A 115,343-nucleotide genomic window follows, 5' to 3' on the forward strand; every position below is an offset into this window, starting at 1 on the left:
CGAGCGTGAAGCTTACGATATGTTCGGTATCGATTTCGCAGGGCATCCAATGCTCCGTCGTATCTTGTTACCAACCTATTGGGAAGGTCACCCATTACGTAAAGAATATTCAGCGCGTGCGACAGAATATACGCCGTATATGCAAGACCAAGCAAAGCAAGATTTCGAACAAGAACACTTACGCTTTGTACCAGAAGACTGGGGTCTAAAACGCGGTAATGACGATGAAGACTTCATGTTCCTGAACTTGGGTCCTAACCATCCATCTGCACACGGTGCTTTCCGTGTGGTATTACAGTTGGACGGTGAAGAAGTGAAAGACTGTGTGCCTGATATCGGTTATCACCACCGTGGTGTGGAAAAGATGGCTGAACGTCAAACATGGCATTCATTCATTCCTTATACCGATCGTGTTGACTACCTCGGTGGTTGTGCGCAAAACATGCCATACGTGATGGCTGTTGAGCAGCTTGCTGGTATTAAAGTACCTGAGCGTGCACAAGTCATTCGTGTGATGTTGAACGAATTATTCCGTATCAATAACCACTTGTTGTTCTGTGGTACAGCGATTCAGGATGCGGGTGGTATGACTCCTGTATTCTATATGTTCGCAGACCGTCAAAAAGTCTATGACATCGTTGAAGCGATTACGGGTTACCGTATGCACCCAGCATGGTTCCGTATTGGTGGTACAGCACACGACCTTCCAAATAACTGGCAAAAACTTGTTAAAGAGTTGCTAGAGTGGATGCCGAAACGTTTGAACGAGTACTACACAGCAGCGCTTAAAAACTCAGTATTTATTGGTCGTACGCGTAACGTTGCGCAATACGATGCTAAATCTGCGTTGGCTTGGGGTGTAACGGGTACTGGTTTACGTGCGACAGGTATTGATTTTGACGTTCGTAAATATCGTCCATACAGTGGTTATGAAAACTTCGACTTTGATATTCCAGTGGAATATGAAGGCGATGCATATGCACGTGTCTTGGTTCACTTCCGTGAAATTACTGAGTCGTTGAAAATCATTCAACAGTGCTTGGATAACATGCCATCTGGTCCTTATAAAGCGGATCATCCATTGGGTGTTCCACCACCGAAAGATAAGACATTACAAGATATTGAAACCTTGATTACGCACTTCTTAAGCGTATCTTGGGGTCCAGTAATGCCTGCTGGTGAGTCATCATTTATGACGGAAGTCGTGAAAGGTGCGAGTACTTATTATTTGACTTCAGACAAGTCAACGATGAGTTACCGTACCCGTATTCGTACACCGACATTCACTCACTTACAGCAAATGCCTTCAGTGATTAACGGCAGTTTGGTTTCTGACTTGATCATTTATTTGGCGACCATTGACGTGGTTATGGCTGACGTGGATCGCTAGGGGTAAACGATTATGATGATTTTGACTGATAAAAAACCACGTGTGAATGTTGAAGGGATTTTGACTGCTGACGAAATTCATGACATTGAACATCACATTGGTCACTACCCGTACCCACGTGCAGCCTCTTTGGATGCTCTGAAGTGTGTACAGCGCCGTAATGGTTGGGTAGATGATGCACAAATGAATGCGATTGCACAGTTGTTGACGATGAGTGTGGCGGATCTTGAAGGTGTTGCAACTTTCTATAACCGTATCTACCGTCAACCGGTTGGTCGCCATGTGATTTTATTGTGTGACTCAATTGCATGCTTCTTGATGGGTGCAGAAACTTTGGCAGAAGCGTTCCAGCGCGAGCTGGGTATCCAGTACGGACAAACCACAGCAGATGGCCGTTTTACCTTGCTCCCAATTTGCTGTTTAGGCAACTGCGATAAAGGTCCAACTTTAATGATTGATGAAGATACGCACGGTCTTGTGGACGTGTCATCAGTTAAACAGTTATTGGAGAAGTATGTATGAATACTGAACCAAAACCAATTTATGGCGACGGTAACCCAGAAACGCATCCATTAACGTGGCGTTTGAGCAAACAAGAGTTTGTTCGTGCTGCCGATGAGTACGAAGCACTTGAAGGTTATGCCGGCTTTAAGAAAGCATTGAGCATGCCGCCAAAAGACGTGCTTGAAGTGATTAAAGCTGCGACAGTCAAAGGTCGTGGTGGTGCAGGTTTCCCAGCGGGGATCAAATGGTCATTGATGGCGCCAAATGATGGTGGTCCACGCTATTTGATCTGTAATGCCGATGAAATGGAACCAGGTACCTTTAAAGACCGTTTGTTGATGGAAAAACTTCCGCATCAATTGATCGAAGGTATGCTGATTGCAGGTTATACCTTAGAAGCAACTCAAGGTTATATCTTCATCCGTGGTGAATATGTTGAAGCAGCTCAATACTTAAATGAAGCATTAGAGCAAATCCGTGCCAAAGGTTACTTGGGTGACAACATCCTTGGAACAGGCTGGAACTTTGATATGCATGTTCACACTGGCGCAGGTCGTTATATCTGTGGTGAAGAAACTGCATTGATCAACTCGCTTGAAGGTCGTCGTGCCAATCCGCGTACTAAGCCACCATTCCCGCAAGTTGCAGGGGCATGGGGCCGTCCAACGATTGTCAACAACGTTGAGACCTATAACAACTTGCCAGCGATTATGCTTCGTGGTCCTGAGTGGTACATCAATCTTTCTGCTGGTAAGTCGAAAGATCCGGGTACCAAGATCTATGGTGCATCAGGCAAAGTTAAATTCCCTGGTCTTTGGGAACTTCCATTTGGTACAACAGCGCGTGAAGTGATTGAAGAACATGCGGGTGGTATGCGTGATGGTCTTACTTTGAAAGCATGGTTACCAGGTGGTGCTTCGACTGACTTTTTAGCAGCTGAGCACATTGATTTGCCAATGGATTCTGAAACGATCATGAAAGCGGGTTCACGTTTAGGTACCTGTTTGTTGATGGTTGTGGATGAAACTCAATGTATGGTTTCTGCTACACGTAATTTAGAAGAATTCTTTGCGCGTGAATCATGTGGTTTCTGTACACCATGCCGTGATGGTTTACCTTGGGCAGTTAAAGCGCTTAAAGCACTGGAAGCAGGCGAAGGTAAGAAAGAAGATATCGATCACTTACAAGAACTTACTCGTAAATTGTGGATTGGTAAAACTTTCTGTGCTCACGCACCAGGTGCGATGGAGCCGCTTATGGGCGCACTTAAATATTTCCGTGGCGAGTTTGAAGCAAAGGTTAAAACCCATGCCCCTGCTCTAGACGTAGAACAAGCTTAAGGAATTCGACTATGGCTACAATTCATGTCGATGGAAAATCGTATGAAGTCAACGGTACTGAAAACTTGCTACAAGCATGTTTAAGCCTTGGCATCGACATCCCGTATTTTTGTTGGCACCCATCCTTAGGTTCTGTTGGTTCTTGTCGTCAATGTGCGGTGACTCAGTACGCAAATCCTGAGGACACACGTGGACGCTTGGTGATGTCATGTATGACACCTGCTGCCGACAATACCTATATTTCGATTGAAGACAAAGAAGCAACGGATTTCCGTGCGTCGATTGTTGAATTCTTAATGACCAACCACCCGCACGACTGTCCAGTCTGTGAAGAAGGTGGTCACTGTCATTTACAAGATATGACCGTCATGACGCAACATGACCGTCGTCGCTATCGCTTTACCAAACGTACGCATCACAACCAAGAGTTGGGTTCGTTTATTGCGCATGAGATGAACCGTTGTATCGCATGTTATCGTTGTGTGCGTTACTACAAAGATTATGCGGGCGGTACGGACTTTGGTGTATATGCCAATGCTTCACGTGTTTACTTTGGTCGTCCAGAATCAGGCACTTTAGAGTCTGAATTCTCTGGTAACTTGACTGAAGTCTGCCCAACGGGTGTATTCACGGATAAGACTCATTCAGCACGCTATAACCGTAAGTGGGACATGCAGTATGCGCCAAGCGTATGTCATGGCTGTTCTTCAGGTTGTAACATTTCTCCGGGCGAACGCTATGGCGAAATCCGTCGTGTTGAAAACCGTTTCAATGGTTCAGTCAACCAATACTTCCTTTGTGACAAAGGTCGTTTCGGTACAGGTTATGTGAATCGTGAAGATCGTCCACGTCAACCGCAGTTCCGCAATGGTGAAACTGTTGCGACTGTGAGTGTTGATCAGGCACTTGATCAAGTGATTACTCAACTTCAAGGCAAGAAAGTGTTAGGTATTGGTTCACCACGCGCAAGCTTGGAATCAAACTACGCACTGCGTGAATTGGTCGGACAAGACAATTACTCAACAGGTATGTCTCAAAAAGATCAAAACTTGGTTGAGTTAGCTGCATCAATCATGCAAACACAGGGTATCTATAACCCGAACATGCGTGAAATTGAAAGCTATGATGCGGTGTTGATCTTGGGTGAAGACCTAACTCAAACTGCGCCACGTATGGCATTGTCTGTTCGCCAAGCTGCGAAAAACAAAGCCAAAGAAATGGCTGCTGCGACACGTACACCAGACTGGTTAGCAGAACCTGTACAACGTATCGGTCAAGATGCAAAATCACCAATCTATATCCTTGCTGCAACACAAACGCGTTTAGCCGATGTTGCAACAGGTGAAGTGGTTGCATCTCCAAATGATATCGCACGTTTAGGTTTCGCGGTTGCTGCTGCTGTTAAAGGTGAAGCACTCTCTGGTTTAGCTGATGATGCCAAAGCATTTGCGCAAACTATTGCAGATACGTTGAAAGCGGCGAAAAAGCCATTGATTATCTCTGGTACCAGCTTACAAGATCCTGCGATCATGGAAGCTGCAGCTCAAGTTGCACAAAACTTAGGTGAACATGCAGGCTTGTCATTGACTGTTCCTGAAGTGAACTCAATGGGCTTGGCGCTGTTTGGTGGCTTAAGCTTAGAACAAGCATTTGCACAAGATTATGATGCAGTGGTTGTGATTGAAAATGACTTAACTCGTCGTTTACCAGTGGGTCAAGTGAAAGCTGCATTTGACAAGGCTGAAACTGTGATCGTACTCGATCATAGCGAAACTGAAACCTTGAAACTTGCGGATATTGTACTTTCGGCTGCAAGCTTCGCTGAAGGTGACGGTACTGTGGTGAGCCAAGAAGGCCGTGCACAACGTTTCTATCAAGTGTATGACCCAAGCTACTACAAACCTGAATATGCGATTAAAGAATCATGGCGCTGGTTACATGCCATTGAGACAGGTCTCAAAGGCAAAGCAGTGGACTGGACATTGCTTGATGATGTGATTGATGACATCGTGAAGAATGTTCCTGTGCTTGCTGCAATTGAAGACGTTGCACCAGATGCTGGCTATCGTATCCACGGTTTGAAAATTGCACGTGAACCACGTCGTTACTCAGGTCGTACCGCAATGCGTGCACCGTTATCGGTTCACGAACCTAAGCAACCGACGGATATCGACTCTGCATTAACGTTCTCGATGGAAGGTTATGTAGGGAATCAGACTGCATCTTCATTGGTACCTTTCGCATGGTCTGCGGGTTGGAACTCACCACAAGCTTGGAACAAATACCAAGATGAAGTGGGTGGTCACTTAAAAGGTGGTGATTCGGGTGTTCGTTTATTCGATCGTTTAGCAAAACGTCCTGCGCGTAGCTATGTGGCACCTTCAGCTGTTGTTGTGAATCCTGAAAGCTTCCGTCTTGTGCCAATGCACCATATTTTTGGTTCTGGCGAATTCACCATTAAAACACCTGCGATGGAATCTCGTATTCCTGAAGCGATGTTTGCTGTGGGTGAGCAAGATGCGACACGCTTAAATGTTCAAGATGGTCAACGTATTACAGTGAAAGCGGGTGAAACGAGTATTAGCTTGCCAGTACAAGTGATCGAATATTTACCAACAGGTTATATTGGTTACCCAATTGGTTTAGCACCAACTGTTTCATTGGCAGAGCCTGTTTCTGTGGCGGTAGGAGTGTAATTCATGAATCAAGAAATTATACGTCAAACGCCACTTTGGGCTGAGAACTGGCCAATCGCTTATTCAGTGATTCAGGCGATTGTGATCTTGCTGGTGGTGGTTTTGGTTGCTGCTTTGATGTCATTTATTGAGCGTCGTCTCTTGGCATTATGGCAAGACCGTTATGGTCCAAACCGTGTCGGTCCGGGTGGTATGTTCCAGATCGTTGCCGACATGCTTAAGATCATGTTCAAAGAAGACTGGACACCAAAGTTTGCTGATAAGCTGACTTTCCGTTTAGCACCAGCAGTTGCGATGGCAACTGCGGTACTTTCATTCATGGTGATTCCAGTAAGTCCTACACTGGGCGTTGCGGATATGAGTATCGGCCTATTGTTCTTTATGGCAATGGCGGGTATTGCAGTTTATGCCGTGTTATTTGGTGGTTGGGCGTCTAACAACAAATACTCATTACTCGGTGGTCTTCGTTCTGCTGCTCAAACCATTTCTTATGAAGTGTTCTTGGGTATCTCGTTGATGGGTGTGGTTGCGATTGCAGGTTCATTCAACCTTCGTGAAATTGTTGAAGCACAACGTGATATGTGGTTCATCATTCCTCAGTTCTTAGGTTTCTTGATCTTTGTGGTTGCGGGTGTTGCGGTCACGCATCGTCACCCATTTGACCAACCAGAAGCTGAACAAGAATTGGCTGAAGGTTACCATGTTGAATATGGTGGTATGAAGTGGGGGATGTTCTTCGTTGCGGAATACGTCAACGTTGTTTTGATCTCGGCTTTGATCGTGACTTTATTCTTCGGCGGATGGCTTGCACCATTTAACTTAGAAATTCCATTTGTTCCACCATTATTCTGGTTCGTGATTAAAACAGCATTCTTCGTAATGATGTTTGTCTTGGCGCGTGGCTCGTTAATGCGTCCACGTTATGACCAAGTGATGAACTTTGGTTGGAAAGTTTGTTTGCCATTGGCGTTGGTCAACTTGTTAGTGACTGGTGCTGTGATTCTGATGAATCAGGCCTAGGACAGCAGGGAGTACAAAATGTATAAAATTCTAGCTGGCTTTGGATCGATTGTACGTTCGTTATGGATGGTGTTCAGCCATGTAACACGTAAACGTGACACGATCTTATATCCAGAAGTACCGGGTGAACAAATTGCGCCTCCACGCTATCGCGGTCGTATCGTATTAACGCGTGATCCAGATGGTGAAGAGCGTTGTGTGGCATGTAACCTGTGTGCGGTTGCATGTCCAGTGGGTTGTATTTCATTGCAAAAAGCGGAAAAAGAAGATGGACGTTGGTATCCAGAATTTTTCCGTATTAACTTTTCACGCTGCATTTTCTGCGGTATGTGTGAAGAAGCATGTCCAACTACAGCGATTCAGATGACACCAGATTTCGAACTTGGTGAATATGTACGTCAAGACTTGGTGTATGAGAAAGAAAACTTACTCATCTCTGGACCTGGTAAATATCCTGACTACAACTTCTATCGTGTCACTGGTATGGCTGTGAGCGGTAAAGAAAAAGGTCAAGCACAAAAAGAAAGTGCACCAGTAGATGTACGGAGCTTATTACCATGATGTGGCCATTTTATTTGATGGCACTTGTGGCCATTGTTTCGACAGTACGTGTTGTGACCAACACCAATCCTGTGCATGCATTACTTAGCTTGATCGTTTCTCTTCTTGCGGTTGCTGGCATTTTCATGATCGTGGGTGCGCCGTTTGCGGCTGCCCTTGAGATCATCGTTTATGCAGGTGCGATCATGGTCTTGTTCGTCTTCGTTGTCATGATGTTGAACCTTGGACAAGATACCATTGAACAAGAAAGCAAATGGTTGACTTCAGATGCTTGGGCTTTTCCTGCACTGATGAGCTTTTTATTGGGCTTAATCTTGGTGTGGATGCTCGGTGGTGAATACACCACGATTTCTGCGCCAATGGGTACAGAAGTTGTTGGACCTAAAGCAGTCGGTCAAGCACTATTTACTCACTATCTATTATTGGTAGAAGTTGCCGCGATGTTATTGCTTGCAGCACTTGTTGCAGCATTCCACTTAGGCAAACGTGAACCAGGTGCAGAAGAGGATAAAGAATAATGGGACACATCCCTTTAGAACATGGTTTGATCGTTGCAACCATCCTTTTTGCACTGGGTTTTTACGGTGTAATGGTGCGACGCAACCTTTTATTTATGCTAATGAGCCTTGAGGTGATGATGAATGCTGCTGCGTTGGCATTCGTCTTGGCAGGTAGTGTTTGGGCTCAGCCAGATGGACAGATCATGTTCATTTTGATCCTGACGCTTGCTGCAGCAGAGGCATGTATTGGTCTTGCGATCGTCCTTCAGTTTTATCATCGCTTCCATCACTTGGATGTGGATGCTGCTAGTGAGATGCGCGGATGAGTACATTATATTTAACCGTTTTATTTCCGCTCATTGGTTTTATCCTTTTAGCGGCAGGGCGTGACAAACTTTCTGAAAATGTAGCTGCCATTATTGGCGTCGGTTCAGTGGGTTTATCTGCGTTATTTGCTTTAATTGCCGGTCTTGCATTTACCAGCAGTGGTCAAACCGTTTTTGTTCAACACTTATGGACTTGGTTCAGTGTTGGCGGTTTTGAGCCAGGCATCAGCTTACATTTAGACGGCTTATCATTATTGATGACAGGTATGGTCACAGGTGTTGGCTTCCTGATTCATATCTTCGCATCATGGTATATGCGTGGTGAAGAAGGTTATGCGCGTTTCTTCTCTTATTTCAACCTATTCGTTGCCAGCATGTTGTTGTTGGTATTGGGCGATAACTTGGCGTTATTGTTCTTAGGTTGGGAAGGTGTAGGTCTGTGCTCTTACTTATTGATTGGTTTCTACTACTCAAACCCTGCAAATGGCTGGGCTGCAATCAAGGCATTCACCGTAACACGTGTGGGTGATGTATTCTTACTCATCGCATTGTTCTTGCTCTATCAACAATTTGGTACGTTGAATATTCAGTACATTGTTGAAAATGCAGCGACTGTCATGACGCAAAGCTCATCATTGTCGATCTGGACAGCATTGATGTTGTTCTTGGGTGCAGCGGGTAAATCAGCGCAAATTCCATTACAAACTTGGTTAGCTGATGCGATGGCTGGTCCTACACCAGTATCTGCATTGATCCATGCTGCAACAATGGTTACAGCAGGTGTGTACTTATGCTGCCGTATGTTCTCTGTGATGGAAATGGCGCCAGAAGTAATGCAGTTCATCTCGATTACAGGTGCTGTGACTTTGCTGGTTGCTGGCTTTGCTGCATTGGTGCAAACCGATATCAAACGTATCTTGGCTTACTCAACCATGAGTCAGTTGGGTTATATGTTTATGGCGGTGGGTGCTGAAGCATACCAAGCTGGTTTATTCCACATGTTGGCTCACGCATTCTTCAAAGCGTTATTGTTCCTTTCTTCAGGTGCCGTAATTCTTGCATGTCATCATGAACAAAACATTTTCAAAATGGGTGGATTACGTCACAAGATTCCATTCGTATTCTGGTGTTTCGTGATCGGTGGTGGCGCATTGGCAGCACTTCCAATCGTGACTGTTGGCTTCTTCTCTAAAGATGCGATCTTGGGTGCAGTCTATGCACAGTCGACTATTGCAAATCTTCCGCTTTACAATACGTTGTATTGGGTTGGTGTTGCGGGTGCATTCTTAACGTCTATCTATACTTTCCGTTTAATCTGGGTGGTATTCTTCGGCGAAGAGAAAACTCATGCGCATGCGATTCATGGCGTCACTTACTGGGGTCCGCTTGCAATTCTTGCCGCGTTATCAACAGGTATCGGCTACTTCCTACAAGCGCCAGTTGCAAAATTACTGACTGCTGCAAGTATTCCAAGTTTTGTTGTTCCTGAGAGCTTAGAAGCTGCTGTTTCTCATGCTGAACACTTAGCAAGTGGTGTTGCCCTCGCTGGTTTAGCTGTGGGTATCTTCTTGTTTGCTTTTGCATATGGTGCAGTAAAAGCTTTTGCTCAAACATCTTTGGGTTCAGGTTTAGCGCACATTTGCCGTACAGCATTTGGTTTCGATGCTTTGTATGACATCGTATTTGTAAAACCTTATTTATTGATTGCGAAAATTTTAGGTCGTGATCCAGTTGACGGTTTATGGTTAGTACTCCCTGCAATTGTGAAGGGTGGTAATAGCTTTACAAGTTCGCGTCAAACAGGTTCATTACGTGAATACGCTTCAAGCATGTCACTCGGTGTAGTGGTGTTATTGATGATCTTGATCGTGATTCAGGTTGTGGGGAAATAAAATGGAAAACAATTTAATTTTACCCGCACTGATTTTAGTTCCTTTCATTGCAGGTTTTATTTGTTGGTTAGTCGATAAATACGACCAACATTTGCCGCGCTGGATTGCCTTGATTGGTATGTTGATTACCTTCGGTTTGGGCATTGCACTGTGGCAAAGTGGTACATTTAGCTACGAGTTGGGCGGTAAAGTCCCGACTTGGGCGGCTGAATTCCATCTTCCATGGATTCAGACTTTAGGCATTAGCATTCACTTAGCGGTGGATGGTTTATCTTTACTCATGGTGTTGTTGACTGCATTACTGGGTGTACTTGCAGTGGGCTGTTCATGGGGTGAGATTCAAAAGAACGTTGGTTTCTTCCATTTAAACTTACTTTGGAGTTTGGGTGGGGTTATCGGTGTATTCTTGGCGATTGACTTATTCTTGTTCTTCTTCTTCTGGGAGATGATGCTCGTACCAATCTACTTCTTGATTGCGTTATGGGGACACTCTGGGTCGAATGGTCGTTCGCGTGTTTATGCTGCAACCAAATTCTTCTTATATACTCAAATCGCTGGTTTGATCATGTTGATCGGTATCTTGGGCCTTGTGGTCTATGGATACATGATGACAGGTATGATCGGTTTCGATTACAACTATCTATTGGCTGTTGCGAACCACTTACCACCTGAAGTTGCTTATGCATTCATGCTGTGTTTCTTCATCGGTTTTGCGGTGAAATTACCAGTATTCCCATTACACGGCTGGTTGCCTGATGCGCATGCTCAAGCACCAACAGCGGGTTCTGTGGATTTAGCGGGTATTTTGATTAAAACAGCTGCGTACGGTTTGCTTCGTTTCGTAATTCCATTCTTCCCGGCTGCATCAGCACAATTTGCTGATATCGCCATTATTTTGGGTCTGATTGGTATTTTCTACGGTGCATTCTTAGCGTACCAACAAACAGATATGAAACGCTTACTTGCGTACACGTCTATTTCGCACATGGGTTTCATCTTACTTGCAATTTATGCAGGTAACATCCTGACTTTCCAAGGCCTCATGATCATGATGTTGGCACATGGCTTGTCATCTGCTGCATTGTTCATTATGTCGGGTCAAGTGTACGAGCGTTTACATACACGTGATTTACGCTTGATGGGTGGTCTTCGTGGCCAACTGCAATACTTGCCATTCTTCTTGATGTTCTTTGTTGCAGCATTGGTTGGTGTACCAGGTCTAGGTAACTTTATTGGTGAATTCCTGATCTTGATGGGTTCATTCAAAGCTTATCCAGCGTTCACGATCATTGCAGCAGTGAGCTTGGTATTTGCCGGTCTTTATGGTCTGATTCTGATTCACAAAGCATTGTTTGGTAAACCAAACTCAGAGCAAAAACAGCACTATACCAGTCCGCTTAAAGATCTATCTGCACGTGAAGTCACTATTTTGATGATCTGTGCGATCGGTTTGGTTTGGTTAGGTATTTATCCGCAAACATTCTTGGATATGTCTCATTCAAGCATGCAATGGTTAGTAAATAGTTATATGCCAGTACAAGAAGTTGTCGAAACTGTTCAACAGGCTGCAACTCAACTTGAACATGTGGAGATGCAATAAATCATGAACTTCACAATTTCTTTTTCTGAGCTAATGCCACTTGCTCCCGTGATGATTGTGGCTTTGACCGCAATCGTCGTGATGTTATTAACTGCGATTAAGCGTAATCACAATCTGATTGCAACAACTTCGGTTGTGGGTTTAAACCTTGCTGCAATTTATATTGGATACACCATGTTTAGTGGGCACTTTGCACCAGTAAACGTGATGGGTATGTTCATGGTTGATCCATTTACCATGCTCTATCAATTCCTGATTCTAATTGCTGCTTTAGCGTGCTGTACTTTATCTCATGCTTATATTGAGACTTATAAGGACAACCGCGAAGAGTTGTATATCTTGTTACTGTGCTCAGTGACAGGTGCAATGTTGTTGGTTTCAAGCTCACACTATGCAGCATTCTTCATCAGCCTAGAGTTGATGTCGATTCCTGTATACGGCATGTTGGCGTATACCTATCAACGTAGTCAGTCTTTGGAAGCGGGGATTAAATACCTTGTGCTTTCAGCGACTGCTTCTGCAATGTTGCTCATGGGTATGGCTTATATCTATGCGTATACAGGTTCATTGTCGTTCTATGACTCTGTTCAGGCATTGTTTACTGCAATCAAACAACCAATGGTGTTATTGGGCTTAGGTTTAATTATCTTTGCTGTTGCATTCAAACTTTCACTTGCGCCATTCCATAAATGGACGCCAGATGTGTATGCAGGTGCACCGGCACCTATGGCAACCTTCTTGGCAACGGCTGCGAAAGTTGCAACGATTGGTCTATTTGTACGTTACTTACTGACTTCTGGTGCAATCTTGGTTGAATCATTAGTGACGGTGATTACCATCATTGCGGTATTGTCGATCGTGGTGGGTAACTTACTTGCAGTTCGTCAAGTCAACTTGAAACGTATCTTGGGTTATTCATCGATTGCACACTTTGGTTATTTGTTGATTGCTTTAATCAGCATGACTTACGCAAGTCTGGGCAGCGTGACTGTTTATGTAATTACTTATGTATTGACCACAATCGGTGCATTTGGTGCGGTTGCATTAATGTCGAGCCCATATAACAACGTTGATGAAGCACAAAGCCTTGCAGACTACCGTGGTTTGTTCTGGCGCCGTCCGATTTTGACTGCAACATTAACCGTGATGATGTTGTCTTTAGCAGGTATTCCATTAACAGCAGGCTTCATTGGTAAGTTCTTGGTGGTGATGGCTGCGGTGACAACGCAACACTGGTTCTTGGCTGCAATGATCGTGGTGGGTAGTGGTATCGGTTTGTATTACTACTTACGTGTGATGGTGGTGATGTATATGACTCCACCAGATGTACCACGTATTGATGCGGATGCCCATTGGGGAAGCAAAGTCGGTGGTCTTATGGTTCTTGCTGCTGCGTTATTAGTTTTGGTGATGGGTGTTTATCCAGATCCAATGATTAACTTGGCATTGAAGGCAGAGATCCTTTCTCCATTGCACTTTATGTTGTCTCAACAACAGTAATCGTCGGATTTGTACAAAAAAGCCTCCAAAGTTGGAGGCTTTTTTATTGATGAGTAAAAAAACACTTTATAATGGAGTGAGATTAATATTACCTAGGTACTCATTCGTGTCGATTCAAGAAATCCGTCATCCGCTTATTCGCCATAAACTTGGTTTATTACGTCGTTCAGATATTAGTACCAAGAACTTCCGTGAATTAGCGCAAGAAGTCACGATGTTACTGACTTATGAAGCAACAAAGGATCTTCCTGTTGTTGATCATGAAATTGATGGGTGGGCAGGGAAGGTCTCAACTCAGCGTATCGCAGGGAAGAAAATCACCATTGTTCCTATCTTGCGTGCTGGTATTGGTATGCTTGAGGGCGTTCTTAGTCTGATTCCAAGCGCGAAAGTGAGTGTTTTAGGTTTAGAGCGTGATGAAGCAACTTTAGAAGTGCGCACCTACTATAAAAAGTTGGTGCCTGATGTTGCCAATCGTTTAGCCATGATTATTGATCCAATGCTTGCAACGGGTAATTCTTTAATCGCTGCGATTGATGTATTGAAAGCAAGTGGCTGTAAAGATATTCGTGTCATGGTCTTGGTTGCCGCGCCAGAAGGTGTTGCGAAAGTAGAAGCTGCACATCCTGATGTGTTGATCTATACCGCATCGATTGACCAAGGTCTGAATGAAGAAGGCTATATTGTTCCTGGTCTGGGTGATGCTGGCGACAAGATTTTTGGTAGTGTTCAAAAAGACTGATTTTTGAAACATTCATAAAAAGAGACTTGATCTCATCCTGAAGCTGTTTTGGGGGTAGATTGAAAGTCTCTTTTTTATTTTTATATACTGTGATTATCAGATTTGAAAAGTAGGATAAATGTCATGAAGCAAGAGTTCTATCAGGGAAAAATTAAACAATATAATCCAGACAAAGGCTTTGGCTTTATTGGGACTTCTGAAGGGGATGTGTTTTTTCATATTTCAGAGTATCCCGCTGGTGGCGAGCCGAAAAGAAATGAAAAAGTGAAATTTGTGGTCGTTGAAAATGACGGAAAGTACAAAGCCACAAAAATTGAGCTTGTTGATCCAAATCCAGCGAAAACCAGAAAAACTAAAATAACGACGCACAATAATTCAATCACATCAGAGTTGTTATCTAACTTCAGACGCTAATTTTTCTGGTTTGATTTGAACTTGTTTTTAAAGCTCAAAAGAGAAGAGGCGTTTAGCCTCTTTTGCTTTCTATCAGTATTGCTTCTCGATTGGCCTATTGTAGCTAATCAGCTGTTTCACTAAGTCTGAGAGAAAAGCATTTCATCGGTTATTAAGTTAAAAATAAATTATGTGAATTCTCATGATGATATTTTTATATTCATTAAATAAATGGGTATCATTTTATTAATGATTTTTATTATCATTTGTAAATTTATCTTATATACTGTGGTCAAATTTTTATCGGGGTTTCATCACTTGAAAAAGAATATATTATTTTTATCTCTCATTACTTTACCCATGTTTGCTGTTGCTGAAGACAATACCGTTTTACCAACGATTACGGTAAAAGCTGATCAACAAGAGAGTTATGCTGCTGGTAAGCTCAAGAAAAATTCAAATTTGGGTAGCTTAGGCAATAAATCTACTATTGATACCCCGTTTTCTGTTACGACTTATTCGGATAAGTTGATTCAAGATCAGCAAGCTGCCACTGTTTCAGAAGTATTAAGAAATGATCCAAGTATTCGTGAAACAACCAATGCTGGACATTTAAATGAAAATGTTCAGATTCGTGGTTTTAGCGTTGGATTTGAAGACTATAACCTAAATGGCCTGTTTGGAATGGCGCCGACTGGGCGTATTCCTACAGATATTCTTGAGTCAGTCACTTTGTTAAAAGGCCCAAATGCTTTAGTTGCTGGGATGGCGCCAGCAGGTAGTGTTGGTGGCGTTGTCATGGCTCAGACTAAACGTGCCAATCAAGATTTGACTCAAGTTTCAGCGAGTTATGAAGATGGGGGATACTATAAATCAGGTTTTGATGTATCCCGTCGCTTAGGCGCAAATAATGAATTTGGTATCAGAGCGAGTGGTTCATATGGTACAGGGGAACATCTTATTGATGGAATGGATGATAGCAATGCAACTGGCGTACTCGCACTTGACTATACGACAGACAAATTAAAGTTAAATTTTGATGCCTATGCGATGCGAGATGATCGTGAAGGTGGCTCACCAGCAATGGTCTCAATGGGAACAATTAAGCAAGTGATTGCAGCTCCTGATGGTAATAATAACTATTTTCCAAAAATTGAAGGAAAGCAGAGTAGCCAATATGCTGGGTTATCAGGTGAATACAAGTTCAGTCCAGATTTAAAAGTGTTTGCAGGGGTTGGATATACTGAAAAAGAATATTCAGGCCATCTTTTTGGTACGCGAATGATTGTACAAAATGCTAAAACAGGTGCTGCAACATCTCAATATTATCGAGTAGGGACTCAGGAACACAATGTTGCTGCAAATACGGGTCTTGAAGCAAAGTTTGAAACAGGAAGTATCAAACATACTGTTGGCGTTCGAGCAGATTATTTAACGCGTAAATATTGGCAGCATTATAATAATAAAAATGCAGGATATATCCTTCCAACAACAAACTTTGATACGAATTTATACAACCCCTCATCTGATGGCGCTATGCCAACAGCATCTCCATATATTGGACCATATGCAGATAATAAATATGTGAGCTACACTTTAACTGACCAGATTTCTTTGTTGAACGATAAGTTAGAGTTCATTTTAGGCGCACGTTATCAAGAAATTGATACTAGAACTATACCTGCCTATGCCGCAAGTAGTTACAGTGACGATAAAATTTCACCTAGTCTTGCAATCATTCTAAAACCTTTTGGTGAGAATATATCTTTTTATGCAAGTTATGTTGAAGGCTTATCTGAAGGAAAATCTCTTACCGATCTAAGCTATAAAGATGATATAAACTATAATAAAACTTTTGCGCCTTATCAGACTAAACAATATGAATTGGGTGCAAAAGTTCAGCAAGGCTCATGGCTAAATACGTTGGCGATATATCAAATTGAAAAACCTGATTTGATGACAACCAAGTTTACGACCCCTGATGCAAATAAGAAAAAACAAATGACTACAGACGATGCTAAAACTCGTTCACGTGGTATTGAGTGGACGTTTGCTGGCAATTTAACTCAAGATTTGAGTGTAATTGGAAATATGGCTTATATCGATGCAAAATATAAGAAAACAGCTCTGGCAACAACGACAGGCAAAACCATATATGGTATTCCCGATTTTACAGCGGGGTTGAACCTTAATTATGAAATTCCAACTCTAGATGGTTTAAGCTTAAATGCTGGGGCTACCTATGTAAGCAAACAGTATTTAAATAGCGATAACTCTTTAGAATTGCCTGATTACACTATTTTTGACTTAGGTGCTAAGTACGCGACTAAACTTGGTGGTGTAAATACAACTTTTAGAGCGAATGTTGATAACGTTGCCGATAAAAAGCACTGGGCAGGTGTATTTAACAGTGATTATGCCATTATTGGTGCAGGTCGTACCTATAAATTGGGTGTGAGTTTCGATTTCTAAATGAAAATAAAAAACGCTTCCTATTGGAAGCGTTTTTTATTGGGATGAATTAAACCTGATGTTCGCAAAATTGTAAAAAGGCTTTCAGTCCAGGTCCTTGGTACTTTTGACGATGCACGAGCATGTAGAGCGGGCGGGTCAATTGCCAGAATGGGGTATCCAAGATTACCAGTTGGCCTTTTTCTTGTAGCGGTTCAATCGCTAGGCGTGACACGCATGACATGCCTAAACCACCCGCCACAATTTTTAAGATCGCTTCATTATGACCCAGTGTTAAACGGATATTGGCATCGGGTAAATCTTGCAAAATGGCATTATCAAACACTTCACGAGTGCCTGAGCCCTCCTCACGTAGAATCCATTCTACATCTAGGAAATCAGTTGGACTCACGGGGCGATTCAACTGTGCTAAGGGATGATCTGGCGCACAACATACGGCTAGCTCATCATCACGCCAATGGATACATTGCAGTTGAGGTAAATGACAAGACCCTTCGATCAAGGCCAGATCCAATTGGAATTGATTGACTGCTTCAATCATTTGACGGGTATTGCCCACTTGCAGTTGCAGATGTGCTTGTGGATGACGTTGTAAAAATTCAGCCATCAAATCTGGCATTAAATAATCACTAATTGTAAGTGTTGCACCTAAGCGTAGGTCAATGCTTTGTAATTCACCCTTAGCCGCTTGTTCAAAAGAATCACAGCGACCTAAAATTTCTAAAGCTTGTGGGAGTAAAAAACGTCCCAAATCATTGAGCTGCAATCGTTTACCCAAACGATCAAAGAGTGGTGCACCGAGACCATCTTCTAAATCTGCTAAAGCCATACTTGCCGCACTTTGTGTAAGTCGGACAGCATCACTCGCTTTGGTTACCGTTCCTTCTTGAGCGACCGCCACGAAAACAGCCAACTGGCGTAATGTCATGCGCATGTTAAATAGCCTTAATGTTTTGAGTATCCATCAATTATTCGATCATGCTAACATGAGCGCACTGTTTCATGCCACGTTCTCATCATGTCAATTGAAAAATTTAGCGTAGAAAAGGTTTTATCTGTACACCGTTGGACTCATAATCTTTTTAGCTTCACCATGACCCGACCAGCTCATTTTAAATTTACCGCAGGTCAGTTCGCGCGTATTGGTTTAATGGTTGAAGGGGAACTGGTTGTTCGTGCTTATTCAGTTGTCTCTTCACCTTTTGATGAAACATTAGAATTCTTTTCAATTGTTGTGCCTGATGGTGCTTTTACCTCGAATCTACAACACCTCAAAGTCGATGATGAGTTGTATTTGGAAAAAATTTCTTATGGCTATTTAACGCTGGCACGTTATCAACAACCTTTACCACAGGATTTATGGTTATTGGGAACAGGCACGGGGCTTGCGCCGTTTTTATCGATGTTACAAGACTTTGAAACATGGAATAAATATCGGCAGATCAATCTGGTGTATAGCGTACGGACGGAATCTGAGTTGGCTTATGTCGAGCGTATCCAAGAGATTGCAGCCTTATTTGGCGAAGGGCATACGGGCTTTAAGTTCATTCCAATCATTACCCGTGATCCGAATGCAGCCCTGCATGATCGTTTGCCTGTTTTAATCGGCAATGGTGAATTAGAAAAAGCAGCAGGGCTCTCTTTTAACCGAGACAGTAGTCATGTGATGTTATGTGGTAATCCACAAATGGTGGAAGATACCAAAGAAGCCCTGAAGCAACGTGGTTTAATTATGAACCGTCGTGGTGAAGGGAATATTGCCGTAGAGAATTATTGGTAAAGCAAATACATCATCACTTTTAGTTGTTTCAATAAGAATAAGGAAAAAGAATAGGATGGGGGAGCACGTCGGAAAAAAGGCGGTTGGCAAAGTTCCTTATATCGCTTTTTTTGTAGGAATGCTCATGATGAGCATCTTACTCATCTACAGTTATACGACGATATATACTGGCGGGTGGGGAGATTTAAGTCGAAATATCATGGTTGGGCTAACGTTGTTGGCTTTTGCCGCCTATTCCCTGTTCTTTTTTATTTGCTCGTTGTGCCTTTGGGTAGTTTCTCACAAGCAGCCCAACTTGGATTTGTCTCCAACGAATTGGGCTATGGGATTACAGGGCTTAGCCGTTGTGTTGATATTATTGTTTTTTGCGGGAAGTTAAACCCAATCAGAAAATGATTTATGTCTGATCTTAATGTACAAACATATCCATAAATTCACGAATTTCTTGAATAGCGGTATCGACATCGGTGGTTAACCAAGTCGGTTCAAACAAGCCAATATAATGTTCTAAACGATCTTGTGGCACGACCAGACGGACTGGGCAATCTTCTTCAAGTAGACGCCAAGGCAGGATCGGCACTTCATTGTCCAAAAATGGTTGTACATTGCGAATATCGACAATCATCGCATTGATACAATCTGGCAATGGCATCACCGAGAACTCTTCTGTACGACGACGAAAGTATTCTAAATCGCCCCATTTCAGAATATAGCTCGGCTTATTGAACTCAATAATTCCAATCAAATGTTCATCGCGTGTGTGATGTAAAAAACATTGATGCGTCACATCAGTGTCTAATTCAAGAGAAACGCTTTGTTGGCTATAGGACATAAAGCAGAACGGCTAAGAAAGGAGGCGCGTATTATAGCTTATTTTAACGCATTCTAAAACCGACTATATTTTAAACAAAAAATAAATAAAAGAAAGTAGAGTTCTGCAACCAGTGCAACGATAGTCCGAAGCTTTTTCACACAATGCAACACTGGGTATTGCTAATATAAAACTTGAAAAGTAAAAGGATGAGGGCTGCTATCATGCATGATTTTAGTAAGCCACAGCCTCATGTGGCTAGCAAAGAAGAAATTACCAAAAAGAGAAGATTACCCGTTTATATTTTGATTATGGTCGGAATCTTCCTGATTGCATTACTTGTTTATATGGTTGCTGATCATTCAGCCAATCCAACTGCTCAAGTGATCATGTCACATATGCAGTCGGCCATTCTGAATGCTTAAGCAAGCATATCTTTAGACCAAAACCAATTCATAATAAAGCTCATTGGTGTGAATCAATGAGCTTTTTTTGCAATATTGTGAGACTTTTTTGTTGTATTAGTGATGCCATTGATTGATTGGAAAATAGACAAAAACTAAGGTGGAAGCATCCATAAATCATGTTCTTCATTGCAGAACGTTCTTAGGTGGATGCGTATCAAGATTTAAAAACACAATATAAGGATAACAACATGAATGATTTTTTTAGTGACCCCTCCAATCGTGGAGGATTTGATGCAATGTATTATTGGGATCAGTTTCATCCTATTTTTGCTGCAGTTGTCATCCTACTTGTAGGGTGGATTGTTGCTTTAGTAATTGCAGCAGGTGTTAAAAAATTACTGCAAAAGCTTGATACCAATCATAAATTGTCTTCTGCAACAGGCCGTACTCCAAATATTGAAAATCTGGTCTCCAAACTGGTGTTCTGGTTTGTGATGATTCTCGCTGTAGTTGGCGCACTCAATGTTCTAAATATCAGTGGGGTCAGTGATCCATTTAGCAATATGGTTGGTCGCGTCCTCGCGTATATACCGAACTTGCTGGCTGCTGTTGCTGTGGGTTTCATTGGCTGGATTATCGCACGTCTGGTTCGTGCAGGTCTAACCAATGTACTTTCCAGAACTGAGTTAGATGAGAAATTAAGTGGCGAAGTTGGTGTCAGTTCACTCAGTAGCAATATTGGTGAAATTTTCTATTGGTTAGTGTTATTACTGTTCTTGCCTATTGTCTTATCAATTCTGGGTTTAACAGGGCTTTTAATTCCAGTACAAAACATGGTGAATGAAGCGATTGCTTATCTGCCGAACCTGTTTATTACGGCTGTGATCATTTTCGTGGGCTATGTGTTAGCGAAAATTGTAAGAGGCATTGTTGAAGGCTTAAGTAATAGTCTGGGTTTACAGGCGCAAGCTGAAAAAGTTGGTCTATTTAAAAACTCAAATGTTGCTAAATTCTTAGGTTCATTTGTATTTGCCATCATTATTATCACCACCTTAATTGTGGCTTTTGAAGCCTTGGGTATCCAAGCGATTTCTCAACCTGCAACTGCCATGCTCAATCAAATCATGTATGCAATTCCACAAATCATTGCAGCTGGTCTGATTCTAATTGTAGCTTATATCGTATCGCGTTTTGTGGGGCGTTTGGTGGCTGAGCTGATCTCTGGCGCAGGCGTTGATGAAATTCCAATGAAGCTGGATTTACAACGCTTCTTGGGACAAACCCGTGTTTCTGACGTGATCGGTTGTTTAATCGTTTTCTTTACGATGCTGTTTGCAGTCTCAGAAGCAGCCAATCGACTTGGTTTAGAGCAGGTCAGTGTGCTGATCGCGATGTTTATCCAGTTTGGTGCCAGTATTTTACTTGGTGCGGTGATTCTAGTGATCGGTTTCTGGTTAGCCAACGTGGTCGCCAATATCGTACAACGTGGTGAATACAACAGTTCACGCTGGTTAGGCAATTTAGTCCGTATCTTAATTATGGGCTTGGTGATTGCAATGGGCTTAAAAGCCATGGGTATTGCTGACTCGATTGTGAATTTGGCTTTCGGTTTAACACTTGGCTCAGTCGCTGTGGCTTTTGCTCTTGCATTTGGCTTAGGTGGGCGCCAACCTGCGGAACGTTTGCTGACGGATCTTTTAGATAAAGCAAAAACTGAAGGCAATAAACCAAATCCGTTGCATAAGGATGAGGTTAAGCCAGTAGTTCCTGTGAGCTCAACACCAACAGCATCAACGACTCCAGTAAATCCTGTGAGTCCGACCCCAACGTCATCAGATACTCCGGCAAATCCAACACCACCAACTCCGCCGTATTCGGATGAATAGAAAAAATAATCTTTGATTTTTTTAATCAATTCGACCACTCTAAGCAGGGTGGTCGTTTTGTTTGTATCGGCGCTATTGGCTTTTGTTTTGGATTGCGATTGGATATTTTGAGTAAAGTTAGAGGGTTTAAATAACAAATTTGACCTCAAAAGCAATTCATTTATGGCTAAAGTATCAATAGTCTCTAAATAAAAAGTCTATAGGAGAATGAACATGAAGAGGCCAAATCGAGTATTCGCACCGATTATTATTGCAGGCATTACTGTTGGATTCTTGGCGAGTGCTTATAAATTTGTTGTTGCTAAATCAAACTCTTCTAAAGAGAGACCCATTGAAAATACGCAACAAATCGCAACTTCAGAAGCGGCGAACTCTTCAGACCACCAAAACTGAAACAGATTTTATTGAACGTAGCCTGAAGTGCTGTAGTTCATATGGTCATATCAGACAAATTGAGCCGCTGCCTGTGCAGAAGACCATGCCCATTGGAAGTTATAGCCACCTAAGTGTCCTGTAACATCCAGCACTTCACCAATAAAATATAAACCTTTCTGTTTTTTGCTTTCCATGGTTTTGGAAGATACTTCACTGGTATCGACACCGCCAAGTGTCACTTCTGCTGTACGATAACCCTCAGTACCGGATGGTTTTACCGTAAATGCATGCAATTGCGCTGCTATATGTTCGAGCTGTACATCACTGAGATTACCAATTGGTGTTTCACTTTGTTCTGCCCAAATCAGTTGCTGTAATTCAAGTACGATACTTTTGGCGGTAAATTCACTGATTAAGGTGCGCAGTAGAACTTTAGGCTGTGACTTTTTCTTATCTTTAAAGAATTGTGCAAAGTCTTGGCTTGGGAAGAAATCAATTTTAAAGCTTTCCCCAACATGCCAGTAGTTCGACAGTTGCAGTGAGCTTGGACCACTGAGGCCACGATGGGTAAACAGCAAAGCTTCGGTAAATTGATGACGATCATTGACCAAGGTTGCGTCTAATGCATTGCCACTCAAGCGGGTGGTGACTTCTTTAAACTGATCTGAGAAGGTGAAAGGAACCAGACCCGCACGGGTTGGATAAACATGATGTCCGAACTGTTGCGCCAGTTCATAACCAAAACCTGAGCCACCGAGAGTTGGAATGGATAATCCACCTGTTGCCACCACCAAAGACTCACAGTGATAAGTCCCTTGACTGGTTTCAATCATAAAACTGGAATCCGCCTGAGCCTTCACTTGCTGTACTTCACAGTGGGTTTGAATCTGAACACGTTTGGCTTTGTCACATTCTGAAAGTAATAGTTCCAGAATCTCTTTAGATCCTTTGAGGGTAAATAATTGCCCGTGTTTGCGTTCTTCGTACTCGATGCCGTATTCGCAGACCAAAGCAATAAAGTCCCAATTGGTGTATCGCGTTAAGGCTGAGATGACGAAATGTGGGTTTTCAGACAAATAATTGGCAGCTTCGACCTCCAGATTGGTAAAGTTACATTTACCACCACCTGACATCAAAATCTTTTTGCCGACTTTATTGGCTTTTTCCAACACCACAACCGAGCGCCCACGTTTGCCTGCTTCTGCAGCCAACATCAAGCCTGATGCACCTGCACCTAAAACAACAACATCAACTTGATGAACCATGGGGAAAATACTCAAGGGAGGAAAAGCGGGCAATTATAGAAGATTTAGAGCAGTTTGAGTATGTTGATTGTTTGATTAAAAAAGATACTTTTAAAATCAAAGCATGTTATAAAATTGGACTCAATAAAGGGGATAACAATAATGAATGATAAGACTTTTTTAGAAGGCACTCCGCCTCATCAACAAGATCAACTCAGACAATATACCTTAATTGCGTATGGGCTTTATGCGGCCAGTATTTTTGTGGGATTAACCAGTATTGCTGCCATTATTATGAATTATATGAAGCGTGACGAGGTAAAAGGAACATGGTTGGCCAGTCATTTTGAATGGCAAATCAAAACCTTTTGGATCACTCTCATTGCTGCAATTATTGGATTTATCTTGTCTTTTGTACTCATTGGTATTCCGATTCTATTTGCAGCATCAATCTGGTTTATTTATCGCATTGTCAAAGGCTTAGTGGTGTTTATGGACAATAAGCCGATTGGTGATGGCTGGTTTTAAGCACTTGATTCGATCAAATAAAAAGTCACTTGCGAGTGGCTTTTTTATTTTAAGCGCCCTTGTAATCCACCTGTATGAATCGCCAAAATACGGCTGTTTTCAGGAAAATACTGCTGCTCAATTAAATCGAATAGCCCCAGCATCATCTTGGCGGTATAGACCTGTTCCAAAGGAATTGCATATTGTTGTTCGAAGTGTTGCATAAATTGCAGCAACTCAGCTGTGGTTTTTGCATAACCACCACAGCAGTAGGCATCGGTTAAAGACCAATTACTTTTATTGGTCCACTTTTGAATATCCTGTTTTAGGAAGTCGCCTTTCAATGCTGAAAAACCTAGAACCTGTTGTTGTGCAGAGCTGCTTTCAATCAGTCCAGCAATGGTGCCACCTGTTCCAACTGCACAACAAATCACATCATAATTTTCTCGATCATCTTTGCTTAAAATTTCCTGTGTTCCTTGCAGTGCAAGTGCATTGCTGCCACCTTCTGGAACAATAAAGGCCTGAGGATATCGCTGTTGTAGTTCTTGTAAATATTCCGCTTCATGGCGCAGTCGATACTCAGCCCGACTGACAAAATGCAATTGCATACCAAAATCTTGCGCTGTCTGTAGGGTAGGGTTTAAGTCTTGAGTTGCAAGTTCTTCACCACGAATTATGCCAATGCTTTGCAAGCCAAAACGCTGTGCAGCATAGGCTGTTGCAGCAATATGATTTGAGAATGCACCGCCAAAAGTCAGAACTTGAGTCAAACCTTGTTGTTGTGCTGCAAGCAGGTTGTATTTCAGTTTATAAAATTTATTGCCTGAAATGTGAGGATGAATCAGGTCCAGACGCTTAATGGTCAGTTGAACCGAACTAGGAAGTGCTAATGTTTGATAGGGTGTGGGAAAAGCAATGTGATCAAACATTTTCGAACAAGAGAAATGGATTTGATCACATTGTAAATGGATTTGATTGAGAATGTCAGTTTTGTATTAGGAGTCGGTATCCACAGAGGTAATTACCGACATCCCAGGACGTAAGTTTTCGATGCCTTTTTGATTTGGATCTATGGCGATACGGACTGAAATACGTTGTACCACCTTGGTAAAGTTACCTGTGGCATTGTCGGGTTTGAGTACACTAAATTCTGAACCTGCGGCAGGGGAAATCTGTTCAACATGTCCTGTAAATTTCTGATGATTCATCGCATCGACGGTGAAATACGCTTTTTGCCCAATTTTCATATTGGCAATTTGGGTTTCTTTAAAGTTGGCAATCACCCACGTTTGTGTCGGAATCAGATAAAGCAATTGTGTCCCCGCAGCGACATATTGGCCCACCCGTGGATTGACCTCACCCAATTGTCCATCCAGTGGTGCAACAATGGTGCTGTAGTCTTTGGTGGTATTGGCTTGGTCGAGTTGTGCTTGTGCACTATTCACTTGTGCTTTTAAGCCAGACTGTGCCACTTGCGCCGTTTTTAAAGCTTCTTGTGCCACCAAGATATTGGCTTCGGCTTGTTTTAGTAAGGCGTGATTATTCTGCGCATCTGCCGCGGCTTTATCTTGTTCAGATTTAGACGCCGCACCGCTATCGCCCAATTGTTGGTAGCGTTTTAGCTGAGCCACAGATAAATCATACTGTGCCTTGACTTGATCCAGTTTGGCTTGTGCGGCCACAACATCGGCCTGACGTTGCGCAATGGCTTGGGTTTGATTGGCGAGACTGTTTTCTGCTTGCTCTACACCAGATGCTGCTTGCGTCACTTTTTGGTCATAGGTGGTGGCATCAATATGCATCAACACCTGACCCTGTTTGACTTGATCAAAGTCTTTAACCAAGACATCTTTGATATAGCCATTGATCTGCGAAGACAGGATGGTGGTTTTACCTTTCACATAGCTATTGTCGGTTTGCTCAACCGCCGTATGAAAGGGGCCAATGCGCCATGCCCATAAAATAATGGTAATCCCGACCAATAACACCAGCAGCATCCACCACAGGGTAGAGCGTTTGGTTTTAATGAGTTTACTGGTCGGCGGTGGTGGTGGAGGCGGCATTTGGGCGACAGTCTCAGGCACCTTGGCTGCTTGAGTTGTCTCATTTTGCTCAGTGGTTTGAGCATTATTATTTTCAGGTTTCTCTTGTTCGGACATAAGCTTTTCTCAATCAAAAAGGACTAACTGGCTGCTTGCAGATTTTTTCGGGTTTTGTATTTATCCCGTGCATATTTAAATAGCCCCCACAGCAATAACACCACTGCAAAAATACCGTTTAATACGATTACATCGTTATAGGCACGTACCTGAGCCTCACGGGTGACCACCTTATTCAGGTTTTGCAAGGCTTGGTTATTTTGCAAAACAGGGTCATTGCTACTGACCATGGCACTATGTTGGTAGGCTTGTAAACGCTGTGCCACAATTGGATTTGTCGGGTCAAGATTGCTATTGATTTCGACTTTATAATCATAGGTATGGCGCTGCTGATAGGTGTTGAAAAAGGAGGAGCCGACCAAACCACCAAAATTCTGTGTGGCTGAAAACAGTACAATGAAGGTCACCACATATTGCGGGCCACGTTGCAGGGTACGCATAAAGCCCATCAGCAGCAGTGGGCCGATAAACACACCACCTGCAAAGCTGACGAGAAATTGACTGCGGTAAAAGTTGGCAGGACGCACATCACTGGTCAGGTGATAGTCCAGCGCACAAGCAATCAAAATCAGGATTTCAGCAAGGAACAAATTCAGAATCAGTCGTTCACGATGAAAGGTCAGTGCACTAAATACCGAACCTGCAATGGTGCCGCAGAAGATCACCACATACAGTGGTACAAACTGGTCGGGCCCCATGCCCATGGTCTTGAGGAAATTGACCGCAGCATAGCTTTGTTCTGACATGAGTAAGCGTAGGGCGAAGGCACTGACCACAAAACTGAGTAGATCACCTGCAGCTAACCAACGGGTCATAATCAGTGGATTGCTGCGATAGTGTTCATAAGTCAGTCCCAACACAATCAAACAAAAACCGACAATTAAGGTATAGGCCAACCAAGGACTATTGAACCACCATAAAATCGGCCCTTGGGTGAGTACGATACACAGACAGGCAAAACCGGGTGCAAGCAAGGCAAAGGTAAAGAAGTCCTGCTTCTCGAATACCTCTAAGCGTAGGCTGCGTGGCAGTTTTAACGCCACCACCATGGCAAAACAACAAATTGCCAAACCCAATTCAAAGGTATAAATCACATCCCACTGATTGGCACTGAGCAGAAAAGGCGAGATGATCCATGCCAAAGGCAGGCCAAGTTGCTGAAAGCCGAAGGCCAGATAAATCCCTTTGGCCATATCCGCCTTACCAAAGGCTTGCATGGTGTAATACATCCCTAGCGAGCTTAAAGGCGCAGCTGCCAAACCTGCAATAAAGCGCACAAATAAGGCAACTTCATAGGTTTGAACAAAGATATGTAATACCAGTACACCAATAAAAGCCAACAGGCCAATTTCTGAAAATAAGCGCAAACCATATTGTTGGCGGGCTTTAAACAGAATCAGGTTAGAGCTGACATTGGCCATCACATAGGCTGCAGGTAGCCATGCTGCTTGCGATGGGGTGAGACCATATTCACCTTGGAAAATCGGTAAATTGGCAACGATAAACCCGTTACTTAAACTGGCTGCAATACATATAAACAGACCAATAAAAAAATAGGCAAAACGTTTTGGTCGGGCATGTGCAATTGCAGCAGGCGAGCCCGGTAAGGTTGGGCGCTCATCGGCAGACCAATCTGGAGGAGTCTCTAGATAGCGAGGGCTTTTATCCATATTATTCCTCGAACTAAACTTTAATGCCGTTTAATAATAATTCTATTGCTCGTTTGGCTAAGCGCACTTGATCAGAGGCGTGATGTCCTTGAAATGAAGAGCCCAAAATCGCTGTAATCATGGCAAAATCGTGTGGCGTTAAATCTGGACGACACAATTTGTGTTTTATGGCGCGATCAATCAAGGGTTGCAGTGCTTTATCACGCCGCTCATAAATGTTTAGCATGATTGGGTCTTGCCGATCAATAATGCGCCAGTAATCAATCAGCACCACCAGATGGGGCAATTGTTCGATATGCCCCTCGATCAGACGAATAAAGCCATCATCAAAGTCTTGTAAGGCAAGCGTACGTTGTTCCAAACGTTCTATGGCACGTTCCAGTAATGCTGTCATCAAGGCTTTACGATCTGCAAAATTACGGTAAAAGGTTGCACGTCCCACGCCAGCATGATCAATAATGGCTTGTAAAGGCACATGAACCCCTTGCTTGCGAAAGATTTCTTCAGCCGCATTTAGAAGTTCATCACGATTATGCGCTGCCAATTGCTGACGTTTTGCCATGATTCAAATTTCTTGGGAGATAGGGTGAATTAAACGGACATTTTTGTCCGAAGTAAATATGCTGAGAAACTTTATTTTGTTTAATTTCGGTTAAATTGACGTTCTGAGTGAGTTTTCTCAGGCCATACAGTGTTAAAAAATAAGGGTAAATTACGCATGTATAAAAAATACAAATAGGTGGAAAATGCAAGGATTTATCCCGCGCTTGCTAAAAGGAATAAAGTATCGGCCATATTTGTCTGCGACTTTTTCTTTGGGACTTATGATTTATGGGGCTTTGCATCTGCTTACCCAGTGGCATTGGGCAACCTGCTTACAACTGGGTTGGAATATTGCGATTTGGCTGTATTTATTTCTGACCTTGAAAATGATGTGGCACTTGGACGCCACCCATATTTTACAACGCGCCAAGCAACAGGATGAAGGTAAGTGGATGATCTTGACCGTGGTGCTGGTTGCCATTGTAATCTGCTTTATTTCGATTGTGGTGCAATTGGGGCATGTGCCTAAAGATCAGCCGATTTTAAAAAGTGCTCTGATTTTACTGACCATCGGGACGATTTTTTCAACGTGGTTATTACTGCATACTTTATTTGCGATTCACTATGCACATGATTACTACCTTGCCAAAAGTCGTCATCAAGAAGCAGGTTTGGATTTTCCTAAAACCGATCAACCTGATTATCTCGATTTTATCTATTTCAGTTATATCATTGGTACCTCTGCACAAACGGCTGATGTCTCAATTACCAGCTCAGCGCTCCGACATCTGAATATTTTTCATTGTGTCTTGGCTTTTATTTTTAATACCGTGATCTTGGCGGTGGCGATTAATGTCGCAGCCAGCTTGATTGGTCTTTAATTGATAACTTATTTTTATTAATTAAAATAAAATTGATCATTTTTATTTTTTGTTGTTGATGGTTATTTTGAATTTAGACTGACAACGCAAGGATAAGAAGATGAGTACCCAGCATCAAGTCAATCAACAGCAATATCAAGATAAATCCCAAGCCTATTTAAACAGCACAGTGCATGCGCAAGGTGTTGAGTTTGCAAAAATGCAGCACTTGATCCAATCACATCAATTGAAGACCGTGTTGGACTTAGGTTGTGGCGGTGGGCATGTCAGTTATCAGATCGCACCATTTACTGGTGAAGTAACTGCTTATGATTTAACGCCGTCGATGGTGGAGTTGGTGGCGCAACAGGCCAAGCAAAAGGGCTTGAATAATGTGATTGCTCAGCAAGGCGCAGCAGAGAGTTTACCTTTTTCCGATCAACGCTTTGATTGTGTGATTACTCGCTATTCAGCACATCATTGGCAAAATGTCGCGCAGGCGATGGCGGAAATTCGCCGTGTATTGGCGCCACAAGGCAAGGTGATTATTGTCGATATTTTAGGGCACTCAAATCCAGTGATGGATACCTTCTTTCAGAGTATTGAAACCATTCGAGACCCAAGTCATGTACGCAATTATAGTTTGCAGGAATGGATGCGCTTTGCTGAATCTGCAGGTTTTAGGGTCGAGAGCGTTGAAAAGCAATATTTAGATTTAGAGTTCAAGAGTTGGACAGCGCGGATGCAAACCCCTGAATATGCGATTCAGACCATTCGTCATTTACAGAAAAAGGCATCTGATCAAACCCAGCAATATTATCGCATTCAAGCAGATGGTTCATTTAGCAGTGAGGTGTTGTATATGGTACTTTCAACGTCATGTGGATGAGGCTAGCAATAAAACATTGAATTCCCAATCTATTCTAAGCAGAATAAGCTGTCTATTTTGTGGCACTTAGACCACGGCTTAAATCAATTGGGTATATTATAAAATGACAAGTAGATTAATTTTAGCAATCAGTTTGCTCTGTTGCAGTAGCGCGCTATGGGCTAAAACCGAAGTTTTGGCTCAAGCGGGTGAGGTCAAAATTATTAAACGAAATTGCAATGTGAAAACCGATGCCTGTGACTATATTAAAACCTATAAAGGTCAAGACAAAGTCTTAATATCGCAATGGAATAAGACGGCAAGGGCCTATCAATTCACCCCAAAACTGATCGGTTTTAAGCTTGGTGCAACAGGCAGTGCACATATCCTCACGGTGTATGATCAAAATAATAAGCAGCAGGAATTCTTTGAATTATTAAAAATGTCACCCAATCAAAAGTGCTTCGTGACCAAACAGCAATTGGATAAAGAACATGACAAAGTGGTGTTTTACCGCCTGCCTGAACTCAAGCCTTATTTAAGTATCAGTAAAAAAGATCCAAAGTTTAGCGAGATGGAGCAGATTGGCTATTCTACCTTCTTTGACGAGAGCGATGGCTCGTTTAATTTTGGCTATGATGCGGAAGAAGACGGAGAGAAATATTTTCAGGAGATCAAAGTCGAAAATCCATGTAGTTTAAAACCTAAAATCATTAAACAAGGTGATGAGTAAAATCAAAATGATGATACAAAATAAGATGTTGAAATTGGTGCTTGCTGCTACGGTATTGGTCGCGACACAGACTGCTTTTGCTGCGGAAAGCGTCAAGAAAACACGTTATGGGCAAGTTCAAATTAAAGTCAGCCCTGAGACTGGGCAAGAAACGCTATATTTTAATCATAAGATGGTACTGCCAAAAATTGAGGGCAATAACGGTCTGTCGATTGAAGGCATTTATAAATTACACATGGATGATGTGGTTTTGGTGCAAGACATTGGCGGCAGTGGTTGTCCCATCCAACTGAATTTTGTGAAAATCAGTCCAAACCAGAAAGTGACGGTTTCGCCTGTTTTTGGCTCATGTTCGGATCTCATCAAAGTTTCAGCAAAACCCAATCAAATTATCGTGAGCATGCCTGACTTTATGGGGGCACCAGAAAGTGAGGAGCAAGAACGCAAAGTTGCTCAGAAGAAAATGATTTATAGCTATGATGGAAAATTACTGAAAGAAAATGGCAAGCTGCTGCTTCAAGAATAAGCGTACTACTTAGCAAATTAGACTGAATTTTGCTCATGGCTAAGGACTGATCAAGTGGATGAAGTAGATCATCAAGATCTACTTCATTTTAGTATTTCAGAAGGATTTAATGAAATACGGTTTCTAAGGCTTTTAAACCGACTTTAGGGTCGAGCAGACCGTTGTAGATTTCAGGAACTTCACGGTCTACCCCTAAGAGTTGATAAATAGCAAGCATGGCGCCACGGATGGAATATTCCACGGTAAACACCACATCATCTTCCAGTTCCACAAATTGACCCAAGAAAGCAAAATTAACGGCATTCTCTGGAATCAGTAAGGGACGGTCGCCCGCTTTACGACAGGCAAACAGGGCAGAAGCATAGGGCATCATCACGGTGCTAATGTCACTATGCGCCAGTACATGATCCAGAATATCGTCGAATCCGAGTTGGCGAATTAACTCAATCACAATTTCTTGCCCAGTGGCTTCACTCATTGGTTTTTTGATGTAGTCACCGATGTGGTCAATTTCAAAGCCATAGCCCCATAGGGTAAATTTGCCTTTAGGTAGGTCAGCAAAATGTGGCTGCGCAGGCACGACGATGGATAAATGCCAGCCTGATTCAAACCAAGTCATCAGTGCACCCGTTCCTGGCTCATTGCCTGTGTATTCGATGATACGTTTGAGCAGCACATCATCATGCAGGGTCAGGGTAAAAGACTTCCATTTATGTTCGTCGATATTGCCATTAAAGGTCATTGGGCGGCCAAAATCAGGTGCTTTTTGTGCAAGGGTTTCCCATAAGCGCCAGCCATGGTCCTGTCGATCACGAATTAAGGCTGGCACATCATTTTGACCACCATAACGTGAATCGGCTGTAATCGAGCCTAAGGTAAATAAGGCGAGATCATGTTCACCTAAGATAATCTGTTCAGTCCCTTCTGAGAGATTGAGATAAAGCTTGCTTGCCTTACGTTGTTTACTTTGCTCATCTTCAATAAAATCAGCATCGGTGACATAAGTACCAAAGCGCACATCCACGCCTTGTTCGACTAACCAACGTTGTAAGGGATAAATCATCGAATCATATTGATTATATTTGGTGCGCTTAACCCCAGCCAAGGTATGAATACGAGGTAATTCCTGAATAAAGCGTAAGAAATAGCGACGTAATTCCGCGGCACTATGCCATTTCTGAAAGGCAAAGGTGGTGCGCCACATCCGCCAGAAATTGCTTTGGAAAAATGCATCATCAAAAAACTCATCAATACGACGGCTGCCAATGCGTTCTTCTTTGAGTGCTAGCAGGCGTAGCATCTGTGCGCGATTCAAGGTGGATAAGCCAAGTTTTTCGGCTTCTGCAATGACATGGTTGGCATCAATTAAACGGGCTTGGGCATGGGTTTTGATCTTGTCATTAAATTCGCGGCATTCTTCACGGACAGAAATGTTTGGATCTTCCAGTGAGGGGATGCTGGAAAATAGATCCCATGTGCAGAGGTAGGTTTCATCGGTCAACATTCTTCCGCCTCGAGTCACCCATGCATGGTTTGGATTGAGTGGATTATGTCCACCATCCATTGAACCGCCTGAGACTTCAAGCTCTTCTAAAATATGAATGTTTTGGGCAGGTACTTTGGCGTCACGAATGGCAAAGGCTGCCGCCGCCATACCAGCAATACCACCGCCAATAATCCACAGATGTGATTGTGAAGGGTCTAAATTTTTCAATTTTTTAGTTTGCATCTGATGTGCCTCGGTTATCGTTATTGATGAAAATGAATTTAATTCCATAAATTTATTATGGGATTTAAGTCGCTAAAAATAAATGAAAGTTACACTAAAATGGATGACAAATTTTGATCATAAAATTAGTTTTATAGAAAAATCGGATACTCGATCCATGACGGAGATGAATATGCTATTTTTAAGTGTTTGATATTCATTGTAAATTGAGTCTTTGCTCTAGCTTATGGTTTTCTCATCAACTTCTATTGATTAAAGCGCACAAAATTGCTGAGATTAGTCAAAATTTTTATATCTTCTGGCGATGCTTTTTCAGTAAAATTAATATTTGAAAATTATTCTAATCTAGAGGTTTCACTTGGAATCGTTATTGATTTTAGGCTCCATTGCTTTGGCGTTAATGTTGGGTGCAATTAGCCCAGGTCCTACATTTATTTATGTGGCTAAAAACTCAATTGCGATTTCTCGCAAGCATGGACTGTTTACCGCCTTGGGAACAGGCACCGGTGCAGCTTTATTTGGTTTGCTGGCTGTGATGGGATTGCAGGCAATTTTATTAGCCGTACCTTCTGCTTATATCGCACTAAAAATATTTGGTGGTCTGTACTTACTTTGGCTGGCGTATAAAATTATCAAACATGCCAAAGAACCAATGGAAGCAGTCAATGGCACTGTGAATCGCATGAGCTATGCACAAGCCTTTCGCTTAGGGCTGATTACTCAACTCAGTAATCCGAAGATTGCGATTATCCTTGCCAGTATTTTTACCGCCTTATTACCGAAAGACATTCCAAGTTATTACTATGTGGTGTTACCAATGCTGTGCTTCTTTATTGACGCAGGTTGGTATTCGCTGGTGGCGGTTGCCTTGTCAGCAGAAGGGCCACGCAAAGTCTATTTAAAGTCCAAATCTGTGTTTGATCGTATCGCAGGTGGCGTGATGACGCTGTTGGGATTAAAGCTGATTTTTGGTATGAAATAATAGAGTAGAAAAAGCGACCAGAAGGTCGCTTTTTTATTGCCTAGAATCAGCGCACGCAGCTTAATCTTTAAAATGCACTGGAATCCATTGATAGCTTTTACCATCTGCTGAATAAATATGCCCAATCCCCGGAAAAGGTAAATGTGGTGCGGCAATGGTTTGTCCATTCTTGGCGAAATCAGCAAACTGTTTTAAGCGTGTAGCGACGGCTTTTTTCGGGTCAATATCGTATTCAATCGCAGTTTCTGGCTTATCAAATTGCACGGTATGTGAATGCACAATATCTCCAATAAACACCACACTTTCACCTTTGGTTTTTAATTCATAGCTAAAGTGACCGGGCGTATGTCCCGCCGTGTTAATGACTTTAAAGCCTTGAATCTCATCACCGAGTTTATAGGTCTTAAAGCGTTGTTTGGCTTGGTAAGGCGCAATCGCTTGCTTAATGTGCTTAACCGTTCCTTCATACCCCGCTTGTTTGTCTTTAGGAAGCTTGGCAGCCTGTTTTGGATCTAACCAATAATTGGCTTCGTCACTAGAAACGTACACAGTTGCGTTGGGGAAATTGGCAACGCCATCTTTGCTGATGCCGCACACATGATCAGGATGTAAATGCGTGAGTAAAATGGTATCGACCTGTTCAGGTTTATAGCCTGAAGCCTCGAGATTTTTTAGAATCGAGCCTAAATGTGCACCAAAACAACTGGCTGCACCGCTATCGACTAGTACCAATGATTTTCCTGTATTGACGAGGAAAGCATTGATGGAGGTCTGTACGCCTTTATCCTGATCTGCATAGTACTTCTTTAAGATTTGCTGGACTTGTTGCTGTGAAATATCTTTAAACAAGCTTGGTGACATAAAGTTAGTGCCATCGAGCAGGGCGGTAATTTGTACATCACCGACTTGGTGCTGGTAAAAGCCTGCAATCTGTTTTTGTTGTTCAATGATTGGTAAGGTCTTGCTGGTTTCTGCATGGCTCAGTAAAGGGATGCTGCTCAAGAATGAGAGTGAAAGGAGTAGGGCTGTTTTTTTCATTTATAGATATTCTCAATTTTAGTTGAATTATCTACTTTTTAGCATGTAAAAATATGTAATAGTATTTCATTGATGTAAAAAATCTTGAAAAATTAATTTTATGTGTTGATATCCTTTGTTTGAGGATGTAATTTTATAAAAAAATATTTTATTTATAATCGTGGAGTTGAGATTAAAAAGTTATGATACCTAATAACTATTTATTAGTTTATATCGATAAATTAAGTAGCTCAAAAATTTATGCTATTTTTTCAGAAAAGCTTGGAAATTTTGTTCTTAATAAAGATTGTAGAGTCGCAGAATGTAATTGTTTAGGTTGTAGTTTATTTGGAGCAAATATACAAACAATTCAAGGTGGATCTTTTCCTGTTCTTGATGTTCAAAATAAAAATAAAATTCAAGAAAATTTAGTCGGTTATCCTTTTACAGAATATGGTGATTTTTTAGTTGAAAGTTTAAAGCCAAGGAAATATAAAAAATATGGTGGACGAATTACTAAGGAATTTTTAGATAACTTCTTTAAAGAACCTGTGGCATTTATTCAAGTAGTAACTGAAGAAGATAAAAGTTTTACTCATTATTATATTGATCCTGATAGAGGGAAAAAAAAGATATCAATCGGTTGTTATTCAGGATCGTGTCAATGTATAGCTTGTAGAATGCTAGAGACTGTGTATATAGATTTTAATGGGAATCCAAAAAAAATTATTGATGTTGAAAAAGCAAAAGTTGATTTAGATGGCAATTTATTGCTCCCAATTTATTATGAAAAGGATTTAATTACTGAATTTCTATGTAATTCTTCTCAAGTTAATAGTGATTTTCTAATTGATAACTTTGACTCTCCTCTTGAGCGATTATTTTATAAATTAGCTTGTCTTGATCTAAGGCTTATGCCTCAGCATCCTGTTGGAAAATACCGCCTTGATTTTAGTATTCCAGATAAAATGATAGCAATTGAGTTGGATGGGCACGATTATCATAAAACAGTTGATCAAAGAACTCATGATGCTCAAAGAGATAGGTGGTTATCTAAACAAGGATGGACAGTATTACGATTCACGGGCAAAGAGGTATTTCATGATCCAGATAAATGTATAGATGAAATATGTGCATATATTAATATTGAAAGAGTTTCTAAATTAGATTTCGAAGAATTTTAATATTTTTTGCTTTAAAGTTTTTATTGTAAAAAAGCCCCTCTAGAATATAGCGGGGCTTTTTATAAGTATCTAAAAAATTAAGACACTTTATCGCCTGGTTTAGAGCCAGATTCAGGAGAAATCACCCAAACACCTTCACCATTACCCGCGGCAAGTACCATACCGTTAGAAATACCAAAACGCATTTTACGTGGTGCAAGGTTAGCCACCATCACCACCAACTTGTCTTTTAGATCTTCTGGCTGATAAAACTCACGGATACCACTAAACACATTACGCGGCTCAGCTTCACCCACATCCAAAGTCAATTGAAGCAATTTATCAGAACCTTCAACGGTTGCTGCCTCAAGTACTTGAGCAACACGAAGGTCAACCTTCATAAAGTCTTCAATACCGATAATTTCAGCTTCACCTACTTTCGGCTCAGGCTTCTTCTCGGCTTTCTTTTCTTTTGTCTTCTCTGCTTTTGGCGCTTCTGCCGCCGCAGCTAAAGAATCTTTAGATGCATCGACCATTGCCGCAACAGCTTTGGCATCAACACGTTGCATCAATGGCTGGAATTGAGCAATTTCATGACCAAGCAAGATGAGCTGACGTGATGCAAAGTCGAAGCTTTCAAGTTGTAAGAAGGCTTGAACTTGAGCTGCAAGTGTTGGCAACACAGGCGCCAAGTAAATCGCAAGTTGACGGAATAGGTTAATACCCACCGAACACACATCATGAACTTGTTGTTCCTGACCTTCTTGCTTCGCAAGTGCCCATGGTTTTTTCTCATCGATATATTGATTCGCGCGGTCAGCCAACGCCATGATTTCACGGATTGCAGCTGAGAATTCACGTGCTTCATAGGCTTGTGCGATTGAATCACCCGCATCAATAAAGCTTTGCACCAGTTCAGACTCTGCACATGTATTCGACAAAGTATTATTGAAGTTGGTGTTAATGAATTTTGCACAACGGCTGGCAATATTCACCACTTTACCGACAAGGTCAGAATTCACTTTTTGAACGAAGTCATCTAGGTTTAAATCAGAATCTTCAACTTTGTCAGAAAGCTTAGACGCAAAGTAATAACGTAGATATTCAGGATTCAAATGTTCTAAATAGGTTTCAGCTTTAATGAAGGTACCACGAGATTTCGACATCTTCTGGCCATTCACCGTCAAGAAACCATTCACAAATAAACCTGATGGCGTACGGTAGTTTGCACCTTCAAGCATTGCAGGCCAGAACAGCGCATGGAAGTAAACAATGTCTTTACCAATGAAGTGATAAACTTCTTTATCGCTGTCTTTTTTCCAGAAATCGTCGAAACTTAAATCAGGACGTTTAGTCTTGATGTAGTTTTCAAAACTTGACATATAACCAATTGGTGCATCCACCCAAACATAGAAATATTTGTTTGGCGCATCTGGAATTTCAAAACCGAAATAAGGCGCATCACGCGAAATATCCCAATCTGATAAACCAGCTTCAAACCATTCATCTAGCTTGTTAGCGATCGAAACAGGCAAACGACCTTGGTCACGGGTCCATTTCTGTAAGTATTCTGAGAAATTCGGAAGTTTAAAGAAATAGTGATCCGATGATTTCTCAACAGGAGTCGCACCACTTAAAGTTGAACGCGGGTTTTCTAATTCAGTGGCGTTGTAGGTTGTACCGCACACTTCACAAGCGTCGCCGTATTGATCTTCCGCTTTACATTTCGGGCACGTGCCTTTAATGAAACGGTCAGACAGGAACATGCCTTTTTCAGGGTCGAATAACTGGCTAACAGGGCGAATGGCAATATTGCCGGCTTCACGGTTTTTAATATAGATTTCTTCTGAACGTGCTTTGTTCTCGTCACTATTGGTTGAATCATAGTGATCGAAATGTACGCCAAAACCATCAAAGTCACGGATATGTTCTTTCTGAACATTGGCAATTTGTTGTTCTGGGCTAATCCCGTTGGCCTCAGCGCGTAGCATGATTGCTGTACCGTGAGCATCATCCGCACATACATAAGTCACATCATGGCCCATTGCACGCATCGCACGAACCCAAATATCTGCTTGGATATAACCGAGTAAGTGACCCATATGGATAGGACCATTGGCATAAGGTAGGGCATTGGTGACTAAAATTTTACGCACGGATATTGTTCTCTCATTCGTATTTGCAAGGCAGATGATTTTACATGACTTGGCCCCGACTTGCACAAGGGATTCAGTGAAATCTTTTCAAGCTGTGTTATGGGTCTATTTTCATGACTTCATGCAAGCTTCACTTGCACTTCAATCAAAACACATTTCCTTTACTGATAATGGCTGCATGCTCAATAAATAAAGGAACCAACCATGAGATCTTGGCATTTGCTTTGTGCATCTTTTTGCGCAAGTGTGGCATCGGTTTTTAGTTTTGTGATTCCCTATTGTTTGTTCTTAAACTTTCAACAAAACCATTTATTGCATGTGGTCAGCAATGCGATGCAAGTGATGCTATATCTCACTCCATTTCTGATCGTGCTTGCTTTTATCTTCTACGTTATTGTTTTATCAATATTGAAATTACCCAGCAAAATTTTTGATTTGGCGCAGTTTTTAAAAGTCAGTTTGGTCTTTTTTACGGGGTGGATGTGCTTAGTGCTGCTGATTTTATTAGAAGATCAAGTGAATGGCTTTGATTTTGAAACATTGGCCATGAGTCTTTTCATTTTTGTTGCGGTTTTGCCTGTGCTTGCATTGGGTTGTATCAGCGCCAATAGTTATTATGTATTGATATGCAAAAAGAAGTATGGCGATTTAAATCAATTTGAGAGGATCTAGAGCAGGAGAGTATGCATCCCGAAGGATTACATACTCTGCATTTGTTTTACAGTAACACTATGCTTTGAATTTTTTCTTAAAGAGATAATCTTTCCTTTAGATAGGAAATGGATGTGATAGCTCTTTAAGCCGTCCGTTTTCGGATCAAGGGTAATTTCAGCAAACATTGGCGTCTGCCAAAGTTCATCACTGCCCAAAGTTCCTAACCATGCTTGTGCTTTTAGTGCCACCGTAAATTCATCTTTGAATTCAAGCTCAGTAATACTCAGTTCACTGCACCAATGTTCGGTTTTAGGAAATTCAGCTTTAGAAAATTTCCAGCAGATCGTAAGCGCTAGACTGCTTTCAACAGGTGCTTTATCATCACTTTGCTGATGAATCACTGGAATTAACTGTTCAGCAAGATCTTTTTCAAACGAAAGAATCATGTTTTGGATTCTTCTTTTACTTGAAAGTATGTACTTCAAACGTTTTTCTTGGGCTTGAAGTTCCTGCTGAATTTCTAAGAGTTCATTTTCATTCATATTAGGTAATTCTGACAACGAGGTCTATGATTGAGATATTGCGGAAGTATATCCGAACTATCTCCTTATATTGTTAATAGTTTTTAATACAAATTTATTGGTTGCAAAAATGATCGAAACTGCACGATTACGCTTAAGACAATGGCAAGCAGAGGACTATGCATCCTTTGCCGCAATGGGCACCAATCCACAGGTGATGGAATATTTCCCTAAACTCCTGACTCGAGCAGAAAGCGATGCCATGATTGATAAAATGAAATCGATTATTGAAGCACAAGGCTGGGGCTTATGGGCGGTTGAATTAAAGAACAATCAACAGTTTATTGGTTTTGTTGGTTTGCATGATCAACCGACACAATTTTCATTTTCGCCGTGTGTGGAAATTGGATGGCGACTCGATCAAGCCTATTGGGGACAAGGTTATGCACCAGAAGCTGCCCAAGCGGCACTTGCATTTGCTTTTGATCAATTGAAACTGGAGAAAGTCGTTGCATTTACCACGTTAGAAAATGCCAAGTCACAAGCTGTGATGCGAAAATTAAATATGAAAAAAGTATCGGAGTTTCAGCATCCCGCTTTAGCCTCAGAGCATCCCTTAAGCTGGCATGTGCTGTATGAGATTCTACGATCTGATTTTGTTGAATAAATGAGATGTTATTCATTTATATGATTTTTATATCTAAAAATTAAAAGCTTTATCAATCCGCAATCAATTGAATCTTCCTGTATCCCATTTGTTTCAATTTGCAGCAATGGGCAAAAAAAAACTTCAAACACGGTATAACTAAGATTGATCCAAACAATATGTTTTTTACCTATAGTGAGGAAATATCATGACAAACGAAAAACTTGATGAATTAAAAGACCAAGCAGCAGAATTGGGTAATGACTTAAAATACAAAGCAAAAGAAGCTCAGCTACAAGGTGAAAAAGCAGTGGATGACTTAAAACACTCCGCCGAGGAGCTTAAGTTAAAAGGCGAAAAAGCCCTTGATGATTTAAAGAAAGATGTCTCTGAGCAAAATGCAGAAGGTAAAGAGGCAGTTTCATCTAAAGTGGATGATCTCAAAGCCAAACTTGAAGATACCCAACATGCGGTTCAAGATAAGTTTGATCACTTTAAAGAAGAAGCTGGCCATAAACTGGATGATGCCAAAGCCAAAGCCTCTGAGTTGAAAGATGAAGCTGCTGCAAAGTTTGATGATCTAAAAGCTCAAGCAAGCCATAAACTGGATGATTTAAAGAAAGCTGCAACGGATACGATCAATAAATTCAAAGGTTAAGCTTGCTAATCTCGTGATCGATTGAAGATCTTCCTCAAACATAGGCAAACTATGTTTGAGGATTTTTATTTGAATATTTTTTAAATGGGTTTCGATCAGGCCGTACAAATAAATCGTACTGGCTGATTAATAGGCATATCAATGTAGTGTTGGCGTTCGAGATCGAAAATCTTGTAAAAGGGCTGAGTACGTTTTTGATCAGGAAAAAGCTGATTCATTAATAAGTTTTCTAAGGATGGCTGAGTTTCTTGGAGGTGTATTTTTCCTTCTTTATCGATGTAGAGTTTGACATTCAACCTGAACGATTCACCCTCTAATGGAACACTTTTTTGTAAAAGCAAACAGGCCATTTCAGTTAAGGATGACGGTGCGGCAACCCGTCGAATACGTTGTATAACAGCTTGATCTTGCATGGAAATAAAATAATAGACTTGCTCATAGTTTGAGAATAGGCGTTGGTTATTGTGATCACGTTGTTCTGCCGAAGTCTCCTGAATGGGTAAATCCTCTGGCTTTATCAGTTGCGCAAGCGCTAAAGCATGCCGATTAAGTCGCTCTGAGTTGCTTGCCTTAAATAATTGAATCTTTAATCCATTTTTTTCTGGGCTGATTCTAATTGATATCTTAATTTCAGACGAAGGGGTTTGCTCTTTTTGTTTATTTACCACGATTTCTGTTTGTGGCGGCAATTGATAAACAGCACGATTAATCGATTCTTGGGCGAATAGCGGGAAGCAAGCAAATAAACTGCCAATCATCAAATAATATCGTGTCATTGAACACTCCCAAGTGAAGCATAAACATCATGTGACTCTGCATATGATGAAAGCGTAATCCCATATTTTTCATGGTCGATATGATCAGCTTAACAAGATATCCCGTTCCTGTGAAAAGTATCAGTTGCTGAAGATTGAAATTTAAAGCAGAAAAGTTGCTATAAAAAATGAGCAATTATCTGCTTTGATATGAGCGTCAATTCTTCAATACTGCTAAACTAACCAAACTCAGTGAAATGTTGATCTGTTTTTGGAGTAAACAAAATGTCGTGGCTTTCTTCCTTAAAATCTGTTTTTTCACCAGCACAAGAAGTGAAGGAAGACGAGATTCAAACAGTTCTACAAAATTATGTACTGCCACATTCAGACAATGCGTTAAAAGAACGCATTAGCCAAGTGAATGTACAAGGCCGTATTTTACAACTTACAGTGAATACCTTTCCTGAAGAAAAAGATCATTTACAGCAGATCCATGATGAGCTGGCTGAAGCCTTGGAAAAATGCGGTATCCAAGAGTTAAATTTACATATTATCCAACAAAAACATGCGGCGCATGGTGAAGCAGGTCATAGTTGCTCATCGAAGCCAAAAGCAGAAAACAGCAATTTACCTCCTGTGATGGATGCATCACCTAAAGTAGAAGCCGATCCGAATAATCCCCCGATTCAAAAAGCTGCACCACAACAACGTGATGTGGCTGCACATCCACGTATCCAAAATGTGATTCTGGTTTCTTCGGGTAAGGGTGGTGTAGGTAAATCAACGACTACGGTCAACCTTGCACTTGCATTGCAACAACTTGGTCTAAAAGTTGGTGTGTTGGATGCCGATATTTACGGACCAAGTATCCCAACCATGTTGGGCAATGCGGGCAGAACCCCACAGATTGAAAATGAACACTTTGTACCTTTAGATGCTTACGGCATGGCGGTACTGTCGATTGGGCATTTAATTGGTGCACACAATACACCTGTGGCATGGCGTGGTCCGAAAGCAACTGGTGCGTTGATGCAGTTGTTCAATCAGACTCTATGGCCTGATCTAGATGTGCTGGTGATTGATATGCCACCCGGTACAGGCGATATTCAGCTGACTTTGGCGCAACGTATTCCTGTGACGGGTGCAGTGATTGTCACCACGCCGCAAAATGTTGCGTTGATGGACGCAACCAAGGGTATTGAATTATTTAATAAAGTGAATATTCCAGTACTCGGTGTGATTGAGAATATGTCGACGCATATCTGTTCAAATTGTGGTCATGAAGAGCAAATTTTTGGTACAGGCGGTGGTGATCAGTTATCTGAGCAATATCATATTCCTTTGCTTGGTCATTTACCTTTAGATGCCAAAATTCGTGAACATGCAGATCAAGGCACACCAAGTGTGATCGCAAAGGATGCAGCCGCAGACAGTTATCTCAATATTGCACAAGCCGTGTTGCAACAAATGGAGAAGTTACCCAAACGTCAGAAAGACGATAAGCGTATCTTCTAAAATGCTTAAAAACCCAGCATATCCTGCTGGGTTTTTACTATTTGATTAAAATAAGTTTTTATTTTTACGCTTTAAAAATAAATTAAAAAAATAAAAAATGGTATGTTGCTTGCTTATCACTTGTTTTGATTTTTGAGTATAGATCGATGATGCAATTTAAAAGCCTGATGGGTATTGTCAGTGTTTGTGCAGCTTTAGTTTTAAGTGGCTGTAATGGAGATAATTCTTCAAATAGTAATAACCAAGTACAGGAAAAACCAAAATTACAGCCGATTGTGATCCAAGGTGCATTACCTGTTGAATCAGAGCGAATGGCATCAAAACTAGAAAATGTCAGTGTAGAAACCATTGGTGGCTGGAAATTCTGGAAAGGCACCTATAAAGGTTATCCAATGGTGATCTCTAAAACCCGGATGGGGATGAGCAACTCGGCCGCAGCGACAGCCATTGCAATTCAGCATTATCAACCGATTGCGATTATCAATCAGGGCACCTCAGGTGGACATGATCCAGACCTCAAGGTGTTTGATATTGTATTAGGCAAATACACCACCAATATTGGTGCATTTAAAACGCCAAATAAACCGATTGGTGGTGGTTCAAATGCGTTGGAATGGAATGAAGCATTTGATGTATTACCAGAGGACGAGTCTGATCCAGAACCGATTGCGATTCGTAAATTCGAAGGGGATAAGGAATTACTGGTCGCCGCGTATAAAGCTAAAGTGCATTACAGCAAAGGACAAGTGGTCGAAGGCACCATCGGTTCAGCAGACACGTGGAATAATGAACTCGATCGTATCAACTTTTTCCATACCAAATACGGAACCTCTGTAGAAGAAATGGAAGCGGCATCGGTGGCTCAAATTGCGCAACAGTTCAAAGTACCATTCCTTGGGGTGCGTATCTTATCGAACAATATTACCAATAATGGTGCCTATGACCCTGCAACAGGTGAAGCGTGTCAGGACTATGCACTTGAGGTCGCGGAGCAATATATGAAGGCGAAAGCAGAGGCTAAATAATGAATGTGATCGAGAAGAAATCATTTAGATGGTTTCTTCTCTCTGTTGTTTTTCTCGTTTGCGCCAGCTGCGAATCACGATCCAGCGCCACATTAGGTGAGTCGCTAGATAAAATAAAATGGCAAATAAAACAGCTTCAATGATTAGACCTGAAACTAAAATTTTGGCCAAACTAAAATCAATATGACCATGTCCAAAGTTCTTAATCCAGTTTAGAATTTGATGCAGAACACCAAGTAGCATCTCTTTGTTTATCATATTGACGTGATAAATTTTTGTCCCAAACCAAAAGCCTAAATACAGAATTGGCACCACGGTAAAAGGATTGGTGAGCCAAGCCATACAGAGGCCAATTGGTAAATTTACTTCAAAAAATAATACCGTCAGAATAATAAACAGACTATGAAAGGGGACGGGTAAAATCCCCCAGAAGGTGCCAATAAACATGGCTTTTGCAATCGAGCGACGATTCACATACCAAAGCAATGGATTTAAGGCGCGATCGCCAAAAATTTTCATCAGCTTTAAGCTCGCGACTTTCTCTGATGAAGGCAGCCACTTGTGAAAGAATTGCTTAGGCATAAACGCGGAAATAGACCCAATAGGACAGATAGATAGGAAATTGTATAGAAAATAACACGATTTACTTAGTGAAAACTTAAAATCACTTCAGACATTATCGCATTAAAATCAAGCCCAAGATGAATAGCTTACATTTATTGTATTTTAAATAGACGCTATTTATGCAGTGACTGTTGAGTAGAGTAGGCTTGAAATCTATAAAATAAATATAAAACAGCTATTTAACTTGCATTTGGTCATAACTGTTTACAGTTAATTTTTTGCTATGGCTTGTGAATTGGATTAATCTGAAACGATCTTCTAGTGAGGTCATTCAATGATTTCATGGTTCTTTATTGGTTTAGTCATTACCATTCTGTTGACGCCTGGTCCGACCAATACCTTATTGGCATCTTCGGGGATTCAAGTTGGATTACGCAAATCTTTACTCTTGATTCCAGCAGAAGCAATTGGCTATATCATTGCAATTAGTGCATGGGGCATGCTGATTGGTAAAGTCTCTACAACTTTGCCTGCATTGCCTATCTTTTTGAAATTATTAAGTGCAGGTTATATCGTCTTTCTTGCGATTAAATTATGGCGCACTGCGAACCAAGAAGTGGCTTTAAATCAACCAACGATTCGACCTAGAGAATTGTTATGCGCGACCTTGCTCAATCCTAAAGCACTGTTATTTGCTTCAGCGATTTTTCCTGTTGCAGCATGGAAAAGCCAAGAGATTTATATGGCACATATGAGTACTTTTGTCTGTTTGATTTTGCCAATTGCATTATTCTGGATTTCAGTTGGTGCCATGTTAGCAACGAATAAAGTTGCATGGTTGTCTCAATCAAAATTACAGCGTACTGCATCTGTCGTACTTATGGCTTTTGCCATCCCAATTAGCTACTCAGCATTAATCAATTTATAACTTTGACAGCGTTATCCACATAACAGGATAGTGCTGTTGTTTTCATTGATACCATTTTACGTTAAAGTACTCGCCAATTATTAACTTCGTCTATGGATAAAAAGTCATGGCAATAAAATCTGATCGTTGGATTCGTGAAATGAGCGAAAAACACGGCATGATTGAACCTTATGCAGAGAATCAAGTTCGTTTTGATGAAAACGGAGAAAAGTTGATTTCTTATGGGGTATCGAGCTATGGCTACGATGTCCGTTGTGCGCGCGAATTTAAGGTGTTTACCAACGTTCATTCAGCGATTGTTGACCCAAAGAACTTCGATGATAAAAGCTTTATCGATATCGAATCTGATGTGTGCATTATTCCACCAAACTCATTTGCTTTAGCGCGTACCATCGAATACTTCCGTATTCCACGAAATGTTCTTACGGTTTGTTTGGGTAAATCGACTTATGCGCGTTGCGGAATCATTGTAAACGTAACGCCGTTAGAACCTGAGTGGGAAGGTCATGTTACCCTAGAGTTCTCAAATACAACCAATTTGCCAGCGCGTATTTATGCAGGTGAAGGTGTTGCACAAATGTTGTTCTTTGAAAGCGATGAAGTGTGTGAAACATCATATAAAGATCGTGGTGGTAAATACCAAGGTCAAACAGGTGTGACTTTACCGAAGACCTAATTATTAATCGTTAAAATTTTTAACCATTGATCATTGGGTCAATGGTTAATACCCTCTCAGTAAAAGTTAAATATAATGCTTATCACATCATCATAAATCGTATCGTTTTTAACGAATAATAATCCTTAAATTTTTAGTATTTCCTTATTTTTAATCAATTAGATTTATCCATCTAAATAAAATGTTCTACGTCTCGTTCTCTTTAAATTCAAGATAAGCACTCACCTGTGATTTATGCGATTGCTTGATGATGTTTTAACCATTGGTCAGGAAAATATACAAATTAATCAAATAATAAAAAAGATATGCTAAAAATAAATCGCAATTTTTTAAAATATTAAGAACAGGTGGGGATAATTGTGAATAAGATCTATCAAGTGGTATGGAATGCGACACATCTTTGCTGGCAAGCCGTGAGTGAGAAGGCCAAAGGTGGCGTTGTTGCAATGCAATCAACAACAAAAATCAAATCTAAAACCGCAGTTGCTCATACAGCAAAACTAGCAGCATTCTTTGCGGTGAATGTATTGAGTGCAAGTATTGTTTTTGCAGGACCAACAGGTGGCGTGGTTAGCTCTGGAACAGCGAGCATTTCAAGCGCAGGTACCACCACCACGATTAACCAGTCCACCGCAAAAGCTGCAATTGACTGGAGCAGCTTTTCCACCAATAGCAATGAAATTGTGAATTTCGTGCAACCGAATAGCAGCTCGATTACCTTAAACCGCGTTACAGGTACAAGTGCATCCAACTTAAATGGTCAGTTAAATGCCAATGGACAAGTGTTTATTATTAACCCGAATGGGGTGTTATTTGGCAGTACTTCACAGGTGAATACCGCGGGTTTAGTGGCATCGACTTTAAACCTGAGTAATGCTGATTTTAATAACAATCTATTTAATTTTAACAATCCTACCAATAACAAAACTGTTGAGAACCGCGGCAAAATCACGGTACCAACAGGCGGTACAGTTGCCTTAATTGCTCCGACTGTAAAACAGACTGGAACGATCAAAGCACCGCAAGGCAATGTATTATTGGCAGCAGGCGGTGATATTACCCTGAATCTAAATAATGGTAGTTTGTTGGGTTACACCATTAATCAAGGTAAAGCACAGGCCTTGATTAACTCAGGCGGAATGATTCAGGCCGATGGCGGTAAAGTGATCCTTACTGCAAAAGGGATTGATGAATTAAGTAATGCGGTGGTGAATAGTGTTGGGGTGATTCAAGCACAAACGGTGAATAATGTTCGTGGTGTGATTGAGCTCGGCAGTGATTTAAGCAGTGGTAAGGTAAATGTTAGCGGTACCTTAGATGCATCAGCCCCGAACGGTGGCAATGGTGGGCAGATTAAAACCTCTGCGGCAGAAGTAAATATCAATTCTGGTACCAATATCACGACACAGCGAAATAGCACGAGCAGCTTACCGCCGACCACCAGTGGCTGGGAGTTGAAAGCCAAAAATGTCGATGTCGATTTCTTTGGTGGTAGTGTCAGCAGTACCACTTTGGGTGATGCTTTAAACAAAGGCAATGTCACTTTGAATGCGATGGGTACAGCAGAAGGCCAAGGCAATATTAATATCAATGACGAAAGCAGTTGGAATGCCAATACTGCGCTGACACTAACCGCAACTAAAGATATTAACTTTAATAGTGATTTGGATTTAAGTGGAGATAAAGCCAAACTCGCCATGAATTATGGAGCTGGTTCGGATTACAACTTAAATAATGGCGCCAAGATTAATATCAGCGGTTCATCACCGACGTTGTTGATTAATGGAAGTTCTTACATTGTGATCAATGACCTAGGCGAAGAAGGTGATGCCAATATCAATACCTTGCAGGGGATGAACAATAACCTGACTGGGAATTATGCCTTGGGCAGTAATATTGATGCCTCAGATACGGTCAATTGGAATGGTGGTAAGGGATTCGAAGCGATTGGTCAGCTACCTATTAAAGTTGATGGTGGATTACCAGAAGGCGGCATCGATCCAGAACTTTCAATTTTCCAAGGGAATTTTCATGGCTTAGGGCATCAGATTGATGGTTTAACCATTAATCAACCCCAACCGAATTGGGGACCAATCAATGATCAGGTTGCGATTCCTCAAGGTCTCTTTAGTGTTTCTTCGGGAGTGTTGAGAGATGTTGGTCTTACCAATGTGTCAATGAAAGGGCACGCTTATATGGGAGCACTCACTGGACTACATTTGAGTGGCGATATTAAAAATGCCTATAGTACAGGTCAAGTTTATGGCTTGTACTATATTGGAGGTTTAATTGGTGCTGCTGGTGGGCAAGATATTAATGCAAATCCAAGTAAAATTAGCCAAAGTTATTCACAGGCGAATGTGAAAGGTATTTTGGGTGTTGGTGGTTTAGCAGGCGGGAGTGTCTTTCCTCTTTATGATAGTTACGCCACAGGTAATATTTCTTTGTCAGATCTTACAATGACGGCTGAACAAGAACAAAATCTCGATCCTAATTACACTGCGGGGTTTGGCGCTGGAGGATTAGTTGGTAGTGGTGTAGGTATTTATAATAGTTATGCTACAGGGAATATCTTAACGGGTGCATATGTAAATGGAAATTGGCATCCTGAGCTTGGTTTTGGTGGTGCAGGTGGTTTAATTGGGCTATTGGGAGCTCAGGAAAATAGCTCACATCATATTGACCAAAGCTTTGCGACAGGTAATATCAACGGATTATTGGGTTTGGGGGGATTGGTCGGTGTGACAGTCTATAGAAGCTCGGACCAGACTCCTCGTTTATATATTAATAATAGCTATGCAACAGGTGATGTAATAACAAATGGTGCTGTTAAAGGTACGCAAGTTGGTGGTCTAGTGGGCGCAAATGCATCGCAGAATATTATTAATAGTAGCTATGCTATGGGTAAGGTTAAAGGGGATATTGAAGTTGGTGGTTTAGTTGGGAATAATTATGGAGGTATTGTTACAAATTCATATTCAACTAGTGTAGTGGAGGGGGAAACCTCTGTCGGAGGGCTAATTGGTTACAACAATGGAACGGTTGAAAATAGTTATTCAAATGGAGCTGTAACTGGGGTAAATCATGTCGGGGGGCTTATTGGAGATGACCCTTATGCTAATGGTATAGTCATTAATAGCTACTGGAATACTGAAACCTCAGGTCAATCTACCAGCGCGGGTGGTATTGGAAAAACCACAGCAGAACTGCAAAAAATTCTGACTTTTTCAGGGTGGGATATTGCCGATGCTTCTGATCCAAATTCAACTTCGACATGGGTGATTGATGAAGATAATGCAACCCCATGGCTCCGTTATAATCATTAAGATTAAAAGAGATTATTAAGATATAAGATCAGAGGCTTAGGCCTCTGGTCTTAAATAATAAGATATTGATTAAATTTAGAGAAATAATGAAATTTTATTTATATAAACAAGCAGGGATATGCAATAGAACACTCCTTCAAGTAATGGGAGCAGCTAGTATTCTAGTCGTTGCTTCTACTGTTGTTCATGCTGAAGTTGTGATTCCTGATAGTGGTACCATTACCAAGCAATTAGGTCCTGAACAATTCAAAGAAACACCCAAAACAGACCAACAGTACTTTGGCGCTGATTCATCGCAGCAAAATTACAGTCAAGATAAAACCCCTATTTGGGTCACAAAAGTCCAGATAGAAGGGAATCAACAAATTGCTACAGCAGTTTTACATGATTTAGTCAAACCACTGGAAAATAAAAATAATGTACTGGCTGATTTACAGCTTAGCGCAGAACGAATCACCCAATACTATAAAAAACAGGGTTACTTTTTGGCGAAAGAGAGGTGGATCAGGAAATTTGAACAACACTTATAAGTGATATTTTGCTCCCCAAATGATGTTATAAACATCAATATATGGAGTATTTTATGGCACGTAGACCAAGAAGAAATCATTCAAATGATTTTAAAGCTAAGGTAGCACTTGCTGCGATTAAAGCAGAAAAAACACTTGCTGAATTGAGTGCTGAATTTGATGTTCATCAAAACCAAATTATCGACTGGAAAAATCAACTGATTTCAGCTTCCTCGCAAGCTTTCGATCAATCAAAAGCTCCAACAGAACCACCCATCGATCTAAAAAAACTACATGCAAAAATCGGTGAGCAGGCATTAGAAATTGATTTTTTAGAAGGTGTGTTGAAGAAACTGGGCCGCTTCAACCACAAAAGTTAATCGATGACTCACTTCAGATTTCAGTATCTAAGCAAGCTCAGCTGCTGAAAGTCTCCCGTGGTTGTTATTACTATCGCCCAAAACCTGTGAGTGCATCAGATCTGAAGCTGATGCGGTGTATGGATGAGTTACATATGCAATACCCTTTTGCAGGTAGCCGTATGATGCGTGATTTGTTGAATCGTCAAGGACATCATATAGGACGACGTCATACACGTACTTTAATGAAGAAAATGGGCATTAATGCGTTATATTGCAAACCAAATTTAAGCCAGGCTAATCAAGCTCACCGCAAATATCCATATCTGCTCAAAGGATTGGCTATTCAGCGCAGTAATCAAGTGTGGTCTACGGATATAACGTATATCCCTATGGCAAAAGGCTTTGTTTATTTATGTGCTGTGATTGATTGGCATAGCCGCAAGGTACTTGCGCATAGAGTATCGATTAGTATGGAGGTTACATTTTGCATAGAAACATTAAATGAAGCTATTGAAAAATATGGTCGACCTGAAATATTTAATACAGACCAAGGCAGTCAGTTTACCAGTGATGCATTTATTGATGTATTGAAATCAAATGACATCCAAATCAGCATGGATGGTAAAGGTCGATGGGTTGATAATGTGATGGTTGAACGATTATGGCGGAGCGTTAAATATGAAGAGGTGTATCTCAAAGCCTACAGCAATGTTTTGGATGCGAAGAAGCAATTAAACGCATATTTTGAATTTTATAATTTGAAACGACCTCATTCGAGTCTGGACAAAATGACTCCAGATGAGTTTTACTATGACCAGCTACCACAACAAAATAAGGTAGCTTAACTAGAGCAGAGTATCACTTATAAATAAGCTTTTAGTTGTTCAAACATGTGGGACCACCTCTAAAGCCTATCTACCCAAACAAAAATTAGAAAATGGAATATTGGTGATCCGAGTACTCGAAGGACAACTCGGTCAAGTTCTTTTAAATAACCAGTCTAAAATCAAAGATACAACCATTAAGCGCTTTACTGATCAAATTCCTCATCATCAGGCGTTACAACAACAGCAAAGTAATCAGACCTTGCTACTTATTTCAGACCTAGCAGGTGTAGGGCAAATTCAGGCAAACCTACAGGCAGGCGAACAGACTGGGCAAACTGATCTTGTTTTGGATATTCTAGGACAGCCAACTTGGCTTGGACGAATTGGTATTGATAATTCTGGAAGTAGTTATACAGGCAAATATCGACTTTCAAGCTATCTCGAAAGTAATAGTTTATTGGGATATGGAGAGAAGCTATCTGCTCAATTACTCGGAAGCAATCAAGACTTGGTTTCAGGTAGTTTAAATGCTCGGTTTCCTGTAACAGGAACGGGTCTATGGCTGGGCGGTGGTTATAGTAGAACTGAATATGAACTGGGTGAACAATTTAAGCAATTAGATGCTACAGGAACTTCTGAAAACTATAATGTAAACCTCATTTATCCATTGATCCGAAGTCAAAAGACGAATTTGAATTTGAAGCTGCTGGCTGAAAAAAGAAAGTTATTTGATGAAATTGCGGCCACGAATACAGAGACATCCAAACAGATAGAGGCGAGTCGGATCTCACTCAATTTTAGCCGAATGGATGATTGGGGAATTGGAGATGCCAAAGGTGGTATTAATCAATTTGAGTTGATCACGACGATTGGCAATCTGAACATACAAAGCCCATCAGCCTTAAATATAGATCGCTTATCTGCAAAGACCCAAGGGAGTTTCAATAAATATGAACTTAAGCTTTCCAGACAGCAAAGATTAACGGCATCTTCATGGTTGACCAATGAGTTATATGGACAACTTGCATCTAAGAACCTCGATTCCGCCGAGAAATTTTCCTTGAACCAAATGCGTGCTTATCCAGCAGCAGAAGGACTTGGAGATCAAGGTTGGGGGGCATCGATTAATTTTTATTATCAACTAACACCATGGCTAAATACTTATTTATTCCAAGATGTTGGACGAATGCAGCAAAACAAAAATCCATATCTTAGTGATAGAAATACTCGCAATTTGGCAAGTACAGGGATTGGTTTTGGCGGTGGCTATCAAGACTTTGATTATAATGCGACACTCGCATGGCGAAATACTTCAGCTGCGAAAAGCGACAAGGATCAGCAACCTCGATTGCAGTTTGGCATTGGGTGGCGGTTTTAGTTGCGAATTTAGCACCTGATTTTATCTGAGAAGTGTTGAGGCAGGGTTTTGCACATAGTAGTGTCAATCGTAGCTTAACTAGAGTTCAATCTGGTAATTACATTTTGCAACAATCATCTGGATTTGACAGATGCTGAAATTTTACTTTATAGGAAATTAATAAGCAGATAAAAATCATTAGTATGGAAAAGTTTAAGTGCGTTCATCTTTTCTTTCACTCATCGGAAAATACGCCGTTTACCTAAATTATTTTGCTTTTGTGTAAATTATCAGCATAATGAAGAATGAGATTATGTAGGCATATTGTCTGCCCATGAGTGAAGCGTGAATACGATTTTCCTTATAGTTTGTAGGGATTCACTCTAAAGGATGTTAGAAAAAGAATGATGATGCGGAGCATCGGGTAATAGGAAGGTCAAGATGACTAGATCAACTTCTACGGTTTTGTTTAAAAGAACTGTTTTAGCAAGTTTTATTAGCTTATGTGTAAGTCAATCTATTTTTGCACTACAAGAAATTTCTGATGATGCTTTAAGTGAAACAACAGGTGAGGGGATTGCATTCCTACCAGAAGGTTTTTCTATGCGTATGAATGGCGCAGATGATGTGAAGGATACAGGTTATCTGCGTTTGATTCCAATTGGTCCATTGCAAGGAAATAAAAGAACAGGAACTCCTGGAAATTATACTTACACACCAAACTATACTTACAATACAACCGATGGCGAAGTGTATGACGCAAATGGTGCTGTTATTAGAAAGGCGGATATCTTTTTATATGGTTTAAATTTGTCACAATCAAATGTTGCATGGGGAGCTGGAAGAACTTCAGCTAATTGGGATATGAGTTTTGGTCGTCCAATTAATAGTTGGGGAACTGCAAACAACCCTTGGATTTTTCAAACTAACACCGACAAAGTTCAACAGTTTAATGATACCGCGACAGGTCGTGATGTAACCTACTTTAATTTTGAAGCACCTTTGTATAAAACCTTAACTTCTGCAAATAATTATAATGATATTAATGCTTTGACTGATGCTGAAAAGTCAGCGTATAACTTGAGACTTAGCTTGTGGGGTGATGCATTTATGCGTGATGCCAATATTGCTGAGGGCACAAAGATTGCAGATGCTTATAATGGTTTAAGTAACCAGTTGCGTTTTAATATGGTGTGGGATGGTTTTAGTGTAAACGGTTCGAATTTTAAAATGTTTCGAACTTTAGATGGTGTTATTGGTGGAAATACAACAGCCCAAGCTGGTTTAAGTAAGGCATATAATAATACTTTGGGGATGGCCGCAACGTTACGCCTAAATTCAATGCCAACACAAGGTTCGGATTACCGTGCAATAGTCGATACAACTACAACAAGAACTTGGCAAACCTATGATGCTAGTTCGATTGGATTTAAGGCCAATGCCTTTACTGCAACAGAATTAGCGCAATTAAAAGCGGGTAATTTTAGCTCTATTGGCGGAACAAATAAGGTTGTTATTTCGGATGGAACGGGTAATGTTCCTGTCGGTACGGTGATGTGGAATGGTCCGGTAAGCTTAACAACACCTGGCACAAATAATCCAAGTGTAATCAATGTTGCAAATCCAGCAGATAATTTAGTTATTAAATCTTATGTTCCACTGGGCAACAGTCAAGGAAATGCCACAGTTGATGATGCCAGTCCACGTTTAGTCAGGGGGACAGGAGCTAATCGGATTTGGGAAAATTACCGTATTTATAAGCAATCTGATGGTTCTTCTGCTTGGTCAATCAAAGCAATTTGTGGTGCAGCAGCAGGGAATACAGGGCAATCAAGTACAACTAGTTCAAATAATCCTGGTCAATGCGTGACACAAGAAGGGTTTCGTGTTGTAACAGCAAAAGCGAGTAGTACGAATAGCTGGAAACTTCCAGACAGTGCGAAAAAAAGTATGCTCAGAATCAATGCTGAGACTGTGCTCAATGCGGCAGGTAATGATTATGTAACCAATACCCCTGCACTTGGAGGTAGTGCTCCAAGTTTTGATAGTAGTAAAGGTTTATTTATATATGGTTTAAATGCCAATATTGTTCTGGGGACATTGTATCAACCTGTGATTTTTGATGCCAAAGGTGGAAACTTTAGTATTGAGGTAACACGTATACCAAATGATGTAGACGTTTATAGTAAAATTTATACACGCTATGATTTTGATAATGGCTTAAATGGCGCAACAATACCAGATTCAGGTGTGAGCTATTTGGGTTCAACCTGTAATATTTATCGTTGTAGTGGAGCAAATAGTGGCAATCCAAATAATATTTCATTAGGTGGTGTTAACTATCAAACCAGCGGTGCTACACATAGTAGTATTACCATTGGCTCTACGAATTATGATGCAACGAAAAACTTACTTTCGGCATACAATGGCGTAGACGCATTTGGTATTTCATTTGGTGAATTGCAAGATGCAACCAATTTAACCAGCGAAAACCAGATTGACTATATACAAACTCTTCAACGACGACGTTGTGCAAGCAGTAATTGTGCATCTGGCAATTGGAATCCATCGGGAACAGGTGCTTGGCAAAATTGGACACAGACGTCTAAAACGAATTTTACTCAAAATACCAACTCTCAAATTGTAGGTCGCCAAACCAATGTTCCAACAACATTTCCAAGTAGTTTAAGTTCAGCGCAGACAGTTGCAAATAATATGGGTTCAGCAGTAATTGATGGTTTATTGATTCAGCATTTAAAACTGACCACGACTGGTATTAATTAAGGAGCAAGTAGGATGAAAGGATATCACTCATTATTTGCTTTATGTGCACTATTACTTGCTAACCCAAGTTTTGCAGAATTAAGTGATTTAACAGATGCTGAATTACAAACGATGACGGGACAAGCTGGAGCAGATCTCAATTTAGCCTTTAACTTAAACCAAAATAAGATCACGGGAGCAGCTCCAAGCACAACCTTGTTAGCCATGTATGACCCTGCGCGTACACCTCAGTTTGACACTTCTCTGTGCCGAAAGGATGCATTAGAGTTTTGTCGTTTAGCAATTGCATTGAATAACCGTTCTGTAGATGTATCCGGTAATCCACTTGGTACCAATGCAGGGAAAAAGCAATGGATTACTTTTAAAGGGATTCAAGGCACTGTCAATATTCCAAAATTAGGAATAGATGGGGTGGATGTCTCTTATGGCAGTGTAACAAAAGCCGCTTTAATGTTTAGTTTTGATCCTAAAGTTCCCATTCAAGTGCGAAATCTTGGGTTTCAGTCACTCGCAATTGAAAACGATGCGGATGCAAATGCGGATGCAACACCAACTCCAACAGGTTCGAATACTTCAACTCGTGGTTACTTAAATAAGGGGCAATATACAGCGAGTGATGGTGCTTTTGATGCTAATAATCCTAACTATACCGAGGCTACAAGTGTAGGGCGTGAAAAGGGCTTTTTAGGTGTCAACATGAATGCCAATTTATCGATGACAGGTTCAATTAAAATGTTTAGTTGCGCTGGTGGTACACACCCTCGTTGTTAAAATAAAAATAAGGAAGCATTGAGATGAAAAGGAAGCCAACATCTACACGTCATTTTGTTTTAACAGTATTGGCAAGTAGTATTTTATTGACTCAGAGCGTATATGCTTTACAAGAATTGCAAGATAGCGATCTAAGTTTAGTGAATGCTCAGGATGGGCTATATTTGCAGACTGAATATAAGCAAATGGATTTTGATCAGCTTTATTGGCAAGACAAAGCAGGGACACCAACCGGTGAGAAGGATTTAAGAGCAACAGCCAATGGTGTGCAAGTTCGTAAAAATACGAATTATAAAGGTGGAAACTACCAACTTGGTACAAATTATAAGATTCAGTCAGGTACTACGGTCAATAATGGAAAAGCAACTGCGGGTTTGGATTTTGAAATAGAGTCATTACCTTCTACGATTTCAGTTAAAGGCTTTCAGGTCTGTAATCAAACAGCAGGAACGTGTGATAATCTTATTGGTAATGTCGCATTGCAAACAGACTCGCCACAGAATATTCGTTTTCAAACTAAAAATGGTTTATTTGACCCAAATTCTCAAGCAAGTTTGGGCCTTAACTTACGCAACCTAAATATGTACTTTGGATTGAATGACGGTGCTGCTGCGAGTAATTATTACAATCAGTTGATTTTAAAAAACTTTAATTTTAATTTCGATGGTAAGGGAGTAATTTATGTTGACCCTACAAAAGGTTTAATGTTGCAAACCAATAGTGTCAAAGACAGTGCAGGCGGTACTGTTCTTCCTGCGACGATACAGCAGTCGCCAGATGCGACACATGGCTATATTGATTTTACTCGGGTACCAATACCCAATATGAATGCAGCTCAGAGTGCTAATGCAACCTATCGAGAGCTAGATACAAATCAAGCTTCACCAACTTATAATCAAGTGATTGCAACCAGTTCTGGTTTGAATATTGAACTAATGACTAAAAAAAGGGCTTATGTTGACTCTACAAACCCTGTTTATACTTTGGCCATTGGAGCAAATGAGGCAGATGCTGCGAAAGGGCTTATTCGTGTTGGGGCGAGTGGACGGATGGTCAATAGTTATTTGCAGATTCGTGGCGTCAATGTGAGCGGACAAACAAATAATATTCTAGGTTATGCAACCAGTACTGATAATGGTGATCCATCAACGTCTACAGGTACAGATGGATCTATATTGGGTTCTACAGGAATTGGGGTTCGTTTACATGGTGAGTTTACCAGTGATGGCGATGGAATGCTTGGGACAGGTGGTAAGGCGACTACTTTAGAAATTGGTGGTGCAGGTACAAATACATTCGGCTTTGAGTTCAGTAAGTTAAGTCCACTCATTTCTAACTCGAATGAACGTGCTTATTTTGATAGTGGCAATGTCTACTTAGGACTGGCAAATACGCGTCATTTGCTTTTACCGCAAAATAGTGTGTTGAATAGTGCGCGTTTGGGTGGGGCAAGTGGTACTTTAACTACAGCTGTAGACTATAAGCAACAAATTGCAAGTAATACTACTCCAAATAGTTTAGTGGTTGCAATTCGTGGAGGTGATTTCCAAGCCGTTTCAAAACGTGGTCGTTTTACTTCAAGCAGTGGTGTTTCAACTGGAAATGCAATTGATGTCGATGCTGGAAAGGACAATACTTGGGGATTGGGTTTACCATATTATAATCTAAATAGTAATATTGCTGTGTATGCAACCAAATATTCAGGTTCAGTTTATGGTTTGGATAATACCAATAACACTGTAACGAAGTCGACTGTGAATGGGGTTGATCGTTTAGGTTTGGCACTTGGTTTAAGTGTGCAAGGGCGTAATCCAGAAGGAACAAAAACTACATCTATTATGGTGGTAGATGCGAATAATAATTATTATATTGGATTGCGCAATATAGATATGCTATTGCGTGGTTATGGCACGATGGGTTTTGAAAATGGGAATGTAAATGTATCCCTTAAAGACTTATTGATGGTGATGGCTGCAGAAATTGCTGGGGGGTATTTGCCTAGTTATAATGCCGCAGGTACACCATCATCGGGTATAAAAAATCCATTTAATACCAAAGATGATGTTTTATATGGATTAAAACTAAAAATGTTCGGTGACATGGATTTTAGTTTGGTTCCTAATAATGAAATCAATGCCAATAATCAGGCATGCTTATCTATTGTTGGGCGTTATTTGCTCAAAGACGGTGCAATTCAGTTAAGCGATCCAGTCGATGACTCCATGATTGGTTTTGATAATATTTCTGGTCTTATCCAGTTTAATAATGCTATTGCAGTGAATAAGGATAATGTTGGGTTTAATTATAGTTTTAATATTAATCCGGATCGAGAAGCATTAAATGTATTACGAGTAAGAGATATTAATTTATACCCACCAGCAAATTTAACTAATCCAACGTTAAGCCCCCCAGGACAACGTTTAGGTGAAATGGTAATGACTGGTGGGCGTATTGATGCCAGTATGGGAATAACGCCTCGAAATGGCGGCTTCACAAGACTCCCATGAGCTAAGGAAATAGAGCAATGAAAAAATATGGAATATTGGGTACTTTGACTCTAAGCATATTAGCAGTTCAGAGTTTTGCTGCCTCGAGTTTACATAGTCTAGATGATGAACAAATGCGTCAGGCAACGGGACAAGCATTGCTTTATATGGGCACGACTGCTGGAAGTAGTATCGACAGCAATTATAATTCTAAATATGGCAATATTAGCTTTTATAAAATGGGCCTACAGGCAGATTTAGAAGCCAATCTAAATATTAAAAAACTACAGTTGGGCTGTGGTGGAATCAATGGAGCCAATGGTTGTGATATTGATATTGAAAACTTGGCTTTAACAGGAGTTCCGACTTCTGTTGCATCAGATGGAACTCCAATTTGGAACTATAGTGGTACTTCTGGCGTAAATGAGCGCGCGGCAAGTAGTGCAATATTACGGAACCCTTTTATCGAATTTGCAATTAAAAATCCGCAAAGTGCATCTACTCGAGAAATGACAGGGGTACGTTTAAGTGCTGAGGGTATTAAAGGCTATATGACAGCTGGTACCAATAATGATCAACCTAATACGCCAGCTTCGCAATTAAACCAAGGTGGGATTAATACCTTTAGTGGCTATATTGTAACAGATCCTGTTGACGTCACAGCCAGTACGCAGGCCGCTAAGTTTGGTTTAACTCGAGACCAAATGATATATGCGCCAGTTTATATTAATGCCTTAGGCGTTATTTATGGATATCGCACGGCATATACCGCTGTTGATAAAATGAATCCAAGTAGTAATAACTATCAAGCTCCACCTAGCGGTGTATCGAGTTGGGGGATTAATATTGCTCAAAAAGATATCAAGTTTATCTTTCCTCAGACTGTAGTGACTGGTAATCGTATGTCTCAGCTGAATTTAAAAGTGGATAATGTCCCTGTTGGGCGAATTGCTGTAGGGGCATCAGATGGTCCGATTTATATGCAGATGGATGATAGTATTGCGAGTGTGAATAATGCTACTTTCTATATGGGGGAATCTGGTAGCCGTTCTTGGACAGTACGAGACACGAGTGACCCATGGCTAACTACGAATTCAGATGGTTTAACACCTGCGCAGAAACAACAATACAATACTACACTTCGTAATTTTGGTGTTCCTACTGGCCAAATGGGTTGTCTAAATAGTAGTAATGCTGCGAGTAATACAGCGTGTACTTTTATTGATAACTTAGCAGCGAATGTCTCGGTACAGCAAGATTTTAAACGGATGCATAACTTACCCGTGGCGAAAGCAATAAAAGATGCGAGTGGTAAAATCACAGGCTATGACTTTAATAAGGGGTTTTATCTATCGTTGCAAAAGGAGGCACTTCGTTGGCCTGGTAGTAATTCTGATGATATTGCTCAACGAGGATGGTGGATGTCATTTTCCGAACCATTGAATTTTGGTGCCTTAGAACCACAAACCAAAGTATCTATGGATGATGTATTACCTCAAGTGGCAACATTTATTAATAATTTCTTTAGTCAACAAAAAACAGACTCGGCTGGTAATCCATTATATGCAAAAAATAATTGTTCGTTTATTTGTATTGGCCAACCTGGTTGGCGTAGCCAAGATGGTGTAAATCTAGACTACCGCGAAGAGACAACGACAGCTGCAGGATCTTTTGGTCCGATTGGTAAAAATTTTATTGCTTTAAATACGGGTGATGCGTTGAATGCTTTGTTTGGCGCTCCACTATATAAATCGATTGGTATTATTGATGTAAAAGGGGTACCTGCAGTTATGGGATTGTCTGACTTGCCTTTAAGTAATTATCAGGCGGTTGTACCTAACTGTTGGGGAGGATTAAAGTTCTGTTAGGTTTAAAATTAAAGGAAGAGGCTATTAATTTAGCCTCTTCCTTTATTAATTGATTATTATCAATAGATGGTGTGTAATCGTATGTTGTGTAAGTTATTTATATTTTTTTTAACTTCTATTTTTTTTTGTTCGAACACATCGGCTGGAAATAATAAAAATGACTATAATCAGAGTATAAAGTCGTTTGAAAAATCAATTTATGGTCGGAAAGTATATGCAGATGTTGCATTTTTAGTTGGGCAAGCTGCTATTTTAATGGGAAAGCCTCCAGTTTTAATAAAGCCTTTACCTCATTATATTGAACAGTCAAATAGTTTTCCTGAATTTATTGAATACTATTTATGGACTATTCGAGATAAAAAATTAAAAGTTGAAAAATTAGATTTTTTAACTTTTAAAGATATTGCTTTTAAACCTGAGCTAGCACTTCGCTTAAATACATTTCCATTAGAGACTGAGGAATATAATAGGCAGGTAAAAAAATCATTCTTAATGATGGGCTATTCAATAACGTGTAGTGATCATTTTGATGAAAATCCGCTTATTTCTCCTCTAGATTATGGATATGTAACCACTCATCAAATTTTGGCATTAGTGATCGCCAAAGACAAAGGTTGTGTTGATAACCAACCCTATCAACAAGCTTTACCATTATTAATCAACCGTTTAAAAGCAGAGTTTGATGTTGAAACAAAGCTAAACGATCTTCAGATAGAAAGAGCAGCAATACTTGCATTGATTGGACGAGTAGATATGGTTCCTGCTGAATTTATTCAACGAATAGTCGACACTCAAAGATCAGATGGATACTGGTTGTATAATGATGAAATAACCCCACGAATTATACCAAAGGAGCATACTTCAGCTTTAGCATATTTTTTATTGGTGGCATATCGGGATAACATTTTACAAAAAAAAGAATCAAAACTGAAAAATAATGATTAAACTTAATTAGATTCTGATGTTAAGGATATATTCAGTGAACAAATCAATAATCGCTCAAACAATGATCGTTTCAGCTATGTTAGCATTAACAGGCTGCGGTGGGGGTGGCAGTTCTACTAGTCCGACGCCAACACCTACTCCGACGCCAACACCCACTCCGACGCCAACACCTACTCCGACGCCAACACCTACTCCGACGCCAACACCTACTCCGACGCCAACACCTACACAAAATTCGCCGTGTCAGGTTACTTTTGAGCAATGGAAACAACTCTCAGCAAATGATTCAGTTGAACAAGTCAACAGTAAATTAAACTGTAATGGTTTTCAGGGGGCTGTCTATGAGAGTTATCCTAATATTAAGCAAATCACCTCAATGTGGGGTACAGATCTAACGAAACCAACCATAGTTGCTTATTATGATAAAGGGAAGTTGAGTAATACGGTATATACTCCAATCAAATCAGAAACAGCTACATGTTTACCAACAAAAGAATTAAGTGATAGTCTTGCTTTTGATCAGAGTTTGAATGATGTTGAGAAAAAACTAGGTTGTAAGGGAATCTATCAATACAGCTCTAAAGAGAGTAATAATCGTATATATACTTATTATTCATGGCAAAATGTAACTAGCAAAGATAGTTTGATCGTCATTTTTGATGAGAATAATAAATTAATCGATAAGGTTTACAGAATAGCGACGCCTGAGATTAATACATGTATTCCTGAGCGTGAAAAATGGGATAAGATTACAGTAGGGGATCAATATGATAAAGCTGCAGAAGCTTTAGGATGCGCTGGCACTTTAACACAAAGCCGAGTGGTCAATGGTGTTCCCGCAGAAGTTCGGGAGTGGGGGAAACTAGATAACTTAGCAAATCATGCAATATTATCAATCTTGAATAGTCAAATCCTTTCCAAGCAATTTATTTTTAAAGATGAAAAATCAGCTTGTGTCCCAAGTCTAGAAAAGTGGCAAGCACTCAAACTAGATTCTTCTTATGAAGATGTCAAAGCTGGAATGCAATGTGAAGGAGTCTTACAAATGTTAAGCACTACTTCAAAGGATGTTAAACAGTTACAGTCTACTTATGGCTGGAAAAACTTTTTAGCTACTAGTGATGTTGGAACGCCTACGAATCAAATTTTTCATCAACTTGTTTTTGTTGGAGATAAATTGCAAGAAAAAGTTTATACCAACAATAATCAACCTTTTTCTGAGTGTACACCAACACAACAAGGATTTGATAAAATTAAGATTGGTGAAGAATGGACAACAGCTCAAAATGCTTTTGGCTGTGCAGCCTCCTTAAGTTCAACATCTCAAAATCAAAATGCAATTGCAAAAGAGTATTCTTGGGGCCGTTTACAAGACAATACGGTGACGACCTATGCCTATGTTGTTTTAAACAATGGTGGTACGGTTGAGAATAAATTTATTCGTTTTGCTCCTTAGCTAGATTTGAGTAAAGTGTTATGACTCAATTATATGCATGATAAGTGATTGAGTCATACATGGCTTTATATCGTAGATTATCGGTTTTATCTTGTGAATTAAAAAAAATGTGCTAGTCTTTTGAGTATATTTTAAACATTTGTCTATGGATTAGGGCAATGGTAAAAAACAAAAAAATAGGATGCTTATCGCTGTTATTGTTAAGTCCATTGACGATGGCAATGCAGCCTCTAGATGATCAAAGTCTTTCAAGCACGATAGGTCAGAATGGTCTAAATATAGGCGTACAAGTTTCAAAAGTCGATTTTAATCAGATTTCGATTATTGATAGGGATGGTTTCGCGAAGAAAGGAGAGACGGCTTTACCGAAAGCTGCATTAGTGGTGGCTGCTAGTTCTGGTGGAGCCACCCCTGGTATAGATTTTGTTCAAACTTTTAATGCAAACGGCACAATACAGAATAATACTTCTGAATTATTAAATGCAATTATTGATGCTGATCGAGGAACGGGTACAAAAGGTGCTTTTGCAAATATTGCAGTGGCTTTTGGTAATAATGTAAACGGGATACGGATACGCCCGCTTTCCGTATATTTAGTACCAGATGATCCTGTTAATATTGATGCACTTTCTTCATTGAATGGTTCATCTTATGTACGAAAATCTATTTTTAGTTCTGGTACAACACTGAAACAGAATATTAAAGAACTATTAAGGACCAGTAATATTGATATTGAGTTTATTGCAAATAATAAACCCAATATGAATATCCAATTGGGAGCGGCGCCTCAAGGGCATATGATTATGTTTGGCGGTGCACTTAAATCAATTTGTGGTTCAACAACAGCAAATCCTGATGGGTGTAATATTAATTTGGTTTCTGGAACAACGGGGGCCAAGTTTGATTTACAGATGACAGGAAAAGATGTGAATGGTTTTTCTTTGAATGGTTTTTATGCAGGAATTGAGAATCAAGCAATAAATGGATCAACTACGATTCCAGGTGGGGTGGTCTTTGGTAATACAGGTACATCAGATAAATTTAATTTATCTTTAAATAATGTAAAGATGGGGGATACTATTCCTGCTGCAAATTTGGACGTAAATACATTTAATGGATTGCAAAATGGTTCAATGGGGAACTGGGGAATTAAAGGAGCTTCCATTACTGATTTTAAAATGAAAGTCAGTGGGATGTAACAACTAAATTCGTTTTCCAAAGCGGCTTTTTGCCGCTTTTTTTATTGCATAGGGATAACTCTAAATTTAGCTTTGTTTTAAAAACTGGATAATCTCATCTAATTGCTTGATTTTCTTAACATGACCCCACAACGCTTGCGCTTCAGGATAAGCTTTGGTCATCATCCCTAGCCACTGCTTATAACGTCCGACCATGCCAATTTCAGTCTTATATTGCCCACTTAAAAAGCGTAGTTGTAATTCAACCAAATCTTGCCAAGAGAGCAGCGCATGATCAATATCTTGACGGACACATAGAGTTAAATCGGGAGTAGTGACAGCACCACGTCCAATCATAAGGTCTTGGCAATGCGATTGTGCTAAACACGCTTTTGCATCGGCATTATTCCAGATCTCACCATTGGCAATCACATTAATATTTAATGCTTCGGTAATCGGTTGAATTTTTTCCCAATAGGCTGGTGGGGTATAGCCATCAGCTTTAGTGCGTGCATGTACGGTGAGCCAGCTTGCACCTGCATCTTGAATCGCATGAGCATTATCTAGCGTATGATTCTCATCCAGATAGCCCAAACGCATTTTGGCTGAAACAGGAATATGTGCAGGCACAGCATCACGAACGGCTTTCACCAACAGATGTACTGTTTCTGGCTCATCTAACAAAACAGAACCACCGCGATGGCGATTCACTGTTTTGGCTGGACAGCCGAAATTCAGATCAATAGCGGGTGCGCCCAGTTCTACGACTTTGGCGGCATTGGCAGCTAGCATATCCGGGTTATTACCCAGAAATTGTACATGTACAGGTGTACCTGCTGCGGTTTTGCCTCCATTTTTTAATTCAGGGCAAAAACTATCGTAGATATGATCTGGCAGGATGCTATCGGTAATACGGATAAACTCAGTCACGCACCAGTCAAAACTGCCAACATGGGTGAGCACGTCACGCATGATCGGATCAGTTAGACCTTCCATTGGAGCGAGTACAAGTTTCACGATTTTTTACCTAGATAAGCGAAAACAGCGTTATACGCATTTTCAGATAGGCTGTCTAGTTTTTATTAAAATGCGAAAAATCTAGCGTCCTAAAATCATTTCTAAAACAAATTTACTGCCCATAAAACCAATGGCGAGAAGGACAAAACCAGTAATGGTAAAACGAATGGCTTTACGACCGCGCCAGCCAAATTTGTAATGTCCAATCAACAAGGCGCCATATAGGAACCATGAAATGATACTAAAGGCGGTCTTATGTGCCAGATGCTGTGCAAAGAAGTTATCGATGGTAAAGAAACCAAATAACAATGCTGCGGTCAATAAACCAAAACCTGTGATAATCAGGTCAAACAATAAGGATTCCATAACTTGGAAGGGAGGTAATAAATTGACCCAGATCCGTCGTTTTTGCTTCTTTTTCAGTTCCCGATCTTGGAACCAGAGCAACACAGCATGAATAGTTGCCATTAACAAAACTGCATAGGCCGATAATGACAGAATAATATGTAAATCTAAGCCTAAGCTATGTTGTTCAATAATCTGATTCGGTTGGCTAAAGGCAAAGCCCAAGATTAGGCCAAAGGCTGCAACAGGCGTCCCGATCAGATTCAACGGGAGGATGGGGCGGATCAGGCTCAGGATTAAACTGAGTGCCAGCATTAGCCCTGAAGTAAATGACATCAGGTTAAAGACATCATAATTCACCCCAATCGGTGTCATCATGTCTTGGTAGAGCACAGTACTATGCAGTACCAACCCTAGTCCAACGATAAGACCATAACACCAAAGATTTGGACTACGTTTTGACATCAATCGAATAAACAAATACCAAAATGAACTGGTATAGGCGATGAGTGCCAAAATTGTGTAAACCAAGGGGAGACTGATCATGTCAAACCTTTTGTAGGAGGATGAATAATATTCACCATATAAGATATAAATTCGCTTCGAACTACAGTATCCTATAGCATCTTATGCATAAATTTTCTATTTTAAGAAAGATTTTTTTGCAACTAGCCATTTTAAGCGGATTTCGCAATGTTTGATACCTTAACAGAACGACTCACACAGAGTTTAAGAAATGTTACTGGCTCAGGGCAGCTGACCGAAGACAATATTAAAGATACCCTACGTGAAGTACGTATGGCACTTCTTGAAGCCGATGTGGCGTTACCTGTAACTCGTGAATTTATCGCGAAGGTTAAGGAAGAAGCGCTCGGTCAAGAGGTGATGACTCAGCTTTCCCCTGGTCAGGCATTTGTAAAGATTGTCTATGATGAACTCACCAAGATGATGGGTGAGGCCAATGAAACACTAGATTTAAGTGCAAAACCACCTGTGGTTGTCCTGCTTGCAGGTTTGCAAGGTGCGGGTAAAACTACAACTGCGGCAAAATTAGCGCGCTTCTTAAAAGAACGCCAAAAGAAAAAAGTCATGACCGTTTCTGCCGACGTGTATCGTCCAGCAGCGATCAAGCAGTTAGAAACTGTTTCCAATGAAGTGGGTGTTGGTTTCATCCCTTCAGAAGCAACTGAAAAGCCAATTGATATTGTGAATCGTGCCATTGAGCAAGCAAAAATCCAGTTTGCTGATGTCTTGATTGTCGATACTGCGGGCCGTCTGCATGTCGATGAAGACATGATGGACGAGATCAAAGAATTACATGCTGCGGTCAAACCAACCGAGACCTTATTCGTTGTCGATGCGATGACGGGTCAGGATGCTGCCAATACAGCAAAAGCCTTTAACGATGCTTTGGCTTTGACCGGTGTGATTCTGACGAAGACTGATGGTGATGCGCGTGGTGGTGCGGCACTTTCTGTTCGTGCGATTACAGGCAAGCCAATCAAGTTCTTGGGGATTGGTGAAAAACTAGATGCACTTGAGCCATTCCATCCAGATCGTGTTGCACAACGTATCTTGGGTATGGGTGACGTCCTTTCTTTGGTCGAAGAAGTGGAACGCAAAATCGACAAAGAAAAAGCCGAAAAAATGGCGAAAAAATTGCAGAAAGGCGGTACATTCAACTTTGAAGATATGCTGATGCAATTTGAGCAAATGAGCAAAATGGGCGGCATGATGGGCTTCTTGGACAAGTTGCCTGGTATGAGCAATGCCGGTATTCAGGATGCGATTGAAAAAGCCAACCCTGAAAAGCAAGTCAAGCGTATGGAAGCCATTATTCAGTCGATGACGATCAAAGAGCGTCGTAATCCTGATTTGATGAACCCAAGCCGTAAAAAACGTATCGCAGCAGGTTGTGGTATGGATGTGGCTGAGGTCAATAAGTTAATCAAGCAACAAGCGCAAATGGCGAAAATGATGAAAAAATTTGCCAATCCATCGGGTATGAGCAAAATGCTGAAATCATTAGGCAATATGCAAAAACAATTTGGTGGTGGCGGTGGTAATATGGGCCCTTTATTTGGCAGCAATGACCAGAAAAAGTAAGTTCTATACTTCCTAGAAAGGCGCTTGATGCGCCTTTTTTTATTCTTTACAGCACATAAAATTTTGTATAAATTTAATACAAAATATCAACATTCAACTGGATTTAAAAAGCAGAAAATTAAAAATAAGTCTATGTTTTACATTGAAAAGTAGTGTTGAATATGTCACATAATTCAAAAAATAAGGTGTTTATTGTACATTGTGAGCATGCAGATCCAGAACAACATTGGTATCACTGGCTAGAACAGCAATTGAAAAGTGAAGCAGTTACAGTTGAGCGGATTTTTCTGGCTGATGCGAGTCACCCTGAAGCGGAGATTTGGCAAACCTGTTTGGATGCACAGTTAAAAGCGCTAAATGAGCAGAGTATTGTGGTGGCACATGGTTTGTCCTGTGTTGCGGTAGCTCGATTTCTAGCAAAGAAACTGAAGCAAACTACCTTGAAAGCAGGGGTGTTTATCGCAGCTTTTAATGATCCGATTTCACGAGATTCTGAGTTCAATACCTTTATTGAACATTCAACTTTTGAGAGTGGTGTATTGCGTGCCAATATTCAAAGACGTTTGGTTTTCTTTTCCAGTAATGATCCTGTCATCCCTGTACCACTGACTTTTAAATTTTCTAATTTACTCAATGCCCAACTGATTGAGGTAGCTCAAGCTGGGCATTTTCGGGCAGAAGATGGTTTTAGTGAGTTTCCACAATTATTGCAGGTACTTCAAACTTTGCTCAAAGCTGAGTTCAGTTGAACATAGTGACGTAAACCCTTGAGCAATAAATCGGATTCAACTTGTGGTTGATAATGGCTAAGGAACTTGGCGAATAAAGTAGCATCACCGCCAGTCAAAATCAGCTTTTTAGGCGATTGCTGCATGATTTGGTCAATGGTACTGATCAAGCCCAGCAAAATACCGTGGTGTACCGCATCCACCGTATTATGGCCAGGTTTTAAATTATCAAAGGCAGAGTCAGGAATCTTAATGCCTTTGGTATTTTGAATCAGCGAGTCTCGTTGCAGGTACAAATTGGGCAGAATATAACCGCCCAGATGTTGCAATCCTTCGACCAGATCAATGGTCAGGGCAGTGCCACAGCCAATCACACAAAAGTTTGCATCTGGCTTTGCCATGGCTAACACTTGTAACCAACGGTCAATCCCCAGTTGACTTGGAACATCATAGCCACACTTTAAACCCGCATATTCAGCATGGACTTTGGCAAAAATAATTGGAATATCCAAAATATCGAGAATCATGTGAATACGTTGGTTATTTTCCGAATCCAGAACCGAAGAAATCCCGACGCGACTTAAATTTTGATGGCGGAAGTGTTGGATCAAACCCAGCAATAAATCTGCAGGGGATTGCAGGTGTAATTCAGCGGCATGTTCAATGACTTGATCATGTGCAGTGATCCAATATTTTAAGCGGGTATTACCGATATCCAGCCATAAACTTTTCATAGAATCATCATTTCCTCAAATCGAAGCGAGACGCAAACGGCCTTGATAGAATTGTTGAGTCTGATCGGTTTTGATCAGTACCGCACCATCATTGTTGATCCCTTGAAACAGCCCTTGAATTTTACCTTGGGTATATTCAAATTCAACTTGTTGATTGAGCCAAATCGCGTGATGGTTAAAGCGTTCTGCTAAATTATAGCTACCGTGTTCAAACCACTGTGCTGCCTGCTGGATTGCGGTATACAGTTCAGCAATCAGGGTTAAACGATCAATGTGGGCTAAACCAAGCATTTCTAATGATGTAATCGGTTGATCTGCATGTTCCACAGGGGGCGTATTTAAGTTAATACCGACGCCGACAATTGCTTGATGAGGGGAAAGCGGTTCAACCAGAATTCCGCCCCATTTTCCTTGTGGGCTATATAAATCATTTGGCCATTTGACTTGTAATGTTAAGCCATGCAAGCTTGGCATCTGTAAAATATTCAGCGCAACTTCAAGGGCAAGGCGACCATCCAGTGCTGTTTTGCTTTGGATCAGTGTGCTTAAATAAATGTTGCCTTCAGGAGAGGCCCATTGTCGTTGGTGTTGACCTCGACCTTGTGTTTGTAATGCACTGCAGACCAATCCTGTCGTTATGCCTTTTTGCGCAATTTCACGCATATCATCATTGGTCGAGGTTGTGGTTGCTTTGAGTAGCACCACTTCTGGATATTGATTTTTTGCGTTCAATAATTGCTGAAGCTGGCGGGTTGCGAAATCATCCATCATTTTTACAAGTAGAGTGGTCATGTGTTTATGGAGTTAATCATATATTTACTGATTGGCGCAATTGCTGGTTTTGCTGCGGGGTTATTTGGGGTTGGTGGTGGCTTAATTATTGTGCCGATTTTATATATTGTCTTTACCCAAATGAATTATGACCCGAATGTGATTATGCATATTGCGGTTGGAACTTCATTGGCAACTATTATTGTGACCTCGATCAGTTCGGTGATGGCACATCATAAAAAAGGGGCAGTGTTATGGCCTGTGTTCCGCAATTTAGCGCCTGGTTTGGTGCTCGGTTCGTTTCTGGGGGCGGGTGTGGCTGATCTGATGTCAGGGCAGCATTTACAGTTGGTGATTGGTGTCTTCGCCGTCTGGATGGCTTACAAGATGTTTAGAGGTGCAAATGCAGTGGTTGATCCAAATCGTCATTTACCGTCAGCGCCTTTACAACTTGCTGCGGGTGGTGGCATTGGGGTGGCATCCGCGATTTTTGGCATTGGTGGGGGTAGCCTTACCGTGCCTTACTTAAATCGTCATGGCGTGGTGATGCAAAAGGCAGTGGCGACCTCTGCAGCCTGTGGTTTACCCATCGCAGTTGCGGGAGCAATTGGCTTTATGTGGTTTGGTGCCAAAGAGCAGATTGAAGTGCCGAACACGATTGGTTATGTGCATATCTATGCTTTCTTGGGTATCAGTGTCATGAGTTTTATCACCGCAAAATTTGGCGCCAAAGTTGCACATCGTTTGTCGCCAGCCATGCTGAAAAAATGTTTTGCAGGTCTATTGGTGGTGGTTGGCAGCTATTTTATTTATAAAGGATTGATCTGATTTGTTTTAGTTAGTAAGACCATAATGTACTTCAATGGTCGCAATCAAGGTTTCGACCAGAAGAAGTACATCATCTTGCTGACGTGCATCGATAAAGAATAGCGGATAATTCAGTTCTTTGGCTGCTAGCCAGTCACGATACATGGATAAGGTGCGTTCTGGCACACGGTCAATATGGGTAATTGCAATCACAATATTATGACCAAAGGGCTGAAACGCTTGAAGATATTGCTCTAAATCTAGTAAAGGGTTTTCAGCAGCATGGTCAATCATGACGATTGTTCCGATTGCGCCCTTACAGATCACTGCCCAAATAAAATCAAAGCGGTCCTGCCCAGGCGTACCATATAAACCAACCTTAACACCATCGTCCAAAGTCAGCTCACCATAATCAATGCCAACAGTGGTGAGTAATTTGTCATGGGACTCGGTATCCGTATTCAATGCCTCGGTACTAAGGACCTCAATTTCAGACAAGGCTTTGATCGCCGTGGATTTACCTGAACCCATGGTGCCACCGAAGACAATTTTATATTGATGTAAAATCATGGATATGTCCTTGCTTAAAAGCCTAAACGATGGCGTAAGCGACCAAATAGTTTTTTCATAAAATGCTGTTCTGTTTCACTTTGCTGAGTTTGCGGGCGATATTTTGCCTGTTGATCTTTAATTAGCGTTCCACACTGTGCACCCAAGCATGCTGCAACAAAGTGTCTGACTTTCTGTTCGGGGAGGTTAAGTTGTTGGGCAACTATGCTGATCTGTGCACCTTGTGCAAAACAGGCTGCCATCCGCAAGATATCTTGGCGATCACCTTTGTTTTTGGGTTGTGGCCAGAATTGCAGATAAAAACTTGAGGCAGAAGCTGGACAGAGTTCCTCAAAATCCATAGAGGTCCAAAGTAAATGCCAAAGCCATTGTTTTAAGTCTTGCTGAGCTGCATCTGCAATCCAATGCAAATCATTCTGTGTGGCATAGGTATAGTTCAGGCTTGGGTCGGTTTGAAAAGAATAAAATTCAGGATGTTGCCACAGCCATTGATTGCGTGGGTCGGCAATGGCGAGTAGTCCTTGGTTATCAAACAGCTGAATCTTGCCATTCTTAGGATTTTGAATTTCTTGCAACAGGTCTTTAATTTGTTTGCGATGAAAGATTGGCACATTTTCAGTTTCGATATTCTCTGGTGCTTGATTTAAGCGTTCATCCAGATGAAGGCTCAGCCAGTGATGCAAGGAATGAAGATGGTTCAAGGGCAGAAATAAGGTGTCATCTTCGATGGCGCTATTTTTATCAGCATCATTGGCAATTTTCAGTACATTGATTTTATTGTTTTGCAGTAGGGTCTTGATATTGGGTGAGTCAAAAAATACTTGGTTAATCATGAGGATATCGAGCTGTGGCTCGGCAATATTGCTCCAATTGATTTGGACATGCTGTGGCACAGCCGTTTGAACCTGTTGTTTTAACTCATTCAAGGTTCTGAGACTGAGTCCAAAAATGGCAATATTGACGGCTTGATGAACACCCATGTTATGACTCATCTATGTATGTACTGAGCAATTCAGTAGGAGATTTAAAATGCGATACCATTAATGAAAATATTATTTTTTGTGACATGTATCAATTAAAAAGCGATAAGAGAATGTCTTTTCAGATGTGTGGTTAAATATCAGGCGCAAGCATAAATATTTGATATTCAATATAGAAAAACTGAGTGTTTAGTACATATTGAGAATCATATTGCAATTTTTTAGCGCAATTGGCTTAAAAAGCAATAAAATTGTCAGACAATGATATAGAATTTATAGGGCGAGATCAGTTAAAACAAAAAAGCGCAAACAGCATTGAATCAATGCGTATAACAAAGATAGCGAGGGGCTCATGAATCTCGAAGAGGCTGATAGTCTTTCTGAACAGATTGCAAAGTATATTAGTGAACAAATTATTAGTGGTGAGCTGGTTGAAGGCGAACGCATTCAAGAGTTGCGCATTGCCAAAGAATTAGATGTCAGTCGAGGCTCGGTTCGTGAAGCACTGTTGTTACTAGAACGGACTTATTTAATTGAAATTTTTCCACGTCGTGGCGCGATTGTCTCTGAAATGTCAGCGCAACAGGTCAAAGCGCTATTTGATACCAATGTGATGGTACTCGGGCATATTGTGCAGCGGATTAGCGAAACCTGGCGAGTCAATGAAGCAGAGCAACTGCAAGCGTTATTGGATCAACTGGTCGAGTTTGTTCGTGCGGGCGATATCGAAAAATTTTATGATGCAATCTTTAAATATTTGGCAGATCAGCATGAAATGGTGGCGAATCCCTATTTGATGCAATTCTATAAAGAACTACTGCCATCGTTACGCCGTAGCTATTTTTTGACCTTGAATACCTCACGTCGAGAGCTACAAGAATCGTTTACCCTGTTTAAGTTGGTGATTGATGCTATTTTGATCCGAAAATCACAACAAGCTGCTTTATTTATGGAAGATTTTTGTCGACACTTGCGCAACCTTGTGTTGGAATCTCTGACACGTATGAAACAGATTGAATTGGCTTGGGCTAGACGCTCACGCCGCTAGTTAGGGCAGTATGCGTTTAAGCAGTTTAAAACTTTCAGGCTTTAAATCTTTCGCCGATAGTACAACATTACATTTTAAGGCCAACCGTACTGCAGTGGTTGGGCCGAACGGTTGTGGTAAATCAAATGTCATCGATGCAATTCGCTGGGTCATGGGCGAGTCCAACGCACGTCAATTGCGTGGCGGCAGTATGCAGGATGTCATTTTTACCGGGACAGCCAAACGCAAACCTGTCGGGGTTGCCAGTGTTGAACTTCGTTTTGACAATACTTATGGCAAATTAGGTGGCACTTATAATGCTTATAGCGAGCTGGCTGTCCGTCGCCAAGTCACGCGTGAAGGTAAATCTGAATATTTCCTGAATGGCACGCGTTGCCGTCGTCGTGATATCACTGATATTTTCTTGGGTACAGGTTTAGGGCCGCGTTCTTATGCCGTGATTGAACAGGGTATGATTAACCGTCTGGTCGATGCCAAGCCTGAAGAAATGCGTGTGTTTATTGAAGAAGCGGCAGGAGTGTCTCGTTATCAGGCGCGTCGTCGTGAAACCTTGCAGCACTTAGAGCATACTGAGCAAAATCTATCACGTTTAGACGATATTGCCGCTGAACTAAAATCCCAACTTAGAAGCTTAAAGCGTCAATCTGAAGCTGCGATTCAATATAAGACCTTAGAAGGGCAGATTCGAACTTTAAAAATCGAGATTCTTTCGTTCCAAGCCAATCAAAGTCAAAAGCTACAACAAGAATATACGGTTGAAATGACGGCATTGGGTGAAAACTTTAAGTTAGTTCGTTCAGAATCACAGACCATTGAACACGATCTTGAAGCCACCAGTGCTTTATTCCAACGCTTAATTCAGCAGTCTTCACCCTTGCAGCATGAATGGCAACAGGCCGAGAAAAAGCTGTCTGAATTAAAAATGACCTTGGAACAAAAACAGAGTTTATTCCAGCAAAACAGCAGTAGCTTGCTACAACTTGAGCAGCAGAAAGTACAAACCAAAGAGCGTTTACAACTCTCTGAATTACAAGTTGAAACTCTAAGCACCCAATTTGATGAGCAAAATGAAAGCTTGCTTGCCTTAGAGCAGCAGACTCAAACGGCTGAGCAAAATTTTACTGATGTTCAGGCACAGCACAAGCAAGCACAACAGCAATTTGAACAACTGAAAACCCAAGTCGATCAGCAACAACAAAAAAAGTTGCAGATGGCAGCGCAAATTGAACAGTTGGGTAAGAATGTTCTGCGCATTGAGCAGCAAAAGCAGACCTTGCAAACGCAAACAACTCAGATCCGTGCTCAGGTTCAGGATGATGAACAGGCGCAGTTAGAACAATTACAGCAGCAACTGCAACAGGAAATAATTGCGTTAGAAACCGCGATTGAGCAATTACAGCAGGATGTTCAGACACAGCAAGATCAACAACAGTTGCAGAAGGCTGATGTGCAGAGTCTGAAAACCGAGATTCAGGTTTTATTGGCTGAACAAAAGAACTTAACTCAGCTCGTCGCAAAACAAAGTCCGAAGCATGATCAAAATGCAGTTCGATTGATGCAAAGCCTACGTTTAAGTGCTCAAGCTAAAGCGCATGCAAACATTATTGAGAAGTTCTTGGCCAAGTGGCTACAAGCGCATTTACTGGATGATGAACAGTCATTTCAGGAAGGTGTGGCACGTCAGTTAAAAAATCCCTCTTGCGGAACTACAACCGTTCCTCATCCCTTTGATAAAGGACTTGCGAAGCAAGGCTTCTCATCCCCTCTTTCTCAAAGAGGGGTTAGGGGAGATTTAAAATATCTATCAGATTGGATCGAAGCCCCACAATCTTCTTTATGGGCCAATGTAGCCGTTGCAGAGAATTTAGCGATTGCGTTGGAACATCAAGCGGATCTCCAGCACGCACAATCCATTTTAACGCTTGATGGTTATCATGTCGGTACCGATTGGGTCATTGCTTTGCATTATGATGAAGACAGTCAAACTGCACAGGGCATGCTTAGTCATCAAGTCCGCTTAGAGGAAATTGAACAGCAACTGGCACAGAAACAACCGCAGTTGCTCGATCTTGAACATCAATTTTCTCAACAGCATGAAACGTTGCAACTGCAGCAACAGCGTTTGCAGCAACAACAGCAAAGTCTGAAGCAAAAGCAAAAAGAGTTACAACAGCTGGATGTACAAATTGCCAAACTGCAAAGTACGGCACAGGCCTTTGTGTTGCAACAACAGCAATTGGCCGATCAACTGAAACAGCTTGATCTACAGCTTGAAGAAGATGCCATGCAGCGTGATGATCTGGAAATTGATCTGCATGCACTTGCATTGAAATTAGAAGCAGTGTTGCCGAACTATAAAACTTTACAGTTTCAGGTGGAAAACTTGAATGAGCAGTTGGATGAGCAGCAACAGCAATTGACTCAACAGCAGCAGCAACGTGAAGCTTTACGTCGCCAGACCTCGCAAGCCAATCAGCAAATTGAATTGTTAGAGAAAGATATCTCGTTCCTGAAAACGCAGTATCGTCAAATTATTGAACAAATTGAGCAGGCCAAGAAGTTTGTTGACCCAATTCAGCTTGAACTACCCAATTTAGAGTCGCAATTCCACGAGCAATTCCAGCAAACCGAAAAATTGCAAAAAACCTGGAATGAATGGCAACTTGAACTGAATCAAGTGCAAGAGAAACAGCAGCAACTCACAGAACAACGCCATCAAGCTCAACAGAAAGATGAGCAGGTGCGCGAGCAGTTGGAACAAAAGCGTTTGGCTTGGCAAGCGGCGAAATCAGATCGTGAACATTATCTGGAACAGTTGAAAGAACTTAATGCGGAAGCGTTATCTGATCTTTCAATTGAAATTAAAGATCACCAGCAGAAACTGGAAAAAGCCCAACAGCAATTCGAGAAAATTGGTGCAGTGAATTTGGCAGCGTCACTAGAATATGAAGAAGTGTCGCAACGTTTTGATGAGCTGAGTCATCAGATGCAGGATCTACAAAATACGGTTGATCAGCTCAAAGACGCGATGAAAAGCATTGATCAGGAAACCCGTAAACTGTTTATGACGACTTTTGATCAGGTCAATCAAGAGTTACAACTGCTATTTCCAAAGGTGTTTGGTGGTGGTGAAGCGACTTTAAGCCTTGAAGATGATTGGCAGTCTGGGGTCAAACTGATGGCGCGTCCACCTGGCAAGCGTAACAGTTCCTTGGCCTTGCTTTCAGGTGGTGAAAAGACCTTAACCGCTTTGGCTTTGGTGTTTGCAATCTTTAGATTGAACCCTGCACCGTTCTGCGTACTGGACGAAGTTGATGCGCCACTTGATGATGCCAATGTACAACGGTATTGTAATTTGGTAAAAGAGCTTTCTGAACAAGTGCAATTCATTTACATTACACATAATAAATTGGCGATGACAATGGCAACTGATTTACTTGGAGTCACCATGCCAGAGCCAGGCACATCAAAATTAGTGACTGTCGATTTAGAACAGGCAAAAGAATACGGGTTAGTTGCGGAGTCTTAGTATGGAAATGAATACAATAATAGGCATTGTTGCCGCCGTTGCGATTATGCTCGTTGGTTTAATCATGATTTTAAGAAAACCAAAACCAGTTGAGCCGTCATTAGAAGCAGATTTATATATTAATCCTGAAAGTCAGCAACCTGTGATCCCACGTCACGTACGTGACCAGCTTTTACAAAATGAAGTGGTGACTACAGCTGAGCGTGTTGAGCCAAGTTTAAATACTGAAGCAATTGTATCGGAGCCTGTAGCTGCGCAAGCCGTTAATGAGACTGGTGTTGAAACAAAAACGACGGAAATCGAACAAACTGCTAAAACAGGTGAGATTGTTGAAGCTGTAGCAGAGGTTGAAGCGGCTCAAAAAGATGAGACAGTAGCAGTTGAAGCAGAAACAACAGTGGTCTCTGAAAATGTAGAAGCTACAGAGAAAGCAGAGGAAAGCAAAGCGGAAACTGAGCTCAGCTTAAATCCAAATATTGAAACCGTCGCGATTGAAGAGTTTGATGGCGAAAGTAATATTCTGGATGTGCATTTACATGAACAGCAACGCTATGATGATGAAAGTGCTTTAGCAACCGCAGAGCAAATCATTGCCCTGAATGTTTATCCGAATCCACGTCGTGCCTTATCTGGCGATAAAGCACTCAAAGTATTATTGAAGTACGGTCTGCGTTTCGGTGAAATGTCGTGTTTCCATCGTTATGAAAATACCGATGAGCCAAGTGCCTTGATGTTCTCTGTGTTGCGTATGACAGATAATGGTCCTGCAGGTTTTGATCTGGAAACCTTATCTGGTGAGCAGGTGCAAGGTCTTGCATTCTTCTTGGCATTACCAAACAGCAAGGCGGTTACGGGTTATGACATGATGACCAGTATTGCGGGTTTAATTGCGCGTGAAGTCGATGGTAAGGTCTATGATGAAAATAATCTGGAATTTACGCCGCAGTTAAAAGAACATTGGCGTCATCACGTGATTGATTATCGTCCAAATCAAGCAACAGCTTAATGAATCTTTTATAATAAATTCAGTGAAAAGTTATAGGGCGGTTTTTCCGCCCTTTTATATGGTGAAATTTAAATGGAACACAACTCAGTCATTGAGCAAATGCGTCAGTTGATTCAACTGATTGCAAAACACAATCATGCTTACTATGTGATGGATCAACCCTCCATTTCTGATAGTGAATATGACCATTTATTTCATCAACTGAAAGCCTTAGAACAACAACATCCAGAATGTATTCAGGCGGATACACCGACCAATAAAGTCGGTGGTCAAGCGCTGTCAAAATTTGAAAGTGTGACTCATGCGGTGCCAATGCTGTCATTGGGCAATGTCTTTAATCAGGAAGATCTGTTTGCCTTTGCGCGCCGTATTGATGAACGTTTACCGAATCAAAAAGTCCAGTATGACGTTGAACTGAAACTCGATGGTTTAGCGATTTCACTGTGGTATGAAAATGGTGTCTTGGTTCGTGGTGTCACTCGTGGTGACGGTGAGACAGGCGAGGATATTACCCAGAATGTTAAAACCATTCGGAATTTGCCGAAAGTATTATCCAGTCAACATCAAGCGATTCCAGAGTTTCTGGAGGTTCGTGGTGAAGTATTGATGCCAAAGCAAGGCTTTGAAAAGCTCAATGCTGATCAGGAAGCCAAAGGTGACAAGACCTTTGCCAATCCGCGTAACGCTGCAGCAGGAAGCTTGCGTCAGCTTGATCCAAATATTGCAGCTTCACGTCCATTGGCGTTCTATGCTTATGGAATTGCGCAGTGTGTACCGAATCATGGTCTTGAAACCATGCATGACAGTTTGCACTGGTTAACCCGATTTGGTTTTGAAATTGCAGAACGTCAATTTCTGTGTGCTTCGATTGAAGAAGTACAACAACGTTATGAACAGATTCAGCAAGAACGCCCAGACCTCAAGGTTGAAATTGACGGTATGGTGATTAAGGTGGACAGCCTTAAACAGCAACAACAGCTCGGCTTTCTGAGTCGTGAACCGCGTTGGGCAACGGCCTATAAATTCCCAGCTCAGGCTGCACTCACCAAAGTTGAAAATATTGATTGGCAAGTGGGGCGTACAGGCACACTAACACCTGTCGCGCGTTTAGCACCCGTCTTTGTTGGTGGGGTAACCGTATCAAATGTGACCTTGCATAATATTGGTGAAATCCATCGTTTAGATGTGCGTGTTGGCGATACTGTGAGTGTCTACCGTACCGGTGATGTGATTCCAAAAGTTGAGAAAGTTTGGGCTGAGTTCCGACCTGCCGATGCGGAGATGGTTCATCTTCCGACCAATTGTCCAGTTTGTGATTCACCCGTGGTGATGCCAGAAGGTGAGGCCTTAGCACGTTGTTCAGGTGGCCTGTATTGTGCAGCACAACGGATCGAAGCCATTCGTCACTTTGTTTCACGTAAAGCGCTGGATATTGAGGGCTTGGGTGATCGTTGGGTCGAGTCACTTTTGCATCTCGACTTGCTCAAAGATGTGGCTGATATTTATCATTTACACGAGCATCGTGACACCTTATTGACCATCGAAAAAATGGGTGAGAAATCAGTTCAGAACTTGATTGATGCGATTGAAGCGAGCAAGAAAACCACTTTGGCGCGTTTTATCTATGCCTTGGGGATTCGTGGTGTTGGTGAAACCACAGCACGTATGTTAGCCAATACCTTCCAGACGCTTGAAGCGTTGAAAGCTGCGGATATTGAAGCCCTAAAGAAAACCCCTGATGTCGGTGATATTACTGCAGAATGGATTGCCGACTTTTTCCAAGCACCGCATAACATCGAAGTGTTGGATCGTTTGATGGCAGCAGGCATTCATTGGGATGCACCGACTGCACCAACGCGTCAGCCTTTGAATGGTGAGAGTTGGGTGGTCACAGGTACATTGGAAAGTATGGGGCGTGACGAAGCAACGCAGAAACTTCAAGCCTTGGGTGCGCGTGTCAGTGGTAGTGTGTCTAGTAAAACCAAATGTGTGGTTGCTGGTGAGAAAGCAGGTAGTAAGCTGGATAAAGCGCAAAAACTTGAAATTCGAGTGTTGAATGAGCAAGAGTTTTTAGAGTTTTTGCAGCAGTATGAAGTCTGATTCTCTATCTAAATTTTGAGTCAACACGAACTGATAAAAAAGGCGGCATTTATGCCGCCTTTTTCTGATATTAAATATATTTTTTCACAATGCCATCATCCAGCAATTGCTGGAAATGCTCACAGACACTCTCACGCACATCGCGATATTCAATGCCGAGTTCTTTGACGCTACGTTGCGCATTAAAATAGATTGGATAACCCATATTTAATTTTACAAACTCACGTGAATGACCGAGGATTGGCGCCACAAAAGCAAAAGCGGTCTTTGGCACAGTAAAGTGTGGGAATGGGAATTTATAACCAAACTTTTGTGTGAGTGCTTTGCCCATATCCAATAAGCTGAGTGTGCCACCACAAATAATATAACGGCCTTGTGCTTTTGGATTCAGTGCTGCCGCCACATGTGCATCGGCAACATCACGTACATCGACAATACCATTCCACATTGGCGGTACGCCAAACAAGGTAGTGCCATTACCAAACTGTTGTAATACTTCAATACTACCTGACTGACTTGCATCGGTGAGGGAAGGTCCCATTACTAAGGCGGGGTTAATACAGACTAAATCCCAGCGGTTCTGTTGTTCAGCCATTTCCCATGCTTTACGCTCAGCAGCAACTTTTGAATAGGGGTAGGGTTGATGGGTTTCGCTGCTGGTATTGTTCCAATGGCTTTCATCAAATTCATTATTGGCGGTATTTTGAATCTCAACTGCATCGCCATAGGTTGAAGCAATGCTTGACGTTAGTACCACACGTTTGACTGATTCGGTGCGATTAACGCTGTCTAATACGTTTTCTGTGCCTTTCACCGCAGGTTCAATAATGTCTTTGACTGCATCTTTATAATTGGTCACCACAAAAGGTGATGCAGTATGAATCACGATTTCACAATCTTGCATTGCATCATCAAATGAACGCGGTTCAAGCAAATCTGCTTTAAAAAATTCAATCTTCCCAGAAGATTGATCTGCCAGATCGTACAAATGCTGAATCTTATTTTTTTTGGATGGATCACGCACCGTGGCATGAACCGTATAACCTTGCTTGAGCAGACGTTCGATAATCCAGCCTGCAATATAACCCGTCGCGCCAGTGACCAAAATTGGTTTGCTTTTATCCATTGTGGTTTCCACATTATGTTTTTGTGATTGCTGTTATTTACCGAATTTTGCTTAAACAAACAACAGCTGAGCAGTCATTTTATATGCTTTTTTGATCAAAACATCGGTGAAATAAGAAGCATTGCTAATCGTTACAAAAAATCAAACAAATGATTTTCAATAGAATTATCTATTTTTAAACTGATAAATGATATGCAAAGGCTTATTTTATTTAGATAAATTGAGCTAATTATAACTGTAAATGCGTATGTTTCTCATTTTAATTTTATAAAAATCATGAGCTTACACAATTTTGTTTTTGCAATTCTATTGTAACTTGGCCATAATATTGTCATTCGATAGGAGTAAGTATTATGCGTGGCAATCCAGAAGTCATCGACTATTTAAATATGCTCATTGGCGGTGAATTGGCTGCTCGTGATCAATATTTAATTCATTCAAGAATGTACGAAGATTGGGGCCTGAGCAAAATCTACGAGCGTATTGACCATGAAATGCAAGAAGAAGCATCTCATGCGGATTCAATCATTCGTCGTGTGTTGTTCTTAGGTGCTCAACCGAACATGAATCGTGAAGATATTAATGTCGGCAACGATGTTGTCAGTTGCTTAAAGGCGGATTTGGCACTTGAATACCATGTCCGTGAAAAATTGGCAGTGGGTATCAAGCTGTGTGAAGAAAAAGGCGACTATATTAGCCGTGATATGTTGCGTCAGCAGCTTTCTGATACAGAAGAAGATCATACTTATTGGTTAGAAAAGCAATTACGTTTAATTGAACTGATTGGTTTGCAGAATTATATTCAGTCACAAATCTAATTGAGCCGTTTGAATGTGTGCTGCAAAAGAGAACTTCATCTGAAGTTCTCTTTTTTTTGTGAGGAAGAAATATAAGACTTAGAATTTTTTACTATAGTTCACGAATAAACGATCTTCGCCAAAGTCATTGCCGTGTTTTACATCATAGTCAATGCGAATGTACTGTAGTGCAAAACCTTTGAGATAAGGCTGCTGAAAAGCATAGTTCACAATAATATTGGACTCGGTTTCATGATTTTTGTCACCATTGGCTGCCTTAAAATCATGACCATAGACATATTTCACCATCGCATTTAGTCCAGGCACATAGTCCTTAAAATCATAGCCATACATCAAGTGATAAGACTTTTCATTCTTTTTGAAGAAGCCTGTGGCATTCCAGTTGATAAAATAGGTTTCAGGCAAGAAACCATCAGGTAAGGGATAAGCAGACTCTCCGATAATCTGTTGATAGCCCAAACCAAAAGACTGATTATTCACTTTCAGCATTTCCAAGATTCCAATATTTTGGGCATCAATATCAAAGTTGCTACCGTCATTTTTGGCATTGAAATATTTAAACTTAGAATTCAGGGTGAAGTTGGCTTGTTTCCATGTATGGTCTAGCCCAAGGTAGTGTTTATTGTAGAGGTCTTCTAAATTACCAAAGTAGTATTCGGCCTTCAGCGATGGCGTGAGTTGATAACGCAGATCCAGATAATTCAAACCATCAGAATATTCAGTTTTGCCATTGGCAGTAAAAGAAAATTTCTTAAAATCTTCTTCATTACGCGGTGACACTTTGGTCACTCGGCCTATTTCGGCATAGAGTTGATCAGAAAGTTGTGCCTTTAAATTGGTCCCCCAATATGATGCCAACAACTGGCGACTGGCATCTACTGCCGTTACGGGAAGATCTAGCCATAGTTCACCAACACTGAGTAGTGTTTTGTCATAGCCCAGTTTGAGGGTAGCACCATATTTTAAATAGTCAGATGCTTGTGATTGCGTTTTGGGGTCAAACGGCAACACCGTATCCGCCACATGCTTATCTTTGCTTAAACGTACCGCATATTGTACTGAAGCATCTGCCCCGATGGTGATTGCTTTGTCCGCGATTTGTAGGGGGGTATCCTGCATATTTGACTTGTAAAATAAAGACGCCGCTCGTGACCAACTGCCTGTATCTTTAAGGCTTGGATTGTCATAGTCACGATTAATATAGGCATTTTTAAGTGTGAATTTCCATTGATCTTGAGTTGTCTGAGCTGTCTCTGCAGCTAAAGCAACCGAGCTAGACCAGCTACCCATTGCCAATAGGGTTGCAACCGTTAAACGCGTAAGGGAAAAGCGCTGTAATAATTTCATAATCCATATCCGAAGTCAGTGCGCCAGTCCTCGGCGCACATGGTTTTATTGCTGTGTCAGTGAAGATTGCGGGTTGAAGCTCGTTGCTGGTTGAGCCGCAACCGAGACTTTTAAATTCACCAAGAAGATGGCGAGTGCCGCGATAATGCCGGGAATCGCGATGGCGAGGAAATTCATTTGATGAGGCAATTCAAAGGTCAGCAGAGCACCAGTGAGGACAGGGCCGATGATGGCACCGATTCGTCCAATACCCGAAGCCCAACCCATACCGGTTGAACGTACTGCAGTTGGGTAGAATTGCGCCACAAAGGTATAGAGCAGAATCTGTGAGCCAATGGTTGCTGCACCTGCAATCGCAATCAGGCTGTACAAAATAAATTGTGGGCTATTAAAACCAAGCAAGATCAGGGCAGCCGCGCCGATCACAAACATACTGGTAATCACGGGTTTTAAGTGGAATTTATCCGCTAATGCACCACCGCCAATCGCGCCCACCATACCTCCAATATTCAGTGCAAACAGGAACAGCATACTGGCACCTAAAGAATAACCCGCCTGTAGCATCAGTTTTGGTAACCAACTACCCAATGCATAGACCATCAACAGACACATAAAGAAGGCTACCCAAAACATAAAGGTGCTGAAACTACGACCTTGTTGGAATAGGGCACGAACGGGCGCATCAGTCGTGGTACTTTCATTTAGAACCAGTTCTGAATGATTGCTTAATTCAGTTTCAGGTGCGATTTTAGTGACGATCATTTTGGCTTGATCGTGATGATTCGATTTCACTAAGAAAGCCAATGATTCAGGCAGAAATTTCCAGATTACAGGCAACAGCAATAGCGGAATGCCTGCAATTAAAAACATGATTTGCCAGCCCATGTCTTTGACTAACCATGCGCCCAGTAAGGCAGAGCTCATCCCGCCAATGGCATAGCCACTAAACATCAGTGCGACTAAGGTACTGCGGATTTTTTTTGGTGCATATTCGGTCATCAATGCGACAACGTTTGGCATCACACCACCAATGCCAAGCCCTGCGATAAAACGTAAAATGGCAAATTCAGTGGGGCTTTTTGCAAAAGCACCCAAGAAGGTAAAGCCACTAAATAAAGTGACACAGATCAGAATGGTTTTTTTACGACCCAGTTTGTCTGAAAGCGTGCCAAAAATCATGGCACCGAACATCATCCCGAACAAAGCTGCACTGGCAAGCAATCCCGCTTGCACGGCAGTCAGTGACCATTGCTGCATCAACAAGGGTAGAGCTACCCCGTAAATAACCAGATCATAACCGTCAAAAATAATAATAATGAGACACCAGATTAACACTTTCCAGTGAAATGCCGTAAAACGGGCTTTATCAATAATGTCATTAATATTGACCTTATGTGTATCCATTGCTTCACCTCCAATTTGTGAAGTACCGAGTTATTTTTTATTAAGCTATTTTGTTATTGGGTGAGAGTCAAAAACCTAATTGATATATCTTTATGTCTTTAAGGTATTGTGATTTTATTTATTTAATTAATTGAAATTTATGTATTTATTTTTTTTGATTTAATTCCTTTTTAAATATAGATGAAATATTAAATGGTGAGAATTTTAACTATTTTGTGATGTTTGAATCTTATTTTTTACAATTGAAAAATCACTAAATAAACTTATGGTGTGATTAAAATAAGTCAGGATATTTTATTTTACCTATTGGTTAAAATAATAAAAATAATGATGAGCATTTAATTAAGTTGAATGAGGGGGAGACTTTAGAGTGAAGTTTAAAAAATTGCCTTACTGAATTTTGATTGCTCAGCTTTAGTGAGCAAAGCAGTCTGTTATTCGACAGCAAGGCGGAGAGTCTGGGGAGTTGTTCTCTTTTTATTAAGCGGATTGTGTTGCTGTACGTTGAGTGAGAATGAAATGAGCAATTACCCCAATACAAATGCCCCAAAATACAGAACTTAATCCTAAAAAATGCATGCCTGAAGCTGTGGCCAGAAAGGTAATCAGTGCAGCATCGCGCTGTTGGTCATTTTTCATGGCAACAGCAATATTGGTAGAAATTGCACCCAGTAAGGCCAAACCCGCTAATGCAGCACCCAGTTCTTTGGGCAGTAAGCTAAATAGCATCACAATACTGCCCGCAAACAGTCCGCCGAGAATATAAAAAATCCCATTGGCAATCCCTGCGATATAGCGTTTTTCTTTCAGTTCATGCGCATCTTTACCCATACATAGGGCTGCTGTAATGGACGCGAGGACAATAGTAATACCACCAACACAAGCCACAGCGAGAGAGGCAATACTGGTTGCACTGATAATCGGTTTGGCTGGTGTGTCATAGCCACTGAGTTTCATGATGGCCATACCCGGTAGAAATTGACCTGTTAGACTCACGAGTATCAAGGGCAGTGCCAGATTCAAGGTCGAGTTCCATGTCCATTCAGGGCTGATCCATTGCGGAATGGCAAGGTTAAAACTGACTTCAACAGGATTCATTTTACCCAGAATTAAACTCAATAAAATTCCAGCAGCCAATACCCAAATCATGGTATAGCGAGGCATCAGCCTTTTAGCGATCAAAAACACAATCAACATGCTAAACACAATCAGTGGCATGCTATCTGTGGCTGTAAATAGATTAATGCCGAATTGAAACAAGATGCCTGCCATCATACCTGCGGCAACATCTTGAGGAATCCATTTCAGTAGTTTGTCAAAACAGCCTGTAATCCCGATCAGAAAAATTACAATCGCAGAAGTGATATAGGCTGCGACTGCTTCATTCAGTGAAATATCAGGAAATAACGTGACCAATAAAGCGGTACCAGGTGCAGACCAAGCAGTAATGACGGGGGTTTTATATTTAATTGAGAGATAAATACCTGATACCGCAGCACCAATTGAAATTCCCCAAATCCATGACACCATCATCTCTGTCGAGACATGGGCACGTTGCGCTGCCTGAAAGAAAATAATCAGTGGTCCTGAATAGGAAATCAGAACCGCAAGAAAACCCGCAACTGTGGCTGAAATGGACCAATCTTGTTTTAATGTTTTGAGTAAAGTTGTCATTGGGTGATGGCCTCCATGCACATCCTGTACTTTATCTAAAATGCAAAAAGATCAGGGCTAACCCTGATCTCCACCTCCCACGGGAATGACGCTGCCCGTGATATAGGAGGCATCATCGGATGCAACAAAGACAATCGCTTTGACCTGTTCCTCAATATTGCCATAGCGTCCCATAAAGGTACGGTCTATGGTTTGATCGACGACCTGCTGCATCCAGTCTTTTTCATTTTGACTGAGTGGGTTGCTATTACGCGGTACTTTGCAAGGTGGGGCTTCGGTGCCGCCTGTGGCAATGGCATTGACGCGAATTCCATCTTTGGCATGTTCAAAGGCCAGCGATGCCGTCAGTGCATTAACGCCACCTTTGGCGGCAGAGTAGGGAATACGGTTAATCCCGCGAGTCGCAATCGATGAAACATTGACGATCACACCTGCCTGTTGCTGAATCATTGCAGGCAAGACCGCTCGGCAGCACCATAAAGTTGGAAACAACGAGCGATTCACTTCCTTGATAATTTCCTGTTCAGAGAATTCCTGAAAAGGTTTCATCCAGATTGCGCCGCCAACATTGTTGATCAGCACATCGACTCGACCAAAATGTTCAATGGCTTTGGCAACCACAGTTTGTGCACCTGCAAAGCTTTCCAGATCGGCTTGAATGGTCATGGCATCAGCCCCCAAGGCTTTGACTTCGGCTAGTACCTCCTGCACATAATCAGAACGATCGGCCAAGACCAGTTGCGCACCTTCTGCCGCCAGTTGTAGTGCAACCCCACGGCCAATGCCCTGAGCACTGCCTGTGACAATCACCACTTTATGCTTAAATCTTTGAACTTGAGACATGGCTTGATTTTCCTGTAGTTATTAATTCGCAGAGAACTTTTCGAACAGGAAATTGGCAGGCTTGATCTGTTCAGCATCTAACCAGCCACGGACCGCTTCGACCATTGGGACAGGACCACACAGATACACATCAACATCGCCACTGTTTAGCCATTCAGATTCGATATGGCCTGTGACATAGCCTTTACGCGCATGCTGACTGTCAGGATGGGCAACGACTGTCCGATATTCAAACCAAGGGAATTGCGCCTGTAATTCGGCTAATTTCTCCAAAGCCACCAGATCAAAATCGTTGGTCACGCCAAAGACTAAGCGTACAGGTTGGGTTGAACCTTTTTCTTCCAGTACCTGCAACATCGACATAAAAGGAGCAATGCCTGTTCCACCTGCCAGCATCAGCACAGGACGAGTGACATTACGCAGATAGAAACTGCCGAATGGTCCAGTAAAGCTCATCTTGTCACCTGCCTGCGCGGCCTTGCTTAAGAAATCGCTCATTTTGCCATTTGGGACATTACGCACCACAAAGCCAGTTAAACGGTTGCCCGGCTTTGAGCTAAATGAATATGAACGGGTTTCACCTGTTTCAGGAATAGCGACATTGACATACTGTCCTGCAAGGAAATGGATATCGGGCTGACCTTCATCCAGTTGAATATCAAAAGTAATGGTCGAATCAGAAAGATTTTCGACCCGTGCCAATGTGCCTTGGAAAGAATGAATTTCGGTTTTACAGACATCAGATGAAGCCTGAATTTGGAATACAGCATCTGAGCTTGGACGACATTGACACGCCAAAATATAACCTTGTTCTGCTTCTTCTGGGGTAAGGGCGTCTTCGATATAGCTTTCTTCTGGCATGTCATAACTGCCAGATTCGCAGAATGCACGACAAGTACCACAGGCACCGTCACGGCAGTCTAAGGGGATATTAATTTTTTGACGATAAGCTGCATCGGACAGGGTTTCGCCTTGAGCGACACTAATAAAACGTGTCACACCATCTTCAAATTGAAGTGCGATATTGTGGTTTGACATGAGACGTATCCTACAAAATAATTTAAATTTGGGACCCCAACCAACAGTCCATTTGACTGGGGAGACCTATTTTTTACAGGTGGTAGATATCAATCACTTGATTAATATAGTCATTTTTAAGCACCACATATTTGCTCAGGATTTTCGGTTCATCACTCGAACAATCAATGACATAACGTGACATGCCAAAGTAGCTATAGGTGGTTTTATAGCGGAAGCTCAAGGTATTCCAATTGAAGCGAACTGTGAGTTTATCTCCGTCGCGCGCTACGATCTCAACATTGGCAATATTGTGGCAAGTACGGGTATCAGGCATGGTGGCAGAAGAGCGTTCGGTCTTGATACGGAACACACGATCTTCTAAACCTTGGCGATCTGGATAATAAATCAGCGAGATTTCAGCTTGCGGATCTTCAGTCAGTTGATCATTGTCATCCCACGCCGGCATCCAGAAACTGGCTTCAGGCGCATAGCAATTGAGCCAATCATCCCATTGTTCATCATCTAAAAAGCGTGCTTCACGGTAGAGAAATTGGGCAATATTTTCCAAGCTGCTTTGATCTTGAATACTCATGTGTTTTCTCCTTGAGCCGCGATTTGCTTCTCAGCGACAATGGCGTGTTTCATGGTGTGTAGCCAGTATTGATGTTGCGCCAGATAGAGACCTTCATCTTCGGTTTTAATGCCGCTTAACATCGGTTTAAGACCAATTTCATTGGCTGCATCATCGGGACCATAAATCCAGTGTTTTGAACCACGGCACATATCGTTCCATTCCAGCGCGATGCCAGCATAACCTGCCTGACAGGCGCGGAATTCTTCTAGGTCATCGGGTGTGGCCATGCCTGAGGCATTAAAGAAATCTTCATATTGGCGAATACGACGTGCACGTGCTTCTGGGGCTTCGCCTTTTGGCGCAATACAGTAAATCGTCACTTCAGTGCGATCGACTGAGATAGGGCGTAACACTCGAATTTGCGAACCGAACTGATCCATTAAATATACGTTTGGATAGAGGCACAGATTACGCGAGCGTTCGATCATCCATTTCGACATGGCTGCGCCGTATTTCTCGGTATATTCATCTGCTTTCGGGAAGTTTGGGCGATCTTCTGGATTGGCCCATTGCGTCCATAGCAACATATGACCATTTTCAAAGCCATAAGAACCACCCCCTTGCTTGCCCCAAGAACCTGCACTCATGGCACGGATATTATCGGCAGCTTGGGTCTCTTTGCGGTGTTGTGTGGTTGCGGCATAGTTCCAGTGTACCGCTGAAACGTGATAACCATCGGCACCATTTTCAGCAGTGAGTTTCCAATTTCCTTCATAGGTATAAGAGGAGGTACCGCGCAGAACTTCTAAACCATGCTCGGATTGATCAACAATCATGTCGATGATTTTACTGGTTTCCCCCAAGAATTCTTCAAGTGAAGGCACATCTGGATTGAGACTACCAAACAAGAAACCTTTGTAGTTCTCAAACCGTGCGACTTTTTTCAGGTCATGCGAACCGTCTTGGTTAAAGCAATCTGAATAACCTGCTTCACTTGGGTCTTTAACTTTGAGGAGTTTGCCTGAGTTGTTAAAGGTCCAACCATGGAAAGGGCAAGTGTAAGTGGCTTTGTTACCGCGTTTATGACGGCAAAGTTGCGCACCACGATGCGAACAGGCATTGATCATGGCATTCAGCTCGCCGTTACGGTTACGGGCGATAATGACAGGTTGACGACCAATATGAGTGGTGTAGAAATCGTTGTTATTGGGGATTTGGCTTTCATGTGCAAGATAAACCCAATTGCCTTCGAAAATATATTTCATTTCGAGATCAAATAGGGCTTGATCGGTAAATACTGAGCGATGCAGTTTAAATTCACCCGTGTCGATATTATCGACCAGTAATTCATCAATGCGGTCAAGATGGCTGGTATTGATTACAGGAATACGTGGCATGTCCGTTCTCCGACTTTCCAAAACTGTGGAAGTCATCGAGTTGCGCTAAAAGCGTCTCGATATCCTAATAAGTTGAATGTGGCGAGTGTTGTGGCTTGAACCGATAAGGATGAATGTGGGCAGCTGGAATCTAGCGAAAGCGATTCATAACTTCATCGGTTTATCTCTTGTCTATACCTTAAAAGAATGAGTAAACTCTGTCTAAGACCGAATTTATATTTTTATATATCTTAAAGGTATGGAAACCTCATGGAATTACGTCATTTACGGTATTTTGTTGCGGTTGTTGAAGAACAGAGCTTCACCAAGGCCGCAGAAAAACTATTTATTGCTCAACCCCCTTTGAGTCGACAGATTCAAAACTTGGAAAGTGAGTTGGGTATTCAACTGTTTGAGCGCGGTAGCCGACCTCTACAAACCACACCTGCGGGACATTTCTTTTATCAGCATGCGATTAAACTTTTGTCTAATGCTGAAGAAATCAAGAGTATGGCGAAACGGATTGGACTAATTGAACGCAGTGTTACCATTGGTTTTGTCGGATCGCTGCTTTATGGTCTTTTGCCACGGATCATCTATTTATTCAGACAACAGCAGCCGCATCTTAATATTCAACTGGTTGAAATGAGTACCACAGAACAACTGCAAGCTTTAAAGGAAGGACGCATTGATGTGGGCTTTGGACGCTTGAGGATTAGTGATCCTGCGGTCAGACGGATTTTATTGCGGAAGGAGCGATTGGTTGTGGCGGCGCATACCAGTCATCCCATTGCACAGCGGACGGAAGGGGTTTATCTGGCAGATCTAATTGATGAAAAGATGTTTATGTATCCCACTTCGCCGAAGCCTAATTTTTCGACGCAGCTTTTGAATATCTTTGCCGAGCATAGCCTCGTGCCAAAAAATATGCATGAAGTACGGGAAATTCAACTGGCCTTAGGGTTGGTCGCCGCAGGTGAAGGCTTGTGCGTGATTCCTGCCAGTGCCGATACCATTCGTTTTCCACATCTCAATTACATTCCGATTCTGGACAATGGTGCGGTTAGCCCAATCTTTCTGACTGCACGGGCAATGGATCGTAGTGAAGACTTACAACTGTTATTTGATTGTGTTTATCAAGTCTATGATCTGGAAGGCATTCCTTATCAGCGGACTGTGTTTACACTGGATCAGAATCCAATTGATGATTCCAATGGCATTGATTTTTAAACGCGTATAAAAATGCCTAGTCTTTAAAAAACTAGGCAGATGATCAATCCAGAAATTGACTCGAGATATTTGAAGCGATTATTTGCTTTGTAAGGTTTTTAAATCTTTCAACACTTGATCGGCATGAGTTTGAGTATTCACGCTGGTGTAGTGATACATCACCGCGCCTTGAGGATTAATCAAAAAACTCTCACGTTTGGCAATTTTAGTAATACCCAAGTTTCGTACGATGCCAAATTTAGTGGCTAGTTCACCCTGATCATCTGCAAGAATTGGGAACGGTAGGCCAAGTTTTTCTGAGAATTTTTGATGTGATGCAACATCATCCAGACTGACACCCAGTACCACAGCATTTGATTTGGTAAATTGTGGATACAGTGATTTAAATTGATTAGCTTCTTGGGTACAGCCTGCAGTGTTGTCTTTAGGATAGAAATAAAGTACCACCCATTTGCCTTTATATTGATTTAAGGTATGCCATTTGCCAGTTTGATCTTGCAGTTTAAAGTCTGGCGCAGATTGCCCAACCCATTCTTTTTGAGCGGTATCTTGCTTTGAAAATAAGGTACTTTGTGCGCTACTAAGTGTTGGTGAGCTGAGTAAAAAAAGTGAACTACATAAAACGAGAACTTTGGACTTTATCGTATTCATCATGTTGATCTCAAAGTGTAATAGCAGCTACTTTAGCAAATTTAGAGATTGGATGTGGTAGAAAATTCTTTACAGGGTTTTGCTCTGCTTTATATATTTCAATTGAATAGCGATTTAGAAAAAGAAAAGGAAAATCAATGGATGTTGGTGCAGTTCTGATTAAATTAAAAGCAAATAGGCAGGCTGAGGTCGAGGCTTGGCAGCGAGAAATTCAACAACGCAAAGTAGAAGCCATTCAAACACTTCAAGCAGAAGGGGTAACCGTTGAATCTTGGTTTCAACTTGAATTGAATGGCGATCATTATTTGCTCACCTATATGCGTGCTAAAGATATTGCTTATGCACAACAGGCAGCGAGAAAGAGTAGCTTTGAGATTGATCAAGTTCATCAAGAGTTCAAGCTACATTGGGAACAGGTGATTCCAGCGCAGCTTTTGGTAGATTTGGAAAATAATGAGGAGTGTTAATCAGGGTATACTGCATTGAAGTTTTTGGAAATGAGCAAGCACGTGACCTATAAGATTCTACTCATCACGGGATGGGGCGGTGGTGCCGAATTATTAAAACCTTTACATGAGGCTTTAGAACAAAAGGGACATCGCGTTGAGCGGATCAATATCTTTAATGCGCTGGATGATGGGATATTGCAACAGCAGGTTGAACAGGCAGTGAAGTTTGATGTGATCATTGGATGGTCGCTTGGTGGACAACTGGCAACCTTGCTGGTCGATCAAATTCAACAACAATATGCTGAACAGAAAGTTTTAATCACGTTAGCATCGAATCCATGTTTTGTGGCTCAAGCAGATTGGACGACTGCCATGCCGGTTGAAACCTTTATGCAGTTCAAGCAGTCATTTGAACAGGATGCAATTACCACGCTAAAACGGTTTGGTTTATTGGTGTGTCAGGGAGCAAGTTCGGCAAAGAAAGATTTCGTAGCTATGCAGAAATTGATTCGTCCACAACCGATTGCATTGCTTCGGGACGGATTACAGTTGTTGGAGCAATTAAACTTGGTTGAGTTGTATAAAAATTATCAGGGTAGGCAATTGCATGTCTTTGCAGAGCATGATGCTTTAGTTCCTTACCAAGTTGTGCAAAAAACTAAAGATTTAGCTGCAAAGAATTTTTCTGTGGTTTCTGTGGAAGGGGCTTCACACGGTTTTCCGTGCTTTATGGTTGAGCAGACTGTGCAAATAATTGAAGATTTTATTCAACAGACGGTTTAATCTTGCTTGAATTGAAAGTTCTCGCAATATATTTTAGATTTTGACACGTTTAAGATGTTCACAAGTTCTTCTGTATGAATTTTCCAAAAAATTGATACTCGGTAAGGTCATCCACAACCTGCGTGGTTATCGTAAAAGTGATGAAGATGGATGAGTAGATATATTTGGATGGGATCAAGAAGTGAACAGGTTTTGTGGATGACAAATGGTTTTGCCTACTTTTCCCGAAAGAAAAGTAGGTCCAGCTGAAGGCTTATCCTAAAATTGGGTGAGTACTCGGAATGACACTGTACAGCACATCATTAAATATTGAATTTATAGAGGTAAAGGATGACAGACCCATTTGATTTAGAACATATATGGCATCCCTATACTTCGATGTTAAATCCACTGCCAACCTTTAAAGTCAAACGTGCTTATGGCGCAACCATCGAACTGGAAGATGGTCGAGCTTTGGTTGATGGCATGTCGTCATGGTGGTGTGCGATTCATGGCTATAACCATCCTGAACTCAACCAAGCGGTTACAGATCAATTGCAGAATATGGCACATATTATGTTTGGCGGTCTGACCCATGAACCTGCAATTGAATTAGGCAAATTATTATTAAAAATCACGCCGCCGAATTTAGATAAGATTTTCTACGCAGACTCAGGTTCGGTTGCCGTAGAAGTAGCGTTAAAAATGGCAGTTCAATATTGGGCTGCATTAAACAAACCAGAAAAAACTAATTTTATTACCACCCGTTCTGGCTATCATGGCGATACCTGGAATGCGATGTCTGTCTGTGACCCAGTCACGGGGATGCATCAAATTTTTGGTACAAGTTTACCGAATCGAATTTTTGTACCCGCGCCACAAAGCCGTTTTGATGGCGAATGGAATCCGCAAGATATTCAGCAACTCAAACTGCAGATTGAACAACATCATCACAGTATTGCCGCACTGATTATCGAGCCGATTGTACAAGGTGCGGGAGGGATGCGTTTTTATCATCCTGAATATTTACGTCAGGCCAAAGCTTTATGTGAGCAATACAATTTATTGCTGATCTTTGATGAGATTGCCACGGGTTTTGGACGTACAGGCAAAATGTTTGCATGGGAACACGTGCAGGTCGAACCCGATATTATGTGTATTGGTAAGGGCTTAACAGGTGGTTATATGACACTGTCTGCGACCTTGACCACCAAGCAAGTGGCTGAAAGCATTAGTCGTGGTGAAGCGGGCGTGTTTATGCATGGCCCAACCTTTATGGCGAATCCACTGGCCTGTGCGGTTGCTTTAAGAAGCACCCAATTATTGGTGGAACAGGATTGGCAAGCCAATATTCAACGAATTGAAAAGATTCTGACTGAACAGTTAACCGATTTAGCCCAGCTTGACCACGTTGCGGATGTACGGGTTTTAGGGGCGATTGGCGTGGTTGAATTAACCACCAATGTTGATATGAAAACCTTACAGCAACAGTTTGTTGAACGGGGGATTTGGGTACGACCATTTGGAAAATTGGTCTACGTGATGCCGCCGTATGTGATTAGCGATGATGAACTCCATTATTTATTAGCACAGATGAGTGAAGTGGTAAAAAATATGCAAGGAGTAAATGCCAATGTCCTTGCTTGATCATTATGCCGAGCAGCTTGACTTACTTAAGCAACAGGGTAATTTCCGTAAATTCACTGCAAATGAGCAATCTGGACGATGGATCACGATTCAAGATCGAACCATGTTGAATCTCGCATCCAACGATTATTTAGGTTTGGCAGCTGATTTGCATTTAAGAGAAGAATTTCTTGATACGCTGAAAATTGAACGGGCGCTCTTTAGTTCATCTTCTTCACGCTTGCTCACGGGTAATTTTGCAGAATATGAGCAGTTTGAAAATAGCCTAAGCAAAGCTTTTGGTCGTGCTGCCTTACTCTTTAATAGCGGTTACCACATGAATATCGGTATTTTGCCAGCCTTGTGCAATAGCAAAACCGTGATTCTGGCCGATAAACTGGTACATGCTAGTATGATTGATGGCATTCGGCTTTCGACTGCTCAATATGTACGTTATCGCCATAATGATTTGCAACATCTGGAACAGTTATTGCAAAAGTATCATCAAGATGAGCAAGTTGAACGCATTCTTGTGGTGACCGAAAGTATTTTTAGTATGGATGGGGACGAGACGGATTTAGCTGCATTGGCGCAGTTAAAGCAACGCTTTGCCAAAACCATGTTGTATGTCGATGAAGCACATGCGATTGGCGTCAGGGGTGAGCAAGGTCTGGGTTGTGCTGAACAATATGGGGTGTTGGATCAGATTGATTTCTTGGTGGGTACCTTTGGTAAAGCAATTGCCTCGGTAGGCGGCTATATTATTTGTGATTCAATCATTCGTGATTATCTGATCAATAAAATGCGCCCATTGATTTTTAGTACAGCTTTGCCTCCAATCTCGATGGCATGGTCAGATTTTATTTTTAATAAAGTGCTGAGCATGCAGCAACAGCGTCAGCATCTGGCTGAGATCAGTCAATATTTACAACAGGCTGTGATTGGAAAAGGTTTCTCGAGCCCATCCAGCAGTCATATCATTCCGATTATCTTGGGTGAAAGCCAAGCTGCGATTGAAAAAGCACGCTATGTACAACAACAAGGTTTTTATGCCATGCCAGTACGCCCACCAACAGTGCCACAGAATAGTTCACGCCTGCGTATTTCATTAACTTCTTTGGTGCAAAAAAACGAATTGGAACAATTGGTGGAGTGTTTGTGAGCATCAATAAAGTACTGGTTGCGCAACGTTTTGCCAAAGCAGGGCAAAGCTATGTCGAGCATGCTGTGGTACAGAAACAGATTAGTGCACAGTTATTTGAATATCTTAAAGTGTATTGTCAGCAAAGCTTGAATTCAGTCTTAGAGATTGGTTGTGGTTCAGGCAATCTCACCCATTTAGTTGAGTCCTATTTTCAGGTTGAGCAACTGTTCTTAAATGACTTATATGCAGATGTCGATCAGCATTTTCTAAATTTTAAATCCCCTCAAAATCTCCCCTTTGATAAGGGGAGACCTAAGGTTGATTGGCTGATCGGTGATATTGAACAGCTCACTTTACCGCAGTCTTTAGATGCAGTGATTTCCAGTTCAGCATTACAGTGGATGATTGACTTACCTGCTTTATTGCAGAGGGTTTATGCTGCGTTAAAGCCGAATGCGTACTTCGGATTTTCCACTTTTGGAGCAGATAATCTAACGGAAATTAAACAGCTGACTGGGCAAGGCTTAAATTATGTTGGCTTAGAGTCTTTAAAGCGACAGCTTGAACAGCAAGGCTTTGAAATTCTATTGATACAGCAAGATCATAAGCAGGTTTATTTTGATCATCCAAAATCTGTATTGCAGCATTTAAAAGCCACAGGCGTGACCGCAACAGCTCAATCGCATCGCTGGACCAAGCAATCTTTACAGCAGTTTTATTTAGATTATCAACAGTTTTATGATATGCAGGGTTTTCGCCTGACTTATCATCCGATTTATGTGATCGCGCGGAGAACAGCATGAGTACAACAATTTATTTTGTCAGCGGTATAGATACTGAAATTGGTAAAACTTATGCCACTGGTTATCTTGCCAAGCTTTGGACCGAACAAGGGCAACGTGTGATTACCCAGAAGTTGGTGCAAACAGGGAATGTAGATATCTCCGAAGATATCGAAAAGCATCGTGAAATTATGGGCAGTGGTTGGTTCAAGGAAGATCATGAAAAGCTGACCATGCCTGAAATTTTTACCTATCCTGCCTCGCCCCATTTAGCTACACGTTTGGATGGACGTGATCTGGATTTTGCCAAGATCGAAGCCGCAACCAAAGAGTTGGCGCAGCGGTTTGAGGTGGTGTTATTAGAAGGTGCTGGTGGATTGATGGTGCCTTTAACCACAGAATTGTTGACCATTGATTATATCGCTCAGCATCAATTCCCTGTGATTTTGGTCACTTCTGGGCGTTTAGGCAGTATTAATCATACCTTATTGAGTTTGGAAGCTTTAAAGCAGCGTGGTTTGAGTTTGCATGCTTTGGTGTATAACTTAAAGGATGAGTCGAAAGACCCACTTATTTCGAAAGATACTGCAGATTATTTAAAAGCTTATTTGGCAAAGCATTTTCCCGATGCACAATGGATTGAGTTGGAAAAATTCTAATTTAATTCATTAAATTTATAATCTTATTCAATAGGGGAACCACAGCGTCTTCCCGAGTTTTCTCAAATGAATACCACATTGTCTTACTTTTCAGGGATGAAAAGTAACAAAAATCCTTTGTAGGGCTGACGGTATATCCTTATACCGCAGCCCTACTGGGCGGCATCCATGCCGCCGTCACGATAGCTAATAGATTTTGGAAGCCATTTAACTAATAAATTTAAGGTGACTAACAATGAATAAAAAGAATTTTATTTTTATAACCCTCTGGCTGTCAGGTCTAATTTCGACAACTCATGCTGCCATACCTAATGATAAAACCATCATTAGTTGGATCACTAATTTACAAGATTCAAATGCCAATCCACCTCAAGCCATTCAGATTGACTCGACTGAAACAGTAAAATTGATCTCGGGAGAAGAAGCCTATTTATCTGGTGTGAGTTTTGAAAATGCGGGGCGTAACTTTTGGGCAGGCTATGTCTTAACCCGTCCAAAATTAAAACAGGCTCTGATATTAAAAGAGTTTGGTGGCCAATCAAATAGCTTTAAAGTGCATCCAACCGTTTATAAAGGTAAACCGATTCAACTGATCGAAATTGAAAGCGCAGGTTCAGGACAGGGCACAGTCGAGTCGAGTAAAAGCCTAGTTTATTTCACTCAGTGGACAAGTAAACTGATTACCGAGGTAGAGGAGTCTTCATATGATGGACGCTATGATGAAAAATTAGGGGCAGAAGACTGTCGTACCGGTCGAGATAATTCAGGCTATTTAAATGTGATGCCTTATTCCCCTTATGTCATTCGAACCACCGTGACAGGGAATGCCTGTAATAACAAACCACAAGGCTATAAGGTGAGTAGTAAACTTATTCCGATTATGATCAGTGAAATAAAATAAAAAAAGCTAACAAGCGAACTTGTTAGCGCAGGAGTAATGTTTAATTATTTTATTAATTTTTTGTTTTTATTATTTAGTTATTACTGACGATACCGATTTTGGTGACATTGCTCTGTTGAGCGAGTGCCATCACCATCGCAATATTTTTATATTCCGCCTGAGCATCAGGCTTAAATTTAATTTGATCCTGATCAGCTTTTTGAGCAACCGAATCAAACAGGGCTTTTAAGGCTGAACGATCAGCAACCGCTTGATCATTCCAAAAAATATGCCCTTGTGCATCGACCCGTAAATTAATAGTTTCTGGTGGCTTCTGATCTGTTGGCGGTGGTGGTGTGCCATTTGGCAAATTAATGTTAATGGCGTTGTTTGGAATTGGGATGGTGATAATGAACATAATCAGCAGCACCAACATGACATCAATCAGCGGTGTCATGTTGACGTCAAGCATCACATCTTCTTCATCATTTTTTGAACCCACATTCATACCCATGTGTGATTCTCCTATTATGGTGTAGAAGCAGGGGGAGCCGTAACAAAAGCGATTTTGCCAATCCCTGCTTGCTGTGTTGTGCTGATCACCTGATCTATCGCTTCATAATGTGTCTGTTGATCGCCACGAATATGAACCTCAGGCTGCGGACGTTTTTGCGCTTCAGCTTGTAAACGGGCAAGTAAAGTTTCTTTATTTGCAACGTGTTGTTCATTCCAGAAAATATCCCCCGTTTTATTGACGGAAAGCTGGATATTTTGTGGTGTGGTGGCATAAGGTGTATTTTTTTCTTCAGGTAGTTTTACCGGAACAGTGTGTGTGACCACTGGAACTGTGATTAAAAAGATAATCAGCAGTACCAGCATGATGTCGACCAGTGGGGTGGTATTAATTGTTCCGATCACATCATCGTCACTTTGATCTGAATTAATCATCATGCCCATAATGGTGTTCCTTATTTAGAATCACGGTTTGGGTGATTACTGTTTAAGTCACCGCTGAGGAGTACGGCATGTAGGTCTGAACCAAATGAACGGACATTGTCCATCACCGCTTTATTCCGACGGGTTAACCAGTTATAACCAAGTACAGCAGGAACCGCGACTGCAAGGCCAATTGCGGTCATAATCAGTGCTTCACCCACAGGTCCAGCAACTTTATCAATTGATGCTTGGCCTGAAATACCGATTGCAGTAAGCGCGTGATAAATCCCCCAAACTGTTCCAAATAAGCCGACAAATGGTGCGGTTGAACCCACAGTGGCAAGGAAGGCTAGGCCATTACTGAGATGACTTTGCACTTTTTCGATTGCACGTTGGATTGAAATGGTCACCCATGTGTTGAAATCAATACGTTCTAATAAGGTGCCATCGTGATGTTTGGTTGAGCGAATGCCTTTTTCAGCAATATAACGGTAGCTACTATTGCTATTTAAACTTTCTGCAGCGCTATTTAAAGACTCCGCTTCCCAAAAATGGCGTTCAGCTTCTGTGCCATGGCGTTTAATTTTACTTTGTTGGAACACTTTCGACAGAATGATGTACCACGTTCCAATCGACATTAGTACCAAGATAAATAATGTTGATTTTGCGACCAAGTCACCTTCGCGCCATAGGGCTTCTAAACCATAAGGGTTATGTACTTTTTCAACGGTTGCAGGTAAGGGGGGCGGGGTTGGTGTGGCTTGTGCTGCGGCATCAGTTGCTACCGTCGTTACGGCTGTGGTTTGCGTGGTTTCATCCGCCCACACGGTTGCAACTGGAAGTAAGGTCGTTCCTGCGATGAGGCCAATTGCTGCGATTCGAGAAATACGTTTTGCTGTGTTTGTCATCTTTAAATTCTCCAAAAACTTGTTTGTTCAATGTATTTAATTAGGAAATCGTGAATGGATATTCGATTTCGTACCATTCTTGTTGTGGTACACCGTCTTTCATTGCAGGTTTAAATGTGCACAGGCTATAGGCTTTGACAGCTGCTTTATCTAGGCTTTTACTACCACTCGATTTTTTAACTTTTGAGTCGATCACTTTGCCTGAACCATCAACCAGCACACGAATACGTACCGTACCTTCTTCTTCATTCATCAAGGCTTCACGAGGGTATTCTGGTTTTTGACATCCCGCTTCTCCTTCAGAAACACCGTGTGAAATTCCTGCGGGTTTTGCTGGAGTCGCAGGTGCGGCTGGTGCTGTTGGAGCAGCAACAGGGCTCGGACTTGCTGCAGCAGGCGTAGGTGTTGGTGTCGCAACAGCCGTTTTGGTCGGTTGAGCAGGTGCTGGTTTTTGCACAGGTGTGACTTTCTCCACCTGTTTAGGTGGGTCAGGCATCTTGGCTACTTTTTCGACCATTTTTGGTGGCTCGGGTGGCTTTTCTTTAGGTTTTGGTTCCTCTGGTTTTGGAGGCGGTGGTGGTTTGATGTCCTGAATAATCTGTAGTTCTACAGGCTTATCGACAGGCTTGCTAAAGTCGGTCGCTAAACTTGTCATCAGAATATAGGCGATAATGAGATGTAGAAATAACACCAGACCAATACCGACAAGGCGTTTGGCAGGTTGATTTTCACTCTCAGAAAAGGGGATGCCCATAGATACTCCTGAAATTGTAATCAATAATTCATATCCATTCGTGGCGGCTTATATCGATTTAGACTGACAACAACCGCTTGGAATGTGATGAATCAGAGGATTACGGTGAACCACTACGACAGAAGGAACATCATGTCGTAGTGGCGAAACACATTAAAATTTATAGGTGCCGCGAACGAAATAGCTACGACCAACAGCATCTGCATAACGCGGGTCATAACCCATTTGGAAGTTATCGACGACATTTGAAGCCGGTGGTTCAGCATCAAACATATTTTTAAGACCAAGTGTGAGTTCTAGGTTCTTGAAACCTTTATAAGTGCCTGAAAGGTTATAAGTGGTATAGTCGCCTACAGAATGGTCTTGCCCATTAGAGTTTTGGTCTTTATAACCTTTAGAGAAGTTTTGCTGTAAGTTGAGTGCCCAGTTCTCATAGCGCCAATCTAAATTAGCTGTATGTTTCCAGCGTAAAACGATTGCCTGATAATCCAAGCCTGCATAGCTTCCAGCAACACCAACCCATGGCATGCCTTTGTTTTCTTGGTATTGGTAATCTGTTACATAAGTACCATCAATACTGAGACCAAATTGGCCTGTGCTGGTCATTGGAGAGCGCCAAGCTGCACCGACATCAAATCCTGAGGTTTTGATACCACCTAAATTTTGATTGGTTGTATTGATATAGTTCAGCGAGCCATCTGCATTACGGATGAATTTATCTGCATATTTCACTGGGTCAGCAAAAATGGCAGTCTCTGAAATGGTGGTAATCTGATTTTTGACTTTGATATCGAAATAATCGAGCGTGAAGACCAAGTTTTTGATGGGCTCAAATACCACACCAGCGGTAAATGAATCTGATTTTTCAGGCTCTAGGTTTTGGTTACCACCATTTTGTCGATCAAATTGCATACCACAGTCACGTGCAGGTAATGCACCCGCTGCTGGAACACCACCAGGGCAAAGTAGCGGATCATTATACGTTGCAGCTGTATTGGTGACGGATTTAGGTGAATGCATTTCTTGTAATGTCGGTGCTCTAAAACCTTTGGTATAGCTGGTTCTAAACATGACCTGTTTAATTGGTTCCCAACGAAGGGAGAATTTGGGATTAAAGGTATCACCAAAATCACTGTAATCATCGTATCGAGCTGCAAGCTGAGCTTCTAAAGTCTTATGCAAAGGGATATGTAATTCTGTGAAAACAGCTTTGATATTGCGTGAACCTTCATTTACGGGTTCATTTGGATCGACTCCTGTACTTGGTGCAACACTTGCAATTTCAGCCAGTGTCTTCGATTGCCAATCATCACGGCGATAACTTGCACCAACAGCAAAACCGACATCACCAGCTGGTAATGTATAGATCGGGCGGCTTGCAGTGAAATCGACTGTGGTTGAGTCTAATTTAGCATCTAGATATTTACCTTTAACGCTTAAGCCATTCCATACATCACCATCGGCTGAGCTTTGTGCACCAAAGGGATTGAGAGTGCCATCTAATAATGCTGCAGCGGTTTTATTGTAATTAAGATAACCATTTAGAACGTTATCGGCAGCATTACTACGGGCATAGGTTAGGCCAGTATTAATATCCCAACCATACGCATCACCTTCAAGACCAGCAAAAATCCGGTGTGAATCATTTACGCTATTGCTGATACGATTACCTGCTTGTGAACGTAAATATAATTCTAGCGGGCCACTGACATTATCCATGGCAGGTGTAATACCATTCCCAGGATAATATTTGCTTGATGGGTTCATCGGTAAGTCAAAAAATACGTCAGGCGCAACGGATGTAGTCACTTCACTACGTGCGTAAACGTACTCACCAATCGCATTGAAATGATCATTAATTTTTGCGGTTACACGACCCATGACAGAAACGTCTTCTGTTTTAGGAATAATGCCAATCACAGCTTGACTGTTATAACGGCAGGTCACTCCATCATTACTGAAGAATAGCGGATTATCGCCACATCCTGTTTTGGCATAAGGACTGCCGAATGTACCTGTCTCTGTATCGTATAAATTTGCTGGGAAAGAACCACTACTGGTTCGATTGACACCTAATTCGGGTAATACACCCCCACGACGGCTGACCTTGCGGTCTTTTGCCATGACTTCATCACCACGTCGATAATCAACAACCCCGAAAACATTGAATCCATTTTCTTCTAAATCACCATAACCACCAAAAATGGAATAGTTTTGTTGCTCGCCACCTGTTTGTTCTGGTTTTTGATAGTCGGCACTGAAATTTAAACCGCTAAATTGTTTTTTAGTAATAAAGTTGACTACACCGCCAATCGCATCGGTACCATAGATCGCTGATGCACCATCTTTCAGCACTTCAATACGATCAAGCATCGCCAGTGGAATGATATTTAAATTGGTCACACCGCTGTCATAGGCATTGGCTGCCAAACGACGACCATTGAGCAAAACCAAGGTCTTGTTGGCACCAATTCCCCTTAAATTTGCAGCAGATCCCTGTGTTTTACTGGTTCCTACATTTGAAGCCGTGACAAAATTTGATTGATTGGCTGTAATTTTTGAGAGTGCTTCTTCGGTTGTTGTGACCCCTTGTTTTAGAATTTCATCCACTTTGACAATGGTAATCGGTGAAGCACTCTGTGCTGCAACGCCTTTGATGGATGAACCTGTAACCGCAACTTTTACGACTTTGGCTGCTTTTTCCTCGGATGGTGATTCTGCCTCTGCAGCGTGAGCCATGGTTAAACACAACATACTTAAACTAAGCGTACTGAGTTTGAGTATGGTTTTGCCCGCTTTTGGCAGAGCACTTGGTTGAGCGAAGTTGGCTTTTTTCATTGATTATTTAACCCCTAATGGATTGCCACTCTAAAAATTCAATAAATCCGTTTTAGCAAGAGCTGTGCCAAACCCTATTTTTAGATTTCGCTTAATGTAGAATAAAATGTGTAAAAGTGTTTTAGTTTTTATATATAAGCTTTTCATATTTTTACTAAATATTAAAAATATTGAAATAATTTTAAATGTGGATTGGTTAACATAAAGTTCCAAATAAGGTATGTTTTTGTAATGCATTAAAATGAATCATAAAGTTTTATTTTTGCTTTTTTGTGGTGCAAATCATCTTTTGTTGTTATAAAACATATGGTTTATTATTTTTATTTCATTGAAATGGAAAATAATATATAAAAATATGATTTGGCATAAAGTTACTTTTATTTAAGATGCGTGAAAACTAGATCTGCTAAGAATACGTTTTGATTAAAAAATAAACATAATTTTTTTATTTGAAAAGTGGCATGAAATTAGCAAGGTAATTTTCAATCTTTAAGGGGTTTTTCTTTTAACTTAATTTTTCCAACTGGTAAAACATCATTAAATAAATGATTTTTTAATAAAAAGTTGGAATGAGACACGCTGAAAGGGAAACGGTTGTAGTGTTGAATGCTATGCAAAAGTCTAGTATTTATTAAAAAACGATGATGTGAGCACTGATTTGAAGTCAACTTTTTTTACGGTCACTGTATTATCAACCGTTATTGCATTTATGCCGATGGGGTATGCAAAAACACCTGCTCAGGCAGATAAAGTACTCCGTGTTGCTTTTGAAGCCCCAGATGATGGTTTTGATATGGTTAAAACTTTTAATTTTTACAGCGGAAATGTCGCCGATGTAATTTTTGAAAGATTGCTTCAATACGATTATCTCGCTAACCCAGTAAAATTGGTTCCATCTACAGCAGAAAGCCTACCTGTGATTGAAAAAAATGGTCAGGTTTATATATTTAAAATAAAGCCAGGGATTTATTTTACCGATGATCCTGCATTTAAAGGTAAACGCAGAGAGCTGGTTGCAGAGGATTATGTCTATTCCATTAAGCGGATATTAGATCCTAAAAATCATGCCTCAGCATTTTCTTTTATTGATAATAAAATTGTGGGTGCAAATGCACTGGTGGACCAAGCCAAAAAAACGGGCACATTTAACTATGATGCCAAGATTGACGGCGTTAAAGCACTGGATAAATATACGATTCAATTTACCCTGACGCAACCTGATTATAATTTCCCTTATATTTTGGCCTATAGCACCTTTGGTGCGACTGCACGGGAAGTGGTTGAATACTATAAAGATCGATTAGCCATGCATCCTGTGGGAACAGGGCCTTATATGCTGAGCAAATATGTACCCCGCAGCAAGATCGAATTAGTTGCAAATCCTGATTATCGCGGTTTTGTCTGGAATTTTAAATCGACAGGCACGGCATGGGATAACCAGCTGGTTAAAGAAATGAGTGGCAAGCAAATGCCGCAAATTGGCAAAGTCAATATTAGCATTATCGAAGAAGAACAATCACGTTGGCTCGCTTTTCAGTCCAAACAACTGGATTTTGATAAGGTCACTTCAAGTGCAATTCCTAAAGTGCTTGATCAAAATAATCAGTTAAAAGCAGAAATGCAAAAGCAGGGTATACGTTTGTATGCCAATAAAGAGGCAGAGATCACCTATTCAATGTTGAATATGCGTGATCCTGTTGTTGGTGGGAATAGCCTCGATAAAATTGCGTTAAGACGTGCCATCGCCATGTCTTTTAATGTCAATGAATATATTCGTATTTTAAGAAAAGGTCAGGCGGTTAAGGCTGAAATGCTGGTACCTGCAGGCATTAATGGTCATAACCCGAATTATCGCAGTAGCATTGGTTACAATCCTGTTTTAGCCAATAAATTACTGGATCATTTCGGCTATAAAAAAGGCCCAGATGGCTATCGTAATCTGCCTAATGGCAAGCCTTTAACCTTAAAAATAAATACCGAGAGTGGGACATCTTCCGTGATGTATTCTGAATTGTGGAAGAAAAATCTAGATGCAATCGGGATTCGGGCAGACTTTAAAGTCAGTAATTTTGCCGATAACTTAAAAGCCGCAACCCAGTGTCAATACATGATGTGGAGTGGCGCATGGCATGCGGATTATCCAGAGGGTGAAAATTTCACGCAATTGCTTTATGGTCCGAATGTGGGTCGTGGTAATCAATCCTGTTATCAGTCAGCTGCTTATGACAATTTATATAAACAGGCGATGCAGCAAGCCCCTGAAAAACGTATGCCATTCTATGAAAAAATGAGTCGCCAAATTGAAGCAGATGGAACGTGGATTTTACAAGATACACGGATTCGGAACTGGTTGATTCAACCTGAGGTGCAGGGCTTTAAAGCTCATCCAATTATGAATACCAATTGGCAATACTTAGATATTGTTTCACCAAATCAAAAATAAGTGATGTGTTTATGATGAAGCAAAATTTTAAACTTTCGATGCAACGGACTAGTCTGGCGCTGTTATTGGGGACAACATTAAGTCTAGGGGTAACGATTACAGAAGCGAAAAGCCCTGCCGATCCAAAAAAAGTCTTACGTTATGCCTTTCCAGTGGCGGAAACGGGATTTGATCCCGTAGCGACACAAGACCTGTATTCGGCTCATGTCTTATATTCTATTTTTGAAACGCTCTATACCTACGATTATTTAGCTTCGCCTGCCAAGTTGGTGCCAAAAACGGCAGTGGCGTTACCTGAAGTGAGTGCGGATGGGTTGACCTATACCATTCGGATTCAGAAAGGGATTTATTTCACACCTGATCCTGCATTTAAAGGCAAGTCACGTGAACTCACCGCTGCTGATTATGCGTATTCATTTAAACGCTTACTTGATCCAAATCTGCATTCTCCTAACAGCTGGTTATTTGAAGATAAAATTGTGGGCATTGAACCGCTTATTCAACAAGCCAGTAAAACAGGAAAGTTTAATTATGATCAGCCGATCGCGGGACTACAAACGCCTGATCGTTATACTTTGGTGATTCGTTTAAAAGAACCGAATCATAATTTTCCGATGCTATTGGCGCATCAACCCACGGGTGCAGTGGCACGTGAAGTGATTGAAAAATATCGTGATAAGGCGGGCTATGTAATGGGACGTCCTGTAGGAACAGGTCCTTATATGCTGTCACATTGGACACCAGGTTCACGGATTATATTGAAGGCAAATCCAGATTATCGTGGTTTTACATGGGACTTTAAGGCCAGCACTCCTGAAGATCAAAAAATCGTACAACAGATGCAAGGCAAAAAAATGCCACAAATCGGTGTGGTCGATATTCAAGTCATTGAAGAATCACAATCGGGTTGGCTGTCATTCCAAAAAGATGGTTTGGATTTATTTACACTTGATGGTGAATTACCTGCGCAGGCTTTGCAATCCGATGGTTCATTAAAACCTGAACTTGCTAAGAAGGGCATCCAACTGTCTCGTATTTCAGATCCTTCGATTGATTATTTGTATTGGAATATCCAAAACCCTGTGGTCGGTGGTTTTAGTAAAGATAAGATTGCATTGCGCCGTGCGATGTCCATGGCAGTTTCTAAAGAAAAATTTATCACGGTCTTGGCCAAAGGCAATGCCCAAAAATTAGAATCACCGATTCCATATGGTGTAGCAGGGCATGATCCAAATTATAAAAGCAGTATTCCTTATTCTGTAAAGGCAGCCAATTTGCTATTGGATCGCTACAACTACAAAGTAGGTAAAGATGGTTGGCGAACTTTACCTGACGGAAAGCCTTTAGTGATTGAATTTATGCCATCGACCAGCAGTGCACGAAGTATGCAAATGGCCGAGTTACTCAAGAAAGATTTAACCAATATTAAAATTAATATGGTATCGAAGCCAGTTCCTTTCGCAGAAGGTTTAAAAGCGGAGAAACAATGTAAAACCATGTTTAAGGCTTCGGCTTGGATTGCAGATTATCCTGACGCAGATAATTTTGTGCAGTTGTTCTATGGCAAAAATATTCATGCAACCAATCATACCTGCTTCAAATTACCTGAATATGACCGTCTCTATGAGCAATCATTGAGACTTGAGGATGGCCCTGAGCGCGATATGCTGTACCGCAAAATGTCACGGTTGTTAGAGTTTTATTCGCCGGTACAATTTATGTCGACGCGTTACCGTACCGTGGTCGCTCAACCACGTGTGATTGGTTATAAAAAACATCCTGTTCTGCCAGCAGAGTGGATGTATATCGATATTCAAGACAAGAAATAACAAACAGATTAAATTGGAGAAAGCGCATGGCGAAAAGAATATTGAAGTTGTCGACACTGGGATTGTTATCGATGGCAGTCACGGGGATGAGTCAAGGCATTTGGGCTGAAAGCACACGAACCACGTTACCGATTTTAAAAAGCAGTGAAAGCGCACAATGGTGCGATGCTAATTTACAGACTTTAAAGCAGCGTATTTCTCAACTGGAAAAACAAGGCATTAAACCGCAATCCGATGCTGCACCTGTGTTGACAGAGTGGGATCAATTAATGGCAACTTTCGAGGATTTTGCTGGGCCGATTAGCCTGTATAGCAATGTTGATCCAGATGCTAAATTACGCCAAGCCGCTGAAGATTGTGAAGTTAAGCTGAATCAACTACAAACCGAAATTTATCAGAATCAGAAGTTATACCAACGTTTTAAAAACACCAAAGCCAACGATGCAATCGATACTAAGTACCGCCAAGATATTCTCGATGCCTTTGAAGATACAGGGGTGCAACTTCCACCCGCAAAAAGAGCACGGGTCAAAACAATTTTTGATGAGTTGACCAAACTTTCGCAAGAATTCTCCCGCAATATTCGTGATAATCCAGAAAAATTAGAATTTACGCCTGCTGAGCTAAAAGGCTTACCAGATAGTTATATTTCAGGCCTAAAGAAAAATGACAAAGGCAATTATTTATTAGGGTTTGAATATCCAGAGTACCAACCGTTTATGGAGTTGGCCGACAGTGATGATGCACGCAAACGTTATCAAACTGCATTTACACGTCGTGGTACAGAAAAGAACTTAGTCTTGCTTAAACAGATTATTGACTTACGTTATGAATTGGCGCAGCTGTTTGGTCAACCAAGCTATGCCGATTGGGCGCTAAAAAAACGTATGGCGAAAACGCCAAAAACGGTTAACACCTTCTTGGCCGATGTACACAACGTTGTTGCACCACTTGAGCAAAAAGAAGTGGAGGAGCTACGTGCATTTAAAGCCAAAACCTTGAACACAACTGTAGAAAAAGCTGAAATTAACCGTTGGAATGTGAACTATTGGAGTGAAAAACTCCGTAAAGACAAATACCAGATAGACCAAGAAAAACTGCGTGATTATTTCCCGACCTTAGCGGCACAAAAGTGGTTATTTGCGATTTCATCTGATCTTTATGGGATTGAATTTAAGCCAGCCAAAGTCGATGCATGGCAAGATGAAGTTGAATATTATGATGTCACTGACAAAAAAACAGGTGAAGTTCTTGGTGGTCTATACATGGATAAATTTCCACGTGAAGGCAAGTATGGGCATGCAGCGGTCTGGGGAGTATATGGTGGCAGTACGCTGAGCAAGCGTAAACCAATTTCAGTGTTGGTCACCAACTTTAACCGCAAAGGTTTAAATAGTGACGAGCTGGAAACCTTTGTACATGAGTTTGGTCATGCCCTACATGGCATTTTATCGAAAACCCGTTATTCGGGACAGTCGGGTACATCGGTAGAGCGCGACTTTGTCGAAGCACCATCACAAATGTATGAAGAGTGGGCGCGTCGTAAGGAAACCTTGTCTAAAGTGGCCGATTATTGTAATCCAGCTTGTCCACGTGTAGACGATGCCCTAATTGCACGCCTTAAATCGGTACATAACTATGGACGTGGTTTGCGTTATGCACGTCAAACCCTATATGCACAATATGACATGGCTTTACACGGTGCGGATGCGCTGAAAGTACAGCCGATGGATGTCTGGAAAAAAATGGAATCGGCAACCGCATTAGGCTATGTACCGAACACCGAGTTCCCTGGACAGTTTGGCCATCTGATGGGTTATCAAGCGGGCTATTATGGCTATATGTGGTCTGAAGTCTTAGCCTTAGATATGTTGTCGGCTTTTGGCGATAACCTGAATAATCCAGAAGTAGGACAACGCTACCGTCAGGCGATTTTGTCACAAGGCAGTCAAAAGAATGCAGCACAACTGGTTAAAGACTTCTTAGGCAGAGAACCAGATAACAAAGCCTTCTTTAATGAAATTACAGGTCAACGGGTCAAATAAGGATTTGCCATTATGCTTGCTTATGTCGTGCGTAGACTATGGCAAATGATCCCGACCATGTTGGGTGTCATTTTGCTGATTTTCTTCTTGTTTAACTGGGTGGGGGGCGATCCTGCATATATCTTGGCAGGAAAAATGTCCAACCCTGAGCAAATTGAAAACATCCGTAAACAGTTGGGGGTTGATCAACCTTATTATGTGCAGTTGTGGATTTTTATCAAACAGATTCTGACTTTTGATTATGGTGCCAGTTGGAGTACAGGCGAATCTGTCTCACAGATTATTCTGACCCGATTAGGCCCATCACTGACCTTATTGATTCCATTGACCATTTTACAAACCGTGATTTCAATCATCTTGGCATTGGCGGTTGCATCGGTTCGTGGTTCATTGACCGATCGTATGGTGATGATGTTGTGTACCATTGGCATGTCGATCAGTATCTTGGTATATATCATCATCTTCCAATATGTTTTGGCCTATCAATTAAGTTGGTTCCCAGTACAAGGCTGGAGTGATAGTTTTAGTCAAAATTTATTCCATTATGCCTTGTTGCCGATCTTAATCATGTTGGTGGTCAGTATTGCGCCAACGCTACGTTTATATCGAAGCTTCGTCTTAGATGAAATTAACCAAGATTATGTGCGGACTGCGCGTGCCAAAGGTGTGGGTGAGTCTCGGGTACTGGGTGTGCATGTATTGCGTAATGCATCAATTCCAATTGTCACTGAAGTGATGGCCAGTCTGCCTGCCTTATTGATTGGTGCTTTCCTGATTGAACGTTTCTTTGGTATTCCGGGCATTGGTCGAGAAATTATTATTGCGGTTGAACGCAGTGATTTTCCTGTGATTAAAGCCATCACCGTATATATCGCTGCAGTCACCATGATTTTTAACTTGATCGCCGATCTGATTTATAAGCTCCTCGATCCTCGTGTGCAGTTGAAATAGGAGGATGACGATGCTCAGTACAATTTTTAAAAGCAAAGCTGCCTCGAATGAATCTTCTGCGTCAACAGGATTGTGGCATTTGGCCTTGAATCGATTGAAGTCAGATCGAATCGCCGTGGTGTCTTTTTTGGTGGTGTTATTTTATTTCATCCTGCTCGCTTTATCGATGACAGGGTTAATTGCCTCAAACTGGAATAAAGAAGTTGCCGTCAGCTATGCACCGCCCACTTTCTTGGGTGCGGATACAGAGTCAGATCAAATTAAATCCAATAGTGAAAACACTGAGACTTTGCCTGAAAATCCAGTCGATCCATTAAAAGATGTAATTCAGCAGCTGAATGCGGAAATCCAGGCTGAACAGCAAGGTGGTTCAGTCATTGATAATTATGGCGTGGTTGATCCTTTGGCTGAAGATATGCAACAGATTGATCAGCAACTCGGTGGGCATTTACTCGATCAAAAGCAAGAGCTCAAAACCACATTGCCTTTTGGGGCGGATAAGTGGGGACAAGATGTGTTGTTAAAAACCATTAAGGGCGCTGAAACCTCAATTCTAGTCGGTTTATTGTCGGCATTATTGGCAGTGGTGATTGGTACTTTTTTGGGTGCAATTGCAGGCTATTTTGGTGGCTGGGTCGATGATGTTTTGAACTGGTTCTATAACATTTTTACCTCGATTCCTTATTTGTTATTGGTGTTGGCCATTGCGGCAGTCCTGCAACAAAAAGGCATTCTGTCGATTGTGTTGATCTTGGGTTTAACTGGTTGGACCGGGGTGTTCCGTCTGATTCGTGCCGAATATATGAAACATAAATCGCGCGAATATGTTCTGGCAGCCAAAGCCATTGGAGTGAGTCATCTACGTCGTATGTTTGTACATATCTTCCCAAACGTGAGTCATATTGCCTTGGTACAGATTTCGATTTTGGTGGTGTCATTCATTAAATCTGAAGTCATTCTGAGCTTCCTTGGTTTTGGTGTACCTGTCGGCGTGGTGTCTTGGGGCAGTATGTTGAATGAAGCGCAAAGTGAGCTGATCTTAGGCAAATGGTGGCAATTGGCTGCGGCATCTATCGCAATGGCGGTGTTAGTCACTGCATTCTCGATGTTTACAGATGCCTTACGTGATGCTTTAGATCCTAAGTTGAAATAGCGGAGAGATAAAATGCAATATCAGAATGAAACAACGCTATTACGTGTCGATGATCTCCGTGTCAGCTTTAAGGGTGAAAATAAGCAGTGGATTGAAACAGTCAAAGGGATTTCATTTTCAATTCCTAAAAATAAAACTGTAGCACTGGTTGGGGAGTCGGGCAGTGGTAAATCGGTCACTTCCCTAGCGGTGATGGGGCTGTTGCCAAAAGGGCAAAGTCAAATTGCCGAACAGAGTCAAATTTGCTTTGAAGGTAAAGACTTACTCAACTTATCGGCCAAAGAGATTCGCAAAATTTGTGGTAAAGACATTGCCATGATTTTTCAGGAACCGATGTCCTCGTTGAATCCTGTCTTTACCGTGGGGGATCAAATTGCTGAGGTGTTATGTATTCATTTAGGCATGGGACGTAAGCAGGCCAGAGCACGGGTACTTGAGTTGCTGAAAGAAGTTGGTATTCCTGCACCAGAAACCAAGATCGATGCTTATCCGAGTCAGCTTTCAGGTGGGCAACAACAACGGGTCATGATTGCGATGGCAATTGCCTGTGAGCCGAAGTTGCTGATTGCTGATGAGCCAACCACAGCCTTAGATGTCACCATCCAAAAGCAGATCATTGATTTATTAGAGTCATTACGACAACGCCATGAAATGTCGATGCTGTTTATTACCCATGATTTAGCCTTGGTGGGTGAAATTGCAGATGAAGTGATTGTGATGCGTCATGGTGAGATTCGGGAAAGTGGCCCTGTTGAACAGGTGCTGGAACAACCACAAGATGTGTATACGCGTGCTTTGCTGCATTGTCGTCCACAGTTGGCGACTCGTCCATACCGTTTGCCTGTGACCAGTGATTTTATGCAGCAGGACGAAAATGGACAACTGATCGAAGCCACCAATCTGTCTGATTTAAACCTGAAACAACGTGTCCGTGGTCTGACTGGCGATGAGCCGATTGTGCTCGATGTAAAAGATCTGAAAAAGTCATTTTATAGTCGTAAGGGTTTGTGGGGACAAGACGAATTTCAAGCGGTTAAAGGTGTCTCTTTTCAATTGGCCAAAGGTAAAACCTTGGGCCTAGTTGGCGAGTCGGGTTCAGGTAAAACCACGATTGGTCTGCTATTGATGCGCTTACATGAAGCCACAGGCGGGCAAGCCTTGATTGGTGGAAAAGATATTCTGGCCATGAGTGAGAAAGAGTTTTGTCAGTACCAGCGCAAAATTCAAATCATTTTCCAGAACCCTTATGCTTCACTCAATCCACGCTTTACTATCGGGCAGATTTTATTGGAACCGATGCGGATTCATGGCATAGGTCAGAATGATGCTGAGCGTAAAAAGATGGCATTGGAGCTGTTAGAGCGCGTCAGTCTACCTGTGCAAGCCTATGACCGTTATCCACATGAGTTTTCAGGTGGGCAACGGCAGAGGATTGCGATCGCACGTTGTTTAACCTTGAAACCTGAGATTTTAATCTGCGATGAGTCTGTTTCTGCACTGGATGTTTCGGTACAGGCGCAGGTGTTGAATTTGTTGCAGGATTTACAGGACGAGTTTGGTCTGAGTTATATCTTTATTTCACATGATTTATCTGTCGTGAAATACATTTCTGATCAAGTCATGGTCATGAATCATGGCGAATTAGTTGAGATTGCTAACTCTGACGAACTGTATTTACATCCACAGCATGAATATACCAAAAAACTGCTGAATGCGATCCCGCAAGGCATTGTTCAGCATAGTTAAAGCCAATAAAAAACGCTCTTATTAGAGCGTTTTTTATTTTTAGGATCAAGAATTAGAACTTCTTAAAGCCTTTGTTGAAACCAATGGTTTTACGACCATTGTTATTATTGGCATTGCCACTTGGACGTTGTTGCTGCGACTGATCTTGTTCATCATCACGACGTTGTTGGCGTAAGTAACCGCCACGACGTGCTGCCATTGGCTTTTCAGACATACGTTCAGTACGACGTTTTGCCATACCGAATAAACCTGTGCCTTGACGTGGTTTTAACTCAACTGATTTTGCCAAGTTATCGATATCGCTTTTATCCAATTCCATCCAACGACCCGTACGTAACTCACGTGGTAAAATCACAGTGCCATAACGAGTACGTAATAAGCGGCTAACTTTTAAGCTTTGTGATTCAAAGATACGACGGACTTCACGGTTACGACCTTCTTTAACCACCACTTGATACCAACGGTTAATACCATCGCCACCAATTTCTGAGAATGATTCAAACTTGGCTGGACCATCTTCAAGCTCAACACCTTTCAGCATATTATTGCGAATTTGTGGGGTTACTTCGCCCATCACGCGAACAGCATATTCACGCTCAACTTCGTTTGAAGGGTGCATTAAACGGTTGGCAAGTTCACCATCATTGGTGAATAACAATAAGCCAGTACTGTTAATATCCAGACGACCCACCATGACCCAACGGTCGTTGGCAATTTGAGGCAAATGATCAAATACCGTAGGACGCTTTTCAGGGTCATTACGTGAACAGATTTCACCCTCTGGTTTATAGTAAATTAATACGCGGCGGCGAATTTCATCTTCAATTTGGAATTGTACTTTACGACCATCGATACGAAGCTCATCACCTGGTTCGATACGTTCGCCAACTTGGGCAATCTGACCATTGATACTGACACGACCAGCAGCAATGACTTCCTCCATATAGCGACGCGAGCCTAACCCGACTCTCGCTAAAACCTTTTGTAATTTTTCACTCATGACAGCACAACCTTAGACATAATGATCAACAGTTCACCTTTCTCAGGACTTCGGCGCATGTGCGTCGAGTGTCATGAATGCTTCCTTGGCGTTCTGCAGGGGAGGCAATTGACCTAGCGAAGCTAAACCAAATGCATTTAAAAATTGGGGCGTTGTGACTAACAACGCAGGTCTTCCGGGTAAATCTCTGAAACCAGATTCTTTAATCCAGTTCCAGTCAAAAAGCGTTCTTAAATTCTGGCTATTGTTGGATACACCACGAATCTGCTCAATATCGGCACGTGTGACTGGTTGATGGTAAGCAATCACTGCGACAGTTTCGAGTAAAGAGGGTGACAACTTGGTTGGGCGCTCTGGCCAAACCTGTGCAATAACATTTCGATATTTGGCACGTACTTGAAATCGAAAACCTTGCGCAGTTTCAATTAATTCGATTGAACGGCCATGCTGTAACATCGCCAGTTGCTG

At 41.4% G+C, this 115,343-nt stretch carries 99 protein-coding genes and 2 pseudogenes (2 of these 101 cut by a window edge); 66 read left to right on the forward strand and 35 right to left on the reverse strand.

The window, feature by feature from the left end; genetic code table 11:
- The 14 genes from nuoC to F885_RS18800 all read left to right on the forward strand — a co-directional run.
- Nucleotides 1–1,390 carry the 3' portion of an NADH-quinone oxidoreductase subunit C/D gene (gene nuoC / locus F885_RS18865; RefSeq protein ID WP_005312451.1) on the forward strand. It extends 398 nt beyond the left edge of the window, so the window shows 1,390 of its 1,788 coding nt (coding positions 399–1,788); its start codon lies off the left edge, out of view; it ends in the stop codon at nucleotides 1,388–1,390.
- A gap of 12 nt (nucleotides 1,391–1,402) precedes the next feature.
- Nucleotides 1,403–1,912 carry an NADH-quinone oxidoreductase subunit NuoE gene (gene nuoE / locus F885_RS18860; RefSeq protein ID WP_004804770.1) on the forward strand — a complete coding sequence of 170 codons (510 nt, stop codon included), beginning with the start codon at nucleotides 1,403–1,405 and terminating at the stop codon, nucleotides 1,910–1,912.
- Nucleotides 1,909–3,234 (forward strand): NADH-quinone oxidoreductase subunit NuoF, encoded by a 1,326-nt coding sequence (nuoF, locus tag F885_RS18855; RefSeq protein ID WP_004804772.1) that lies wholly within the window; start codon nucleotides 1,909–1,911, stop codon nucleotides 3,232–3,234. The genes nuoE and nuoF overlap by 4 nt, the downstream gene beginning before the upstream one ends.
- Before the next feature lie 11 nt (nucleotides 3,235–3,245).
- Nucleotides 3,246–5,930: an NADH-quinone oxidoreductase subunit NuoG gene (gene nuoG / locus F885_RS18850; protein ID WP_005312454.1), complete on the forward strand. Its 2,685-nt coding sequence runs from the start codon at nucleotides 3,246–3,248 to the stop codon at nucleotides 5,928–5,930.
- 3 nt (nucleotides 5,931–5,933) lie between these two features.
- Complete coding sequence (nuoH, locus tag F885_RS18845) at nucleotides 5,934–6,950, forward strand: NADH-quinone oxidoreductase subunit NuoH (protein WP_004804775.1); 1,017 nt, start codon at nucleotides 5,934–5,936, stop codon at nucleotides 6,948–6,950.
- 18 nt (nucleotides 6,951–6,968) lie between these two features.
- Entirely contained in the window at nucleotides 6,969–7,511 is a 543-nt protein-coding gene (gene nuoI / locus F885_RS18840) for an NADH-quinone oxidoreductase subunit NuoI (RefSeq protein WP_004655439.1), read from the forward strand.
- Nucleotides 7,511–8,029: an NADH-quinone oxidoreductase subunit J gene (gene nuoJ / locus F885_RS18835; protein ID WP_171061079.1), complete on the forward strand. Its 519-nt coding sequence runs from the start codon at nucleotides 7,511–7,513 to the stop codon at nucleotides 8,027–8,029. The genes nuoI and nuoJ overlap by 1 nt, the downstream gene beginning before the upstream one ends.
- Entirely contained in the window at nucleotides 8,029–8,337 is a 309-nt protein-coding gene (gene nuoK, locus F885_RS18830; protein WP_004655436.1) for an NADH-quinone oxidoreductase subunit NuoK, read from the forward strand. The genes nuoJ and nuoK overlap by 1 nt, the downstream gene beginning before the upstream one ends.
- Nucleotides 8,334–10,229 carry an NADH-quinone oxidoreductase subunit L gene (gene nuoL, locus F885_RS18825; RefSeq protein WP_005312459.1) on the forward strand — a complete coding sequence of 632 codons (1,896 nt, stop codon included), beginning with the start codon at nucleotides 8,334–8,336 and terminating at the stop codon, nucleotides 10,227–10,229. The genes nuoK and nuoL overlap by 4 nt, the downstream gene beginning before the upstream one ends.
- A 1-nt stretch (nucleotide 10,230) precedes the next feature.
- On the forward strand, nucleotides 10,231–11,829 hold the full coding sequence (gene nuoM / locus F885_RS18820; protein ID WP_005312462.1) for an NADH-quinone oxidoreductase subunit M: 1,599 nt from the start codon (nucleotides 10,231–10,233) through the stop codon (nucleotides 11,827–11,829).
- A 3-nt stretch (nucleotides 11,830–11,832) separates the two neighbouring features.
- Complete coding sequence (gene nuoN, locus F885_RS18815; protein ID WP_004804782.1) at nucleotides 11,833–13,329, forward strand: NADH-quinone oxidoreductase subunit NuoN; 1,497 nt, start codon at nucleotides 11,833–11,835, stop codon at nucleotides 13,327–13,329.
- Nucleotides 13,330–13,435: 106 nt separating this feature from the next.
- A complete protein-coding gene (upp, locus tag F885_RS18810) occupies nucleotides 13,436–14,071 on the forward strand; it encodes a uracil phosphoribosyltransferase (protein WP_017402053.1) in 636 nt (211 codons plus the stop codon).
- 123 nt (nucleotides 14,072–14,194) lie between these two features.
- Nucleotides 14,195–14,485 carry a cold shock domain-containing protein gene (locus tag F885_RS18805; protein WP_005312465.1) on the forward strand — a complete coding sequence of 97 codons (291 nt, stop codon included), beginning with the start codon at nucleotides 14,195–14,197 and terminating at the stop codon, nucleotides 14,483–14,485.
- 339 nt (nucleotides 14,486–14,824) lie between these two features.
- A complete protein-coding gene (locus F885_RS18800) occupies nucleotides 14,825–16,936 on the forward strand; it encodes a TonB-dependent receptor (protein WP_081401665.1) in 2,112 nt (703 codons plus the stop codon).
- 49 nt (nucleotides 16,937–16,985) lie between these two features.
- Here the strand turns inward: F885_RS18800 and gigC are convergent, their stop codons facing one another.
- Entirely contained in the window at nucleotides 16,986–17,870 is an 885-nt protein-coding gene (gene gigC, locus F885_RS18795) for a LysR family transcriptional regulator GigC (RefSeq protein ID WP_004804792.1), read from the reverse strand.
- Nucleotides 17,871–17,954: 84 nt separating this feature from the next.
- Between gigC and F885_RS18790 the strand changes: the two genes are divergently transcribed.
- On the forward strand, nucleotides 17,955–18,716 hold the full coding sequence (locus F885_RS18790; RefSeq protein ID WP_005312471.1) for a ferredoxin--NADP reductase: 762 nt from the start codon (nucleotides 17,955–17,957) through the stop codon (nucleotides 18,714–18,716).
- Between the two features lie 55 nt (nucleotides 18,717–18,771).
- On the forward strand, nucleotides 18,772–19,095 hold the full coding sequence (locus tag F885_RS18785) for a hypothetical protein (RefSeq protein WP_005312474.1): 324 nt from the start codon (nucleotides 18,772–18,774) through the stop codon (nucleotides 19,093–19,095).
- Nucleotides 19,096–19,125: 30 nt separating this feature from the next.
- Here F885_RS18785 and F885_RS18780 read toward each other — a convergent pair whose 3' ends face one another.
- Nucleotides 19,126–19,548: a hypothetical protein gene (locus F885_RS18780; RefSeq protein WP_004804795.1), complete on the reverse strand. Its 423-nt coding sequence runs from the start codon at nucleotides 19,546–19,548 to the stop codon at nucleotides 19,126–19,128.
- Nucleotides 19,549–19,751: 203 nt separating this feature from the next.
- On the opposite strand from F885_RS18780, the gene F885_RS18775 reads away from it, so the two are divergent.
- The 3 genes from F885_RS18775 (at nucleotide 19,752) to F885_RS18765 (ending at nucleotide 22,213) form a co-directional block, all read left to right on the forward strand.
- Nucleotides 19,752–19,952 carry a hypothetical protein gene (locus tag F885_RS18775; RefSeq protein WP_004804796.1) on the forward strand — a complete coding sequence of 67 codons (201 nt, stop codon included), beginning with the start codon at nucleotides 19,752–19,754 and terminating at the stop codon, nucleotides 19,950–19,952.
- A 230-nt stretch (nucleotides 19,953–20,182) separates the two neighbouring features.
- Nucleotides 20,183–21,820, forward strand: coding sequence for a mechanosensitive ion channel (locus F885_RS18770; protein ID WP_005312478.1), 1,638 nt, complete (start codon nucleotides 20,183–20,185; stop codon nucleotides 21,818–21,820).
- Between the two features lie 213 nt (nucleotides 21,821–22,033).
- Nucleotides 22,034–22,213 (forward strand): hypothetical protein, encoded by a 180-nt coding sequence (locus tag F885_RS18765; protein WP_004804800.1) that lies wholly within the window; start codon nucleotides 22,034–22,036, stop codon nucleotides 22,211–22,213.
- Between the two features lie 50 nt (nucleotides 22,214–22,263).
- On the opposite strand, the gene F885_RS18760 is transcribed toward F885_RS18765, so the two are convergent.
- Nucleotides 22,264–23,460: a BaiN/RdsA family NAD(P)/FAD-dependent oxidoreductase gene (locus F885_RS18760; protein ID WP_005312481.1), complete on the reverse strand. Its 1,197-nt coding sequence runs from the start codon at nucleotides 23,458–23,460 to the stop codon at nucleotides 22,264–22,266.
- A gap of 141 nt (nucleotides 23,461–23,601) precedes the next feature.
- Here F885_RS18760 and F885_RS18755 point away from each other — a divergent pair, with 141 nt between their 5' ends.
- Nucleotides 23,602–23,967: a DUF4870 family protein gene (locus F885_RS18755; protein ID WP_004804804.1), complete on the forward strand. Its 366-nt coding sequence runs from the start codon at nucleotides 23,602–23,604 to the stop codon at nucleotides 23,965–23,967.
- A gap of 44 nt (nucleotides 23,968–24,011) precedes the next feature.
- Here the strand turns inward: F885_RS18755 and F885_RS18750 are convergent, their stop codons facing one another.
- The 4 genes from F885_RS18750 to F885_RS18735 all read right to left on the reverse strand — a co-directional run bounded on the left by F885_RS18750 (nucleotide 24,012) and on the right by F885_RS18735 (nucleotide 28,340).
- A complete protein-coding gene (locus F885_RS18750) occupies nucleotides 24,012–24,878 on the reverse strand; it encodes a 1-aminocyclopropane-1-carboxylate deaminase/D-cysteine desulfhydrase (RefSeq protein WP_005312484.1) in 867 nt (288 codons plus the stop codon).
- A gap of 66 nt (nucleotides 24,879–24,944) precedes the next feature.
- Nucleotides 24,945–26,108: an HlyD family secretion protein gene (locus F885_RS18745; RefSeq protein ID WP_005312488.1), complete on the reverse strand. Its 1,164-nt coding sequence runs from the start codon at nucleotides 26,106–26,108 to the stop codon at nucleotides 24,945–24,947.
- A 23-nt stretch (nucleotides 26,109–26,131) separates the two neighbouring features.
- The gene (locus tag F885_RS18740) at nucleotides 26,132–27,778 is read right to left on the reverse strand and encodes an MFS transporter (protein WP_004804807.1); all 1,647 of its coding nucleotides are present in this window, start codon (nucleotides 27,776–27,778) and stop codon (nucleotides 26,132–26,134) included.
- A gap of 13 nt (nucleotides 27,779–27,791) precedes the next feature.
- Entirely contained in the window at nucleotides 27,792–28,340 is a 549-nt protein-coding gene (locus F885_RS18735; RefSeq protein ID WP_005205624.1) for a TetR/AcrR family transcriptional regulator, read from the reverse strand.
- Between the two features lie 184 nt (nucleotides 28,341–28,524).
- On the opposite strand from F885_RS18735, the gene F885_RS18730 reads away from it, so the two are divergent.
- The 4 genes from F885_RS18730 to F885_RS18715 all read left to right on the forward strand — a co-directional run bounded on the left by F885_RS18730 (nucleotide 28,525) and on the right by F885_RS18715 (nucleotide 31,308).
- Complete coding sequence (locus F885_RS18730; RefSeq protein ID WP_005312491.1) at nucleotides 28,525–29,202, forward strand: DUF1345 domain-containing protein; 678 nt, start codon at nucleotides 28,525–28,527, stop codon at nucleotides 29,200–29,202.
- Nucleotides 29,203–29,302: 100 nt separating this feature from the next.
- The gene (locus tag F885_RS18725; RefSeq protein ID WP_005312494.1) at nucleotides 29,303–30,070 is read left to right on the forward strand and encodes a class I SAM-dependent methyltransferase; all 768 of its coding nucleotides are present in this window, start codon (nucleotides 29,303–29,305) and stop codon (nucleotides 30,068–30,070) included.
- A 103-nt stretch (nucleotides 30,071–30,173) separates the two neighbouring features.
- On the forward strand, nucleotides 30,174–30,782 hold the full coding sequence (locus F885_RS18720; RefSeq protein WP_005312497.1) for a hypothetical protein: 609 nt from the start codon (nucleotides 30,174–30,176) through the stop codon (nucleotides 30,780–30,782).
- Between the two features lie 7 nt (nucleotides 30,783–30,789).
- The gene (locus F885_RS18715; protein ID WP_005312506.1) at nucleotides 30,790–31,308 is read left to right on the forward strand and encodes a hypothetical protein; all 519 of its coding nucleotides are present in this window, start codon (nucleotides 30,790–30,792) and stop codon (nucleotides 31,306–31,308) included.
- A 106-nt stretch (nucleotides 31,309–31,414) separates the two neighbouring features.
- Here F885_RS18715 and F885_RS18710 read toward each other — a convergent pair whose 3' ends face one another.
- The gene (locus F885_RS18710) at nucleotides 31,415–33,037 is read right to left on the reverse strand and encodes an oleate hydratase (RefSeq protein ID WP_005312509.1); all 1,623 of its coding nucleotides are present in this window, start codon (nucleotides 33,035–33,037) and stop codon (nucleotides 31,415–31,417) included.
- 358 nt (nucleotides 33,038–33,395) lie between these two features.
- On the opposite strand from F885_RS18710, the gene F885_RS18705 reads away from it, so the two are divergent.
- Nucleotides 33,396–34,019, forward strand: a complete 624-nt coding sequence (locus F885_RS18705) for a LysE family translocator (protein ID WP_004804817.1) — start codon at nucleotides 33,396–33,398, stop codon at nucleotides 34,017–34,019.
- 60 nt (nucleotides 34,020–34,079) lie between these two features.
- Here the strand turns inward: F885_RS18705 and F885_RS18700 are convergent, their stop codons facing one another.
- Entirely contained in the window at nucleotides 34,080–35,057 is a 978-nt protein-coding gene (locus F885_RS18700; RefSeq protein ID WP_005312513.1) for an MBL fold metallo-hydrolase, read from the reverse strand.
- Nucleotides 35,058–35,239: 182 nt separating this feature from the next.
- Between F885_RS18700 and F885_RS20315 the strand changes: the two genes are divergently transcribed.
- On the forward strand, nucleotides 35,240–36,220 hold the full coding sequence (locus F885_RS20315) for an endonuclease domain-containing protein (protein WP_005312516.1): 981 nt from the start codon (nucleotides 35,240–35,242) through the stop codon (nucleotides 36,218–36,220).
- Between the two features lie 77 nt (nucleotides 36,221–36,297).
- On the opposite strand, the gene metG is transcribed toward F885_RS20315, so the two are convergent.
- Nucleotides 36,298–38,355: a methionine--tRNA ligase gene (metG, locus tag F885_RS18695; protein WP_005312519.1), complete on the reverse strand. Its 2,058-nt coding sequence runs from the start codon at nucleotides 38,353–38,355 to the stop codon at nucleotides 36,298–36,300.
- Nucleotides 38,356–38,559: 204 nt separating this feature from the next.
- Between metG and F885_RS18690 the strand changes: the two genes are divergently transcribed.
- Entirely contained in the window at nucleotides 38,560–39,027 is a 468-nt protein-coding gene (locus tag F885_RS18690; protein ID WP_005205604.1) for a hypothetical protein, read from the forward strand.
- 26 nt (nucleotides 39,028–39,053) lie between these two features.
- Here F885_RS18690 and F885_RS18685 read toward each other — a convergent pair whose 3' ends face one another.
- Nucleotides 39,054–39,551 (reverse strand): hypothetical protein, encoded by a 498-nt coding sequence (locus tag F885_RS18685; RefSeq protein ID WP_005191215.1) that lies wholly within the window; start codon nucleotides 39,549–39,551, stop codon nucleotides 39,054–39,056.
- 109 nt (nucleotides 39,552–39,660) lie between these two features.
- Between F885_RS18685 and F885_RS18680 the strand changes: the two genes are divergently transcribed.
- Nucleotides 39,661–40,197: a GNAT family N-acetyltransferase gene (locus tag F885_RS18680; RefSeq protein ID WP_005312523.1), complete on the forward strand. Its 537-nt coding sequence runs from the start codon at nucleotides 39,661–39,663 to the stop codon at nucleotides 40,195–40,197.
- A gap of 187 nt (nucleotides 40,198–40,384) precedes the next feature.
- Nucleotides 40,385–40,834, forward strand: coding sequence for a hypothetical protein (locus F885_RS18675; RefSeq protein WP_004804833.1), 450 nt, complete (start codon nucleotides 40,385–40,387; stop codon nucleotides 40,832–40,834).
- Nucleotides 40,835–40,929: 95 nt separating this feature from the next.
- Here F885_RS18675 and F885_RS18670 read toward each other — a convergent pair whose 3' ends face one another.
- A complete protein-coding gene (locus tag F885_RS18670) occupies nucleotides 40,930–41,610 on the reverse strand; it encodes a hypothetical protein (protein WP_005312525.1) in 681 nt (226 codons plus the stop codon).
- A 264-nt stretch (nucleotides 41,611–41,874) separates the two neighbouring features.
- Here F885_RS18670 and apbC point away from each other — a divergent pair, with 264 nt between their 5' ends.
- Nucleotides 41,875–43,104, forward strand: coding sequence for an iron-sulfur cluster carrier protein ApbC (gene apbC, locus F885_RS18665; protein WP_005205594.1), 1,230 nt, complete (start codon nucleotides 41,875–41,877; stop codon nucleotides 43,102–43,104).
- A 146-nt stretch (nucleotides 43,105–43,250) separates the two neighbouring features.
- On the forward strand, nucleotides 43,251–44,129 hold the full coding sequence (locus tag F885_RS18660; protein ID WP_005312528.1) for a 5'-methylthioadenosine/S-adenosylhomocysteine nucleosidase: 879 nt from the start codon (nucleotides 43,251–43,253) through the stop codon (nucleotides 44,127–44,129).
- A 24-nt stretch (nucleotides 44,130–44,153) separates the two neighbouring features.
- On the opposite strand, the gene F885_RS18655 is transcribed toward F885_RS18660, so the two are convergent.
- On the reverse strand, nucleotides 44,154–44,711 hold the full coding sequence (locus F885_RS18655) for a DUF2062 domain-containing protein (RefSeq protein WP_032858878.1): 558 nt from the start codon (nucleotides 44,709–44,711) through the stop codon (nucleotides 44,154–44,156).
- A 316-nt stretch (nucleotides 44,712–45,027) separates the two neighbouring features.
- Between F885_RS18655 and F885_RS18650 the strand changes: the two genes are divergently transcribed.
- The 13 genes and pseudogenes from F885_RS18650 to F885_RS18585 all read left to right on the forward strand — a co-directional run bounded on the left by F885_RS18650 (nucleotide 45,028) and on the right by F885_RS18585 (nucleotide 64,187).
- A complete protein-coding gene (locus tag F885_RS18650; protein ID WP_005312531.1) occupies nucleotides 45,028–45,621 on the forward strand; it encodes a LysE family translocator in 594 nt (197 codons plus the stop codon).
- A 106-nt stretch (nucleotides 45,622–45,727) separates the two neighbouring features.
- Entirely contained in the window at nucleotides 45,728–46,297 is a 570-nt protein-coding gene (dcd, locus tag F885_RS18645; protein ID WP_003653416.1) for a dCTP deaminase, read from the forward strand.
- A gap of 359 nt (nucleotides 46,298–46,656) precedes the next feature.
- Nucleotides 46,657–49,623, forward strand: coding sequence for a two-partner secretion domain-containing protein (locus F885_RS18640; protein ID WP_005312533.1), 2,967 nt, complete (start codon nucleotides 46,657–46,659; stop codon nucleotides 49,621–49,623).
- Between the two features lie 86 nt (nucleotides 49,624–49,709).
- Nucleotides 49,710–50,117 (forward strand): annotated as a pseudogene (locus F885_RS18635) (POTRA domain-containing protein); the annotation flags it as partial.
- Nucleotides 50,118–50,194: 77 nt separating this feature from the next.
- Nucleotides 50,195–51,339 (forward strand): IS3 family transposase gene (locus F885_RS20435; protein ID WP_085944219.1). Its coding sequence is split into 2 segments (ribosomal slippage): nucleotides 50,195–50,459 and nucleotides 50,459–51,339, totalling 1,146 coding nucleotides; the frame shifts between segments, so codons are not numbered across the junction.
- A gap of 58 nt (nucleotides 51,340–51,397) precedes the next feature.
- A pseudogene (locus tag F885_RS18620) lies at nucleotides 51,398–52,699 on the forward strand (ShlB/FhaC/HecB family hemolysin secretion/activation protein); the annotation flags it as partial.
- Nucleotides 52,700–53,119: 420 nt separating this feature from the next.
- The gene (locus tag F885_RS18615; protein ID WP_005205582.1) at nucleotides 53,120–55,462 is read left to right on the forward strand and encodes a hypothetical protein; all 2,343 of its coding nucleotides are present in this window, start codon (nucleotides 53,120–53,122) and stop codon (nucleotides 55,460–55,462) included.
- A 12-nt stretch (nucleotides 55,463–55,474) separates the two neighbouring features.
- On the forward strand, nucleotides 55,475–56,233 hold the full coding sequence (locus F885_RS18610; RefSeq protein WP_005205580.1) for a DUF6160 family protein: 759 nt from the start codon (nucleotides 55,475–55,477) through the stop codon (nucleotides 56,231–56,233).
- Between the two features lie 23 nt (nucleotides 56,234–56,256).
- A complete protein-coding gene (locus tag F885_RS18605; RefSeq protein ID WP_005312540.1) occupies nucleotides 56,257–58,740 on the forward strand; it encodes a hypothetical protein in 2,484 nt (827 codons plus the stop codon).
- 17 nt (nucleotides 58,741–58,757) lie between these two features.
- Nucleotides 58,758–60,587, forward strand: coding sequence for a hypothetical protein (locus F885_RS18600; RefSeq protein WP_005205576.1), 1,830 nt, complete (start codon nucleotides 58,758–58,760; stop codon nucleotides 60,585–60,587).
- A gap of 81 nt (nucleotides 60,588–60,668) precedes the next feature.
- Nucleotides 60,669–61,532 (forward strand): hypothetical protein, encoded by an 864-nt coding sequence (locus tag F885_RS18595; RefSeq protein WP_017402059.1) that lies wholly within the window; start codon nucleotides 60,669–60,671, stop codon nucleotides 61,530–61,532.
- 34 nt (nucleotides 61,533–61,566) lie between these two features.
- A complete protein-coding gene (locus tag F885_RS18590) occupies nucleotides 61,567–62,988 on the forward strand; it encodes a hypothetical protein (RefSeq protein WP_005312542.1) in 1,422 nt (473 codons plus the stop codon).
- Between the two features lie 158 nt (nucleotides 62,989–63,146).
- Complete coding sequence (locus tag F885_RS18585; RefSeq protein ID WP_005205571.1) at nucleotides 63,147–64,187, forward strand: hypothetical protein; 1,041 nt, start codon at nucleotides 63,147–63,149, stop codon at nucleotides 64,185–64,187.
- Between the two features lie 66 nt (nucleotides 64,188–64,253).
- Here F885_RS18585 and F885_RS18580 read toward each other — a convergent pair whose 3' ends face one another.
- Complete coding sequence (locus F885_RS18580) at nucleotides 64,254–65,183, reverse strand: tRNA dihydrouridine synthase (protein ID WP_005312544.1); 930 nt, start codon at nucleotides 65,181–65,183, stop codon at nucleotides 64,254–64,256.
- 81 nt (nucleotides 65,184–65,264) lie between these two features.
- Nucleotides 65,265–66,074, reverse strand: a complete 810-nt coding sequence (locus F885_RS18575; RefSeq protein WP_005312546.1) for a cytochrome C assembly family protein — start codon at nucleotides 66,072–66,074, stop codon at nucleotides 65,265–65,267.
- Between the two features lie 147 nt (nucleotides 66,075–66,221).
- Between F885_RS18575 and ffh the strand changes: the two genes are divergently transcribed.
- Both ffh and F885_RS18565 read left to right on the forward strand, forming a co-directional pair.
- Nucleotides 66,222–67,634, forward strand: coding sequence for a signal recognition particle protein (gene ffh / locus F885_RS18570; RefSeq protein ID WP_005312548.1), 1,413 nt, complete (start codon nucleotides 66,222–66,224; stop codon nucleotides 67,632–67,634).
- A gap of 161 nt (nucleotides 67,635–67,795) precedes the next feature.
- Complete coding sequence (locus F885_RS18565) at nucleotides 67,796–68,383, forward strand: RBBP9/YdeN family alpha/beta hydrolase (protein ID WP_005312550.1); 588 nt, start codon at nucleotides 67,796–67,798, stop codon at nucleotides 68,381–68,383.
- On the opposite strand, the gene F885_RS18560 is transcribed toward F885_RS18565, so the two are convergent.
- A complete protein-coding gene (locus F885_RS18560; protein WP_005312552.1) occupies nucleotides 68,353–69,096 on the reverse strand; it encodes a pantothenate kinase in 744 nt (247 codons plus the stop codon). The two genes, F885_RS18565 and F885_RS18560, sit on opposite strands and share 31 nt — an antisense overlap.
- A 15-nt stretch (nucleotides 69,097–69,111) precedes the next feature.
- Complete coding sequence (locus F885_RS18555) at nucleotides 69,112–69,888, reverse strand: biotin--[acetyl-CoA-carboxylase] ligase (RefSeq protein ID WP_005312556.1); 777 nt, start codon at nucleotides 69,886–69,888, stop codon at nucleotides 69,112–69,114.
- A gap of 6 nt (nucleotides 69,889–69,894) precedes the next feature.
- Between F885_RS18555 and F885_RS18550 the strand changes: the two genes are divergently transcribed.
- Complete coding sequence (locus F885_RS18550) at nucleotides 69,895–70,695, forward strand: sulfite exporter TauE/SafE family protein (RefSeq protein WP_004804875.1); 801 nt, start codon at nucleotides 69,895–69,897, stop codon at nucleotides 70,693–70,695.
- Between the two features lie 6 nt (nucleotides 70,696–70,701).
- Here the strand turns inward: F885_RS18550 and F885_RS18545 are convergent, their stop codons facing one another.
- Nucleotides 70,702–71,244, reverse strand: coding sequence for a GTP-binding protein (locus tag F885_RS18545; RefSeq protein WP_005312559.1), 543 nt, complete (start codon nucleotides 71,242–71,244; stop codon nucleotides 70,702–70,704).
- 14 nt (nucleotides 71,245–71,258) lie between these two features.
- On the reverse strand, nucleotides 71,259–72,224 hold the full coding sequence (locus F885_RS18540) for a hypothetical protein (protein ID WP_005312562.1): 966 nt from the start codon (nucleotides 72,222–72,224) through the stop codon (nucleotides 71,259–71,261).
- A gap of 352 nt (nucleotides 72,225–72,576) precedes the next feature.
- Here F885_RS18540 and F885_RS18535 point away from each other — a divergent pair, with 352 nt between their 5' ends.
- The 4 genes from F885_RS18535 to ligA all read left to right on the forward strand — a co-directional run bounded on the left by F885_RS18535 (nucleotide 72,577) and on the right by ligA (nucleotide 79,907).
- Complete coding sequence (locus tag F885_RS18535) at nucleotides 72,577–73,272, forward strand: GntR family transcriptional regulator (RefSeq protein WP_004804879.1); 696 nt, start codon at nucleotides 72,577–72,579, stop codon at nucleotides 73,270–73,272.
- A gap of 10 nt (nucleotides 73,273–73,282) precedes the next feature.
- On the forward strand, nucleotides 73,283–76,801 hold the full coding sequence (gene smc / locus F885_RS18530; RefSeq protein ID WP_005312566.1) for a chromosome segregation protein SMC: 3,519 nt from the start codon (nucleotides 73,283–73,285) through the stop codon (nucleotides 76,799–76,801).
- Nucleotide 76,802: 1 nt separating this feature from the next.
- The gene (locus F885_RS18525) at nucleotides 76,803–77,807 is read left to right on the forward strand and encodes a cell division protein ZipA C-terminal FtsZ-binding domain-containing protein (RefSeq protein WP_005312569.1); all 1,005 of its coding nucleotides are present in this window, start codon (nucleotides 76,803–76,805) and stop codon (nucleotides 77,805–77,807) included.
- A gap of 72 nt (nucleotides 77,808–77,879) precedes the next feature.
- The gene (gene ligA, locus F885_RS18520; RefSeq protein WP_005312571.1) at nucleotides 77,880–79,907 is read left to right on the forward strand and encodes an NAD-dependent DNA ligase LigA; all 2,028 of its coding nucleotides are present in this window, start codon (nucleotides 77,880–77,882) and stop codon (nucleotides 79,905–79,907) included.
- Between the two features lie 70 nt (nucleotides 79,908–79,977).
- Here ligA and F885_RS18515 read toward each other — a convergent pair whose 3' ends face one another.
- Complete coding sequence (locus F885_RS18515; protein WP_005312574.1) at nucleotides 79,978–81,033, reverse strand: SDR family oxidoreductase; 1,056 nt, start codon at nucleotides 81,031–81,033, stop codon at nucleotides 79,978–79,980.
- A gap of 353 nt (nucleotides 81,034–81,386) precedes the next feature.
- Here F885_RS18515 and ftn point away from each other — a divergent pair, with 353 nt between their 5' ends.
- Nucleotides 81,387–81,851 (forward strand): heteropolymeric bacterioferritin subunit Ftn, encoded by a 465-nt coding sequence (ftn, locus tag F885_RS18510; RefSeq protein WP_005205540.1) that lies wholly within the window; start codon nucleotides 81,387–81,389, stop codon nucleotides 81,849–81,851.
- A gap of 78 nt (nucleotides 81,852–81,929) precedes the next feature.
- Here ftn and F885_RS18505 read toward each other — a convergent pair whose 3' ends face one another.
- From F885_RS18505 to benA, 7 genes are all read right to left on the reverse strand, one after another.
- Entirely contained in the window at nucleotides 81,930–83,198 is a 1,269-nt protein-coding gene (locus F885_RS18505) for an OprD family outer membrane porin (RefSeq protein WP_005312577.1), read from the reverse strand.
- A gap of 45 nt (nucleotides 83,199–83,243) precedes the next feature.
- Entirely contained in the window at nucleotides 83,244–84,602 is a 1,359-nt protein-coding gene (locus F885_RS18500) for an aromatic acid/H+ symport family MFS transporter (protein ID WP_005312581.1), read from the reverse strand.
- Between the two features lie 480 nt (nucleotides 84,603–85,082).
- Nucleotides 85,083–86,276, reverse strand: coding sequence for a benzoate/H(+) symporter BenE (gene benE, locus F885_RS18495; protein WP_005312585.1), 1,194 nt, complete (start codon nucleotides 86,274–86,276; stop codon nucleotides 85,083–85,085).
- Between the two features lie 57 nt (nucleotides 86,277–86,333).
- On the reverse strand, nucleotides 86,334–87,119 hold the full coding sequence (benD, locus tag F885_RS18490; RefSeq protein WP_005312587.1) for a benzoate diol dehydrogenase BenD: 786 nt from the start codon (nucleotides 87,117–87,119) through the stop codon (nucleotides 86,334–86,336).
- A 21-nt stretch (nucleotides 87,120–87,140) separates the two neighbouring features.
- The gene (gene benC / locus F885_RS18485) at nucleotides 87,141–88,157 is read right to left on the reverse strand and encodes a benzoate 1,2-dioxygenase electron transfer component BenC (RefSeq protein ID WP_005312590.1); all 1,017 of its coding nucleotides are present in this window, start codon (nucleotides 88,155–88,157) and stop codon (nucleotides 87,141–87,143) included.
- A 73-nt stretch (nucleotides 88,158–88,230) separates the two neighbouring features.
- A complete protein-coding gene (gene benB, locus F885_RS18480) occupies nucleotides 88,231–88,731 on the reverse strand; it encodes a benzoate 1,2-dioxygenase small subunit (protein ID WP_005312593.1) in 501 nt (166 codons plus the stop codon).
- Nucleotides 88,728–90,110: a benzoate 1,2-dioxygenase large subunit gene (benA, locus tag F885_RS18475; protein ID WP_005312596.1), complete on the reverse strand. Its 1,383-nt coding sequence runs from the start codon at nucleotides 90,108–90,110 to the stop codon at nucleotides 88,728–88,730. The genes benB and benA overlap by 4 nt, the downstream gene beginning before the upstream one ends.
- A 249-nt stretch (nucleotides 90,111–90,359) precedes the next feature.
- Between benA and F885_RS18470 the strand changes: the two genes are divergently transcribed.
- Nucleotides 90,360–91,319: a LysR family transcriptional regulator gene (locus F885_RS18470; protein WP_004655319.1), complete on the forward strand. Its 960-nt coding sequence runs from the start codon at nucleotides 90,360–90,362 to the stop codon at nucleotides 91,317–91,319.
- A gap of 78 nt (nucleotides 91,320–91,397) precedes the next feature.
- Here F885_RS18470 and F885_RS18465 read toward each other — a convergent pair whose 3' ends face one another.
- A complete protein-coding gene (locus F885_RS18465) occupies nucleotides 91,398–91,973 on the reverse strand; it encodes a peroxiredoxin (protein ID WP_005312598.1) in 576 nt (191 codons plus the stop codon).
- A gap of 134 nt (nucleotides 91,974–92,107) precedes the next feature.
- On the opposite strand from F885_RS18465, the gene F885_RS18460 reads away from it, so the two are divergent.
- The 7 genes from F885_RS18460 (at nucleotide 92,108) to F885_RS18430 (ending at nucleotide 98,293) form a co-directional block, all read left to right on the forward strand.
- Nucleotides 92,108–92,437, forward strand: coding sequence for a DUF6176 family protein (locus tag F885_RS18460; RefSeq protein WP_005312601.1), 330 nt, complete (start codon nucleotides 92,108–92,110; stop codon nucleotides 92,435–92,437).
- 42 nt (nucleotides 92,438–92,479) lie between these two features.
- Entirely contained in the window at nucleotides 92,480–93,202 is a 723-nt protein-coding gene (locus F885_RS18455; RefSeq protein ID WP_005312602.1) for an alpha/beta hydrolase family protein, read from the forward strand.
- A gap of 330 nt (nucleotides 93,203–93,532) precedes the next feature.
- The gene (gene bioA, locus F885_RS18450; RefSeq protein WP_005312605.1) at nucleotides 93,533–94,828 is read left to right on the forward strand and encodes an adenosylmethionine--8-amino-7-oxononanoate transaminase; all 1,296 of its coding nucleotides are present in this window, start codon (nucleotides 93,533–93,535) and stop codon (nucleotides 94,826–94,828) included.
- Complete coding sequence (locus F885_RS18445) at nucleotides 94,815–95,969, forward strand: 8-amino-7-oxononanoate synthase (protein WP_005312608.1); 1,155 nt, start codon at nucleotides 94,815–94,817, stop codon at nucleotides 95,967–95,969. The genes bioA and F885_RS18445 overlap by 14 nt, the downstream gene beginning before the upstream one ends.
- Nucleotides 95,966–96,754 carry a malonyl-ACP O-methyltransferase BioC gene (gene bioC, locus F885_RS18440; RefSeq protein WP_005312611.1) on the forward strand — a complete coding sequence of 263 codons (789 nt, stop codon included), beginning with the start codon at nucleotides 95,966–95,968 and terminating at the stop codon, nucleotides 96,752–96,754. The genes F885_RS18445 and bioC overlap by 4 nt, the downstream gene beginning before the upstream one ends.
- Nucleotides 96,751–97,392, forward strand: a complete 642-nt coding sequence (gene bioD / locus F885_RS18435; RefSeq protein ID WP_005312614.1) for a dethiobiotin synthase — start codon at nucleotides 96,751–96,753, stop codon at nucleotides 97,390–97,392. The genes bioC and bioD overlap by 4 nt, the downstream gene beginning before the upstream one ends.
- 235 nt (nucleotides 97,393–97,627) lie before the next feature.
- A complete protein-coding gene (locus F885_RS18430) occupies nucleotides 97,628–98,293 on the forward strand; it encodes a hypothetical protein (protein WP_005312617.1) in 666 nt (221 codons plus the stop codon).
- A 73-nt stretch (nucleotides 98,294–98,366) separates the two neighbouring features.
- On the opposite strand, the gene F885_RS18425 is transcribed toward F885_RS18430, so the two are convergent.
- From F885_RS18425 to F885_RS18405, 5 genes are all read right to left on the reverse strand, one after another.
- Nucleotides 98,367–98,786, reverse strand: coding sequence for an ExbD/TolR family protein (locus tag F885_RS18425; protein WP_004804909.1), 420 nt, complete (start codon nucleotides 98,784–98,786; stop codon nucleotides 98,367–98,369).
- Between the two features lie 14 nt (nucleotides 98,787–98,800).
- Entirely contained in the window at nucleotides 98,801–99,229 is a 429-nt protein-coding gene (locus tag F885_RS18420; RefSeq protein WP_005312622.1) for an ExbD/TolR family protein, read from the reverse strand.
- 11 nt (nucleotides 99,230–99,240) lie between these two features.
- The gene (locus F885_RS18415; protein ID WP_005312625.1) at nucleotides 99,241–100,116 is read right to left on the reverse strand and encodes a MotA/TolQ/ExbB proton channel family protein; all 876 of its coding nucleotides are present in this window, start codon (nucleotides 100,114–100,116) and stop codon (nucleotides 99,241–99,243) included.
- A gap of 40 nt (nucleotides 100,117–100,156) precedes the next feature.
- Nucleotides 100,157–100,870 carry a TonB family protein gene (locus tag F885_RS18410; protein ID WP_005312628.1) on the reverse strand — a complete coding sequence of 238 codons (714 nt, stop codon included), beginning with the start codon at nucleotides 100,868–100,870 and terminating at the stop codon, nucleotides 100,157–100,159.
- Between the two features lie 153 nt (nucleotides 100,871–101,023).
- The gene (locus F885_RS18405; protein WP_005312631.1) at nucleotides 101,024–103,708 is read right to left on the reverse strand and encodes a TonB-dependent receptor; all 2,685 of its coding nucleotides are present in this window, start codon (nucleotides 103,706–103,708) and stop codon (nucleotides 101,024–101,026) included.
- Nucleotides 103,709–104,366: 658 nt separating this feature from the next.
- Here F885_RS18405 and F885_RS18400 point away from each other — a divergent pair.
- From F885_RS18400 to F885_RS18375, 6 genes are read left to right on the forward strand one after another with little or no spacing between them, the layout of a single operon-like run.
- On the forward strand, nucleotides 104,367–106,151 hold the full coding sequence (locus tag F885_RS18400; protein ID WP_005312633.1) for an ABC transporter substrate-binding protein: 1,785 nt from the start codon (nucleotides 104,367–104,369) through the stop codon (nucleotides 106,149–106,151).
- 11 nt (nucleotides 106,152–106,162) lie between these two features.
- The gene (locus F885_RS18395; protein ID WP_005312635.1) at nucleotides 106,163–107,980 is read left to right on the forward strand and encodes an ABC transporter substrate-binding protein; all 1,818 of its coding nucleotides are present in this window, start codon (nucleotides 106,163–106,165) and stop codon (nucleotides 107,978–107,980) included.
- Nucleotides 107,981–108,006: 26 nt separating this feature from the next.
- Complete coding sequence (locus F885_RS18390) at nucleotides 108,007–110,025, forward strand: M3 family metallopeptidase (protein ID WP_005312638.1); 2,019 nt, start codon at nucleotides 108,007–108,009, stop codon at nucleotides 110,023–110,025.
- A 12-nt stretch (nucleotides 110,026–110,037) separates the two neighbouring features.
- A complete protein-coding gene (locus tag F885_RS18385) occupies nucleotides 110,038–110,976 on the forward strand; it encodes an ABC transporter permease (RefSeq protein WP_004804925.1) in 939 nt (312 codons plus the stop codon).
- Nucleotides 110,977–110,986: 10 nt separating this feature from the next.
- Nucleotides 110,987–112,129 carry an ABC transporter permease gene (locus F885_RS18380; RefSeq protein ID WP_005312641.1) on the forward strand — a complete coding sequence of 381 codons (1,143 nt, stop codon included), beginning with the start codon at nucleotides 110,987–110,989 and terminating at the stop codon, nucleotides 112,127–112,129.
- A gap of 12 nt (nucleotides 112,130–112,141) precedes the next feature.
- On the forward strand, nucleotides 112,142–113,875 hold the full coding sequence (locus F885_RS18375; RefSeq protein ID WP_005312644.1) for an ABC transporter ATP-binding protein: 1,734 nt from the start codon (nucleotides 112,142–112,144) through the stop codon (nucleotides 113,873–113,875).
- A gap of 52 nt (nucleotides 113,876–113,927) precedes the next feature.
- Here F885_RS18375 and rluB read toward each other — a convergent pair whose 3' ends face one another.
- Together rluB and scpB are read right to left on the reverse strand one after the other, a co-directional pair.
- Complete coding sequence (rluB, locus tag F885_RS18370) at nucleotides 113,928–114,875, reverse strand: 23S rRNA pseudouridine(2605) synthase RluB (protein ID WP_004804930.1); 948 nt, start codon at nucleotides 114,873–114,875, stop codon at nucleotides 113,928–113,930.
- A 42-nt stretch (nucleotides 114,876–114,917) separates the two neighbouring features.
- A protein-coding gene (gene scpB / locus F885_RS18365; RefSeq protein ID WP_005205502.1) for an SMC-Scp complex subunit ScpB crosses the window boundary here: on the reverse strand, nucleotides 114,918–115,343 show its 3' portion. 174 nt of this gene lie beyond the right edge of the window; 426 of the gene's 600 nt are visible here — the last part of the coding sequence; its start codon lies beyond the right edge, outside the window — the gene reads right to left on this strand; the stop codon is at nucleotides 114,918–114,920.

This window comes from Acinetobacter higginsii (assembly GCF_000369845.1).
Lineage (GTDB): Bacteria > Pseudomonadota > Gammaproteobacteria > Pseudomonadales > Moraxellaceae > Acinetobacter > Acinetobacter higginsii.

Bases quoted from the DNA above. Each gene is read 5' to 3' on its own strand.
- F885_RS18525 (WP_005312569.1), top strand. From the start codon at position 76,803: ATGGAAATGAATACAATAATAGGCATTGTTGCCGCCGTTGCGATTATG.
- F885_RS18595 (WP_017402059.1), top strand. From the start codon at position 60,669: ATGTTGTGTAAGTTATTTATATTTTTTTTAACTTCTATTTTTTTTTGT.
- benD (WP_005312587.1), bottom strand. From the start codon at position 87,119: ATGTCTCAAGTTCAAAGATTTAAGCATAAAGTGGTGATTGTCACAGGC.
- benA (WP_005312596.1), bottom strand. From the start codon at position 90,110: ATGCCACGTATTCCTGTAATCAATACCAGCCATCTTGACCGCATTGAT.
- F885_RS18735 (WP_005205624.1), bottom strand. From the start codon at position 28,340: ATGGCAAAACGTCAGCAATTGGCAGCGCATAATCGTGATGAACTTCTA.
- F885_RS18730 (WP_005312491.1), top strand. From the start codon at position 28,525: ATGCAAGGATTTATCCCGCGCTTGCTAAAAGGAATAAAGTATCGGCCA.
- F885_RS18740 (WP_004804807.1), bottom strand. From the start codon at position 27,778: ATGGATAAAAGCCCTCGCTATCTAGAGACTCCTCCAGATTGGTCTGCC.
- F885_RS18805 (WP_005312465.1), top strand. From the start codon at position 14,195: ATGAAGCAAGAGTTCTATCAGGGAAAAATTAAACAATATAATCCAGAC.
- F885_RS18725 (WP_005312494.1), top strand. From the start codon at position 29,303: ATGAGTACCCAGCATCAAGTCAATCAACAGCAATATCAAGATAAATCC.
- F885_RS18395 (WP_005312635.1), top strand. From the start codon at position 106,163: ATGATGAAGCAAAATTTTAAACTTTCGATGCAACGGACTAGTCTGGCG.
- F885_RS18785 (WP_005312474.1), top strand. From the start codon at position 18,772: ATGGGGGAGCACGTCGGAAAAAAGGCGGTTGGCAAAGTTCCTTATATC.
- F885_RS18790 (WP_005312471.1), top strand. From the start codon at position 17,955: ATGTCAATTGAAAAATTTAGCGTAGAAAAGGTTTTATCTGTACACCGT.
- F885_RS18560 (WP_005312552.1), bottom strand. From the start codon at position 69,096: ATGAAAAGTTTATGGCTGGATATCGGTAATACCCGCTTAAAATATTGG.
- F885_RS18765 (WP_004804800.1), top strand. From the start codon at position 22,034: ATGAAGAGGCCAAATCGAGTATTCGCACCGATTATTATTGCAGGCATT.
- ftn (WP_005205540.1), top strand. From the start codon at position 81,387: ATGCGTGGCAATCCAGAAGTCATCGACTATTTAAATATGCTCATTGGC.
- F885_RS18615 (WP_005205582.1), top strand. From the start codon at position 53,120: ATGACTAGATCAACTTCTACGGTTTTGTTTAAAAGAACTGTTTTAGCA.
- F885_RS18680 (WP_005312523.1), top strand. From the start codon at position 39,661: ATGATCGAAACTGCACGATTACGCTTAAGACAATGGCAAGCAGAGGAC.
- F885_RS18460 (WP_005312601.1), top strand. From the start codon at position 92,108: ATGGATGTTGGTGCAGTTCTGATTAAATTAAAAGCAAATAGGCAGGCT.
- F885_RS18545 (WP_005312559.1), bottom strand. From the start codon at position 71,244: ATGATTTTACATCAATATAAAATTGTCTTCGGTGGCACCATGGGTTCA.
- F885_RS18770 (WP_005312478.1), top strand. From the start codon at position 20,183: ATGAATGATTTTTTTAGTGACCCCTCCAATCGTGGAGGATTTGATGCA.
- F885_RS18600 (WP_005205576.1), top strand. From the start codon at position 58,758: ATGAAAAAATATGGAATATTGGGTACTTTGACTCTAAGCATATTAGCA.
- F885_RS18430 (WP_005312617.1), top strand. From the start codon at position 97,628: ATGAATAAAAAGAATTTTATTTTTATAACCCTCTGGCTGTCAGGTCTA.
- F885_RS18605 (WP_005312540.1), top strand. From the start codon at position 56,257: ATGAAAAGGAAGCCAACATCTACACGTCATTTTGTTTTAACAGTATTG.
- ffh (WP_005312548.1), top strand. From the start codon at position 66,222: ATGTTTGATACCTTAACAGAACGACTCACACAGAGTTTAAGAAATGTT.
- benB (WP_005312593.1), bottom strand. From the start codon at position 88,731: ATGAGTATTCAAGATCAAAGCAGCTTGGAAAATATTGCCCAATTTCTC.
- nuoL (WP_005312459.1), top strand. From the start codon at position 8,334: ATGAGTACATTATATTTAACCGTTTTATTTCCGCTCATTGGTTTTATC.
- apbC (WP_005205594.1), top strand. From the start codon at position 41,875: ATGTCGTGGCTTTCTTCCTTAAAATCTGTTTTTTCACCAGCACAAGAA.
- F885_RS18550 (WP_004804875.1), top strand. From the start codon at position 69,895: ATGGAGTTAATCATATATTTACTGATTGGCGCAATTGCTGGTTTTGCT.
- F885_RS18425 (WP_004804909.1), bottom strand. From the start codon at position 98,786: ATGGGTATGAATGTGGGTTCAAAAAATGATGAAGAAGATGTGATGCTT.
- dcd (WP_003653416.1), top strand. From the start codon at position 45,728: ATGGCAATAAAATCTGATCGTTGGATTCGTGAAATGAGCGAAAAACAC.
- F885_RS18760 (WP_005312481.1), bottom strand. From the start codon at position 23,460: ATGGTTCATCAAGTTGATGTTGTTGTTTTAGGTGCAGGTGCATCAGGC.
- F885_RS18685 (WP_005191215.1), bottom strand. From the start codon at position 39,551: ATGAATGAAAATGAACTCTTAGAAATTCAGCAGGAACTTCAAGCCCAA.
- F885_RS18500 (WP_005312581.1), bottom strand. From the start codon at position 84,602: ATGGATACACATAAGGTCAATATTAATGACATTATTGATAAAGCCCGT.
- nuoN (WP_004804782.1), top strand. From the start codon at position 11,833: ATGAACTTCACAATTTCTTTTTCTGAGCTAATGCCACTTGCTCCCGTG.
- nuoG (WP_005312454.1), top strand. From the start codon at position 3,246: ATGGCTACAATTCATGTCGATGGAAAATCGTATGAAGTCAACGGTACT.
- nuoK (WP_004655436.1), top strand. From the start codon at position 8,029: ATGGGACACATCCCTTTAGAACATGGTTTGATCGTTGCAACCATCCTT.
- F885_RS18670 (WP_005312525.1), bottom strand. From the start codon at position 41,610: ATGACACGATATTATTTGATGATTGGCAGTTTATTTGCTTGCTTCCCG.
- F885_RS18675 (WP_004804833.1), top strand. From the start codon at position 40,385: ATGACAAACGAAAAACTTGATGAATTAAAAGACCAAGCAGCAGAATTG.
- nuoI (WP_004655439.1), top strand. From the start codon at position 6,969: ATGTATAAAATTCTAGCTGGCTTTGGATCGATTGTACGTTCGTTATGG.
- F885_RS18555 (WP_005312556.1), bottom strand. From the start codon at position 69,888: ATGACCACTCTACTTGTAAAAATGATGGATGATTTCGCAACCCGCCAG.
- F885_RS18745 (WP_005312488.1), bottom strand. From the start codon at position 26,108: ATGTCCGAACAAGAGAAACCTGAAAATAATAATGCTCAAACCACTGAG.
- F885_RS18710 (WP_005312509.1), bottom strand. From the start codon at position 33,037: ATGCAAACTAAAAAATTGAAAAATTTAGACCCTTCACAATCACATCTG.
- gigC (WP_004804792.1), bottom strand. From the start codon at position 17,870: ATGCGCATGACATTACGCCAGTTGGCTGTTTTCGTGGCGGTCGCTCAA.
- nuoF (WP_004804772.1), top strand. From the start codon at position 1,909: ATGAATACTGAACCAAAACCAATTTATGGCGACGGTAACCCAGAAACG.
- F885_RS18535 (WP_004804879.1), top strand. From the start codon at position 72,577: ATGAATCTCGAAGAGGCTGATAGTCTTTCTGAACAGATTGCAAAGTAT.
- bioD (WP_005312614.1), top strand. From the start codon at position 96,751: ATGAGTACAACAATTTATTTTGTCAGCGGTATAGATACTGAAATTGGT.
- benC (WP_005312590.1), bottom strand. From the start codon at position 88,157: ATGTCAAACCACAATATCGCACTTCAATTTGAAGATGGTGTGACACGT.
- F885_RS20315 (WP_005312516.1), top strand. From the start codon at position 35,240: ATGATACCTAATAACTATTTATTAGTTTATATCGATAAATTAAGTAGC.
- F885_RS18575 (WP_005312546.1), bottom strand. From the start codon at position 66,074: ATGATCAGTCTCCCCTTGGTTTACACAATTTTGGCACTCATCGCCTAT.
- F885_RS18650 (WP_005312531.1), top strand. From the start codon at position 45,028: ATGATTTCATGGTTCTTTATTGGTTTAGTCATTACCATTCTGTTGACG.
- F885_RS18410 (WP_005312628.1), bottom strand. From the start codon at position 100,870: ATGGGCATCCCCTTTTCTGAGAGTGAAAATCAACCTGCCAAACGCCTT.
- F885_RS18700 (WP_005312513.1), bottom strand. From the start codon at position 35,057: ATGAAAAAAACAGCCCTACTCCTTTCACTCTCATTCTTGAGCAGCATC.
- F885_RS18445 (WP_005312608.1), top strand. From the start codon at position 94,815: ATGTCCTTGCTTGATCATTATGCCGAGCAGCTTGACTTACTTAAGCAA.
- nuoM (WP_005312462.1), top strand. From the start codon at position 10,231: ATGGAAAACAATTTAATTTTACCCGCACTGATTTTAGTTCCTTTCATT.
- F885_RS18375 (WP_005312644.1), top strand. From the start codon at position 112,142: ATGCAATATCAGAATGAAACAACGCTATTACGTGTCGATGATCTCCGT.
- nuoH (WP_004804775.1), top strand. From the start codon at position 5,934: ATGAATCAAGAAATTATACGTCAAACGCCACTTTGGGCTGAGAACTGG.
- ligA (WP_005312571.1), top strand. From the start codon at position 77,880: ATGGAACACAACTCAGTCATTGAGCAAATGCGTCAGTTGATTCAACTG.
- F885_RS18405 (WP_005312631.1), bottom strand. From the start codon at position 103,708: ATGAAAAAAGCCAACTTCGCTCAACCAAGTGCTCTGCCAAAAGCGGGC.
- F885_RS18385 (WP_004804925.1), top strand. From the start codon at position 110,038: ATGCTTGCTTATGTCGTGCGTAGACTATGGCAAATGATCCCGACCATG.
- F885_RS18470 (WP_004655319.1), top strand. From the start codon at position 90,360: ATGGAATTACGTCATTTACGGTATTTTGTTGCGGTTGTTGAAGAACAG.
- rluB (WP_004804930.1), bottom strand. From the start codon at position 114,875: ATGAGTGAAAAATTACAAAAGGTTTTAGCGAGAGTCGGGTTAGGCTCG.
- bioA (WP_005312605.1), top strand. From the start codon at position 93,533: ATGACAGACCCATTTGATTTAGAACATATATGGCATCCCTATACTTCG.
- F885_RS18420 (WP_005312622.1), bottom strand. From the start codon at position 99,229: ATGGGCATGATGATTAATTCAGATCAAAGTGACGATGATGTGATCGGA.
- F885_RS18380 (WP_005312641.1), top strand. From the start codon at position 110,987: ATGCTCAGTACAATTTTTAAAAGCAAAGCTGCCTCGAATGAATCTTCT.
- F885_RS18755 (WP_004804804.1), top strand. From the start codon at position 23,602: ATGAATGATAAGACTTTTTTAGAAGGCACTCCGCCTCATCAACAAGAT.
- F885_RS18415 (WP_005312625.1), bottom strand. From the start codon at position 100,116: ATGACAAACACAGCAAAACGTATTTCTCGAATCGCAGCAATTGGCCTC.
- F885_RS18780 (WP_004804795.1), bottom strand. From the start codon at position 19,548: ATGTCCTATAGCCAACAAAGCGTTTCTCTTGAATTAGACACTGATGTG.
- F885_RS18660 (WP_005312528.1), top strand. From the start codon at position 43,251: ATGATGCAATTTAAAAGCCTGATGGGTATTGTCAGTGTTTGTGCAGCT.
- F885_RS18715 (WP_005312506.1), top strand. From the start codon at position 30,790: ATGATGATACAAAATAAGATGTTGAAATTGGTGCTTGCTGCTACGGTA.
- F885_RS18690 (WP_005205604.1), top strand. From the start codon at position 38,560: ATGAGATCTTGGCATTTGCTTTGTGCATCTTTTTGCGCAAGTGTGGCA.
- F885_RS18610 (WP_005205580.1), top strand. From the start codon at position 55,475: ATGAAAGGATATCACTCATTATTTGCTTTATGTGCACTATTACTTGCT.
- F885_RS18565 (WP_005312550.1), top strand. From the start codon at position 67,796: ATGTCACATAATTCAAAAAATAAGGTGTTTATTGTACATTGTGAGCAT.
- F885_RS18775 (WP_004804796.1), top strand. From the start codon at position 19,752: ATGCATGATTTTAGTAAGCCACAGCCTCATGTGGCTAGCAAAGAAGAA.
- F885_RS18390 (WP_005312638.1), top strand. From the start codon at position 108,007: ATGGCGAAAAGAATATTGAAGTTGTCGACACTGGGATTGTTATCGATG.
- F885_RS18585 (WP_005205571.1), top strand. From the start codon at position 63,147: ATGGTAAAAAACAAAAAAATAGGATGCTTATCGCTGTTATTGTTAAGT.
- F885_RS18720 (WP_005312497.1), top strand. From the start codon at position 30,174: ATGACAAGTAGATTAATTTTAGCAATCAGTTTGCTCTGTTGCAGTAGC.
- F885_RS18655 (WP_032858878.1), bottom strand. From the start codon at position 44,711: ATGCCTAAGCAATTCTTTCACAAGTGGCTGCCTTCATCAGAGAAAGTC.
- nuoJ (WP_171061079.1), top strand. From the start codon at position 7,511: ATGTGGCCATTTTATTTGATGGCACTTGTGGCCATTGTTTCGACAGTA.
- F885_RS18800 (WP_081401665.1), top strand. From the start codon at position 14,825: ATGTTTGCTGTTGCTGAAGACAATACCGTTTTACCAACGATTACGGTA.
- F885_RS18750 (WP_005312484.1), bottom strand. From the start codon at position 24,878: ATGTTTGATCACATTGCTTTTCCCACACCCTATCAAACATTAGCACTT.
- F885_RS18505 (WP_005312577.1), bottom strand. From the start codon at position 83,198: ATGAAATTATTACAGCGCTTTTCCCTTACGCGTTTAACGGTTGCAACC.
- benE (WP_005312585.1), bottom strand. From the start codon at position 86,276: ATGACAACTTTACTCAAAACATTAAAACAAGATTGGTCCATTTCAGCC.
- smc (WP_005312566.1), top strand. From the start codon at position 73,283: ATGCGTTTAAGCAGTTTAAAACTTTCAGGCTTTAAATCTTTCGCCGAT.
- nuoE (WP_004804770.1), top strand. From the start codon at position 1,403: ATGATGATTTTGACTGATAAAAAACCACGTGTGAATGTTGAAGGGATT.
- F885_RS18465 (WP_005312598.1), bottom strand. From the start codon at position 91,973: ATGATGAATACGATAAAGTCCAAAGTTCTCGTTTTATGTAGTTCACTT.
- F885_RS18515 (WP_005312574.1), bottom strand. From the start codon at position 81,033: ATGGATAAAAGCAAACCAATTTTGGTCACTGGCGCGACGGGTTATATT.
- F885_RS18540 (WP_005312562.1), bottom strand. From the start codon at position 72,224: ATGGGTGTTCATCAAGCCGTCAATATTGCCATTTTTGGACTCAGTCTC.